This window comes from Paenibacillus sp. FSL F4-0243 (assembly GCF_037963295.1).
Classification (GTDB): Bacteria; Bacillota; Bacilli; order Paenibacillales; family Paenibacillaceae; genus Paenibacillus_AQ.
The window spans coordinates 1,726,894-1,842,236 of the sequence record NZ_CP150151.1 but is presented as its reverse complement, the minus strand read 5'-3'; the positions used below and the strand labels follow the sequence as shown (position 1 = coordinate 1,842,236).

The following is a 115,343-nucleotide window of genomic DNA, read 5'->3' as shown; positions in this document are numbered from 1 at the left end:
TCGCTATTCCAAAATGGTTACCAACGCCAGTAACGGTGCAGTACTGAAGATTTAATTAGCAAACCCGAGTTCTATTTGTTCCTAGCATACAAGAGCAGTCCACCTTAGATAATCTATGGTCGGACTGCTCTTTTTTATTGGGCACAAGAAAAAACGCCCCACAATCCATTTCTGGTTTGTGAGGCATCTATATTACGGTTCATTATATAAGACTAAATAATATCATGAATCAATTCGTTACTGTTGCTCCTGGCAATTCCACTTCTGTGAGTGAATCATTAAGTGACAACGCTTCTTCTTGGTGCGGTTTACGTTTTCTTACTGACCTTTCATCATGAGGCAGTTGCTTATTCATCTTCTTGAGTAATTCTGAGACAGGCATCAGAATTAGCTTCGGTACAAGGACCTCACTACGCTCCTTGAGCCTAGCACCACCATCTGGATGAATCACACTTAACAGGATCTTTAAGTAAAACTTGGTGGAGCGTGCGAATATGCCATCGGGCAAATCATGTACACTAAAGCCGAATTTCTCTGGCCCACGGTTAATCATACTAACCCCATAAAGTGCTTTGGCTTGCGCGAGGTTTACATCTTCGGCAATAACTTCTGCCAGCATTGGCAACCCCTTCTCCATTCTGCGGATCATGCGAATCGCAAGTTGAGCAGAAGAACGAGAATGAATACCTAACTCGAATAATTGCCTGTTATCAATATGCAGCTCAATGACTTTATCACCTTTACTCAGCAAGGTTCCATCACCAAGTTCAACAGGCTCTCCCTGATATTTACGCATTCGATAATGCATGAATGGATCGGCCGGGTTAATCGTCTTGAGCTGGAATAATACTTGGAATACCTGCTCCCAAGCCAACCAGAGTCCGACCAGTACTCGTTTACCAAAGGATAAACGCCGAATCGGTGATTTCTCCGCCATCTTGATCATGTCATCCACTCGAATACTGCGCAGTCCTCTTCTTTGGGCCTCCTGCAGCGTCAGTTCAAGGGCTACAAGCATATTCTCGGGTGCGTCCGGATCGGCACCTAACGTTGTGCCACTATCATGCAGCAGCATCACTTCACCGGGATTCAATCGGGCCAGCATCTTCTCAGTGAGGCGCTGCGCACCAAGCTTCTCACGCCAATCTCCAAACATTACCGACCATAGAACAATTTCAACTTGGCGACGCTTGGAAATATCGAACAAATTGACAATCCCCCAAGGTGGACGGTAATAAGTACTACGCTCGCCTATTATGTTGTAGATAATATCATTCGTGCGCTGAATCTGCCGACGAACGGTTGCGGGCCGCATGAGCCAGTTCGTCTTGTGAACATAATTATGAATTCCAATAAGATGTCCCTCTTCATGTATCCGCCTAATAAGATCCGGATAACGTTCAGCGTTAGATCCTACTACAAAAAAGGTTGCTTTTGCATCATACTTCTTCAATAAATCCAGAAGTAAAGGTGTAAATCGAGGGTCAGGTCCATCATCAAAGGTCAACGCGAACTCATTTCGCCCAGTTCCTTTACGAAAGACACGGTAACCAAAAATGCGGCTAATCATACCCGGGATAAAAGCATAAAAAGATGAGATATAAAATAACCAGAGCAGCAAAGTCTGCATATGAATTCCTCGCTTTTCCAGAGTTGACTTTGGCTCGCCTTACGTCTGCAAGCAGAACCTGTGATACGGCCAAGTGAAGTTAGATAAAAAATACGTTACCCCCTATTTTAACACATGTATCAAAGAAATAGACGGTTTTTAGGTAAAATCATGTACAATGTATTCAAGCTGACCTATCAACTTATTAAAAAAGGGAGTTGTTTATATCTATGCTGCCGTTATACAAAAAATATTGGCGCACGTTCTTCGACATTGGATTAATTGTCCTCACGGTCTATCTGGTTATGTTCGCCTTCAGTAAATTGTATCAGTTAGCTGCACCTGTATTCCTATCTTTTTTTGTATTTTTGCTTATTGAACCGCTTGCCCGTTTCTTGAACCGACGGGGGCTTGCCAAACCATTCGCTTCAGCGATCTCAGTGCTTCTGTTCTTAATCGTTCTTCTGGGTACGTTATTTGGCGCTGGGCTATTGGTCACCATCCAAGCGCTTCACTTTCAAGATAATCTTCCTAAGTATACATATGTGGTGCAACAACATTTCGTGGAATCCACAACCTACCTTCAGCAAAAAATCGAAAGCTTGCCGCCGGATATTACCGATAAAGTAAATGGCTACTTTAAAGATGCCACGAATGTTCTTACTGGATGGCTTGTTACTTTTCTAAAATATATGGTCGGTGTGCTCGGATCCTTCTCCTCCTTCATGGCCAATTTTGGGATCGCCATTATTTTAGCATTTTTCCTTAGTATGGAGATTAAAGATTGGCGCAAGATTGCCCATGACAAAATGCCAAAAACATTTAAAACTGCTTACGCTTTTTTGCAGGGCAACGTCTTTAAAGCCATCGGCTCTTATTTAAAAGCCCAGCTTATTCTGATCAGCATTACCTTTGTTATCGTACTGGTTGGCTTATTCATACTAAGGACCGGTAACGAAATCACTATGGCGCTTATCTGTGCTGTATTTGATGTCTTGCCGCTCCTTGGTGTAACGACGATTTTAGTCCCTTGGATCATCTATCTGTTCATTGTTGGCAATACCTCATTAGCAATCGGTTTAATCGTACTCCTGGCGATTGTATTGATTGTAAGACAGCTGCTTGAACCGAAGATTACCGGGAATTCGATTGGCGTATCGTCTGCTTTTCTGATGCTGTCCTTCGTCATTCTGTCCACATCCGCTTTCGGTATGGCCGGTCTGATCCTGTCGCCGATTCTGCTTATTCTGATCAAAGAACTAATTCAACAAGGATATCTTCAGAGCTGGATCTATTTGCCTCAAGAAGAGTTTATCGTTTCGCCCTTTGCTGCAAATGGCCCTTCATCTAAGGGCAAGACCACTGCTACTCCTCCGGAGCCTCAAGCTTCTGTAGAAGACGATAATAAATCAAATATCTGACCGAACAGCTTAATGGCGAGATGCGGACTATCCGGAGCGACATTCTCTACTGCAACTGATACAGCATATTTTGGGTGATCCACCGGACCGTAGCCGATAAACCATTGATTGTTGCGTGCTACGCCCTTAACCAGCGTCTGCGCCGTCCCAGATTTACCTGCAACAGGCCAGTGTGTGCTTTGTAGACGGGTTCCCGTTCCTTCCGTTACAACTTTGCGCATCATGGACAGTAACTGGTGGGCTGTAGACTCAGAAATCCTCCCTGCTGAGGAAGGGGACAGATGTCCCGGCAGCTCCTCCAGCTTCTGCCCGTTCGCAAATGTGATTCGCTGCAGAATCCTTGGTGCCCTTACTTCACCTCCATGCAGTAGCGTTACAATAAGATTAGCTGCTTGTAAGGGTGTGACTTGTACATCTCGCTGTCCAATTGCAGTCTGTACCCTGGCTCCCTTGTCATCCGGCAGTAAGGTAGTAAAGATGGTTCCCTTTTGCTCTCCGGAAAGTGGTTTTAGAAGTGGAAACCCAAGCGTCTTCTCGGCTTGCCAGCTGATATCTCTACCGAGTCCTAGCGCCAGTGCAGTTGATTGAAGCTGGATACCGCTTAAGCGCTCTGCCAGAGCAGCAAATACAGTATTACAGGACACGGCGAATCCTTGCGCCAGCGTAAGGGGTCCGTGTCCTTTTCCTGTCAGACAAGACAATCCATATTTCTCAAATTGCCCGGAACAATAAAAAAGCTCATCAGCGGAGGTTACACCCGCTTCTAAGGCCGCGGCGGCTGTAACGATTTTGAAGATCGATCCAGGCACGGCAGCCTGGAGTGCCCGATTGTTCCACTCCCCGCCTTGCGGAGATATCTTCTCTGGATTATAGAAGGGTAAAGATACCATGGCTTCAATATCTCCCGTCCCGGTATCTAACACCACTATGGCTCCTTCCTTCATTCCGGATTTGAGCGCAAGCTCCTCAATTCCCTCCTGAAGCTTCTTATCAATCGTTGTATATAAAGACAGAGGGAAATAAGGATTGCCCGGAGCTTTAACTTGAATGGGACTGCCTGGAAGGCGATTCCCACGCGCATCCACTTGAACATATGCTTCCGTGTGTCCTACCCCTTGAAGCAAAGGCTCTAATGTCTTCTCTAAACCGTCCGTTCCCGTCATAGGAACTCTAAGACCCGTAGGAGAAGCTTTAGCTCCAGCATGCATAGTAGCTTCCGATAAATAGCCTAGCCATTGCCGACCTGAAGAGATCCCATCATATCTGCGTGCGAAAGGGAGCACGCCTACTCCGTCGATCCCCAGTGCACTCACTTCTTCTGCCTGTGCCTGAGACAACGCGAGTGGTCCTTTTCCCACTGAAGATGGCCATAGCAAAGGTTCTTTAAGTGACGACCGCTTATTCAGCAGTTGTTCATAGCTGACACCCAGAATCTCCGCCAGTCGGTGCATGGGTTTAGCTTCTTCGTAAACAACCTTCGTCACAGATTTCTTAGCCATCTCCTCTTGTGGAAAAAAAGCTGCCGTCCAAATGGTTTCCCCCGCAAGAGGCTCATTCTTGCGGTCATACAGACGTCCCCGACCGCTGTCCAGTACAGTCTCCCGTTCACTTTGAATTTCCGCCATCTTCGCAAGTGTATATTTTGTTCCAGGAACCGTCTGTTCCTTCATAATTAGCTGAACCCATGCCAGCCTAAGGATCAACACGGCTACAGCCGCAGATAAAATAAGAAGACCGCTGAATACACGCCGATGTTTGTTATTACGCAATGTCTTCCCTCCTGAGCAGACTCCACACCTATTATGTCCTACCTACATCCATTAGAATCGCCATAAAATGTTCATTGCAACATCACAATCCATAATTTATTTTCCAAACACAAACACTTACCATCCTTATAAGGACGGTAAGTGTTTGCGGGAGAAATATTCGGATTAAGTATGTGTGAAACGTTTCTCGGGAAATATAAGGATTGTTTATGGATTAGACTGTAGTTCCTTTGCTTTCTTAAAAGCTTCAGCTTCTAAAGAAGCGGGCAGCCTACTATCAGATACTAGCTCCTTGTTCTTTGCACTGTTTCGGAATGCCTCCATGGCCTGTCGGCTATAGCTGTCATAATTCGAAATCGAAACGTCCTGCCTAGCTGGAATCGAACCTTTAAGCGGATTAAAGGCATTCTGACCTTCGGCAGATCCGAGTACCCTTAACCAATCACGAACTGACTCTCGATCCTCAGCACCGCGTGACAATCCAAAAGCATCCAATTGGAATCTAAATATCCCTTCTGTACCTGGTGAAGCGTTCCAGCCAAACTGCACACCGTCCTTCAGCTTCAGATCATGTGTGAAAAAACCATTCACCCAATCACCCATAATGTTCATTGCCGCTTTTCCCTCAGCAACGAGCTTAGCCGCTTCCTGCCAGTTTCGTTCAGCATGATCAGCATTCACATAGGTCAACATCTTTGCGAACCGCTCCATCCCTTCTTTTACATGAGGATCATCAGTATTGATTTCTCCTTTACTTAGCTTTTTATAATCCTCGGCCCCCAGTGTTCCGAGCATGACATTCGTGTAAAGAGCGCTAACCATCCACGGTTCCTTGTTTCCAAAAGCCAGCGGTGTGATGCCTTTTCTTTGTAATTGATCAGCCACCTTAAAAAACTCATCGAATGTCGATGGAACCTGAAGGTTGTTATCAGCGAAGATGGATTTATTGTACCAGAGCACATTTTGACGGTGAATGTTAAGTGGAACATAATAAATGTCATCCCCAAGACTAAGCATATCGATGATCTCTGGAGGAAATACTGTATACCAGCCTTCTTCTTCGTACAGATCATTTAACGGCTCTACCCGCCCTTCAGCTGCCCAGAGCATATTCCTTCCCTGAAAGGTATCAGGCGGTTCCCCCTCCTTCATTCGCCGTTCAAGTACTTCCTTGGCATTTCCCCCTGCACCACCTTCAACGGCAGCATTAAAGACATAAATGCCGGGATACTTTTCTTTGAATACCTTGATCAAAGCTTTTAACCCTGCTTCTTCCCCGGCCCCTGTCCACCAGCTAAAGATTTCCAACTGCGGATGATCCGACTCCGCCTCGCTTCTCGTTATTGCCTCCTGAATGTTGTTAACCGGTTCACTAGATCGCATGGCCTCCTCATCAGGAAAAAATGCAGAAAAATCTTTTTCTCTTAAGTTCATACATGAGGATAAAAGCAAGCTGACAATGAGCGTGTTGGATACCAGACTAATCAGCGACCTTTTCATTGAGATTCTTCCTTCCTATAGTTCCCGCTGTATTCGTTTATTTTCTGCTTACAGTCTGCCAATGGATTGCCGAAATTCCGTCGGTGACATTCCTGTTGTCTTTTTGAATACTCTGCTGAAATAGTTAGGATCACGGTATCCAATTCTTATACTGATCTCTTTCAGCACTTGCGCAGGATCGGCTAGAAGCTCCTTGGCTTTATTGATTCGCAGGCCAGTTAAATAATCAATAAAGGTTATGCCGCAGCGATCACTAAATATTTTGCTAAAATAGTTTGGGTTCAGCCCTACATGTTCAGCCGTCTCCTCAAGCGATAGCTCCCGCCTGTAATGGTCGGAAATAAACGTCTGAGCCCGACGAATCGCGCTAGCCGAATTGTTATCGTACCAATGCTTCAACATTCGGGCCTGAAGGAAAAGTCTTGAATGGGCTTGCTCTACCAGCAGCTCTACCTGTTCCACCTCTCCGAAGCTAAGCTGCGGCAAAGGCTCAAGCCCGCTTTCCCTAAGCGTCTCATCAGCCAAAGTAAATAATCGGTGTAGTCCGCTCTTTATATCCTGGATCTCGTCACTACAGAAGAGACGAAGTTCCGCTACCCAAAACTCGAAATCTTCCTCCATCTCTCGGAACTGTCCACTACCTAAAGAACGAAGCAATCTTCGTTCCGCCTCTCTCATACCAGAATTTGAGAGCCATTCCTCTTGTGCTTGTGAGCTTTCCCCCTCATTAAGAGCACTGGCTGATAACAGCGCTTCGTGATAAGAGCCTATCAACTGATCAGTAGAAGCTGCTAAACCTCCGATTCCAACAGACAGCTGCAATGAACGGAAACGCCGGGAAGCAAATTTAGCCAGATTGGACGCAAAATCCTTAGTATTATGAATATGCTGTATTGGCAAACGGGATTTCGCATCCGGAAACATGAAGACCGGGATACGAGCTCCTGTCATCGGACCTACAAGAGAGAAGCAACTAATCTTACACTGATGCCTAAGCCAAGAATATATCTCCCTTCGTTCCTGAACACTCCATGCCTTCTCCTTCGTTGACATCACAAATACGATCGCGAATCCTGAAGATTCTGGTACACCAAGTGTATGGCTCCAATCTCTAACCTGCACTTCCTGTATTCGATCCATCAAAATAGCACTAACCCATTCGGACTCTACTAGTGATAATGTCTCTTTAAATTTGGACTCCAGCTCATTAGTTCTTTGTTTATCCTCTTTTTCTCGTGCAATCTCATGGGACATCGTGCGGATGACCTCCACGATCTGATCCTTCCGATATGGCTTGAGCAAATACTCCCTCACACCATAACGCATGACTTTACGTGCATATTCAAACGTATCGAACGCAGACATCATAATAAAACGAATCGCTGGAAACCTATCATGGATCAAGGACACAGCTTCCGTTCCATCAATTCCCGGCATTTTGATATCCATAGTGATGACATCAGGCCGTAGTTGTTCGGCGAGCTCTACAGCTACCCTACCATTTTCGGCTTCACCAACTACTCGAATCTCTGGTAGAAACCGCTCGATGATCATCCGTAGAGCACTACGTTCAATACGTTCATCATCCACAATCAGGAGCTTAAGCATGCAGGATCTCCTCCTTGCTATTATTCACACGCGTTAGCCTCAGTTTGATGGTCGTTCCCTTTCCCTGCTCGGACATAATCTCGATTACATCGTTCCTTTGATAGAAAAGCTGCAGCCGTCGTTGTACATTTCGAATTGCAATTCCATTGGAGTTCGAATCAGCGCTCACCACAGGCTCCCTTTCTTTCTCTGAATCTATGGGCGTATGTTCGGAAAAAGGAATGTCTCCGCTCAAGCGATCAATCGTTTCTGGGTCTATTCCAACGCCATTATCCTGTACCTCTACGATGACATCATTACCACTCTCGTAAATGGCCAGATGCAGTTTCCCACCCTGTTCATAGGATTCCACACCATGGGTGAAAGCGTTCTCAATAAAGGGCTGCAAAGTCAGTGGTGGTAACAAGCAATCCAAGGCTCGCTCCTCAATGTCATCCGTAAACGCAACTCTATCATCAAAACGCATCCTTTGAATAAACAAATACTCTTTAACAATATTCACCTCATCACGCAGCTGAACAATATAATTCATCTTCTTCAGATTGTAACGCAGCAAGGTCGAAACGGAATCCACCAACTCGCTTGTTCTTTCTGCGCTCTCGACATAAGCCATTTTAGAAACCATGTTCAGTGTATTAAATAGGAAATGTGGATTGATCTGATTTTGCAGACTTTTCAGCTCCATTTTCTTAACCAATTGATCGAGTTCCGATTTCTGTTTGATTTCAACCACGAGATCGCGGATGTTAGAGCGCATATTATTAAAGGTTGTTGCGAGAAAGCGCATTTCATCACGCGTATTCACCGTAACCTCCCCCTCGAAATTCCCGCGAGATATCCGATTCGCCGCAGCCGTCAATTGCTGTATGGGCTTCGTAATTCCATTGGAGAACCAATACGCAAAAATCATACACAAAATGGCTACCGAACTAAAAACAAAAACACCTAAATATCTAAAGTTCTCATTCTTTCGACTAATCAGCTCAAACACATTCCGGTAATCCGTCAGTTCGCTATTAATAATCGTCAATGTGGTCTCTTGAATATATCGGGTAATCTCACCCGATTGTTTTAAGTGTGCGTAGTAAGCATCCTGGTTGCCTAGATCAAAAGCTATAAGACTTTGCCGGCTCTCTGTCATGTAGCTGTCTATCATATTGCTATAGTTATCAACGAGCAGTTGGTTATGATCATTTTGTAGAATATCTACTAGTAAATCCTGTTTGTTATTAAGCTTCATAATGGCAGTTTCATACTGCTTCAGGGTCTCATCGCCGCTTCGATTCCGGAGCACATACCGGTTCATAGCATCATTAACATCAGTGGCATCCTGGTATAGCTCATTAAGCAGAAAAAATCGGTGCAGAACTTGATCGTATGTCCTTGCCATATTGATATTATCTATGTAAAGAAAGACGAAGACACTACTAAGTAGTACTATAAAAGCACTAAAAAAGATCATCAGTTTGCTTTTAATACGAATCATGGCCCGAAGTCCCCCTTTCCGCGGGAAATTTCCTCTTTGCGGACCACATTGGCATCCGTATTAAAGATAGTAACAATCTTTTTCCCTGCTAGATAATCCACCATCAGTTCTATACTTTTTCGTCCCATCATGTACGGTTGCTGCACTATAGAGGCATCTATGATGCCCTCTTCAATGAATTCAAGCGTTTCCGGTAAGTCATCAAAAGCAATGATCCGCGCCTGCTGATTTTTACCTTTCAGCATTTGGGCAATCCCCAATCCATCCAAAGAACTTGTACCCAAAAAAGTGTCTATCTCCGGATGCTGATTCATGATTTTAAAAGCTATGACTTCTGACTGAATCCGATTAATGTTTGATTCTTCAATTTGTACGACATGGATACCAGACTCTCCATCAATTGCATCCATAAAACCTTTAACCCGCTGCTGTTGATTCGTAGAGGTAAAGCTCCCGGTCACAATCCCAACTTGACCTACACCCTTCGATTGCTGAACAAGTGTCGTTCCAGCTAAATATCCAGCCGCGTAGTTATCAGTGCCAACATAGGCAATCCGCCCGCTAGATGGTGCATCCGAATCAATAGTAATGACAGGGATACCTTGTTTAACAGCTTCAGCAATGATGGGATTAAATTCCTTATCGTTAAGCCCTTGTGTCAATATTCCGTCTACCTTCGATGCAATAGCTTTATCTATGATTCGAATTTGCTCTCTCTTATCTGCTTGGACGGGTCCGAGATATTCCAGCGCAATCCCTTCCTCTGCTGCTGCTCTCTGAGCACCTTTCTCAATTTCACGCCAATAGGGATTATCCAATTCTTCCGAAATTAAGACCAGATGTAGTAGTGGCTTTTGCGCGGGCTTTCGTTCGGCTAGTAAATAATCGTAATACAACACTTTTCCAGTAAACACGCCAGTAAAACATAGGGAAATGGACAGTAAGAGCAGCATGAAAATATAAAAAGGTCGCCGAAGTATATTTATGGTGTTCTTCCCCCTCTAGCATTGTTTATGCTAATAAGAATGCGCTTACATTAAAATAATAATAGATACTATAGTAAATATAGTCAATTCCCGATTTTCAAACGATCCCGATCGTCCGGCAGCCTATAAACTCCAAAAAAACTGCCCCAAGCTACTTATAGCTTGAGGCAGCTTTGTAATTCCTGCTTGCGAAGGGAAAAGACTATGGTGCAACAGTTAAAGCCTCTTGCGCGTAATCGGCAATGACCGGATGAACCAAAAGATTTAGTGGTTTGACTGGAATCAGTACACTGTTGGTGGTTTTCACTGTCATTAGCGATTCCAACTGGAAGTACGTATTCAGTTTCTCTCCTGCGGAAGAGGAACCGATTCGAACCGCATAAGTACCTGGATCAGCTACCCAAGCATGGCTGCTCTCATCGAAGGAAGCCAGATCCATACTATTTAGTGTGAACGTAAGGGTCTGATGCTCTCCTGCATTCAATAACGCTGTCTTTTGGAAAGCCTTCAATTCCTGAACTGGTTTATTGGCACCCGGAGCGCTTAGATATAGCTGAACTACCTCTTTACCTGCAACTGTACCGTTGTTATATACATCCACGGTTACAGTCACAATTCCTGCTGCAGAATCAAAAGCATCTGAACTGATCTTAAGATCGCGGTAGCCAAAGGTTGTATAGGAGAGGCCATATCCGAATGGATAGGCAACCGCACTGCTTTTGCCAAACGTATCATAGTAACGGTAACCAACATAAATATCTTCCTCGTACTTCACTTCCACACTATTTCCTGGAAAGTTATTAGCGGAAGGAACTACACCATAACTTGTAGGAAAAGTCATTGGCAGCTTGCCCGATGGATTCACAGCTCCGGATAATACGTCGGCAATTGCATGGCCTGCTTCCTGTCCTGGCTGCCAAGCCAAGAGAATAGCATCCACTTTATCTTTCCAGGAGATCATTTCAATCGGACCGCCGATATTCAGAATCACGGAGACCTTCTTACCTTGCTCATGGTAAGCAGTTGATACCTTATCAATCATATCCAGCTCTGTTGCTGTCAACAAAAAGTCACCCTCAGCATTTTTCCGGTCTGCACCTTCACCAGATATTCTGCTGATTACAATAATGCCCGTCTCGGAAGAAGCTTCTGCTGAATTAATCTCATCCGCTGATAATACCTTTTCCGGAAGTGGTGGATAGGCCAAGCCGCCAAAGCTGCTCACTGGACCGTATTCCGGCTTCTCTCTTAGCTCTGTAATATATTCTTGATAGCTGACATTTAAAGGTTCATATACGCTGTAGCCTGCGTCACTTAACCCTTCCACAATGGATACAGTATGCTCCACATTGACATCGCCGCTGCCAGTTCCGCCTTTGACGGTTTCAATCTGAGCATTTCCGAAGAGGGCAATATTCGTACCTGCTGCGATAGGCAACGCCTCAGCTTTATTCTCCAGCAGCACCATACCTTCTGTTGCGGCTTGACGAGAGGTCACTGCATTTGCAGCAAGATCAGGTTTGTTGCTGTGTCCGATCCCCTTAAAGGATGGAGATTTCACTACGACTTTCAAAATTCTTTTTACGTTAACATCCAGTTGTTCTACGCTCAGATCGCCATCGTTCACAGCTTTAGTAATCGCTGAAATGGCTGCCGCATTTCCTGGCATGATGAGGTCGTTGCCTGCAATCATATTTTGTGCCCGGTTCGAGCCCCCACCCCAGTCCGTCATTACAAAACCTTGGAACCCCCACTCATCGCGGAGAATTGTGCTCAGTAGATCTTTATTTTCGGAGGCAAACGTTCCATTGATTTTGTTATAAGAGCTCATAACAGACCATGGCTGCGATTCTTCCACTGCGATTTCGAACCCTTTCAAGTAGATTTCGCGCAGTGCTCTTTCTGAAACGACCGTGTCAATGGACATCCGGTTCGTTTCCTGATTATTCGCGGCAAAATGCTTAATCGTCGTTCCGACTCCATTCGCTTGAACCCCGTTCGTAATCGCCGCGGTCATTTTTCCTGAGATGAGCGGATCTTCGGAATAATACTCAAAGTTTCTGCCTCCCAATGGATTGCGGTGAATGTTCAGCGCGGGAGCCAGATATAAATCCACACCATACTCCAGTAGCTCATTCCCCATCGCATTACCTACTTGGTTAGCCAAGGCTTCATTCCAAGTCGCGGCAATGGAAGTGGCGATAGGGAACCCTGTAGCAAATGTTGTATCTTCACCCTGTTTCGTGTTGATGCGGACTCCCGCTGGTCCATCTGCCATGATTAACTTGGGAATCCCAAGACGTGGCAACTCATAAGAACCACCAGCAGCTCCAGCTACCTTCGTGCCTGAACCAGCACCGACAACCAGCGAAGCTTTTTCCTTAAGCGTCATTTCACCAATAACGGCATCAATGGATGCTTCGTCTGTCAGTACAACCAGACTTGCGTCGATAGTGTATTTTAATTCAGCTATAGGACTGGATGGGATACCAGCTTTAACTGCCAAGGCTTTAATTGTAGCCGTCTCTTTATCGGCACCTACAATTGTAATGGGCCCTTGATATACGGTACTGTTTTCAGTTGGTGTACTGCCGTCAAGTGTGTAATAAATTGTAGCGCCGGATGTTGAGGTGAGCGTAACCTTAGGGCCACTCTTATATACACCAGGCTCTGGAAAAGCAGTAGGCAATGCTGCTCCAATTACATAATTGAATTCAGCAACTTTACTTGTCTTGCCGTCTTTAACCGTTAATGCCTTTACTATTGAGGAGGCCGTAATACTGATTCCAGACCGTGAATTATACTGCTTGGTCGTATTCATTACTGATGCTGCAGGTGTAGATCCATCGGTAGTATAGAAGATGGTTGCGCCACTCAGAGCAGTCAACATTACCGTCTGAGCTCCATAATAAGTTCCTGACGGGATAGAAGCTGTTGGAGCAGCAACGAGTCCTTCTTCAGGTTCAGTTCCGGGATCAACAGCTTTTTTGTATTTCGCTGTCCGGGCATCGTTAATTACGCCGCTCCAGTTCATCCCGAAGGCAAAGTCATAAGCATTCCCTTCAGAATCTACATAGACTTTCATATCATGGGATACATCCTCATACTGCTCCTCTACCGTCTTCATGTCTTTAGGCATTTGCATAGGCAGAAGGGCCGATGGTTCATATGCACCTACCAGAATATCGAAGATCGCTTGATTCTGAATGCCAAAGTTCGCAATAATCGCATCCGCACGATCTTCGAATTCAGCAACAATCGTTGGATTAGACATCGTTAGGGAAACGACTACTGGTTTATCTCCCATTGCTTTTTTGGTATCAAGCACCAGATCCAAATCAGACTCATTGGATGCCGTAGTCTTCTTTCCTTTGTAAGAACGGTTCGATACATCTCTTGCATCACCAGCCAAACTCGTCTCACGTGCATACTCCGCTGTATATGGACGATACTGCAGGCTGATCGGGATATACCCATTACCTCCGGCATCTACGTCAGCTTTGCTGTAGCCTGCGCCAGTTTGCGGATTCTTGATAAAGACAATCGCGCTGTCCGCTTGAGCCGGATCATCCGTCACATTAAAGTATTTCTTCAGCTGATCAATGTTGACAGGATACGAATACGATTTGGTAGCTGCATCATAAGTTTTTGGAACATAAACTTTCTCATCTTTTTTAAGTGGAAGTACATGGTTATCTTTGTTTTTCAGCATAATGACTGACTTTAACTGGGCCATATAACCCTCTGTCATAAACTCCTTGTTACCCACAGTAGCTTTTGTTTCCTCTACATCAAGATATGGATTCTCAAATAGCCCTGCATTAAAAATATTAGTAAGTAGTCGTACTGCTGACTCTTCAAATCGTGTCCGTATCACCTTCTCGCCTTGTTTCTCAATTCCTATTTGATACGCTGCAATGATAGGTTTGGAGTCGTTGTTTCCACCGAATTGGTCAACGCCAGCCATGATGATTCGATAGTGACGTTCCGCAACTGTGTAATTTTCTTCTACACCCCATGGGCGGTTACCAAATAACTCAACAGGTCCTTCATCGCCTGTGATTCCCCAGTCTGTTGTGATTACACCGTCGTAATGATACGTATTCCGTAAAAGATCGGTGATTACATAAGGACTATACGAGTTCCCTACATTCTCTCCATTCGCCTTATCCTGATTAAATGAGATTGTATAATACGGCATAACTGCAGCGGCTTTTCCAGTCGGTCCTTCCAGGTCAAATGCTCCTTTTGTAAAAGGAATCAGATGCTCATCGAAGTTATTTCCCGGATAAACAGCATACTTTCCATACCCATAGTGTGCATCTCGGCCACTCTCGCCGGAACCCCCACCTGGCCAATGTTTGACCATAGCATTCACACTCTCATTGCCCCATCCATCGCTGCTGCCCGGTGTAGTCTGAAAACCATCCACATAGGCTCTTGCCATATCAGCAGCCAGTTTAGAGTCCTCACCAAATGTTCCGCTGAAACGAGTCCAGCGCGGTTCCGAAGACATATCCACCTGAGGGGATAAAGCTGTTGCGATGCCAAGCGCCCTGTACTCTTTAGAAGCAATTTCGCCGAACTGCTTCGTCAGATTGGCATCGAAGGAAGCAGCAAGACCTAGTGCCTGCGGCCACATCGAGATCGCTCCACCTGATCCTTCGTTATACTCTGCGTTAGCTACAGTGCTATGACGAGGGTCCGAGCTGTTATTAGCTGGAATACCAAGCCCAATCTTCTCCACTAAGGCTTGGGCATTGTTATTCCAACGGGCAGCCACCTCAGGGCTCTCAACCGTAGTAATCAATACATGCCGCAAGTTATCTTCTGTCAGGAATACTTTCTGTTGGTCTGTTAGATCGGATGCCAATGCACCGCTTTCCGCCAGCGGTTTTCCACCATAAGTTCCCCCACGGAATCCCGAAGCTGAGGCTGCTGGTATGGATTGATGACCACTGTACAGCATAAGTCCGGCAATTTGCTCCACAGACATTTGCGAAGCAAGATCCTTAGCTCTTACTTCTGTGCTAAGACGCCAATCCTCATATTTGTCGAGCTTGCCGTTTTTATTCAAATCTTTAAATGCTAACCCATCTACGGTTAACAGAGCTACCCCTGATTGTGTTGAGTATCCTAAGGTCTCTCCACCAGGATTGGTCACTGTACCAATCGTACCAACAACGCTTTGGCTCCATTTCGTGCTACTGCCTCCATTATTTGAGCCTGACCCGGAACCTCCGCCGCCAGTAGCAGGACTGCTGGTTGGCTTAGCGGCAGTATCTTTACCATCATTAGTAATTGTTCCTTGGCCAACCTCTTTACCATCAATGATCACACCTGAAGTTTGTACCACGATACTGGTCACATTTTTCCCACCAGTTATGATTGTTCCCTCTGCTCCTGGCCGGATAGTGATCGTTCCCACCTTCGCCCCATCATTGATTACAATAACGGTAGGAACTAAAATTTCCATAGATTGGATTGCAGTGGACCCTTCGGCTACAACTCGAACCTTTCCGCCTTGCTTATTAATGGTTACACCCGACAAAGTGCTACTCTTCAAGTGAATACTGTCTATTCCTCCGCCGCTTACAAACGTGGTTCCAGATACGGTTACTTGATCAAGTGTAGCCTCTCCGTTACCGATACCTGCGGTTAAATATAAATCCCCACTCACTTTGCTACCAGATAGGATTGCTCCTGAAGCAGTAATTAGCGCAGAGCCCGCGATCGCCGTGGCATCATAAGTACCTGCAGCATTGTAATATCCTTTTGCCATACCATCAATAATCTTAATGACCTCAGCACGTGTTATGGATCCCGTTGGTTTGAATGTTCCATCCGTATACCCGTTGATAGCCCCTTTTTGAGTAAGGATGCCAACCGCTGAGGCAGCATAAGCACTTATTGAAGCAGCGTCCGAGAAGGATAGGGAAGCCGTCCCTGCCTGTTTCAATTCGAACACACGAGCCAGCATGGTTGCAGCGTCCTGTCTCGTTAGGTAGTTATCTGGTTTCGCAAGATTACCTGCAAAACCTTCAAAGTAACCTGCTTGACGTGCGATCAGCACATCAGCTGCATACCATTTCCCGCTTGGTACATCGTTAAAGCTATTGCTTGTTTGCTGTGAAAAACCGAATAATCGGTTGAGCACTGCCACAAATTCCGCTCTAGTTACTTTTCCGTTTGGTAGGAAGGTTCCATCTGTATAGCCATTTATAATTCCGCTTGACGCCCATTTTCCTATTGGTGATTGCGCCCAATGCCCGTTTACGTCCTTAAAACTCGCAACCGTTTGAACATTTGTAATTTCAGCGGCAAACGCCCCTGGATTCACAGATGAGAATAACAACGTAGCGACTGCTAAGCTACTGGCCAGCTTTCTAGCTATGGGCATTTTCTTAATTTTTAGACTTGAACTGTTTTTATATTTTGTCAACATGCCATCCTCCTCAGTAAAATATGTAAACGCTAACAATACCATCTAACAAAAAGATTTCTCCAGTTCACCCCCTATTTGATAGACATATTATAGCTTGAGGTTTGGGATGGCTTATCTAGACTATCTTCAGATGCATCTGGATTATTTTATACTCGCTACATGCCGCTCAAAACAAAGAACCGCTTCTCCAAAAGGAATAAGCGGTTCAATAATTTAGTATTCTGTTACGGCTACCCTACACGCTGAATTTCGATAATTTCTCCTTTAACTGCAAGGATGCATCCTCCAGCTTCAAAGAAAGCTCTACCAAATGATCACTTACACTTTGTTGCTCTCCACTAAGTGAGGCAACTTCTTGAGAGGCAGCTGATGATTCCTCAGCTATTGAGCTTACGTTGCTCATCGAATCGGATAGAACCTTTTGCGATTGACTCAGGCTGTCCATCGACACAGTTACAGCATTCAGACGGGCGATAAAATGCTGCATCTGATCCTGCACAGATACGAAGATATCGCTAGTGCTCTGCACGGAAGTCATTTGCTGATTAAAGAGCGGTGCAACTTCTGAAAGGACTACAACCGTCTCGTTCATATCTCTCATAACGGTATCTGTTATTTCTGCCACAACAGCAATAGACTCTTTCGATTGATCTGCAAGCTGGCGTATTTCATCGGCTACCACCATGAATCCTCGCCCGGCCTCGCCTGCTCTTGCTGCTTCAATGGTGGCATTCAGAGACAAGATATTCGTCTGCTGAGTAATATTTTGCATCACATTAAGAACCTTCATAACGGAAGATGCCGTTTCTGTCAGCTCGTTAACCTTCATCACAAGCTGATTCGTCTTCAGGCCCGTCCTATTCGTCTCATTAAGTAATTCTTTCAACCTGTTGAAGCCTTCCTCACTGAGTTCACCGATGCTATGTGCGGTGTGATCCATCTCGTGAGTAGCTGAATTAACTAAATCCATCTGTACCGAAATTTGCCCCGTCAACTCATTGCCACGATCAGCTTCCAAGGCCAGACTGCCAGCACCACCCGCAATTTCTTCCGTGGCCGCGGCAATATCCATAGCTGCATCAGCTGTCTTGCGCGAAACACCGCTAAGCTCATCGGCGGTTTCCAGTACCTTCCGAGCGGTTTCATTCGTATGGATAACCAGCTCTGTTATTCGTTCCATCATCATGTTAAAAGAACTGGATAACTGACCGATCTCATCACGTGAGGTGATATTCGTACGCACCCCTAGATTCCCTTCGGCTCCCTCTGACATCAAATTCTTAAGTCTGGTCAGCGGTCGAGATACCATTCTGAACATCCAATACCCTATCAAAATGGCGATAATAGCAGCTACAGCAACAATAATATAAGTAGTCTTGAGAATACGCAGCGCGTCTTTCGTCAAGTTCTCAGCCGGTACAACACCAAGTAATCTCCATCCCGAGGTCTCTAGTGTTCCATATACAGCTAATATAGATTTACCCTTCTCATCCTTTGTTGGCAATGAGCCTGCTGTATTCTGCAGCCCCCCCAAAAGCGTCCCTCCCAAATTCAGATATGTATCTGTGCCCACTTGCTGGGAGGAGGCAATCAATTCATCCTTATTCGTCAGCAATTGCATGTAAGAGCTTGTTCCAAGATCCACTTTACGAAGCTGATTTTCTAATTCGCTAATTCTAATATCGTTAATGACTATGTATCCCGAGCTTTTAGAATCACCGGCAATCGATTTGGCCAAATGGAAAACACCTGATGTATTTCCTTCCTGGCCCTGTAATTCACGTGGAATCCATATACTCTGTGGCTTCTCTTCTAGCTGCTTAAACCATGAGGATTCTCTGAAACTCTCAATAAAAGCGCTATCTTTGGTACCCGCCGAAGAAATCGGAAAACCTTCATTCATCGGAATAAGGTATACGGCCTCCACACCGTTTGATGCCGTGAGCCAATCATTTAGCTGCGCACTAATCTGGTTAGATAGTACCTTACGTTCCTCATTACTTGTAGTGGGATTATTCCCTTGTTTGAGTGCACTTTGAATTTTATTGTCGTACAAGATTCTTCCTAGACCATCCTCATAACGTAACAATTCCACATCAAACTTCTCAGCGGTTTGAACGACTGTCTGTTGATTGGCTGACAGCGCATTCGTCTCGATCGTATGCTCAGCTACGGAATAGGAAGTGTAGCCGAGAGAGAGCACGAGCACCATCGTCGAAACAAAGAAGATGAGAAAAAGCCGCACCCCAATGGATTTGGATGGATGCAGCTGGAATCGTCTTTTTTCTTTTTTCACTTGTACTTTCATCTAATCATTCACCACCGTTGTCGTCTGTTATGCCTACTGGCTTATCGTTTACAAGGTCATGAACATTTGTAACACCCGATCGGAAAGATATGGCAAATACTCATGACCGTACTCATAATAAACCATAAGCTCTTTGGGCGCTAGTACTTTGTTGTACGCGGCAAACTGCGTTGAAGGTGGACAAATCACATCGGATAACCCTGTAACCCACAACATTTTGGCTTGAATTCGCTCCGCGAGATTCTGAATATCGATGTAACCCAGTCTATTAAAAATCTCGTCCTCACGTAAATGATGGGGATCAAAAAAGCGGAAATAATAGTTAATTTCCTCATAAGCTGACGTAGTGATATCAAGCTCCCAAGCCCGTCTATAATCTGAAAGAAACGGATACACAGGAACGGCCATGCTCACACGCGGCTCTAATGCTGCACAAGCTACAGTAAGCGCTCCGCCTTGAGATAAACCAAAAGCACCTACTCGTGCTGGATCAACTTCCTCCATAGCCATCAATATTCGAGCAGTCTGTGCTGTATCCAGAAACACATTACGATAGTAAAGGTTGTGCGGATTAGGATCGTCAATGCCGCGAATAATATGTCCACGAATGGTTGTGCCTTTTACTGTAAGATTATCCTCGGAAAGTCCGCCTTGTCCCCGGCAATCCATCGCAAGGACACTAATCCCATGTGCCGCATAAGTCACCTTCTCCATCCAATCCCCGCTGTCACAGGAATATCCATGAAACATCACGACACCAGAACCTTTTTCTGAACCCCTTTTCTTCGGTCTTACATATTTACAATGGATTCTTGCTCCGCCAACACCGGTAAAATACAGATGAAAACATTCCGCCAGCTCGCTGACGAACTCCGCAGGCTCTAGTTCATAATCTAGTGACTGGGCGTCCAGATCATGCAAAGCCCGCTCCCAAAATGCGTCAAAGTCGACTGGTTTTGGGCTGCTTCCGTTATATTTTTTTAATTGTGACAATGTCATGTCGTTTCCCATATTAAGGTCCTCCTTAAGGTTTTTTCACTTAAAAAACAATGGAAACGGAAAACCCGCTTATGTGAGTTTTCCGTTAGTTTCTACTAATAACAAGAGCTCGCTAGTTGCACTTTGTGCAACTATTACAGCTAAGTAAGTTGTGTTTGTTCATTTAATTGCATTCTATACAACTAAAATTGCTCACAGCGGGGTTTCCGGGGCAAAATCGCCTGAAATAAGTGTACAATGTGCAACTATTTACACTAAACACCACCAAACTGGTTAGTTTAAGTGCACTTTGTGCAACTAGCGGCTTTAGCCTAGACATACTGGCGTCTCATGAATGAGCTCATAGTACTCACTCGTTGCTCTTTGGCTGCACTTTGTGCAATAGAATCTCTCCATATGAGCATCAGTCGGCGTTCTATTGTACTTTGTGCAATCAGTTCGAGCGAAAATGAGCATAAGAGTGATTTTTGCGGAAATCCATTGCAGAGAGTGCAATAGATTCTATTTTCAGACGAAATCGAGAGTTTCTATTGCAGAGAATGCAATGAAAAGCTCAAGCCACATAACTCATAACACAAAGCGCGCAACGTGCAGAACCCAGCACACAAAATACAGCACACTACACGCCGCACACTTTTTTCGAACGCTGCTCAGCCACCAAATATCTACCCAACTTCACTCTACCTAAAGCTTGTTCCTCAAAGGTTGTTCACCCTATTAAATTTTACCTAAACCCGCATCATCGCCAACCTCTTCATGGGTGTCGATGACATAGTTGACGATTTCATCAACAGTTGTATATGCAACGCCTACATAAGTGTCAGCAGCGCCATAATAGATGGCGATACGGCCCGTTTCTGCATCATGCAGAGTGGCACATGGGAACAGAACGTTATTCACAAAACCTCTTTCCTCATACCATTCTTCAGGAGTTAGCACAAAATTTTTCGAGCGATATTTTACTTTCGAAGGCTCGTTTATATCCAAAATAACTGCACCCATGCTATATACAAGACCGTTGCAGGTTCCTGTAACGCCATGGTAGAACATCAACCAGCCTTCTGTAGTTTCAATCGGTGCAGGTCCGCCGCCAATCTTGACACTTTGCCACCAGCCTTGGCCACCTTTACTCATGACATGGCGGTGTTTACCCCAAAATACAAAGTCAGGGCTTTCACTAAGGAATACATCACCGAATGGTGTATGTCCGCTGTCACTTGGACGGGACAACATCACGAAGTTATTGTTGATTTTTCTAGGGAACAATACACCGTTCCGGTTGAAGGGCAGGAATGGATTTTCCAAGCTGATAAATGTTTTGAAATCTTGCGTTTTAGCAACACCGATAGCTGCGCCGTAAAAATCTGTACACCAGATAATATAAAATGTATCTTCGACCTTAACCAGACGTGGATCGTAAGCATAACGCGACTGATAAGAGTTACCTTCTTCATCTATAAATCGGATCGGCTCATCATCGATTTTCCAATCTAGACCGTCAACACTATGTCCCATGCGCAAATGCGGACGCGTTGTGTTATCTTCTACACGAAATACTCCGATAAAACTACCTTCAAACGCAGTAACCGCACTATTAAAAATACGGGCTACTCCTTTTGCAGGATTTCTTTTGATAACCGGGTTATCATTATGTCTCCAAATCGGATTCTCATAGCCAGCAGGCTTATCCTGCCAAGGCATGTTCGGGATGTTCACTGCACTCGCTCCTACCAATTTCACTTCATTCATTAGTATTCCCTCCAAATGTATGCAACTTTTCAGTATGCTATTTTATCTAGTACTGCTATGAAATCTACTACTAAGCTTACTTAACGGAACCTTGTGAAAATCCATTGTAGATATACTTTTGCAACGCGGTAAACACAACCAATGTCGGAATAATCGCGATCATAATCGCCGCACATATTACTTCCCACTGCGATCCATATGGACCTTTAAACTTAAAGAGTGCTGTGGAGATCGTTTGGAGATCTGTTTTCGGCATATATAGGAAAGGAGTGTAAAAATCGTTATAAATATTTACGCCCTTCACAATAATTACTGTTACAATCGCCGGTTTCAGCAGTGGCAAAATAATTCTCCAATAAATCGTCCAATACGAAGCCCCGTCCAGCATCGCGGATTCATCCAGTGACTCGGAAATCGAATCCAGGAACTGCATGAAAATATATACAGCGATAATATCGGTACCGAGGTACATCACGATGGGTGCCCATCTGGTATTAAACAGGCCCAAGTGATTGATGATTTGGAAGGTTGCCACTTGCGTTGTAACACCCGGAATCAGGGTAGCAATCAGAAACATACTGATGAGAACTTTACTGCCTTTAAATTTGAAACGGGATAAAATATATGCCATCATCGAACCCGTCAGCGTTGCACCCAGGATAGAGATCACAACGATAATGACAGTGTTTTTAAATCCTAGAAGCATTTTGCCATCAACAAAAGCCTTAGTGTAGTTGGAGAAATTCAGCCAATTCTCTGGCAGCGTTAACGGTCCGGTTGAAGCGTATTCCGGCCCTGTTTTTAATGAGGCAAAAAATACAACTACGATAGGTATCAATGCTGCAAGTGCTCCCAAAATCAAGGTGAGATATTTGAATATACTAGCAGTGGTATATTTTACAGAATGCATAGTTTATTTCTCCTCCTTAATCAGAACGCGCTGCAAAATAGTAACTACTATAACGATACCCAGCAAAACTACGGCCATCGCTGACGCTAATCCAACTTTGCTATATTTGAACGCTACATCGACCGTCTGAATAACAAATGTGCTACTTCCGTTAGATCCGCCTGTCATGACGTATGGAATTTCAAACACACCAATAGCGCCACTGACCGCAAGAATTAAGTTCAATTGCAAAATACGTTTAATACTTGGCAAAATAATATGCATAAACTGATGCCATCTGTTTGCACCATCAATCTCAGCAGCTTCATAAATATCCGAACCGATCGAGGAAATAGCCCCAAGGAAGATCAGGAAGTTCATCCCCATGTATCTCCACAGTGACGCACCTGCGAGCGAGAAGTTAATCAAGTTCGGATTGAGCAGCCACTTCTGCTGTAAACCGCTGAGTCCGAGCAGGTTAAGAATCGTATCTAGCGTTCCATCTGGTTTGAAAAAGAACAGAAAGATAAAGCCGATCGCTACACCGTTTAGCAAGGTTGGGAAGAACAAAATCCCTTTGAATAAATTTTTCATGCGAACACTAAAGCTCAGTATGGTTGCAAAATACAAAGCAAGTGCCATCTGAATAAAGGTAGTGAAGAAATAATACAAGCTGACCTTAAATACGGAAAAATACTCCGGTTTCGTAAAAATGGTTTTGTAGTTTTCTAACCCAACGTACTCCATGTTTTTACTTAGGCCATTCCAGCTGGTGAAGCTGTACCGAAACATACTGATTACTGGATAATAAGCAAATGTGAGTAGTAATACGATCGGCACTAATGAGAACAAGCATATGATGGCAATCCGTTGATTTTTGTAACTCAAATTCGAAAACTTGAACACCCGATACACCTCCAGAAAAGCATCCTCATTTATTTATGACTCGTTTAAATGTGAAGGGGGAAATGCCCGTTAGCATATCCCCTCCCACATCCACTACCGCCTATAGCATTTAAGAAAGCTTATAGTTGTTACTGTGCTGTGACTTTAGCGCGAGCGGCTTTCCACTTGTCGTTGAGGTCCTTCATGATGTCATCATAGGATTCTTTTCTGTTGCCAATTGCGGCTTCAATAATCCGTTTCTTGAAGTCTGGTTGCCAAGCACCGATTTCGGCTTGTTTGTCGATTTCATCAGACCAGCCTTCTTCACCGGCTTTAGCAGCTGCAAGTGTATCAAAGGTTACTTCAGTACCTTCATATTGTTTCAGAATTTCTGGAAGCTCTGCACCGATAGCCGGGCTCATACCGCCACCTTCAGTCGTTGGGTAGCCAGATTCGTTAATGAACCAATCCACCCAAGCTCTAGCAGCTTCTTTGTTTTTACTATGAACGCTGACACCCAGATTGTAGTCACCAGCAAGTGGTACAAGGATTTTATCTGCATTCGTAGGGAATGGCATAAAGCCGACATCATCTGGATTCGTTGCTAAACCTTTGATTTGACCGATTGCCCAAGATCCAAGAACCATCGTGCCGATTTTTCCGTTAGCCAGATCTGCTTTGGAAGATTCCCAGTCTGTAGTCGTCGGATCTTCTTCAATCAAACCTTTTTGTGCTGCATCGTACAGGATTTTGTACAGCTCATAGTGAGGTTGACCTGGAACATAGTTATCGTCGCTAGCCACTTGACCAATGTTCACATAATCACGGTTACCAGCTACTGTAGCCAAATCCGCTTCCCATTGGGTCAATGTCCAGCCAGCTGCGTAGTTTGTGTACAGAGGCACAGCTTTCGTTTTATCTTTAACAGATTGCAGAGCAGTTAAGAATTGTTCAGGCGTTCTTGGAACCTCTGTAATCCCAGCATCTTTAAAGACTTGTTTGTTGTAAATAATACCGTTAAAGTTGATGGTCATTGGAATTCCGTAAGCCATTCCGTCTACTGCTCGTTCTTCCACACCTGTATATTGTTTTTGCATATCTTCGAGTGTACCCAGTGGTTCGAAGAAATCGGGAATATCTTTAATAGCTATGCTTGTAGGTAACAACAGAACGTCGCCATAGTCACTAGTGCTCATGCGAATTTTAATTTGATCTTCGTAAGTAGCAAGCGCTTCAAAGTTTACCTTTACATCAGGATATTTCTCATTGAACTTAGCCGCATACTCTTTGAATACGGTATCAACAATATCCGTTCTTTGCGTAATGACCGTGATATCCCCTTTAATATCCTTGGCTGCTGCATCATCAGCCGGAGCTGCCGTCGCCTCTGTTGAGGATCCATTGCTTCCTGTGTTTTTAGCACCTTCATTGTTGGTGTTGTTGTTTGAGGAACAACCGCTAAACAATCCTGCCATAAGTGTCAGTGCCATCAAGCCCATCATTGTTTTGCCTTTTTTCATGCTTTTACGACCCCTCTCTTCAATTCGACTCTAATTTGGTTTAATAACAAAAATAATAACTTTTATCATCACCATCAATTTAATAGAGTAATCACTATTATCAAAATCACTGAAATACTCTTGAAAAAAAGTGATGATATCGCTTACAAACTCATTATAGATCTATTTTTAACGCAAAACGATGGTTTGAATTGCTTTTTCTGGTCTTGTATTTGTTATTTTTGTTTTTGTTATGGTTTTTTTATTATCTAATTTATTGAAAATAACCACAAAAAAAGAGAGCTTATCGCTCTCCTAAATAATAGCTTCCTATATAGGACTAAAACTCACGTTCCATTTTCGGTAATTTACAGCCACTTTTGTAATCCTTAGGTGTCATACCACACATTTTCTTGAACAATTTATTAAAATAAACCGGATCACTATAGCCAACCTTATCGGCAATTTCATAATTTTTTAAGTCGGGATGCTCGATCAGCAATTCTTTCGCCTTAGTAATACGAATTCGAATTAGATAATCGGTGATGGTTTGCCCCGTCTTTATTTTGAACAACCGGCTGAGGTAGCTCGCATTCATACCGACGGTCTCCGCCAAACGCTCAAGTTCGAAGTTCTGATCGTACTCCCTCTCCAGTATGCTTTTAGTCTGTTCAACTACGTAATGCTCACCACCATCTGCCGCTTGAGAGAACATCTCCTCCTGCTCTGTGACGTTCTTTTTCTTTGTATCCTCTACTCTCTTGAGCAATTCATATAGCTGAGTCTTATCAATAGGTTTTAGTAAATAATCCATCACCCCATGGCGGATTGCTCGGCGGGCATATTCAAATTCACTAAAACCGCTAAGAACGGCAATAGGTATATCCTCCATATGTCCTCTAACCTGTTCAATCAACATAAAGCCATCCATTCTAGGCATTTTGATATCTGTAATAAGCAGATCAATGTCATCTCGGGATAACTTTTCAAAATGCTCCCAGGCTTCCACCCCGTTACCGTAGGATCCAATTACATGTACATCTAGCTCCATCCTGGATGTGATTTTTTCGAGCCCCCTGCGAATGACCTCCTCGTCGTCCGCAATCATAACATTTATCATTTGAGCACTTCCCTCCAGTTGTATCTGCCAGTTATTATGATTGCTCCATCATCACGAATAGAATTCTTCCTATGTATTACGTCAATGTACGATTGCACTCTTTTATAGTCTTGTATTTACTATAACGAAAGCTATTCTAATTTCCCAGCTGCAACTATAAATTGTCCTTGAAATCATCTTCGAAAAAGTATATAACTAAAATAAGTTGTTATTATAAACTAACAAATTAATAATAACTATATAACAAAAATCAATTTACTAATTATTCTCTTTTCTATTTTCAATGTAAGGTGGGGATTCTCGATGATATTTAACAACGAATACATTGCAGGCATAACCTGGGGCTTCTCGGGTACACGCGGTTCATGGAAAACGGAAGAAGCGGAACGTTCGATGGAACTCATGTCTTCAGTCACTGGAGCGAACTGGACAGCCATTGCCTTTAGTGCGCTTCAAGCTACCGCTCATTCTACGGAAATTCCCTACTGGGAGGCGCCAAGCGTTACCGACGAAGAAGTGAAACAGTCCATCAGTAAAGCGAAGTCACTGCAGCTAAAGGTATGCCTGAAGCCGATCGTTAATTGCGCGGACGGAACTTGGCGTGCTCACATTAACTTTTTCGATAAGGATGTTCCTTGCGAGCCTAAATGGTCGGAGTGGTTCAGCTCTTATACTAAATTTATTCTGCATTATGCTGCTATTGCTGAAGAAACAGGCTGTGAGATGTTCTGTATCGGCTGCGAGCTTGTACAAACGGATAGACGAGAAACCGAATGGCGTACGCTTATTGCCGAGGTTCGGAAGGTTTACTCAGGAATTCTTACTTATAATTGCGATAAGTATCAGGAGGATAACGTGACCTGGTGGGATGCGCTCGATGTAATTTCTTCAAGTGGATATTATCCAGCCAACGATTGGGAAGCTCAGCTCGACCGGATTGAGCATGTGGTGAGATCACAGAATAAGCCATTCTTTTTCATGGAAGCGGGTTGCCCAAGCCGAAGCGGGAGTGCGGCGATCCCTAATGATTGGACCTTGAAGGGTGAACCAAGTCAAGCAGAACAAAGCAAATTCTATCAGGCAATGTTTCAAGGCTGTGAGCGCAGAGATTGGGTTCAGGGCTTTATGCTTTGGGATTGGCCTACTCATCTTTATCCAATTCATGAAGCAGAACACAATGATGATTATTGTATGTATGGCAAACAAGCCGCTGGGATCATCAACGATTACTTCACCTCGAAAATCAATAAGTAATGTGAGGAGTGACTACTTACCAATGATTAATTCACCAGAATTATGGTTGACCCAGCTTGAGGATGAGCTACAGGGTAATATTCTTAGTTTTTGGATGAAACAGACGAAGGACGAAATCAATGGCGGTTTTGTTGGTAAAATCGACAATCAGCTGAACATTGCACCTGACGCGGAGAAAAGCCTTGTGCTTAATGCCCGTATTCTTTGGTCCTTTGCCAGCGCTTACCGGAACTACGGCAAGACAGAATATCTGGCCATGGCAGAGCGTGCCTATGCCTATTTGATGGATCATTTCATCGATAAGGAGTATGGCGGATTATACTGGATGGTGAATGCTGAAGGCAAACCTTCTCAGGAGAAAAAACAGATCTACGGCCAAGCTTTTGCTATCTACGCATTGGCTGAATTCTACCACGTGACTGGACGGCCTGAGGTGTTAGATGAGGCCATTCAAATATTCCGGCTTGTTGAGAAATATGGCTATGATTCAACTTATAAAGGTTATGTTGAAGCTTTATCTCGGGAATGGCAAATCACGGATAACCTCAGTCTTAGCAGCAAGGACTTGAATGAAAAAAAATCTATGAATACCCATCTGCATGTTCTGGAAGCGTATACCGGTCTCTATCGAGTATGGAAGTCAGAGGAGTTGGCGAGTACGCTGGCTGAGCTAATCGAAACGATGCTGGACCATATCATTGATAACGAAGGCAAGCATTTTCATCTTTTCTTAGATGAGGCATGGAATGTAAAGTCAGATATTATCTCCTATGGACATGATATCGAAGGCAGCTGGCTGCTTGTGGAAGCCGCAGAAATACTTGGCGAAGAAAAGCTGCTACAGCGTGTTCGAACCGTCGCTATCTCCATGGCAGAAGCTGTTCTTGCAGAAGGTATAGATACCGATGGCGGGATATGGAATGAAGCTGATCCGAGCGGATTGCTAAGCAAAGATAAAGATTGGTGGCCGCAAGCGGAGGCGGTTGTTGGATTCTATAATGCTTATCAGCTGACCGGTGACAGCAAATTTAACGAGGCTGCCCAAGCCTCCTGGACTTTTATCGATAAATATATGGTGGATCACAAACAAGGCGAATGGTACTGGGGCGTGGACGAGAACCATCTGCCCCTCCCTCACGCAACCAAGGTTAGTGCCTGGAAATGCCCTTATCATAACAGCAGAGCCTGCTTCGAAATGATCGCACGACTGAATTCAACCCTAAAGGAGACTGTATAATGTCATCGTTATTTCATGAACGCAAACAACAATTAACAGAACGTTATGAAGCGCTGATCACCCGTAAAAATGAAAAGCTTCCTTGTGGAAACGGTATTTATGACCGTTATGTTTATCCACTGCTTACCGCTGAGCACGCTCCTCTAATCTGGCGTTACGACTTCAACCCTGACACTAATCCTTACTTCGCTGAAAGAATCGGCGTCAACGGCGTTTTCAACCCGGGTGCCATTGCACTGAACGGCAAATTCTATCTCGTTGCCCGTGTTGAAGGCAATGACCGCAAATCTTTTTTTGCTGTAGCAGAAAGCGACAATGGCGTAGACGGCTTCCGCTTCTGGGATCATCCAGTCGTGTTGCCTGAGACAGAAGTTCAGGATATCAACGTTTACGACATGCGCTTAGTAAGTCATGAAGATGGCTGGATCTATGGCCTCTTTTGTACAGAACGCAAAGATTCAGACGCCCCACACGGTGACCTTTCCAGTGCAGTAGCACAATGTGGTATAGTTCGCACAAAGGATCTGAAGACCTGGGAACGTCTGGCCGATCTTAAGACAGGTTCTGCTCAACAGCGCAATGTCGTGCTCCACCCTGAATTTGTGGATGGAAAATACGCCTTCTACACTCGCCCACAGGATGGCTTTATTGATGCAGGCTCCGGTGGCGGTATTGGCTGGGGACTCTCGGATACGATTGAGGATGCCGTGATTACAAGTGAGACAATCATGGATGAGCGCCACTACCATACCATCAAGGAAGTTAAGAATGGCCAAGGTCCAGCTCCAATCAAAACACCAAAAGGCTGGTTGCATATCGCACACGGTGTGCGAAACACTGCCGCTGGGCTTAGATACGTCCTTTATGCCTTTTTATCTGATCTGGAGGAGCCAAACAAAGTCACACATTCACCAGGCGGTCATTTCATCGCACCAGACGGTGAAGAACGTGTCGGTGATGTCTCCAACGTTGTATTCTGTAACGGTGTAATTGCACGCGATAACGGTGAGATCTATATCTACTACGCTTCCTCCGACACCCGCATCCATGTAGCAACAACTACGGTTGATCAAATGTTAGATTACGTACTGAACACACCAGAAGATCCACTCCGCTCTTATGCTTGTGTAGAGCAACGTATCGCCCTCATCGATCGTAATTTAGCGCTGTAAATAAGAGTTCAGAGTCCTTAAAAATCAACAGAGCAGCGATTCTCCTTAATGGAGGGTCGCTGCTCTGCGTTTTTGATCATTCTGTGTCCCCTAGCACGTTACTATGGGTATTTGATAGTGTTTACTAATGCTCTTTCGACTTGTAAATCTGTTCATGGATACTCCCTTATTGTTGATAAATATCCATACTTTTTAGCCGTTTAATGATTAATTCCTATAGATTAAGCTCAAAATAGCTCAGTAATCCCCTAACTCCAAGGAGGCTGAGATATAAATGTTCAAACGTATGGATGAGATCATGATCGAAATTCCTGAAGTTGAGAAGCCAGATCCCAATGCTGCTGCCGCTGTACAAGAACTGCTTGGCGGAAAGTTCGGAGAAATGTCGACCCTTAACAATTATCTCTATCAATCCTTTAATTTCCGTTCAAAAGACAAACTGAAACCCTTTTATGATTTGGTGATGAGTATAACAGCGGAAGAGCTAGGCCATGTGGAGCTAGTTTCGCATGCCATCAACAAATGCCTTCGAGGGTCAACAAGTTATAAAGAGCCAGATTCCACCCCTCTAGGGTCCGTAAAAGATGCGCGTTTATCCTATCACTTTCTGGCGGGGGCTCAAGGTGCTATGCCTTTTGATTCAACGGGGAATCCATGGACCGGAGCAAATGTATTTAATAGCGGCAACTTAGTGGAAGATCTGCTACATAACTTCTTCCTCGAATGTGGAGCCAGAACACATAAAATGAAAGTTTACGAAATGACGGACCATCCAGCTGCACGTGCTGTAGTCGGATTCCTCTTAGTGCGCGGTGGTGTCCATGTGGTCGCTTATGCCAAAGCCATTGAAATCGCAACAGGTGTTAATGTGACGAAACTCGTGCCGGTTCCTTCGTTAAATAACAAATCGTTTAGTGAAGCGAAGAAATATGAGGAGAAAGGTGTGCATACAAAGCTGTACACCTGGAGTGACAGTGACTTCGGCGCCATCGATCAGATTTGGAAGGGAACCCACCCAGAGGATAACCTCCCGCTTGAAGTCATTAAGGGAGCACCTAAAGGCTTCCCGATCCCCGTAGCTCCTGCAGTCGAAGAGGAGTTCGCCCCAGGAATCTCCCCCGAAGACTTTAAAGAAATTGCCAAACGCCTCAAAATGGCTGGAAATATTACCGAATAATATTTAAAATGAATCTGGTGAGGAATTTACGCAGCGTCTTCCTCACCATAGGTTCACTTTTTTTTAATTGTACAAAGCCCGATATTCATCCTCCAGCATAGACATCAGAATCATGTTATGAAATTCTCCGTCTACATAAAGAGCATCCCGCTCCACACCATCGTGCTTGAAACCAAGCTTCTCATAGACATGAATGGCTCTTGGATTAAAAGGATATACACCCAGATGGATACGATGCAGCTTCAAGGCTTCAAAGCCATATCGCAGCATTTGAGTCATAGCCTCAGTACCGTAACCCTTCCCTCTATGTTCATGACTACGAATTCCAATTCGAATATTTGCGCTACGGTTGTCCGGATCTATTTCGTTCAGAACCACTTCTCCAATAAGCTCATCCGTTTGCTTGACGATAATCATAAGATCCACACGATCCTCAGCTGGAACACTAATCTTTCGAATCCATGCCGAAGTTTGCTCGCGAGAGATTTCCCCTTGCGACCCTGTTAGACGACCCATCTCATCATCAAGTAAAAATTCGTAATAGGCCTCCAGATCGGACTCTCCTACACCACGCAGATGAATATTTTCGCCTTCGATCTTAGGTATTGCAACTGCTTCTGACATAACTGAATTCCCCCTAACCAAAATTCCATGGCTTTCAATTATTTTTAATCGGCTGATTTCTAGTCTCTCGGTATATCCACAGAATCACGATGCACTATGTCTGCTGCAATCAGGATCTTCTCCAGTGGTGCAGAGGGATGCCCAATCCGACTTAGCAGTTTCTCCACTGCCGCCCGGCCCATCGCTTCTTTAGGGACATGTACAGTAGTAAGCGGCGGAACGCCTCTTGAGGCATCCTCAATATTATCAAAGCCCGTGACCGAGATATCCCCTGGAATATTAAGACCTTCTGCCTTCAGGATATCACTGACCGTAAGTGCTGTTTTGTCATTGGCGCAGACCAAGGCGGTTGGGAGTGTCTTAGCTTTTTTCCGCTTCATCACCCAATTTTTAAAATCCTCTTGGAATACATCTTCCTCCACCCCTTCTAAAAAGAGATTCGCATCATCTTCCAAAGGCAGTCTTATCCCACTCTCCTCCAGCGCACTCCGGAAGCCAATCCACCGATCCCGAAAACTGCGTGAAAATCCAATATTCCCGATAAAATGCATTTGTGTATGGCCTGTCCCCATCAAATGATTAGTAAGTCGAGCCATGGAATCCACATTGTTCGCGAATACAGTATCACTTGGAATTAATGGATCTTCATGGTCAATCAACACCATCGGCAGACCGATGCGATGTACCTCAAGTAGTATGGAAGTGGAGATTTCGCCCACACCTACCAAACCAAGAATCCCGCTTGGGTTCAAGATATTCACGAAATTATCCGCACGATTCTCAGAGATGATCACCATTCCAAGTCCTTCTTGATCCAGCGCAAGGGCAATACCGTCCACAATTTTCCCCCAATACAAGGAATCCTGAGTTTGCGAGCGGATATTCGGCATTAATACAAGCACAGATTGCTTATTCCGATCACTCCCCCCTACCGGAGGAGTACGCTTGACACCTTGGACAAAAGCATTTTTTTGCGTAAAATAGCCTAACTGCGAAGCCGCTTGAATCACTCGTTCTCTGGTCGTCTCATTAACGCCAGCTTTACCAGATAGTGACTTGGAGACAACAAATTTGGATACACCGAGATGATCAGCTATTTTTTGCATGGTGACCTTTTTAGCCATATTAAACCCTCCAGAGATTGTAATAAAATTAATGTTAAACTAAAGTTAAGGCTGAGAAGTTACCTGTGTAGCTACCCGCGCTTCCGTCCATTTTGCATTTAATTCGTCAAAAGACTTTTGTAAATCAGGCGCAGCAAGTAACTCTTGAATATAATCTCCGGACCAAAAGGACAGCTTAGCTCCATTTGCCAGATCGATGAACGCATCACTTTGTACCGTGCCATAAACCAGCTTAGGTTCATAAGATAAAAATTCACGGTACTGCGGCAAAAAAGGGTTCAGACTACCATCAGCAGGAAGGAATCCCCAATCATCTGAATACGAAGTCTCTTTTACAAAAAAATTCAACCAAGCCATAGCAAGCTCTTTATTCTTACTGTATTTGCTAACACCCACGAACCAGTCTGGATTGATCGGCGCATAGTGAGTACTGCTATTATCATAAGGAAATGGGAAGAATCCGATATCATCTGGTGAAGCCCCCACATCAAGCACTTGTCCAACCGCCCAATTTCCAAGTAAATACATGCCAGCTTGACCTTTAGCGAGTCTAGTCTTAGAGATCTCCCAATTGTTCGAGAAGAGTTCATTCTCTACATAACCTTTAGCAATTAAGGTTCGAGCAATGGAAATGGATTTCCCCCACTCATTATTAAGCTGCCATGGACTATCCTCATTTACCATATTATTTAGGTACTCAGGGTTGCCTGTCATATAATTGACCAGACTATTTCCCCATTCACGCAGTGGCCAGACGGCTCCATAATTCATATACAGCGGGATAATTCCAGCCTCTTTTAATTTAGCGCAAGCTTCGTAGAATTGATCCAGTGTCTGTGGAACTGCGGTAATTCCTGCTTTTTCGAAGGACCTTTTATTATAGACAATCCCTACCGTGGTAGTTCCCGTAGATAGCCCATATCGCTTACCATCATAAGTAGCAAAAGAAGTGAAGCGCTCACTAGCCGAAGTTTCTTCATCCAACGGTTCGAAAAAATAATCCAGTTCCTTTGATGGTAGATTCACAGGAAGCAAAAGTACATCTCCGGCGTCCTTGGTGGACAGTCTTACCAGAATGTCCGTCGCGTAATTGGATAAACCTTCAAATTCAACATTCGCTTCGGGGTACTTTTGCTTAAATTGGTCTGCGTACCCTTGAAAGGTTCCGTTCTCAATCAGATCTATTCGATTGGTCATCATGACTATGGTGCCGGATAAGTCAGACTTCACCTCGTTTCCAACTGGAGGCACTGTAGATTCCGTCTGCTTGGTGTTGTTCTCACAGCCACTAATCGATAACAAAATGAGAAGCAGCAGTATGGTACGCGTAGTCCAGTGTAATCTCATCCCCATCAACGGACAGCCTCCTCTTATTTCAGTCAGATAATCTATTCATTTCCGATTCCAGCAACGGCAGTGACAAAATAACATCCGTCCCTTGTCCAAGCTCACTATATACCTCAATTCCAAAAGCCGCTCCATAATGAAGGCGCACTCGCTGCTGTATATTTTTCATACCAATGCCCCCATTGATACTTTTCTTAGGAGGACTTTCTTTCTGCAGCCCATCGTTCAATCTCTCCAAAGTGATCTTATCCATTCCACAGCCATCGTCCTTAATATGAAAGAACAGCATTTGCTCAGTCATCTCACAACGGATACTTAAATGCATTTGTGGTTTATTATCATCCAAGCCATGATAAGCAGCATTCTCTATGATCGGCTGGAAGACCAGCTTGATAATAGAGTAATTATCTAACTCCTTCGGTACGTCGATCTCGAGTACGAAACGATTAGGGTAGCGACAGTTCAGCAGCTCAACATAATTGCGTACATATCCAAGCTCTTGCTTCATTGTCGTTTTGCCACTCAAATCACTTGTACTATACCGTAGCAGTTTACCTAAAATTGAGATCATGTCCGCAGCTTCAATATCATCATTGAGCTCAGCGGTCATTCGGATCGACTCCAGCGTATTATAGATAAAATGAGGATTAATCTGACTCTGCAGTGCGTGAAGCTCCGCTTCCTTCTTCTGTTCTTCAATTCGGTAGATATCCTGAATTAACTGCCTGATCCGAGCCAACATTCGATTAAACTGATGCCCGAGCAGACCAATCTCGTCACGCCGTCTAACCCTAAACATCACATCTAGATCGCCGCCCTGAACCTTTTTCATCAGTTGAATCATCTGCGATAGTGATTTAGTGAGTGCAAAGGAAAGGATAATGGAGATAATTAACGCAAGTACAATGATACTTAATGTAGCAGCGAGCGTTGTATTACGGGTTACCTTCACATCCCGCATTAGCACATCTACAGGAATCGAAATAATGGCCTTCCAATTGGTCTTGCTAGAGCTTGAGTAAATATTCAGAAAATCTTTTCCGTTGACTGTATCATAGAAACTCCCGGATTTCCCATCGACCCTTTTGAATAGCTCTGAATCAGATACATCCGTGGCAAGAAGTTTTTTGTCACTGTCGTACACGACCATCCCCATCTCATCAACGATCAAAGATTTGCCATGTGTTACTTTATCCAGCTCCGTAACCCGATTCTCCAAATTGCTAATATTTGCTTCAACCGCGATCAGCCCAATCGGATTTAACAAACCATCCACGATTTTGCGAACAACGGTAAAAGCATATCGAGTGCTCTGCAAATTACTCGTAAATGATTGGGTACCAAACAAAAGGGCCTCTCCGCTGGAATCCTTCGTCTGCTGACTCCAGTACTTATAGCTTTGATCGAGGTCGAGCCGCACTCCACCATCCTTGGCAGAATAATAACCATTCCCATGCGCGTCAAAAATATAAACCGTGTTCGCGCCTCGCTTAATATTGTTAATAAATGAAATGTTGCCTTCTATGCCCCGCTGAATGGACAACAGTAAATCAAAATCTCCGGGTAACAATGTAGCACTGCCTGATTCGCCACCCATGATCTCTTTCTGCTCATGATAGTGGTTCGAACGAATTAAATTTTGTTTAATATCGTTCACATAGGCTGGCATAGATGAAATACGCTTCATATCTTCGATATAATCATCTACTCCATCCATCATTTGATCGATTAACTTCTCAGAATAAGCAATGGTGTTGCCCTGAATAGATTCTGAATAACTCTTATAAGTAAACACACTAATGAAGGTAAGCGGAAGGGTAATAATTATTAAAAAGACGAGGAGCAGCTTGCGTTCCATACTCATGTCCCCGATAACGGACCACCAGCCAAAGATGCGTTTACCTTTCATACGGTCCTTCTCCTTAGCCCTTTTTTACCTAACTTGTTATTATTATTTACCTAACAAAATTATTATACGGGGAAGTCCTTCTTTACACAATAACAAAACCGCTTCCTCATAACGAAGAAGCGGTTTTGTTATGTAAATCATAAAAAAATTAGTTAGGGACCCACTTATTTTATCGTGAATAATGACAGTTTGTCTTTTAACTGTCCTGAAGCACTTTCCAGCTTGCCTGACAATGAAACGAGTTGATCACTTACACTTTGCTGTTCATTACTGAGTGAAGCCACTTCTTCGGAAGTCGCTGATGATTGCTCAGCTACAGCACTTACGTTACCCATTGCTTCCGACAACACAACCTGTGAATGATTCAAGCTACTGATCGCTGTTGTCACCGATTCCAGACTAGTAATGAACTCATCCATCTGTCCCTTTACGGATACAAAGATATCGCTCGTGCTCTTCACTGCGCTTATTTGCTCTTTAAAGAGAGGTGCCACTTCAGATAATACAGCTTCCGTTTCGTTCATTTCCGTTATGATCTTGTCGGTGATTCCGGCTACAAGAGCAATAGACTGCTTCGATTGGTCGGCAAGCTGTCTTACCTCACCTGCTACCACCATAAAGCCCTTGCCAGCTTCGCCTGCACGTGCGGCTTCTATCGTCGCATTCAATGATAAAATATTCGTCTGCTGTGTGATACTCTTCATCACATCCAGCACCTTAATCACTGAGAATACTGTTTCTTTCAAATTGTTAACACGTTCTACAAGCGCACCTGTCTTTTCCCCAGTACGGCTAGTCTGATCCAGTAAATCCGTTAATTGCTTGGCACCTTGAGCACTAGCTTCTCCAACCCCGCGTGCTGCCTCATCCATCTCACTGTTGGCACTAATCACGGTCTGCATTTGCGTAGCTATCACATCTGTAAGCTCATTACCACGTTCAGCTTCAAGTGCCAGACTGCCTGCTCCTCCAGCAATTTCTTCCGTAGCGGCTGCGATTTCCTTCGCAGAAATAGCTGTCTTACGCGATGCTTCTCCAAGCTCGCCAGCGGTCTCCAGTACATCTCGAGCAGTTTCTCTAGTTTGCGATACAAGCTCAGTAATACGCTCCATCATCAAGTTAAAGGAGGCTGATAGTTGTCCAATCTCATCCTTAGACACATATTCTGTACGTACACTTAAATCTCCGCTTGCACCTTGAACCATAAGATCCTTCAATCGTGCCAGAGGGCGAGCAATCATACGAACCATCCAAATCCCGATCAATATCGCAAGCAGTGCTGCGCCAGCAGCTGTAATAAACGTCGTCAACAGAATCGGACGGGCTTCCTTCACTAGCTCGTCTGTAGGCACTACGCCTGATAGCTTCCAATCCGCCCGTATCATCGGATTAAATACCGCCAGAATTTCTTTTCCGTTTGGATCTTTAGCTTCTAGGCTATTATTATTTTTCTTACTCTCTTTGATAAAAGAAAACTCGGATGGCTTTCCATCGTCTATCGAATTAGAAGAAGCTACAACTGTACCTTCAGGAGATACTAGTTGAATACGGGAGCCATCTCCCAGCTTCACACTTGCAAAAGATTCCTCCAGCAGTGTGTTTTTCAACACAAGCATGATTATGTATCCTTTTTCTGATCCCAGATTTTTAAGGGATCTTACCATAGCAATCTCCTTATCTCCATTTCCTTGAATAGAAGTGGAGAACCAAATATTCTTGGCGCCGCCTTTGTCACCGTCCGAATAATATGAATTATATTCTTTGGTGTCTTCTACTAACTTCTTGTACCATTCTTGTTCACGTAATCCGTCAAGACTAATGCCAGCACTACCACTTGTAACGATATCCTGCTCAGGTGTCTCTGGAATCAAAGAGACACTGATAATATTATTATCTGTTGTTGTCTGACTGGACAATTTCTTACTTATTGCACTTGTTGCTTCAAATTTCTCGTAAGCTGTTTGTGCAGTAGACAAAGCCTTCAGATCCGTTTGCATCTGCGCATCAAAATAAAGCTGTAATGCCAAGTTCTCATACTGTTTCAAGGTAATATCCAGCTTCTCAGCAGTCTGAATAATAGTCTGACGATAGGCTTCTGATACGTTATTCTTTATCGTTGTTTTCGCCTTCGAATAAGATATAAGTCCAAGTGACATAACTACGATTACAGTGGAACATAGGAATATTAGAAATAACTTCACACCGACGGATTGGATAGGATTAACTCTCTTGATCTGGCTTCCCCAACCCAACATCATTTTCTTAGCATCTAACTTTGATGTCTTTCCTGTACCTACTTCATTGCTCTGTACATTTACGGATTTTTTATTGTTCTTCTTCATCTCTCTAACCTTCTCTCTTTATGCTTTTCACTAATACTATCTTGATCAGGATCCCCATCATGATCATCTACCCGCTAATATTAGAGGACATATGAAAGCGCTAACCATACTATATATCGGTTTATTAGGCCTTTTTTCTTAGCTTTACTATACTTTTTTTATAACTTTTAACCTATGTATTCTGAAACAAAAAAACTCCCTTCGTTCTACCCTCCTTTTGGATTTATTTGTTAGTTACTAATATATATATCTTATTGTTAGCTTTGTCAAAAGAAAAACAGGGATGCTCTTATAGCAAAGAACATCCCTGTATCTTATTAAGATTTTCTCTTACGCATCATATCAAAGTATGCTACCGGCTGATCTACCTTCATGCGTACACGTTGCAGAGGATGACGGGCTGCGTCAAGCGGGTTACCTGCTTCATCCCACAATTCGGCTACAGTCTGCTTAAAGAATGTATCATTGGGTCCGAAGAATTCAACTTCCTGCCCTGGCTTGAAGTGATTGCGTTGCTGAATGAGCGCCATTCCACTCTCAGCATCGTATTCTAGTACAAGTCCGGCAAAATCATAAGGAGCTGCTTTTTCTTCAGGCTCATAGATATGATCTTCATGATCCGGAGTATCATAGAAGAACCCTGTGTTAAGCGGACGATTCGCCGCTTTATTCAGCTCATCCAGCCACTCTTGCTTCAACTCATATCCTTCCGGATCAGCCATGTAAGCATCAATAGCTTTACGATAAGCGTTAACTACAGTAGCTACATAGTGAATCGACTTCATTCGTCCCTCGATCTTGAAGCTGTCAATGCCTACTTCAATGAGTTCAGGGATACTTTCCAGCATGCACAAATCCTTAGATCCCATGGAGAAAGGATTATCTCCTTGCTGATGCAGTGGAATCTGAGTTACACCCGGAAGCAAAGGGGCCGGAGATTGTGCTTCAGCTTGATCTTCTTCAGATACCCAAGTGCCTTCAGGACGCGCATCCTCGAACAAATCATATTTCCAGCGGCAAGACTGACAGCAGCCTCCGCGATTGGAGTCACGATCTGTAAAGTGATTGGATAATACGCATCGACCGGAGTACGAAGAGCACATCGCACCATGGATAAAGCTCTCGATTTCAATGTCAACATGCTTCTTAATCTCAGCGATCTCTTCCAGGCTTGTCTCACGTCCGAGTACTACACGTGGCAGACCCTCTTCTTTCCAGAAGGATACCGCTTGCCAGTTCAGTGTAGACTGCTGAGTACTCAAATGTACCTCTAATCCAGGAACTAAACGGCGTGCTGTATCTACAATGACCGGATCAGCAACTATAATAGCCGCAATGCCAACTTCATATAAGTTACGCAGATATTCTTCAATCCCTGCGACATCTTCATTGTGAGCATAAATGTTCGTTGCAACAAATACCTTAGCGCCGTATTTCTTGGCGAATTCAACACCTTCACGCATTTCCTCAAAGCTGAAATTGTCTGCTCCTGAACGCAAACCGTATTTCTGCCCTCCGATATAAACAGCATCCGCACCATAGTGTACTGCGAATTTTAATTTTTCCAAATTACCGGCCGGAGCTAGGAGCTCCGGTTTGTCCAGACGGTAACGTTTGCCCTTGTATTGCGGCTTTGTCATGGTTCCCATTCCTGTTCTCCCCTCCATCGCCCCACAAAGTGATGTCTATGCATGCTTACTGCACCTAGTCTTTGCGGGGAACTAAAAAACTCTCATTAAATTAAACTTAATATACTTGCTCTTTATAGAAAAATCCGAAGCTTAGCTCCCGTTCTGGATCCTGCAACGTTCTGATAGCTTCCATCCAATCCTCTTGGAAAGAATATGCTTCTGGATCAGCTACGTAGAGATCAATAGCTCTGCGATAAGTCTTAACAACCGCCACATTATACGCTGTTGATTTCAACAATCCTTCAATCTTAAAACTCTGTACGCCTGCAGCCATAAGGATATGAAGATCCTCCAAAATACAAATATCTTCCGAACTCATAATATGTGTACCGTTCTCGTCTTCATAGATTGGGAACTTTTGGTCATCTCGTTCTGCCTCGATCAAAAATAGACCACGTTCCTTACCAAGACTACCGCCCTCGCTTGGACGTCCTTGATGTGACATATAGCTTTCTACAAGCTTACGCTTGGAATGGTATATATTGGTCATGCCGTGAACCTGAACCTGTGCCTCTACCTCTAAAAGCGGAACCATTTCCGTCATTTCATCCATATTCAGCTCACGGGCAAGAACGACGCGAGTAGCACCTTTACGCCCCCAATAATTCGCGGTTGCGTAATTGGTAGAGGTCATTTCCGCATTCCAATGCAGATTCATGCCTGGTGCTTCCTTCTTCACTGTGGTTAACACAGCAGGATCACCGAACTCAACACCGTCAACACCAAGTTCACCTATAGCCTTCACATAGGCAGGGAGCTCTTCGAGAAGAAGGTTGGACATGAGTCCACCTAGTCCAGCATATACTTTGCAGCCACGCGCATGTGCCATTTCTACAGCAGCAGCTGTATCCTCCAGAGAGAAATGTCCAGCAAGACGCATGCCGAAACGGTCATCCCCGATGAGCAATGCATCTGCTCCGGCATCCAGCAAAGCAGCAGCTTCCTCTAAGGATGCTGCTGTCGCCAGCAATTCCGGTTTGTTAATCATGTTGTACCTCCTACTTGTACAGTTATTTCAACCGCACCACTCTTCATTTTAATATTTTATTTCGATTCTTGCTTACTTTTTTCGATATTGGCTAAATGTTCCTTGTAGGTCTTAGCAAACAAATGGCCCTGTGTACCATCTTTCTTAGTCACATAGAAGTAGTACTCAGATGCCTCAGGTTCAAGTGCCGCCTGAATGGAGGCCAGCCCTGGGTTACTAATAGGTCCCGGAGGAAGCCCAATATTTCTATACGTATTATAAGGACTGTCAACTTCCAAATCTTTATATAACAGTCTTTCCTTCTGTTTGTCGAGCAAATATTGAACCGTAGCATCAATCTCCAGCTTCTGCTCTTTCTTTAAGCGGTTATATATCACGCCAGCAACTAATGGTCGTTCACTATCTACCACAACCTCACGCTCGACTAACGAGGCCACTGTCAACAGCTCATGAAGTGTCATTCCACGTGCTTCTAGCTTTTGCTTCCAATTCGGAATCGTGTCCAGTTTCTTCTGGAACTGATCCAATAATGCCTCTACAACTTCCTGCGGCGTACTATCCTTGGCTAGTTCATACGTTTCAGGGAACAAATACCCTTCAAGCCGATGACGAAGGTTCTTATTCTGCGGGATACCTAGAACATCAATTCCCTTCAAGCCCGTACCGGTATCCATTATTTCGAGAAAAATAGCAGCATCCTGATTCCAAGCCTCAGCAAGCTTCTTGGCAATCTGCTCAGCAGTATATCCTTCCGGAATCGTAAAAGTTACGGTCTCTTCCTTAACAACATCACCCGCGTTTAACCTCTCGATGAGCTCGTCATAGGTGTCTCCTGGACTAGCAACATAAGTACCAGCTTTGAAGCTGGAACCTTCTTTGGTCCATTTCAAATATCCCTTAAAAAAAAGACTGTTCCGAATAATGCCATTTTGTTCGAGCAGATCAGCAATTTCAGCGCTGCCCATGCCCTTCTCTATCGTAAATGTTACGGCGGGTCCTGCAGGTTCTACCGGTTGCATCCCGTTCCAAATGTACCAAGCGCCTCCGCCTCCTGCTGCTACCAGCAAAAGAATAACAATAAGCACAGTACGGATTGCGGATTTCAAGTCAGGTTCCTCACTTTCCGACTATAAAGTATAAAAGTGTACTACTAAAAATTCAATACATATATTTCATGATCATGATTGTTGTTTTAATTATATTGATCGTATTCCAAGCAAAAAGAGCGCGGAATTCTCCGCCCTCTTCCGTACTCATCATAAATGTAACATACATGTTTAAAGTTTATTCTGCATCGTCCACTGGAAAAGTCATCTCATCATATAGCTCAGAGATGTCTTCCCACTCTTCATCGTCCACGATGTTCTCTAGTTCCGGAAGTCCGTTAGGAGAGACAACGATACGCAGAATTTCATATTCCACGTCTTTACCGGTGCCTTTCAGCACCGCATAGCCAATACCACCGACTTCAAATTCGGCGATAATATCGTAAATGGAAGACTTGCCCTGCTCATCTTCCAGTTCTACTGTTTCTCCATAGGCTTCCTTAAGCCGCGAAGTCCATACCGCTTGATCAGCGGATACATCAGTCATTCTCAGATCCTCCGTCCAACTCGTCAACCAGTGTGTTGAAAGTCTCTTCGACAATCGCCCACTCCTCGTCATTATCGATCATGAACAATTGAAGATCGTCGCCTTCTTCCACATAACGGAACGCATAAACCTCATCGGTTTCCTCGTCCTCGGAATCAAGCGGAACCACCATCATGTACTTAGCGTCCGAGCCATCAACCTCAAACTTCATAATGACCTCGAATTCCTCTTCATTACCTTCCTCATCAGGAATATAGATAATTTCCGGTTCTTCCTCTTGGCCAATCTGTTCGTTTGTCATATCCTCGCACCCCTCACCTTTTACTGTTAGCATCCAAAAAATTTTGCAAAATCAGGGCTGCAGCCATTTTGTCCACAATCCCTTTGCGTTTCTTCCGGCTGACGTCCCCTTCAATCAGCACCCGCTCTGCGGATACCGTCGTCAGACGCTCATCCCAAAGGTGTACGGGCATTGCAAATTGCTCCCGTAGCTTGTCAGCGAACTCTATGCAGATTTCGCCCCGGGGTCCTACTGAGCCGTTCATATTCTTCGGTAGACCAACTACAATCTCTCCAATTTCGTGCTCCGTAACAAGTTCACGAATACGTTCGAACTCATTACCAGTACCGCGGCGCTCAATCGTTTCAAGAGCTTGTGCCGTCCATCCAAAAACATCGCTTGTGGCTACACCGATTCTACGGTCGCCGTAATCCAATCCTAACTTCTTCATCATCTGGGATTATCCACCTTGTGATTGACGAGGTAGAATCTAACCAGCTCTTCAATCAGCTCATCACGTTCTTTTCTCCGGACCAAACTTCTCGCATTGTTATGACGCGGAATGTAAGCTGGGTCTCCGGAAAGTAGATACCCTACGATCTGATTGATCGGATGATACTCTTTCTCCACCAGTGCATCGTATACAGCGAGCAATATTTCCTGGGGAGAAGCTTCCTTTTCGTCGCCCTTCACATTGAATTTGACCGTTTTGTCCATGGAGTCCATTTGTGACACCTTCCTTCTGCAAAATCACCCTAAAAGGGCGGCTTCGCAAAGTTGCTACTGTGCAGCTCACTTGCTTCCTTTATCATAACATATTCATAGCCCAACGAGGAAATCCTGCGCGTGGAATAACGCTTTTTTTGGCATTTCCTCTACAAAAATAATGATATTTTTGGCTTTTAAGCTATTGTCAAGCACAACTATTCATGAAAATCTAACCACCTGTTAATAAAGAGTAGCGGTACTGATGTCAAACTCTCAGTACCGCTATGTTTTTTCGTAATACGTTTAAATTAAGAAATAGTTTCGTAATTTTTATTTATGCTAGGGAAGCCACTAATTCTTCTGCTTTAGCCAGTGCCTCGCCAAGCTTGGAGGCATCTTTACCACCAGCTTGTGCCATATCTGGACGTCCGCCACCGCCGCCACCGCATACTGCTGCGACTTCTTTAACGATCTTACCAGCGTGGAAGCCCTTCTTCACCAGATCCTGTGGTACAGCTACAACAAAGTTCACCTTGTCGTCCATGGCAGCACCCAGAACAAGTACAGCATCCGGGAGCTTCGATTTCAATTCATCTGCAGTAGAACGCAGAGCGTCCATATTTCCTGCTTGAACAGCAACAGCAAGAAGCTGTGTACCTGCACCAACCGTCTTCACACTGCTTGTTAGTTCAGCGGCAAATGTTGCGCTCAGCTTAGATTGCAAGGATTCATTCTCACGCGAAAGCTCACGCACTTGGTTATGCAATGCTTCAATCCGTTTTGGAACGTCGTTCAGAGAAGACTTCAGTAGACCCGCAGATTGCTTGAGCAGATCCAGTTGGCTCTCAGTGAACTGATAAGCGTAACGTCCAGTCACTGCTTCGATACGGCGCACTCCGGAACCAATACCACTTTCACTAAGCAGCTTGAAAATTCCAATTTGAGACGTGTTGGATACATGGCATCCACCACAAAGCTCAAGGCTGTAATCGCCGACTTGAACGACACGGACAATATTGCCATATTTTTCACCAAATAATGCCATGGCGCCCATAGCCTTAGCTTCGTCAATTGGCTTGTTCTCAATGACTACATCAAGGCCACGCCAAATTTGTGCATTCACACGATGCTCGATGTCGCTTAGTTCTTCCGGTGTAATCGCTCCGAAGTGGGAGAAGTCAAACCGTAAACGTGCACCTTCTACTAAAGATCCTGCTTGGTTGACATGACCGCCAAGAACCTCTTTGAGCGCTTTATGCAGTAGATGAGTAGCTGTATGGTTCTTCACGATATCTTCACGCTGTGCACGATCCACTTCAGCGCGAACCGATTCGCCTACTTTCAATTCTCCAGCTTCCACAGTTACCAAATGTACATGTTGACCATGTGGAGCCTTGAACAATCCTTTAACCTTAGCTGTAACTGAACCGCCAGTAAGCAGACCTGTGTCACTCACTTGTCCGCCACTTTCAGCATAGAACGGTGTTGCCTCAAGAATTACTTGGCACTCAACGCCTTCGCCAGCGGTATCGACCAATTCATCACCCACAACAATAGCCATGATTTTCGACTCTGTTACCGAGTCATTATATCCAACAAATTCACTTTTAACCGTCAGATCCGCTAATGCACCACCTTGGATCTTCATGCTGCCACCGTCATGACGTGCAGCTCTTGCACGATCACGCTGTTCTTGCATAGCGACATCGAAGCCTTCACGGTCTACAGTTAATCCTTGCTCTGCTGCGAAATCTTCAGTCAGGTCAAATGGGAATCCGTAAGTGTCATATAGCTTAAATGCATCAGCGCCAGCAATCGTGCTGTGCCCATCTGCTTTTGCTTTAGCGCTGATCTCACCCAAGATAGCCAATCCATCAGACAATGTCTCATGGAAACGTTCTTCTTCTGTACGGATAATCTTGGCGATATATTCCCGATTCTCGACAACGGATGGATAATACACACCCATAATCTCACCAACGGTTTCCGTCAACTCATGCAGGAACGGACGATCCAGACCCAGGGTCTTTCCGTAACGAACAGCACGGCGCAGCAAACGGCGGATAATATAACCACGACCTTCATTAGAAGGAAGTACTCCATCCCCTACGGCAAAAGTAACGGTACGCACATGGTCAGCGATAACTTTAAGCGCGATATCCTGCTCAACATTATCTTTATAAGTTACACCAGCAAGCTCAGCTGTTTTTTGAATAATCGGTTGGAACAAATCGGTATCGAAGTTGGAATCTACATCTTGAAGAATGGATGCAAAACGCTCCAGTCCAGCACCGGTATCAATGTTCTTGTTCGGAAGCGGCGTATAGCTGCCATCCTTGTTATGGTTGAATTGTGAGAACACAAGGTTCCATACTTCGAGCCAACGTTCGTTTTCTCCACCTGGATACATTTCTGGATCGCTCATGTCGCTGCCATAAGCTTCGCCGCGGTCATAAAAGATTTCCGAACAAGGACCACAAGGGCCTTCGCCGATATCCCAGAAGTTCTCATCTCCCAGCTTAATGATGCGTTCTGCTGGTAAGCCCACTTTTTCATTCCACAGCTTGAATGCCTCTTCATCCTCAGCATACACAGTTACGGAAATACGTTCTGGATCGAAGCCGATCCACTCCTTTCCAGTCAAGAATTCCCAAGCCCATGTGATAGCTTCTTCTTTGAAATAATCGCCGATAGAGAAGTTACCTAACATTTCGAAGAATGTATGGTGACGGCGTGTCTTCCCTACATTCTCGATATCATTGGTACGAATACATTTCTGCGAGTTCGTCAGGCGCGGATTCTCAGGAATCTCACGGCCATCGAAGTATGCTTTCAGCGGTGCCATACCTGCGTTGATCCACAACAGCGAAGGATCGTTATGCGGTACGAGAGATGCACTAGGTTCAATCTTGTGACCTTTACTTTCAAAAAACTTAAGCCATTTGGAACGAATTTCACTTGCTTTCATTGTTTACAGCTCCCGTCTCATCTTTTTAATTCGGCTCATGCGCCAAATTGTACAAATTTTCTAAAAAATAAAAACAAAAAAACGCCCCTGAATAATTCAGGGACGATTAATATCGCGGTACCACCCTGGTTATCGCCTTGACCCAATTTACGGGAAAGTTAAAGGGCGATCGCCTTGTCGCGGCTGATAACGGGTGCCCCCGGTGAGTTTGTGATCTCACACTCCGAAATTAGCTTTCCACCGGCCTGTCTTCAAGGTTCTCCCAGCCATTACGAAATGTTTTCGTAAAGGAACCTGTTCTCTGATCAAGCCATCCTCCGGCGTACTTCATTTTCATCAACGTTTTATCCGATTTACATTTTAACATTTCAAGTATAGCCAGTGCCCCTTCATCTGTCAATCTGAGTAGGAGTTAAGAATAACGTGAGAATATATGATTTTTGTAATGGTGAACTCGGGCACTTAAAGAATATAGTAAATCTCAGATAACATTTGGAAAATTATGTATTATAAATAGTGCTCTAGAATACGCAATGCTCGGGTAAAACCAAAGGAGGATTACAAATCATGCTGCGCAATAAAGTAACTGAGGAGCTATCGATTGTTAAAGTTAAGCCTACATCAATACGCTTTATCGTCAGTCTCATTTTTATTCATATTCTCTTCACTCTAACGGTTAACCTTGTACTTTTTGCAAATGGAACTTTAAGCGTTATTGCCAAAAGCACAAACGGATGGATCAACGAAACGTTAGCTGCAAATCTGTTCGGTCTTGTGTTAGAAGTGGTTATTTTCTTATGTATAATAGCTAAATTATCGCTGAGGGATTTGGGGTTAAAAAGGAATACATTATTAGCAGGACTTATCGGCACTTTTCTATTTTGGCTCGCAATTAACATTGTTGATTTAGGTATGATATCACTAACTCACTCAAGTTTAACATTCAATAATGATATCTTTACGAATTCGAACGTCGTCTTTGGTGAATTCCTGGGTCAGATTTTCGGAAATGCTTTACTGGAAGAAGTTTTGTTTCGGGGCTTTCTGCTAGTTCAAATCTATCTCTTATTAAAAAAAGTCAATAACCATACTTCACGCATCGGTTATGCAATGCTTATCTCACAATCGATCTTTGCCGCTATACATATCCCAAATCGGATATATTCAGGATTAGTCGGAATGGATTTTGTTTATGATTTTATCGTACTAGTAATTCTAGGGGTCATATTCTCATTACTCTATGTCTTAACCAAGAATCTATTTTTCGTGATTGGCGTCCATTCCTTAATGAATGTTCAGATTATGTTTTGGAATAGTAGTTTTACTCATACAGCAACTTTAATCTGTTTGTTGTTACTGACTTGTCTTTTAATTTGTTTCAAAAGGAAGGAATTCCGAGCGCAGAAATCAGAGGGGGCAGTGCCAAGCTGAATAAATGGAATCGGAGAATTTTCTAGAATCGCGACTGACCCAATTGTAAACATAATCAGCTAAAGCAAGCAGTCGATAACTAAAACGGAGGGCAGCAATTCTCAAGTAAATATGAGAATCGCTGCCCTGTGCTGTATTTTTACGTTGTTAATATAAAAGAGCTACGTTTCCGTCAGCTGGCGTACGTAGTACGTATCCTTAACAACAATTCTAAATCAGCTTGTGTGCAAACCACTTTTCGCCCCTGAAGCGCCAAAGAAAAATGCCCCCGCGAACGGCCCACTCGCAGTTCATCGCCAGCCAGACACCCATGACGCCGTAGCCCAGTACGATCCCAAGGATGTATCCAAAAATCACCCGAAACAGCCACATCGTCAGCATTGAGGTAATTGAGGTGAAGCGAGAATCTCCCGCTGCCCGCAGTGCGGACGGCAAAATAAAGCTGACGGCCCACAGCGGAACTTGGGCAATGGAATTCACCAACAGCACCACAAACAGATCATCAATGATCTCGGAAGGTGGGGAAAAGATGGATACCAGCGGGTGGAATAGCGGCATCAGAATCAAGGCGATCAACGCCAAAGAGCCAGACCCGATCCAGAGAAAGGACTTGATAAACTTTCTGGCTTCAGAGACATTCCCCCGCCCGATACATTGGCCGACCACCGTTACAATAGTTAGCGACAGCGCGCTGGCTGGAATTTGAAACACCAGAGCCAGCGAGCCGGCAATGGCATTGGTCGCAATGGCATAAGTGCCTAGGCTGACAATAAACACCTGAGTGAGCAGTTTCCCCCCGTTGAAGAACATCTGCTCTGCCGCGAATGGCACGCCGATGAACATGATTCTCCGCAGCATGGTCAGAGGGATTCGGAATAGGTCACGAAAACGCACCCGCAGGGCCGTATCCACCTTGAACAGATACACCAGGGCACAAACCATACCTGCATACCGCGCGATATTAATCGCAAGCGTCATCCCCAGCACACCCATGTGCAACAGGTTAATGAAGACCACGTTCAGGATAACATACAGCAGGTTCATGATGAGCGACAGCATCAAAGAAGCCCGTGTCTTGCCCACTCCTCGCAGAGCTCCGCATACCGCCTGAACCACCGCGATGCCCAGATATGAGATGCTGCTGCCGATCAGGTAGATGCGGGCATTGTCCAGCACTTCGGGTGAGGCGGTTCCGAACAAAAGGTTCAATATAGGAGTGCGGAATCCCATCAGGAGCAGACCGATTCCCAAAGCGATCAGCGACACCGAAGCGACCGAAGCCGCCGTAGCCTGGGACACCATCCGGTCGTTTCCGCTCCCTTTATACTGCGCGACTACCACTGTCCCCCCGGTTGCAACCGCCACGAACACATTGATCAGAAAAATATTCAGCGAATCCACCATATTCACTGCACTGACCGCCGCCATCCCGGACGAGCTAATCATTGCGGTATTTACCAGATTAAGTCCAATAATGAAGGCCTGGTCAATCAGAATTGGAATAAATAAAGCTATAATTTGCCGATAATCCATCCCCTCCCCAGAAAGATATTTCTCCAGCAATCTTTTCTTCTGAAGACTCGCGCGAAGCTGCATAACATATCACATTCTTTTCTGTAAAATGGAAAAAACTCTTCATCCGAAGAGCTTTTCAACAAATTATACCCATTATACCGTGGGCACTTTACATTCAGTTTACTATAGATACACTTTTAAGTCTTTAATCTGGAGTCAAAAAACAGCAACTGCCCTTCACATATTTGGAGAACATAAACTTCATCAGAATTATGCAGCTTCAGACCATAGAATCATTCGTTCATCAAAAGTGTTGGCAAAAGTCTTTAAGCGGATTGCGTTATGCTTGATGATTATGATCGATCTTTGCATTTACGCAAGAAAAACTCCTGACGGCTTCCTTGGAGGTAGAGTAGAGTTACAAGCTGAGTACATCCGTAATTCCATAATCGTATCCATATACACCTTCGTAGTGAGGTTCCGAGAGACGGACCATATTTCACTTATTCCCTAAAACAAGCCCATTCCCGGGTGATTTGGGGCGGATAACGGCGCTGGCTCGCTTACGTTACTGGCGGCACATTGTATTCGGTTTTTCGCATACATTTGGCTCGTTTATGTTACCATCAGCACATTGTATTTGGTTTTTCGCATACATTCGGCTCGTTTACGTTACCGTCGGCACATTGTATTCGGTTTTTCGCATACATTTGGCTCGTTTACGTTACCATCAGCACATTGTATTCGGTTTTCCGCATACATTTGGCTCGCTTACGTTACCGTCGGCACATTGTATTCAGTTTTCCGCATACATTTAGCTCGCTTATGTTACCGTCGGCACATTGTATTTGGTTTTTTGATACATTTGGCTCGCTTACGTTACCGTCGGCACATTGTATTTGGTTTTTCGCATACATTTGGCTCGTTTACGTTAGAGTCGGCACATTGTATTCGGTTTTTCGCATACATTTGGCTCGTTTACGTTACCGTCGGCACATTGTGTTCAGTTTTTCGCATACATTTGGCTCGTTTATGTTACCATCAGCACATTGTATTTGGTTTTTCGCATACATTTGGCTCGCTTACGTTACCGTCGGCACATTGTATTTGGTTTTTCGCATACATTTGGCTCGTTTACATTAGCGTCGGCACATTGTATTCGGTTTTTCGCATACATTTGGCTCGTTTACATTAGCGTCGGCACATTGTATTCGGTTTTTCGCATACATTCGGCTCGTTTACGTTACTGGCGGCACATTGTATTCGGTTTTCCCCATACATTTAGCTCGCTTACGTTACTGGCGGCACATTGTATTTGGTTTTTCGCATACATTCGGCTCGCTTACGTTACCATCAGCACATTGTATTCGGTTTTCCGCATACATTCAGCTCGCTAACGTTACCGTCGGCACATTGTATTTGGTTTTCCGCATATATTTCTCAGCAATCTCGAAATTTTATAAATTCTATTCCATAAAAAAAACCCGCGCTAGGCGCGGATTCTTAAAGAAGCTATTAAGCCTTCTATTATTTTGCACTCTCGGCAATCGTCTTATAAGCCGCTAAATCTGTATAAACTTCCACTTTAAGCGGATTGCGTTTATGTTTGGTAATTTTATAGAAGTGATAGACAAACACTGCAATATTAGCTGCTAAAGATAATGCACTCACAACCCAAAGCGCCGTTTCGCTGTGAGAAGATTGTACGGAGAACTTTGAATCGCCAACAAACGCCGGGAACGACATTGTAAACATCATCCAAATCGCCAAGGTTTGTGCACGGTGCTGTAGCCATGCTCCTTTTTTGAAGAAGAATGCTGGAATTGTACAAGAGATCAGAAGAGCTGCACCTGCATAGAAGGAATGGTCAGAAACTGCGTTATATACATAGGCAAAGTTCCAAATGTCATAAGCAATGATCCAGAACCACAGCTGGTCCGGCCACAACATATCCTTACTCTTGTCTTTACTAATAACAATACCCATCCAACCAGAAATCGTAATAATGTTCAGAATACCTGCAATCCCGTTCATAATGTTCCAAGGACCACCTACCATCATTACGCCATCCACCATGCCTTGCAAGCTGTACACTTGGAAATCACGGATAACTGCTTCAAGAATGTTAACTGCAAGGATAATCGCCGGGAACATTAATATATATTTATTTTTGTCCCATCCTTTAACATAACGGATAGCCATAAACCCTATACATCCTGCCAAGGCAGAATATACTTTTACCCAGTGAAACCATGTTCCAGTACTGGAGCCTTCGCCTGCCGTATTTGGCCAGACCGCTATGGTAAGAACAATAGGGACAACGATAAACAGAATGATTGAGAACCACTTGCTTCTTCGAGCTATTTCGTTGAAAATCATTAATCCTGCAAGTACCACTAACCACATTAGAGCAGAGTACCAAGGAATCGATTCGAATAAAAACATAATGTATTCCTCCTTCATATTTTGTATATAAGCTATGTCTTGAGTCCAATATATCCCATCCTCCTTCGAACGATCAAACCGCTCAAAACGTTGATTTATCAAGGTTTTCATAGTCTCATTTCGAGTTGAGTTTACACATCAATAGGACTGGAATTCATCCAAGGTCCTACCCCAAGTAAGGGAATCTATTAGAAACTATGTCTACAGAACTACAAACTGTAAACCTAACTCGAACGTAAAATATCCCCCACAAAGTGGATTTTTGCTTTAATGCTTACTCAGGTACTTTGCGGGGGGGCCAAAAATATATACTTTATGCAATACAAAAAACCTTGCCGACAAATTTCTTTGTGGACAAGGCTTACTACTCACGCATTTTTAAAAAAATCTTTCAACTAAGTATTTCGAATATACGATACAGTTCTCCAGTGTAGGAAAATTCATGATTTCTCCTGCATAATAGATCTTATCTCTTCCTTGCATCTGATCAAGCCGTTCATAGAAGCCTTCACGGATCGCTTTAGAATCTACATGGGGAAACTGCTTCCAGCGCTTCATCATATACAGACGGATATTCTCGCCGCCAAGCTCGCGAAGTTTATTCTCTACCTTTTCCCTCATCTCGAGATCTGTCATCTCATCATTCTCCGCTACATAAACCGTAACTAGATCCGTTGTTCCCATATCTGCCCACCTGTAATACCATGCCATCATATGTCCCTTGCGTTCAGGATTCATATTGCAGGGGATATATCCAGAAAGCTCCGGCAACCCCTTCACTCTGTAGGCATATACCCGAAACCGTTCATAGATTATACACTCAAACAATGCTCTATCTACCGAAGATAAGTGAATCATATCGCCCAGATGCTCTAAGGAAGCAGTATAAATAACCTTGTCAAAATAAAAGATATCCTGGTTTGTTTCCACCCGAACTTGACCATTTCCCTCTTGCTCCATATGTAGCACTTCACAAGTCAGACGCAGATCCTCTACTTGGTCGGCCATTCTTCTAATGAGTTCAGTGACTCCCTTAGGCCAGGTTATCATGTGAGTGATCTCAATAAAGGATAATAAATTATCATAAGTAAGAAATTTCAATACATAGGCGGCCGGCACATCCTGAATACTCCCAAAACCAAAAGTATTGAAGTAATGCATATACACCTGCCCAATTACAGATAGCTCATTCTCCGTACACCAATCTGAAAAGGGCTGACATAGATCTGCCGGTAAGTGTAGAAAACCCGGTTCTTGTAGTGACTTATAACGTTTCAAAATTTCCGGCAACCGTTTGAATTCTTGGGTAAACATCTGAATTTGGTCCATAGGAATCTGAGTAGTTTTTCGCCCATTTGTATCAAAAAATCCCCGTTCCAAGAGTGGCCCCTTGTCCATAAGATCAAACTCCCTCATGAGTTCTATCGTATGTTTATAAGTTGGCAAGCCGATTAGAGTTCCCATTTCATAAGTTTTCCCTTTGTATTCGATGGAGTGGCACTTGCCACCTACTCGGTCCGACTTCTCAAGGAGAGTAATATGAGTATATCCTTTTTTCGCGAGCTGGTAAGCAGCTGTAACCCCAGAAATCCCTGCACCGATGATCCCTATTCTGTCTTCATACTTCATATTAGTCATCATCCGTTATCTCCTTGTAAATAACCATAATGGCAAGGTCTCACGCTGACCTGCATACTCAAGTGCGACATCCGATGGTATTTTACCTTGATTAGGTCCGTCTGTGATCACCCTGCTGAAGTTATAGATCCTCAAATATTCGTGTAAGCGCTTTTCTAAAGTCTCAAAGGAATCAATCGTATCATCCAACCAAGCCTGCTGATAGAACTCTTTCGTCAACACCGCTGCAAATTGCTGTAAGGGTTGAAATACTTCTGTCTGATCTGCAGTAATAGCTACTTGATTTATGTTGTTCTTATGTAAAAAATCGCTGTATTTATGTTTACCTCTATCCCAGTTCGTAGTAAATTCACGACTCTTGTTCGTAACCAGATTATTAATTTGGAATTCTAAGGTCTTCATCAATGGGATGACCTTCAAATCCATAAAATCGATAAAATGAATGGCGGACTTCCGATTATATAGCTTAACTAAGCCTAATCTGGAATAGGCATCGTAGACCACGTATTGATACACCTTTCCTACCCTCGGGAACACTCCCATATAGCTAATACTCTGTTGGCACATATACCCGGGATGAGCATTTTCCGGATTTTTCATCCTATAGTCCAGAGGTTTGGATTTCTCTTTACACCCTCTGCTGTTAGCCGCTTGCGCGCCGTCCCGCTTCTTTGCTTTAACTTCTTTGGCGTAAGCCTCCCGTTCTATTCTCTTACTAAGTCCATTTCGACGCAGCACATTATAAATACCTGACTCCCCTATGTTCACACCCTCATCCTGCAGTTCGTAAAAGATTCGCTTGGGTCCATCTTCAGGGAATTTGGCAACGTATTGTAAGATCAATCTTTCCGTTCGCTTATCCACTTTATTAGGCATTACCGGCTTTCGTTCCTTCTCTGCCAGTCCATCCATCCCCTGCTCTTGGTAAGCTTTACACCACTGATAATAGATCGTCCGGGATATGCCAAACTCCTTGCAGGTTTCGCTCACATTGTTGCTGATAGTCCCTTGCATGAGGATATGATATTTGTTGTTTGCATTCATCTATTACACCCCCTATTCTTTATTTTATACATAGTTGGCGTTAAATACAGTGCTATTCTACAAAGGATAGGTGAAAAACTTATACTTTCTATTATTTTAAAAAAAGAGAGACAGCTCAAGGCTTCTCCCCATTCCGAACAAAATGTGTGCTGTATGCCCCTCCAGAAATCTCCAAACAGTTCAGACGTTGACCATAGGCACATCCACCATCCACACCAATCTTATCGCCCAGCGGACTAAACCAGATGTCTTCCGAATCATGTAGATCCATCGTCGAGGTATGACCGAAAATAACCGTTTTGTCAGTGCTAACTACAGGATTCGTATAAAATGGCTCTCTGATCCAGATAAAATCATATGGATCCTGCTGCTTCCAATCCGCTATTAATGGATTAATGCCTGCATGGACAAAGATATGGTCTTCCGTCTCATGATAAAGTGGCAATGAACTTAGAAAGTCCAAATGATGTTTGTATTTCTGTCTAATTTCTTCTTTCAGCATCATATAATCATGCCAGCCAAAATCCGCTTTTAAAAAATCAGAATCCGCCTCACAATAGCTCATCAATGTATACAAACCACCGTTGTTTAGCCAATGCGTATCCAGTTTATCATCCTCGCTGGTGAGCGCGTCATAGGCCATTTTATCATGATTACCTTTTAGAACAGTAACGCCCCATTCCCGCTTTAGGGCCATAACTTGATCCACAATTCCTTTACTATTGAGACCTCTATCCACATAATCCCCCATCAGGATGAGCTTGTCCTCGGATGGCCGATAGTTTATTTTTTTTAATAATGCGTTGAATTCGGAATAGCTTCCGTGAATGTCGCTAATCGCTAATATTCTGATTGTAATTCCTCCTTGCTCTGGATGCTGCAAGCTAAAACGCCTTCGGCGTCCTTTAAAGGACGGTGAGCGTTTATGCGAGAATTATAAGGATAAAGTATATCGCGAAACTTATACTTTCTTATAATTAAAAAAAGACGTTCCGGGCAGAGGCACCGAAATATCTTTTTTTTGGAATGGTCGCTATACGGAATCCATAACGAGCGGATCTTCATCGGATTGAGTAAAAAGCTGGCGGCTTCTGACTTCATGCACCGCTTCTTGAAAACGATCACACAGAAAAATCAACTGGTCGATCTCTTTCTTACCCACCTTTTCCGTAACTTCACTTAAAATACCTGAAAAAGTAGCCATCTGGGAATCATAAATCTGCTCCCCTTTATTCGTCAGACCAATATATACAACCCGCCGATCGGTATCGGACGTTGTTCGCACCACGTAACCCTTCTCCTCCAAACTGTTAACCATTTGTGTCGCAGTAGGTCTGCTAATTTGGAGCAAGTCGCTTAATCTAGAAATCATGACTCCCTGCTGCTCTTCGACTTCGTCTGAAAGCTTCTTTCGCTTCATTAAATTGTTTATGACATACATCATCATAAATTCTCTATAAGAAATAGCTTCCTTCGAGGACGGACGAGAGGTCAAACGTTTAATATTTTCAAAGGCAATGATTAGCTTCTGCTCTTGACTATTTTGAGTATCCATAGGGCACCTCCAATTTAACTCAATCTAATTAGATTACTTACCTATTTCCAAAAAATCAAGTCCAAATCACATTCTGTTTCCATAAAAATTAAATAATTAAACAGTTGTGCTAAATGATGAATTTGTGTATTATACATAAATGATAGTTTGGCTACCTAATTATTAAGACATGAAATCCCAAACTACAATATATAGAACTTAAAGGAGAGGAACAGCTCTGGAGCATCTTTCGCAAAAGAAAAAAGTTACAATTATGATTGCTTTAATGGCGGCTATGTTTTTCGCAGCAATCAACCAGACCATTGTGGGTACTGCAATGCCCCGAATTATTGCGATGTTAGGAGGCATTGAACATTATACTTGGGTAATTACCATCTATATGCTCACCTCTACAATCGCTACCGTACTTGTCGGCAAATTATCCGATATCTATGGAAGAAAGCCATTCCTCTTAGCGGGGATCGTTATTTTTATTATAGGCGCTTTCCTGTCCGGATTGTCGACAAATATTTTCCAAATGATCACTTATCGCGGGATTCAAGGTCTTGGCGGCGGGATTCTAATGTCGGCTACCGTAACCGCTGTAGGTGATTTGTTCGCTCCTAGAGAGAGAGCCAAGTGGACTGGAATTATGATGGCCATATTTGGATTCTCTAGTGTAATTGGTCCTACCCTTGGGGGCTTCATGGTGGATCACATGGCTTGGAAATGGATCTTCTGGATCTTCTTGCCTTTCGGTATCGTGGCTTTCTTTATGATTTGGAAAATGTTCCCTAAAACTGCACGCTCCACTTCAGAATCCATTGACTACTTAGGCTCCATTTTCCTTTCCCTTACCATTGTTGCACTCTTGCTCGGCTTTTCATGGGCGGGTACAAAATATGAATGGGGTTCCCCAGAGATTCTCAGCTTGTTCGGGGCATCTATTCTCGGAGTTATTATTTTAATTCTGATTGAACGAAAAGCTAAAAGTCCAGTATTGCCATTATCCTTATTTAAGAATTCCATCGTAACCATCTCCATGGTTGTCGGCTTCCTGATGAATGCTGGTATGATGGGCGCAATGATCTATCTGCCATTCTTTGTCCAAGGTGTAGAAGGTGTCTCCCCGACCAACTCCGGATTCATTAATATGCCGATGTCATTAGCAATGATTGTACTTAGTACGCTCGTGGGTAGATGGATCTCCAAATCAGGTAAATACAAGCGTTATGCCCTGATGGGTATGCCATTTATGGTTGTAGCCATGATCATAATGGCCTTTATGAGCAACATTGCGATGGCCGTAGTCAGCATGATTGTCTTCGGGATTGGTTTAGGACTATCGATGCCTGTCTTTACCTTAACCGTACAAAATGCTGTAGCTCCCTCCATGCTAGGAGTTGCTACTGCTACAAATACTTTGTTCCGTAATTTAGGTGGAACCATCGGTATCGCTATTATGGGTACCATCATGAACACTTCATTAACGAATAAACTAGAGGCAGCAGTGTCCTCTGGCAAGGGTCCAGATTTAACCAAACTTGACCCTGAATCCGCTAAACAGCTTTCCGCATTTATGAATCCGCAAATGCTGCTAGATCAGCCTAAGCTGAAGGAACTGCACGCAACGCTGCCAGAGCAAATCCAGCCGCTCTTCAATCAATTGATTGAGATGCTGCGGAACGCACTAAGCGATTCTCTGACGGTTGTATTCTTAAGCGGCACGGCACTGTTAGTCATCGCAGCATTGCTTGTCCTGTTCCTTAAAGAGATTCCGTTAAGAAGTGGTGAGAAAAAAACAGAGGTAACTGCAGAGGGAAAAAGCGAAGGCAAAAACCTTGAAAAGTCAGTACCTGCTGCACATTAATCACAAATAAATATACATTAGAGATGTCCGTAAACAGCTTTGGCTGTGCGGCATCTCTTTTTTATGTGAAGGAGATTAGGATTCGGTTGGTTGATCGTTCAATTCTTCGAAATAATCGTAGACTTCGTTTAACAGCTCCATTAACGAATCTGTCTTTTCTCTACCCATATAATCAATCATGCCTTTAAAGGTATTTCGGGATTTCGTCACGGCCATTTCGGCCAAATGCTCTCCTTTTTCCGTAAGCGTGATCTCACTGATTCGGCGATCCTGGGCATCGGCAGAACGCACTACATATCCCTGTGCAATCAGACTATTGACCATCTGTGTAACCGTAGGAGAAGTGACTTTAAGAAACTTGCTGATATCGGATACTGTCTGGCCCTTCTTCCCTTCCCGTTCCTTGCCGAGCTTTAAAGAAACCAACATCCGAACCTCACTTGGCTTCAATCCCCAGACTGTAGTTTTACGCCAATTCATCCTGGCAAATTGCTGGAAAGCTTCCATTAGTCCATCAACATTCTGATATTTATCTTCGTTCATCAGTACACCCCATAAGATCCATTTAACACTAAGTATAGCCTAATCGGGCATAAAAAAGAATTGATAGATGTCAGATATCCATTTTCAAATCATTACTATCGAGATGTATAATGGGATCAGAAGAAAGGGCTTGGTCGTCCTTTACTGACGATAAATGATACATTGTTATATATAAAATACAGGCAATTCACGCCTATTCGAAAGAGGTTATCTATCATGTCCTTTTCTTATTCTACATATGACGCTCTAGGGCTTGCTTCGCTTGTCAAAGCACGTGAAGTCTCCCCTCGTGAGCTTGTCGAAGCCGCTTTCGCTCGGCTCGATGAAGTCAATCCAGTTCTTAATGCAGTCGTGCGCACTCGTAGAGAAGCTGCTCTTAAGGAAGCTGACGATATGCCTGTTCATGATAGCACTCGCCCGTTTGCTGGCGTTCCTTTTCTGCTCAAGGATATCTCCCAAGCTATCGCTGGAGAACCTCTTACTTCGGGTGCCTTGCTTATGAAAGACAATACTGCCAGACGTGACTCGAACTACGTAGCACGAATCAGAAACGGCGGATTCATTCCGCTTGGACATACGAATACACCAGAATTCGGCCTCAAAAACATTACCGAGAACGTCCTTCATGGCCCGGCACGTAATCCGTGGAATCCCGAATATTCCCCCGGCGGTTCAAGTGGTGGTGCAGCTGCAGCTGTAGCTTCTGGTATTGTTCCGGCAGCGGGTGCTAGTGATGGTGGCGGCTCGATCCGTATCCCCGCCTCGTTCACCGGCTTGTTCGGACTGAAGCCCACCCGTGGACGTACTCCAGTAGGACCAGGTGTCGGTCGTCAATGGCAAGGCGCTTCTATTGACTTTGCATTGACAAGGTCCGTACGTGATAGTGCTGCGATGCTGGATCTACTACAGGTTGTGCAGCCAGAGGCTGCTTTTCAAACACCACTATATCCGGGCGTCTATTTAGACGATCTATTCAAGCCAGCACAGCGAAAACTGCGCATAGCGTTCACAACTGCTTCTCCAGTAGGCACTCCTGTAACGAATGAAGCAGTCATTGCTGTGCTCAAAACTGTAAAATGGCTCGAAGCAGAGGGGTATGAAGTTGAAGAAAAACTAAGTCCAGTAAATGGTGTAAGACTGATGGAGAATTACTATACGATGAATACTGGCGAAGTGGCAGCGATGTTCGTATCGCTGGAAAAAATGATGGGACGTTCCATTACTTCCAGTGAAGTCGATATCGTTACTTGGGTCCTTGGGGAAGCCGGAAGAAAGGTCTCTGCGGCAGAATTTGTGCATAGTCTGGATGAATGGGATATTGCAGCCGCTCAAATGGCAGGTCTGCTTAACCGCTACGATCTGTATATCACACCAACAAATGCGGATTCAGCGCCTAAAATTGGCGAGTTAACGCATAGCTCTGCTGAAATCGAAAAACTGCTGCATGTAAATGAGTTGCCGAAAGAGGAACAAGAGAGAATGATTTACGCTATGTTTAAACCAAGCCTAACCTACACACCGTTCACCCAGCTCGCCAATTTGACGGGTCAGCCAGCTATGAGCGTTCCCGTCCACATGTCGCGAGAGGGACTACCTTTGGGGGTACAGGTAATGGCTGCTAAAGGCCGGGAAGATTTACTGCTTCAGCTTGCAGCCCATCTTGAACAATCCGAGCTGTGGGTAGGGATGACAGGGAATCCGCTCTTTCCATGATGAAATTCATGAAGTGGTGGCTAAGTCAATTGAGAATCATAGTTCTATTACTTAACTATGTTCGATTCTATTGAGAATATAATGATCGTAGGAAGATCGATAAAGATTTGAATCAAATCAAAATGAGATGGCCAAACAATGACTATGATTGGATCAAAATAGATAATAGTATTAGCGCTAATGTATAGCAGATATATATTAATAAATTAATGATTCTGGTTAGCTTGTCCACAAAAATAAACCGTTCCTCGATGCCCAGCTCCCGACCACATTTTGGAACATAATAACAGACGTTTTTAAGTGTCCACAAAAGCATGCTTTTACGGTGCCGATCGATAAGCCGGTTGTTGGATTGCGCTTCAGCTTGCCATTCACCAGGAATGTATTGGCAGCAGCAGCTGCGGTGGATCCGCGAACCGGCCAGCGCCGGGGTAGCCAGGGAATACCTGCAGGCACTCCTGCAGACGGCAGGTATGGCCACCGGTGATCACTGCAGCGAGCAGCCTGACGTATGCCCGTTCGCGGTATCCACATCCGGAAGCCGCCGGCTGCTACCGATCGCTGAGCCGGCACCGTGCCGGGTAGTCCGGGAACTGCGGCAGGCACTCCTGCAGACGGCGGGTATGGCCACCGGTGAGCACTGTAGTGAGCTGCCAGGCGTTCGCCGGTCCTGGTGCATCCGCCTCCGGAAGAGCGCCGGATGCTGCGGATCAAAAACCCGATCACCTGGTTGTGCTGCAACTTGCAGCAGTAGCATCTGCGGCGGATCCGCGAGCCAGCACTGAGCCAGGGAGCCCGAAAATAACTGCAGGCACTCCTGCAGGCAGGAATGGCCACGGGTGAGCACTGCAGCGAGCAGCCCAGCGTTCGCCGACCACCCAGAGATTGACCTATATTGGAATCCCTCAAGCATAAAAAAGGAACCCGCGCTGGTATCAGCGTGAATTCCCCTCACCTGTAAGATTGTTATTTAGCAACTGCAATCTTCATTTCCAAGTCCTTGTAATAGGTCTTGATCCATTTTTTTCCTGAGTCTTTCAGGATGTCTCCTTTAGCGTCTATGGTGTACGTAAATGGCCTAATTGTGATGGTTTTCGGCACTGCTTTGAAGGAGGCTGCATAGAACAGGTCTTCTTTAATGTTTGCTGTGATCGGTCGCTTGATGTCGATGTCGCTGACGGTTGCCTGAATTAGATTTCCTTTCTCATCGGCAATGTCATACAACATCTTGCTTGAACGCCCTTTGGATTTGGCTGCTCCAGGAACTTTCCCGCTGCTGTGCAGCTTGAGTTCCATCATTAACGGCGTCATCTGGAAATAGTCCACGGTATAGCTAAAATCCCCGCTTTTTTGAGTTGTACCCGGCTGCAAGGTTGCAAGACTATTCAGCTTTTTCACCGGGACGGTAAAGGTAAATGGCTCCTTGACGCTCTTGGTGTACACCTCTATCGTCATTTTGAATTCATCCGCGAGCTGCGGTTTTCCATCTTTGGGGATGTTGAAAGAGAGCAAAGCTGCCCTTTCATCTTCCGGTATAGACGTCACATAGGGAAGATATAACATCCTTTTCCCATTAACAGACAAAACCGGGATCTGCGCGATATCAATAATGATCCCCTTACCCACAGTGCCTCCCTCCTGCCGGAATGCCATGTCAAGACGGTTCCCGTCAAACATTACTTTGGATATACTGAGCGTTACGCCCTCGTGGGTAATCGCTAGATTGGAACTGGTAGATTGCCCGGAGGTCTCGGCACTAACGGTTAAAGGGAACCCGCTGCCTGTGACTGCCATTACCAACGTTACTGCCAATGCTGCTCCAGCGAATTTTTTTCTCAATTCAGGTTTCATAGAATTCAATGGATTAGCTCCTGTCCTATTTTTTATGAAAAGAAAAAGGGAGCTATCCCCAGGTCATTATTGATGACCTGCGGGACTGTCCCCTTCTCTAATGGATTAAGGCTTAACAGGAATGGTCAATTCCAGATCTTTCAGATATGTTTTCTCACCCACACTGTTCTTTCCTTGGCCGACAACGCTCCAATCCTTGTTGTTCACAGTAAGAGTAAATGGCTTGATTGTAATCGTTTTAGGTGTGCCAGCAAAAGGAGAAAACAGTTGATCAATCTGATATTCAGTCTTGGGTTCGCTGTTGAAATACTCGAATCTGCTCGGATTCACGACATTTCCTTGGTCGTCTACAAGCTCGTAATAGACCATACTGGCGCTGTAATCACCGGTTTGCCCCGGAGATTGTGGTACTTGGCCCTTACTATCCAGAACGAAACGGGTGGACACCGGCGAAATATCCAGTTGCTTAACGGTATAACTGAACTGTCCGTCAGATTTGGAGGCCTCTGGTTTCACAACAATCGATTTATTCTCCACGTTCACAGGAATCTTGAATTCAAAAGCTTCTTTCACCTGTGTGACATTCGCCTGAATGGTCAGCTCGAATTGGTCAGGCAAATTTAGACCCTTAGTCACTTCAACTACATAAGCATTCTTCTGCCTAGGCGAGTCGCCAAAGCTGCCTCCGCCATATTCAATGGCTTGTCCGTTAGCGAGGATCGTTGGCATTTTAATATAACCTTTAAGCTGATCCTTTTCCTCAACATCTTTTTCAAAAAGGTATGGAGAGCCTGTATTCGGCAAATCTACGCCTTCACGTTCCAAAACGAAGGACAACCGGGTTCCATCATAAAGTAAATTAGCTACCTTCAGCGTGATTCCTTCATGGGTTACACTCAGGTTAGGTTCTGTTACGATTCCTTGTTTAATGGCAGTATCCAAAGCTTCGTTGCTGGTTCCCTCAAAGAGAATTCCAACAATAGGAATTTGCTTTAACGTTGAAGCCATTGCCGGTGATACAAATCCCGTACCCACCACACCTGCACCTAGGATGGCTGCTGCTGCGGCCACTACTGCTGTTCTTTTCATTAAATTAGGTTTGGATGATGTTCTTTTCAATTCACTCGCTCCAATCGTATTCATAATTTGATAACTCATACTTTTCTTTGGTAAAGACGATTCACGAATCATTTGTTCGATGGCATTCATTTCAGCGAATTCCGTTTGTTCCGGCGAATGTCCCATGTGCTATCTCTCCTTTTCGGCTTTTACATTCCATCAGTTTGCGGCGCAATCGTTCATATTTTTTCCGTATGGTTGCGGACTTGAGGCCCATGATTTCGCCTATTTCCTCAAAGGTGTACTGCTCTACTGCCTTAAGGAGTAAAATATGACGCTCTTCAGTTGTGAGAAAAGTCAAAAGCTCATAAACCTCTGACTCATGACGGGAGATTTGCAGCACAGGCTGCTGCTCTTTATAATGATCGATCAGCTTAAGCCAGCGGCTCTGTCTCTTCTTCAAATTGATTAGATGATGGTATGCCATCTTATACAGCCAGGCTGAGAAGGATACTTGCCTGCTGTACTGGTGAAGATTTTGATAGGCGCGAATAAAGATCTCCTGTACGGCATCTTCCGTCTCCGCATGATTTTTCAGGATATAATAGCAGTAGGTATACATTTGCCGTTCAAACTGGATGATGATCGCACTGTATGCCTCTTTGTCTCCTGCTCTGACCTGTTCTACAACCGCTTCAATAGCATTCCATTTTCCTTCCTCTTCCCCGGGGATGGTTGGCTGCAAGAGCTCACCTCCTTTCTTGTTTACCTATATAACAATCTCGTAATGCTATTTTGTGACACTATTTTTTAATATGCAGTTAGATTAGGGACTACAAACGCAGTGAGATTAATTACATATACGAACAAAATCACCCTAACGGGTGAATAACTTTTTAGCCAGCGGTTATTTGTCCGCTGGCTAGAAAGTTATTCACCAAGGTTCCGTTACAGAGACAAACTCTGGGGATTCTCCAGACTCCAGGTCGTAGGCACACTCTCCCACTATAAATTCAGGGACAGGATCTACCGTCCCACATTCTACGCAAACATAATCGATCCATACCTCTGGTTCTTCCTCCCACGGCTCAACATCCGGTGATTGTAGCATGGACAGAGCATCGGGTCTCGCCCATAGCTCTCCAGCATCCGCTGACGGTAGTTCTTCTTCTTTCGTTTTTTCACAGGAAAGGTCATCTCGATTTGTTTATGGATCATGTACCACCACAGATTAATCACCTTCTGTGACTCTTTGTTTTTCCCCCGGCTGTATAGACTATAGCGACCCACCATCCGAAAATGCTTCGGTGGAATGTGCTGCACGAGATCGTAGATAAACTTCATCACCGGCGACACCACATCCACCCGTTTCCCCGTTCGGTGATCTTCGTACCAGTAATGCACCTTGTGGTGGTCGTAGCTGACCACCCGGTACTCTGCAATCGCCGGTCGCGCTAAATAACCCCCTATGTATTTCGCTGCTCCTCGGGCATCCTTCATCCGCTGCTCTGCATTCACATAGAAACCCTGCCGAGAAGTCATTAGAAGTAAATGCTTTCAAATCGTCAGTTGTTCCTTCTTCAATAGTGCCCGAAGCTTTTCCATTAAAAATGGCAAACTCCTTAGTATCTTGGTTAGTATACAATGGATCTACTATTTTATTTATTCGCATTTGAACAAAATCTTTTGATAAATCACTGTTAGCGTAATCTACGATCATTTTTCAACTATTAATACAACAAAGCTCACGCTACTCCTGCTCACGCCCGCAAATGCCATAGAAGAAGAGATGGATGGCTTCCTCCAGGAAGGCATCTATATCTTCTTGTTTGCTGGCTTCATCTAGCATTTCTCCCGAACTTCGCATATACATTCCTATAAATGAAAGTATCCCTTTGGTGGACACTTTATTTGAAATTTCTCCTCGTGCTTTGCCATCCTCCACCATCTTGACCATCAATGGTAAAACGTCATTTGTGTAACGTTCTTCAATATAATGAAACATTTCCTGGTCCTCAATCATAAGCTCCTTCACAGTCGTAGGAGACAATGAACTGTAGGTTTCTCTCTCCATCGTCATAATGTATTCAATAATCTCTTTTAGAGAATGCTCTCCATGAATGTAATCTTCAAATTCGCGAATCGCCTTCTCTATAAAATCCTTAAAGGACTCACCAAGCAGCGCTTCCTTGCTGCCAAAATAATTATAAATCGTCACCTGTGAGACACCTGCTTCTTTCGCAATGTCTGCGATCCGGAGACGTTTGGGCTCACAGCTCTTGAGCATTTCCATCGTAGTCTTCATAATTTTGAGTTTTATTTGAGCGGCTCTTTTCTCAAATCCATTCATGCTATTCACCCTTAACTTCATTATATAGTGCGCTTATTTAAATTTAATGAAATATTTATTATCAATTATTTCATAATTCCATTGACTTCACTATTCACTAGGAATAATATAACATATGAAATATCCAATTAGTAATAGTTCATTATTTTGCAGCGGGGGTGGCGGCATGCTTGTAGTTGAAGGCTTAACCAAACGATTTTCGAATGGCAAGGGAATCGAAGATGTTACGTTTACCGTAAATAAAGGTGAGGTGTTTGGGTTTCTGGGGCCTAATGGCGCGGGTAAATCTACGACCATAAGACATATCATGGGATTTATGAAGCCGGACAAAGGTAATGCGAGCATCCATGGACTTGATGTATGGAAAGCACAGGGTACAGTCCAGAAGCATATCGGCTATCTACCCGGTGAAATCAACTTTTTTGACGGGATGACAGGCATTTCTTTCCTTAAATTCATGTCTGGCATGCAAGGGATGAAGAACACTACTAAACGTGACCGCCTCATTGAACGACTGCAATTTGATGCCGCAACTCCGATCCGCAAAATGTCAAAGGGAATGAAACAAAAAGTCGGTATTGTCGCAGCTTTCATGCACAATCCTGAAGTTATTATTCTGGATGAACCCACCTCGGGACTCGACCCGCTTATGCAAAAGGTATTTATAGATCTCGTATTGGAGGAAAAAGCAGCCGGAACCACATTTCTAATGTCCTCTCACAGCTTTCAAGAAATTGAGCGCACCTGTGATCGAGCTGCAATCATTAAAGACGGACGTATCATCACTATAAAAAATATCCACGAATTACAATCGATGCAGCGGAAGCTGTTTGAGGTTGTTTTCGCGAGTCGCGAAGATGCAGAGCAATTCGCCGCCTCCGGCCTGCAAGTGGAAGCTCGCGAAGGGAATATGGTCCGCATTGCCGTTCAGGGTAATTACGATCGATTCATTCAGGAGACCGGGAAATATAATATCCGCAGTATGGATGTGTTCACGCAGAATCTAGAGGACATTTTCATGGACTATTATGACCGTGAGGGGGCCGTGCAATGAATCTTCCACTCTATAAAGAAATGATGAGGGTGAACCTCAAAGGCATTATGAATTACGCTTTCGGTTCTGCCTTCTATATTCTGTTTATGATCTGGCTATATCCAGGGATCGCCGGAAGCACACAAGCCATTGATGACCTCATTAAAGCTATGCCGGAAGGTGTAGGTAAAGCCTTTGGATTAAACAGCGGATTTACCAGTGCTGAGGCTTTTATCTCAGGAGAATATTATGGACTTATTCTGGTACTGATTCTATCCATTGTGTGTGTACAAATGTCGACGCAGCTCATGGCTCGACTTGTGGATCGTGGCTCTATGGCTTATCTTCTGATAGCACCAACTACGCGGAGAAAAGTAGCTACCACGCAGGCGCTTGTACTCACAACTGCGTTGCTCCTGATTATGGGTGTAACCACACTCGCCGGATTATTAGGTAAAGCATGGTTCCTCGGCAGTGAATATGAATTTAATAGCGGCCGATTCACTCAGCTGAATAGCGTAGCGTTTTTATTGTTTTTTGCCGTGGGGGGACTCACTTTCCTTGTATCCTCGGTTTGTAATGATGAGAAAAAAGCGCTTGGAATTTCCGGCGCTATCACCTTCGGATTCTTCACTCTGGATCTGCTAGGCAAAATAAGCGATAAACTGGAGGGGTTACGTTACCTGACCTTGTTCTCCTTCTATCAGCCTGGTAAAATCGTTCAAGGAAACGTGGAGATTATTCAGGTTTCTAGTTGGTTACTGTTGATCGGTATTCTCGCTTTTGCCATAGGGATCGAACTGTTCAGACGACGGGATCTTCCATTATAAGATTAAGGGACGCTCCAATAGCATGTGGCTACTGGAGCGTCCCTCTTTCATATAGAAGAATATAATAAGCTTCTTCACACTAGAGAAGCATTATTTTAAGATTTCGTATCCGGTCTAGGGACACCAAAGTTTGGCGTTCCATCCTCATTCCACTGGATCACTTGCACACGCGCGTGCCGATTAGGATCATATAACGGGTCTCCCACAATTTCCTTATAGCTTCTAGCATGGAACACTAGGATATCCTGTTTGCCATCTTCTGAGACTGTAAAGCTATTATGTCCCGGTCCATATTGACCGTTTTCTTCAGAAGTTGTAAACACAGGTTCTGGTGTTTTGACCCATGATTTCGGATCCAGTAAATCACTATCCTCATCAGCGGTTAACAACCCCATACAGTAGTTATGATCTGTTGCACTTGCCGAGAAAGTCATGAAAATACGTCCATTCCGCTTAAGAACTGCCGCACCCTCATTCACCAGGAAGCCGATTTTTTCCCAATCATATTCAGGCGTGGTGATGCACACCTGCTCTCCTTTTAACGTCCAAGGATTTTCCATTTCAGAGATATACATATTAGAATTACCAGGGATATCAGGATCCTTTTGTGCCCATACGTAGTATCTAACCCCTCTGTGTTCAAAAGTGGTTGCATCCAGGGCAAAGGATTCCCATTTCGTTTTGATTTGACCCTTTTCCACCCACTCCCCTTCTAATGGATTTACGGATGAGTTTTCTATGGCAAACATGCGATGATCAAATAAGCCATCTTTCGTATCGGAGGTATGTGCAGCTGCAAAATACACGTACCATTTTCCATCAATATAATGAATCTCGGGCGCCCAAATATTGGCACTCATTAAGCCTGTTTCATGCTTAACCCAAATGGTCTTACCCTCAGCCTCAGCTAATCCCTGAATGGATTCAGAACGACGAAGCTCGATTCTATCAAACTCCGGAACCGAAGCTATGAAATAATAATAACCATCAGTATGTTTATAGATCCATGGATCTGCCCTTTGCTCAATAAGCGGATTTTTCGCATTGAATTCTCTCATGATGACAACTCCTATATCTCTCTTTATTTTTAATTTTATGGGTCACCAAAACACACCCTTCCTTATAAGAAGGCAAGGTGTATTTAAGCTATGTTCATTTGATCTACCCTTTAATACCTGAATTCAAGTTAATAGATTGAACGAAGTATTTTTGAGCAAATATAAATAACAGCAGGGTTGGAACGATCGCCAAGATTGCCGACCCCATTAATTGCCCGATCATACGATAGTTTCCGTAGATATCTTGTAACAAGAGCAACCCAGCTGTGACTGGCATTTTGTCTACATCTGTGTACACGATAACCGGCCAGAGGAAGTCATTCCAAGATCCCGTAAAGGAGAACAATCCGCAAACAATCAGAATCGGCTTAACTAACGGCAATATAATTTGCGCAAAAATTCTAAAGTCACTAGCACCATCAACTTTTGCAGACTCATCTAATTCTTTTGGGATACCGTTCATAAACTGTCTGACCAAGAAGATATTCCCCATACCCGCAAGACCGGGAATAATCATTGCCCAAGAAGTGTTCACCCAGCCTAAGGAATCGATAATTTTATAAGAAGGAATTAAGTTAACTACGCCCGGGAAAAAGGAGATCCCTAACAAAGTAAAGAACAGTGTGTCTCTTCCTTTAAAGTTAATACGGGTATAACCAAAGCCTGTAATCGAAATCACAATAACGACCAGGATCGTATGAGTTGTAGCGATAAACAATGAATTGCCTAACCAACGTAGAATTGGGGCTGTAGAAGTATTGTTCAGAATCGTAACATAGTTCTCAAAAACCCATGTTTCAGGAAATAGTCTAAAGCCTGAGGAAACCACTTCCGTTTGTGATCTAAAAGACGTGGAAATCCCGAATATTACTGGAATAATCCAAATCACACAAAGGATAAGCAAAAAAGCATATGATACATATTTTGAAATACTAACATTGGATGATCCTTTTACTTTGCCTGTTCTATTTACAACTGGACGATTATCTAGGCCATTTACCGCCTGATTTGACATTATAGTACACCTACCTTTTCCATTTCCTTGTTAATCAATTAGTTCCCTAGAACCTTATGTAGCATTTCGGTTCATTACATAATATTGCAGCGCTGAGATCACCAAGATTACTAATCCCAATAACACTGCCATCGCCGATGCCATCCCTGCAATGGATTCACCGTTTCCGAAAGCTAATTGACGAATATACATCATGAGTACGTGTGTACTTTGTCGAGGCCCGCCATCAGTCATCATTAACGGTTGGCCGAATACATTGAAGGCTCCGGCAGTTGTCATAACAAAGGTATAGATTAATGGAAAACGAATAGATGGCAAGGTGATACTTGTGAATCTTTTAATTGAACCCGCACCATCGAGCTCGGCTGATTCATATAATTCTTGCGCAACGCCACTTAAGGAAGCACGATAAATAATCATGTTGCCCCCAATACCGCCCCATAGTGTGATTACAATGATGATAATCCACGCATACGGCTGATTTGCAGGCCAAGCAATTTGTGATCCGAATAGATTACCAGTAATCCCTAATTGCTTATTAAAGATCAAAAGCCAGATTAGTGCAGCCGCAGAAATCGAAATCAAGCCCGGAATATAAAGAATAGATTGAATTAAGCTCTTCATTTTAACTTTTTTATGTTCTAGTGCAACAGCAACCATTAATGGGATAACTATTAATAATGGAACAGAGAGACCCACAAAGATCAAAGTATTTTTCAGACCTCTGAAAAATTGAGTATGAAACGTTGATTTGCCATCAAAAAGAATGGCCTTATAGTTATCAAAGCCTACCCATACCGGGTCACTCATTAAATTCCACTTTGTAAATGAAGCATAAATCCCATAAATCGTTGGCAATAAAATGAAGACAGCAAACAAAATGACGTGCGGACCTACAAAGAAGGCAGGTGCCCAGTTTATTTTCTTTTTCATAGGATTTCATTTCTCCTTTTGCACAAAGTAATGCACCAATATACGGCACATTACTTCGTACAATCTATTCTATTTCGCTTTATTTCGCTGCACTGCTGCTTTCTGCGATCTTATCTTCTACAAACTTCTGCATGGTTGCCAAGGTCTCATCTAAATCAACGTTACCGCGAACGATATCTGCGCAATAAGTATCTACTGCTTCTGCAATGTATGGGTAGTACTCATATGTGTAAATGTAAAGGGATTCAATTTCTTTTTCATTAGAAGTAAAGAAGGATTGCATGTAGTTTTGGTATTCCGGACTTTGGTTAACTACGTTACTTGCGACGTTTTGACCAGCTTTTGCCCATTCCATTGAGTTTGTACGCACATATTCTAAGAAGTTAGCAATCCCTACTTCTTTTTCATCTGTTCTCTTATCGTTCTTAAGCATAGCGAACAAGTGAGAAGAAGATCTATTCGTGAATTTATCAGCGGTTGGAGAATAAATGTTAGTCACACCAAAGTTCAAGCCTTCAACTCCAGCATGTGCGGTAGAACTCCAAGTTCCGTCTGTGGAGAAGAGTACGTTTTGGGATTGGAACATCAAGTAACCGTCTTCACCAAATGGAGTCATCAAACCAGCATCAGCAATTTTCTTAACATCTTCAAAGGCTTGTTTAAATACTGGGGAGTTAACAGCCGGTTTGCCGTCCACCTGAATATCTCCGCCCAAGTTTTGAATTTGAGCCAGGATAACCCATCCGAGCAAGGCATCATTAACTACATAGTCGCCTTCATCCAATTTACCTTGTAAGGAAAGCATTTCATCAATCGTAACAACGTTATCATCCAAGAAAGATTCAGCATTATATTTCTTGAGCAAATCTTTATTGTAATACATTACGTTACTGTGGATATCAAGAGGTACTGTGTATTGTGTTCCGTCGATGTTACCAGTGTTCCAAGCTTGTGGTAAGTAATTTTCAGCTTTTAGTTCAGGTTGTGCCGGCAATACAGTATCTTGCATGGGTTCTAAGACACCTTGCTTAACAAACCCAGGAACACGGTCAGCGTGGATAATTGCTAAATCAGGAACACCTTTGCTGGAAGCCAAAACGGTAGAAATTTTCGTGTACATATCAGCTGTAATAACGTGCTTCACTTTAATCTCTGGATTCGTTGCATTGTAGTCTTTAACGATTTGATCCATATAAGCACCATCATCACCAGTCAGCGGTGTCCAGAACGTAATCGTCTTACTATCATCTTTACCACCACATCCTGCTAACACTGTCGTTAACATTAGAACCGTTGCTAATACTACTCCAAATTTCTTTTTCATTACTCTCTCCCCCTGCAGCTGTAATGTTAAGATAATCATTCACATTAACTTTGTTGGAAACGATTAACTTAAACTTAGTATACAGTCGCTTTGAAAGCGTAGTCAATAACTTTTAAATAAACTTAACAGATTTTTTTAAAACTTAGTTAACCTTTTAGTTCATTAAGACGAGATGAAAGCGATATATTATTTACTTCAGTTACCTTTCGTGTTACTTTATATAGAGATTAATAAACTTTACAGTATATGAAATTACTTTGAAAGAAGTGGATAAAATGCAATTGGAAATAGACAAGTCCTCTCTCGTTGTTTATGAAGCCTTGGCAAGTGAAGTACGAATAAAAATCATTCAGTTACTCTCCAAAAATAAGATGAACATCAAAGATTTGGCAGAAGAACTTAAAATAAGCAGTCCCATCGTAACAAAACACATTAAAAAGTTAGAAGATGCAGGAATCATAAAAACAGAAAAAGTTCCTGGTAAATCCGGAATGCAAAAAATCTCAATTCTTAGAGTCGACCATATTGAGATCAACTTCCCTAAAAAAATCTTTCATTCCTTTGCCTCCTATGAGACATCGGTGCCGATTGGTCATTATACGGATTATGATCTGAAGCCTACATGCGGACTTGCCACAGAGAAAGAGTTTATCGGCAGAGTAGACGAACCTAAGTATTTCATGGATTCTAAAAGAGTCGATGCAGAGATTCTATGGTTTACCCAAGGTTATGTTCAATACAACATTGCCAATTTTCTAAAAAAAGATGAAACCTTGCAGCAATTTGAAATTAGCTTAGAGCTTTCTTCCGAATTTCCATTTGCCAATGACGTATGGCCTTCAGACATCACCTTTTCATTGAACGGCTTGGAATTAGGTACTTGGACAAGCCCTGGAGATTTTGCTGATGCAAGAGGTAAATTCACACCTGAGTGGTGGCCGCACAATATTAACCAGTATGGATTACTAAAAACGATTAGAATTACTAATCACAATGGAACATACATTGACGGTGACCCCATGTCTTCCGTTTCGATTGAGGATTTAGATACGACCTGTGACCGATGGACTTTCCGGATCGAAGTGAAGGAAGATGCAAAACACGTCGGAGGCGCAACAATTTTCGGAAAAAAATTCGGAAATCATGATCAAGATATCATGTTCAAAATGTATTACCTTTAAAATCTTCTAGTATGCAAATGTATCAAGGTTGGTTCTTTCATGGGGGCGAACAACTAATTAGTATTTATTCTTCCTTAGCCCCCCTATCTGTACTGTGATATGAACCAGTTATCACTTTCCCCTATCCATCTCTTTATCGCCCACATTTCCCACCTTCTTTCACTTTCCACAACTCCAGTAGTAATCTGCAGTACTTTTCATACGCTATCCAAACCCAACTACCTTTTGTTAATAAAAATATAAATAGATTCATTGTTTCATAAATTTCTATTTGACTATATGCTAATATCATGCTTAAAATGAGATCAACATAAAACGTTTTCCACGATATGGTTTGTATAAACATAAAACAAATCCATTTTGATTTGTGAAAAACGTTTTTTTAGTAGCTCTATTGTAAGCGTTTTACATTTTTCGTACCGCCGCAATCTCTAATCAATAGAATCGGAGGATCATGAATTTGAGGAAAACAACTCGTAAGCTAACCGCTTCACTTCTTGCACTCACGCTGCTAGTACCTGCACCATTCATTTCAGCAGCTTCTGCAAGCGATTCCAAAACAATCGCACCATCCACGCAACAACAGGCTGTCGATTATTCGGGCCACTGGGCACAGAAAGATTTTCAATCCTGGGTGGAAAAGGGCTTGATTTCAGGCTATGGAAATGGAATTTACAAACCGAATCAAGAGATCACCCGCGCGGAATGGGTTACATTGATCAATCGGGTCTTTAATTTGCAGGAAAAATCAGAAATTGCCTTCACGGATATACTGGAGTCAGGTGCTTATTACAGCGATATCCAGAAAGCTTCGGCTGCAGGATATGTATCAGGATATAGCGATGGCACCTTCCGACCAACACAGGTAGTAAGTCGTCAAGAAGCCGCGGTTATGCTGCACAGACTATTCCAGCTCAATTCTTCTGCAAATACCTCTGCACCAAAAGATGTTAAAGATTTACCCTCATGGAGCCAAGAAGCTGTATTATCTTTATTTGGAGAAGGTTATTTGAATGGTTATAGTGACGGCAGCTTTAAAGGTGCAAAAGCCGTAACAAGAGCGGAAGCACTACGCATGATTGAGAAGTTAGCCGGGGAAATCACTTCTAAGAGCGGGAGTTATACGGGTATTACCACTCAGAATATGGTAATTAGTAACCCGGGTGTTGAGTTGAACAACTCCACCATCTCCGGAAACCTGTACCTTACCGAAGGTATTGCAGAAGGTGATATCACGCTGAATAACGTCACTGTTAAAGGAACAATATTCGTATCCGGCGGCGAAAATAGTATCGTACTTAGTAACTCTAATGCAGGTGACATGGTTGTAGATAAGCGTAATGGGAAACTCCGCGTCGTTACTAAAGGAACGAGTGCCGTACCAAGCGTACGTGTACATTCCGGTGTAATGCTTGAGGAAGATACTACTTTGACGGGAGCAGGCTTCGGCCGGGTCGTTATAGAGAATACGCTCCCGAACGATTCAATCATCAGGCTGAGAGGAAATTTTGATTCTGCTGAGGTACGAGCGGTAGGAGTGCCTACACTACATCTAGCCGCAGGCAATATTACTGAAGTTACATTGAACCAATTAGCCAAGCTGCGTGTAGATGCTGGTGCAGCAATCAAGAATCTTATCCTTGGTATAAACGATATGATTACTATCCAAGGCACCGGGAAGGTTAGCTTTGACAGTAAATACAGTAACTTAATCAAATTTGAAACACCTACTCCGACAGCTACGGCAACGTCTGGTTCTGGTAGTTCAGGTTCTGGTGGATCGGACGGCAGCGCTGTTGCTACACCTACTACTACCCCGGTTCCTACAGCTACAGCGACTCCTACTGCTACACCGGGTCCGTCAGCAACGGCACCAGCACTCACCAATGTTTCTGTACATGATCCGTCAGTGGCTGTAGACAAAGGAACGTATTATGTGTTCGGGTCTCATATCGATGCGGCCAAATCGGATGATCTGCTGAACTGGACTCGTTTCACAAATGGTTATACAACACCAGGCAACGTACTCTTTGGTGATCTTTCCGCGAATCTGGCAGAATCCTTTAAATGGGCTGGAGAGAACGATTCTGACAGTAAAGGCGGATTCTCCATATGGGCTCCAGACGTTTTCTGGAATGAGGATTATAAGAATGCGGACGGAACCACTGGCGCTTACATGATGTATTACAGTGCTTCTTCCACTTACATCCGCTCAGCGATTGGCTTTGCCACTTCACAAAATATTGAAGGTCCTTATACCTATGGAAATACCGTAATTTATTCCGGCTTCACCAAGGAAGAAGATTACGATACTAACAGCAAAATTAACAAAAAATGGACAAACACAAATATTCAAAAGCTTATTGATAACGGAACACTAGAAGATGCCAACCCAGATTGGTTTGACGCAGGCGGTTCATATAAGAACAAAACGTATACAAACGCAATTGACCCGACGTTATTCTACGATAAAGACGGCAAGCTGTGGATGACTTATGGATCATGGTCAGGCGGTATATTTATTCTAGAAATAGATCCAACTACCGGCGAGCCAAAATATCCGGGTAAAGATGGAACGACCGCTGATGGACGTCTAATCGACCGGTATTTCGGTACCCATATTTCTGGTGGTATGACCAAATCGGGCGAAGGTCCGTATATCATTTACGACAAAAATACAGGTTACTACTTCTTATACGTAACTTATGGAGGACTTGCGTCCGACGGTGGTTACAATATGCGTCAATTCCGTTCAATGAATCCGGATGGTCCTTATGTGGATGCTGCCGGACAAAGTGCAGTGCTGGCAACGACCAATGATCATTCGGCCATTGGCAACAAAGTTCTTGGTAATTTCATGTTCACGAACGTGAATAGTGATCCAGACTTCCAAACTTACGGCTATGTTGCATCAGGCCATAATTCAGTCAATTATGATGAAGAGACGGGTAAAATATTCAACTTCTTCCACACTCGCTTCCCGCAGCGTGGTGAAACACATGAGCTTCGTGTGCATCAAATGTTCACCAACGAAGATGGATGGCCGCTCACTTCTCCTCATCGTTACACTGGTGAAACTATCGCAGCCGTTATGCAGGAAGATGTTATTGGAGCTTACCAGTTCGTGAATCACGGGAAAGATACTTCTGCTAAAATTAAATCCACAACAGCTATCGAACTGCGAAGTGATGGAACCATTACAGGGTCCGTAACCGGTTCTTGGGAGCTAAAAGGAGAGTATTACGCCGACCTGCTCATCAATGAAATAGAAAACGGAGCTGCTGTACAAAATCTCTACAAAGGTGTATTCGTAAAACAATGGGATTCCACTCGTCAGAGCAATGTTATGACTTTCACAGCCATGTCCAATAAGGGTGTTACCGTCTGGGGCAGCCAAATTGAACTGCTGAGCACAGATCAAATTGTATCCAATGTTAAAGATAGTTTAAGCTTGGGCAACACAAGTAAAGTATACAAAGATCTTACGCTCCCAACTGAGGACGTTAGAGGAACAGTCATTACGTGGTCGTCTTCCAATGAAGCCGTAGTAGGAAACGATGGTTCAGTTGTTCGTCCTGAAAAAGGACTTGGAAACGCAACGATTGAACTTACTGCTACGATTGCGCTGGGTGAGTCTACTGCAACTAAGACCTTTACTATCATTGTAATGGAACTGACTGGAAATATACTGGAAGACGGTTTGGTGGCAGCGTATGATTTTGAAGGAGATCTTTCAGAGAACGGAGATCGTACTGATAAGGGTACAATTACCGGCAATCGGATTAACAATACTGGTGGGAACATCACCTATGAGACAGGTGAAGTTGGTCTTGCAGCTAAATTCGACGGTAGCTCCGGTATTCGCCTACCAAATGGTTTGATTAAAGGCAACACCTACACAATAGGCATGTGGCTTAACCCACAAGAACTGACTCAATTCACTACAGCCTTCTTTGGTGCTACAACAGATACGAATTGGATTAGTCTCTTGCCTTATGGAAACGGTGGAGCTACTACCCGGATGTGGTTTGGTAGCCAAACCTTCCACGATGCAGAAGCAGGCATGCAGATTCCAGTTAACCAATGGTCGCATATAGCTTTCACTTACGATGCCGGGACTGTGAAGCTGTATGTGAACGGAGTATTGAAGTACACTGGAAAAGGATTTACGGATGTATTTAACAGTGCAGATACAGTATTCGCCCTGGGTGTAAACTACTGGGATATCCCATACAAAGGTTTGATTGATAACCTGCGTATCTACGAAAGTGCACTTTCCGCTGAAGCTGTAGACTTGCTGGTAAACGGTGAGCCTGACAGTAATATTAAAGTAAGTACGATAACCATCCGTGATGCTGAAATGGATGTGGCTGTGGGGAATACCTTTACCCCTCAAGTAAAAGTACTTCCTACCAATGCCGGAAATAAGAAACTTACTTGGAGTTCTAGTGATCCTAGCGCCGTTACAGTTGATGCTACAACCGGAACCGTAACCGCACTAACGGTAGGTGGCGAAGCAGTGATTACAGCCACTGCGGCTGATGGCAGTGGTGTCTCAGCAGACTATAAGGTAAACGTTACAGATGGAAAAGTAGCCTATTATGCTTTTGATGGAAACCTTGATGACTCCCTCCAATTGGTCGGTACTGGACAGGTTACGGGAATAAAAATCGAGGCTCCAACTGTAGGTAACATCACTTACGGTAACGGTATCACTAATCAAGCAGCAGTATTTGACGGTGTTTCCGGAATCCGGTTACCTAATGGATTAATTGACAGCAATACCTATACCGTATCTATGTGGTTAAACCCTGAGCAGCTTACTGATGCAACAACAACCTTCTTCGGTGCTGCTTCGATAAACAGCTGGATTAGCTTCGTTCCACAGAACGGCGCAGGTAAAACACTGCTATGGTCTGGCGAGGCGTGGTATGATGCTGTTTCCGCTATGAAGATTCCAGAGAATAAATGGACGCATGTAGCATTTACGGTCAACAACGGTACCGTGAAGGTATACCTCGACGGAGTTGAGCAATTCTCCGGTGAGGGCTTCCCGAATGTGTTTAAGAACAAGAATGGTGTGTTCACTCTTGGTGTAAACTATTGGGACGTACCTTATAAGGGAATGATTGATGAACTGAAGATTTACAGCAGAGCACTCAAATCAGACGAAATACTGACCGAATATAACTCAAATGTAAATTAAGAGAATCATCATTTGGAAAGAGAGCGGAGCCTCAGGCTCCGTTCTTTTTATCTTAAGGCACGCGATCAAAGTGAATGAGCGCCCATAAAATTTCTCACCTTCGTATTGTAAAACAAGCATTTAAATAATATAATCATTAACTATACGTCTTGAACTAAATTGGAGGCCATCTATGAAACTTGACCTGTCGGAAGAATCTCTTCCCGTCTACGAAGCTTTAGCCAGTTCAGTTCGTCTGCACCTGCTGCGCTTGCTTGCCGAGAACCCAATGAATGTCAAGGAATTGGCCGCAGCGGTAAATTTGAGCAGCGCCATTATGACAATGCATGTGCGTAAGCTAGAAGCTGCAGGACTTATCCAGACACATATGGCACCTGGACGAAGTGGTCTGCAAAAGATCTGTACGCTGGCTGCTGAAAGCGCCGAGATCACCTTTCCAGGCAGACAAATTAATGAGCGCAAAAGCTACCGCAAGGAGATTCCTGTTGGGCATTATTCTGACTTCATGATCGAGCCTACCTGCGGTCTTGCCACTACAGAGCAAGTGATTGGCAGCTTTGATGATCCCCGTTATTTCTGGGATCTCGAGCGTATGAATGCTGGTATTCTCTGGTTCAGCAAAGGGTATATCGAATATAAAATTCCTAACTTCCTTCTCTCCAGTCAACAGCCCGAGGAGCTAATCATTACGATGGAGATTGCCTCCGAAGCGCCTTCCATTAATAATAATTGGCCCTCCGACATCACTTTCACACTGAACGGAGTACAGCTTGGATTCTGGACAAGTCCGGGTGACTACGGAGATAGACGTGGTAAATACACGCCAGCTTGGTGGCCAGCACTCACGAATCAATACGGCCTTCTTAAGCAGCTGCGCATTACATCTAAAGGCACGTTTATGGACGGCCTGAAACTGTCCGACGTTACGCTGGATCAAGTGAACATTCGCAACAAGCAATGGACTTTCAAGCTTTCCGTCGATGAAGAGGCCGAGCATATTGGCGGCATTACCCTTTTTGGCAAAGGCTTTGGCAACTATAATGATGATCTAATCGTTGAGCTGTTCTACACAGATACCCATGAATAAAGCCGCATTCATCTCCCGTTGGAGAGTCGAATGCGGCTCTTATTTTACCTTATTTCATGTTCAATGAAGGGTCCCCATAATCCGCCACCAGGCAGTGGACAGCCACGTTCCTTAAGCTTAGCTACAACAGGAATAATGCATCCACAAGCTACGCAAGTCACACTCTCATGCAGCTTAGGACAAGTCCCGCAAAGAGAAATCCGTTCAGCATAAACCTCATCTGGAACACAAAGCTCTGTCTTAAACATGGATGATGACAAGATTCGCTCTATCTGTGCATCGGTAACCTTATAATCGTCGCGACACCCCTTGCATGCAGATGTTGTTGACATGATAACACCACCTTATGCCTTCGGCGTAATCTCCAGCACAGTTACTGACATTGGAGCCAGCTCTACATTAAGAAGATCACCTTCAAGTGTAAAGGCTGTAAAAGCTTGCGGTACGACAGCATCTGGCTGACTAAATGTATTATGAGCATCTATCTTGTTACCTGTGAGCGTAGTGCCTGTCACTTCAACCTTCTGCCCGGAAAGACCACGCAGCTCGAGGGGTACAGTAGCTGATGCAGCGTGATTCAAGTTGCAAAGACTGACATGAATGATCCCAGCGTCTGTTACGGAAGCTGAAGCAGATACTTCAGGAATCTCGCTGCCCTCAAAGCTGTAAGTCCCACTATCGATTGTTAAATCCAACAACTCAGCATCCTGATGGACTTTAAACATATTGAATACATGATAGGTAGGCGTTAGCAGCATTTTTTCTCCTTCGGTTAAAATCACTGCTTGAAGCACGTTAATGGTCTGCGCAATATTTGCCATCCGTACCCGGTCACTGTGTTTATGGAAAATATTCAGGGTTACGCCAGCTACAAGGGCATCCCGAATTGTATTTTGTTGATATAGGAATCCTGGATTCGTACCCGGCTCAACATCATACCAAGTTCCCCATTCGTCAACGATAAGGCCTACTCTTTTATCTGGGTCATATTTGTCCATAATAACACCATGTTTAGTAATCAGCTCATCCATGCGAAGGGCCTTCTCTAAAGTACTAAACCATTCACTAGTTTCAAAGCCTGTTGCTGCCCCTTTATTCTCCCATGCTGGACCAGGAATCGTATAATAATGAAGAGTAATCGAGTCCATAAAGCGTGTAGCTTCACGCATTAAAACTTCCATCCAGTGATAATCATCCACGTTAGGACCACAAGCGATCCGGTGAATACGATTCTCCCCGTAATTACGTACATACGTCTGATATTGGCGATAAAGATCTGCATAATATTCTGGACGCATATTCCCGCCGCAGCCCCAATTCTCATTACCAACGCCAAAATAAGTGACAGCCCAAGGCTCTTGATGACCGTTCTGCTGGCGAAGCTCAGACATCGGTGAGACACCGCCAAAGGTTAAATACTCTACCCATTCGGACATCTCTTGAACCGTACCACTTCCCACATTACCATTGATATAAGGTTCACATTCCAGCATCTCACATAATTCCATAAATTCATGTGTACCAAAATGGTTGTTCTCAACCGTGCCGCCCCAATGCGTATTGATCATACGTTTACGAGCTTCGCGATCACCAATACCATCTTTCCAATGATATTCATCTGCAAAACATCCACCCGGCCAGCGAAGTACTGGAATTTGTATTTCTTTAAGCGCTTTCACAACATCATTACGAATACCGTTAGTGTTAGGAATCGGTGAATCTTCTCCGACCCAAATGCCTTCATAAATACAACGTCCTAGATGCTCAGAGAAGTGTCCATAAATATTTTTGTTTATCGTACCTTTGCGAATGTCTGTGTTAAGGATTGCGCGATCTGCCATGAATAAACTCCGCCCTTCAACATTTATATTTTTATTAACTAATTAATAATTATACAAACATTATAGAGCGGTCCTCAGCGATCCGTCAATCTCCAATATGAATGAATCTATTCTTTATCAATCGGTTTGTTTATCCCGTCTTCATAATAATCAAAAACGAGCTGCCGCTGCGTTCCTCTTACCCCGTAAAATACGTCGGAGATCCGTTTCCCCTTCCGTCTTAATTCGCTCTCCAGCCATTCTTTGGTCAGTCCATTATTCTCAAGATTCTCTTCAATGAGGACGCCATCCATAATTAACTCAACGGGAAAGCTCTGAGGAACCGAAAGAAGCTTCAAATCTTTTCGAGTAACATATTGATACTCTTGTTTCTTTAAGACGGATACCATTCCGTTATCTTCTAATACGGCATACTCTACTACCTCCAGATTAAAAATTTCTTTTTCCCTCAGTGCCTGATCCAAGGAGTCTAGCGAATACCTTACCTTTTTCATATTCCCTTCAAGAATTTTCCCGTTTTCAATAAGTACCGTAGGTGATCCTGAGATCCAGCTTCTCATTCTACGACTCTTTATAGCGATGATAGATAGTAGAAAAGACGTAGCAGTGATAACAATGAGCGCCACGATCATATATGACGACTTCAGGTCTTTATTAAAAGCCAGGTTTGCCGCAAGCGATCCTAATATAATGCCTGTCACGAAATCATGAAACGTCAAATTAGAAATCGTTTGTTTACCCAATATCTTAGCTATCACTAGCAGCATGATCATAGCGACCACAGTACGAAGAACAATATCCATATGCGCCTGCATCTCTAATGCTCCTTTCTATTCAATCCCCTATTATTCACAAACCAAGGTGAAATGAAACGTCATTACAATCGGTTTAATTTTAAGAGGTCATCCGGAGACTTCTATAAACGTCAAAAGGGCTCTGGAATGGTTCTACTGAACCGTCCCAAAGCCCTAGCTACGAATGCTTATTTTTCAGTCTTGATTGCAAGCAGATTGTGCAGAATCATTGCGCTTTCAGCTCGAGTTGCTGAGCCTCCCGGATCGAATTGCCTGTCACTTCGACCCGGGATAAGTCCAAGGGCTTGAGATTGACCGAACTATAATTGACTGCAGCTTTCGATTCTCCATTGATATACGCATCTTCAGAAACATACAGCTTCGTCTGGTTCCGAATCGGAAGGCTCGGTGCAGTACCATCCCGATCATTACCGCCATGTGACCGTACAGTTCATCTATCGACGGGATCATTTCAAGACAAGCGCGTTCCATAAATTTATCGAATTATTGCAGCAAAAACCCTGAAGACTCGTATGATGAGTTTCTTCAGGCTTTTTTACATGGCACCGTTATGATCACCTGTGCGCCGCCTTCGACACGGTTTCCTGCTTCGATATGCCCTCCGTGCTTTGTAATGAGCAACTGTGCTGTATACAATCCAAGCCCGGAATGACCTTTGTCTAGAGATCTAGACGGATCCCCCGTGTAGAATTTATCGAACATCCGCCGCAAATCAAGAGCGCTGAACCCCTTCCCCGTATCCGTCATGTCAAAGGTAATCTGCGTCTCCTCTACGATGACCGTCCACTCGATCCTTCCCTCCACTGGCGTAAATCGCAAGCTATTGGTAATCACGTTATCGAATACTTGCTCCAACCGTGATGTATCCACAAGAAACTGCTGTTCTTGGTCGCATCGCCTATTCACATAAGAGAAGTCAAAAGCAATCCACTTCTCACGGCATAACAATGCGTATTCATCTTTTTTCCGCTCACAGAAGGCGAGTAAATCCGCTCTCGTATACTGGAGGACAAAATCAGGCGTGTCGATTTTATTCATGAACAGCAATTCCGTCAGCATTTTGTCCGCACGCTGCGTACTGTTCTGAATGGTTAACAAGTACTTCTCCAGCCGTTCGGGACGGCGTGCACCGCTCTCGATTAAATTGTCTACATGACCTTGAATGATCGTCAGCGGCGTCCGCAAATCATGGGCAATCGCAGAGATCATGTCGCGTCTCTCCTGCTCCAGCTTCCACTCCCACTTCAAGGATTGCTCCAGCGCGATCCGCATCTCTTCGAAGGCATCGGAGAGCTCGATCAGCTCCTTCGACCCACCTGCTCCTGCGACGGAGAAATTCAGGTCATTTTGCTGGATTCGTCTAGCTCCCCCGATGATCCGTGCGATCGACGGTTCGAGCCGTTTACCCAATTTTCTCGCGAAAATAAAAGAGAACAAGACGATGAAGAAGAACGGTGCGATCAAACTGCACAAAATAAGCATAACGAGCAGCCCGTTTCCAGGGTTGTTGGAGGATACACTTAAACTGTATCGTAGCACCAGCATCCCCTTTAATTTTTTCTGCGAATCAAGGATCGGGTGGTAATTGATATATTTCCCGCCCTGTTTCTCGCTACGGTTCAGCTTGCTTAGCACATCCTCCGGGCTGTTGACGAAAGTCTGCCCCTTCCAGCCGTAGACGATTTGCCCCTTCAGATTCACGATTTGATACTGCATGCCTTTCGTCAGAATAACATGTTCCAACGCATTCTGCTTTGAAGGAGATAATAAGGCGTCTTTTTGCTGATCTACATAACCTAGAATCTGGGGAATTTGCTGCTCATAATAGTTGGCTGGTAGAATGCTCTTGTCCGTTTGATTAATCAAAGCATAAAGCGTACCGCCCCAAACCAGCATCGAGCCGATGAAGCTATAGAAAAGAACGAGTGTAAATGCGCCCATAAACTGTCTGCGCAGCGGTTTTCGACTTGCCTTTACTTCCTTTCGAATCTGTACCCTACCCCCCATACCGTTGTAACAAAGGTCTTCTCCGGTGCTGCGCACGCCAGCTTCGCCCGGATATTTTTGATATGTTCGGTAATTGTGGCTGCTTCTCCCTCCGCATCGAATCCCCAGATCTTCTCATAGATTTGTTCCCGCGAGAATACTTGATTCGGATGCATGAAGAGAAGCCGGAACAATTCGAACTCCCGGCTGGTCAGCGGAATCGGAAGGTTCTGGTAGAATACCTGATGGCTGTCCAGATCCATCGTGAGATCGCCATGGTGCAGCAGCTTCGGTTGATGATCAAGATGGCTCCGCTGCTCCCGACGAAGATGCGCTCTTATTCTCGCCTTCAATTCTTGCATGCTAAAAGGCTTCACGATATAGTCATCGCCACCGACGGCGAGTCCTTGGATCCGATCCGCTTCATTGGAGCGCGCGCTTAAGAACAGAATCGGACACGAGACCCGGTCACGTATCGCTTGGCATACTTCGAGCCCATCGAGATGCGGCATCATAATATCCAGGATGATTAAGTCGGGCGTCTCTCCCAGTCGATCGAACACTTCCTTGCCGTCATAAGCCACTGATACCTCATACCCATCATCCTGAAGCGCATCGCGCATAAAACCGACGATTTCTCGCTCATCATCGGCGATTAATATCTTTTCTCTCATCTCTTGAATTTCCTTTCGCATCTATCAATCTAGCAGCTTTATCCCCTCATTGTACCTTCTTGTGCGCCAAAAATCCCCTGCAGCGGCACACACGGTGTTCACGACAGGGGAACAATTAAATTTTCAGGTATAACCGAGTTAGAGCTTCGTTGTCGGTTCTTTGACTTTATCGAAGACGATGATCCCGTCATATTGCTCTTTTGGAATGAATCGCATCGACATCGGCATAATGATCTCGGACGTCATGCCATCCTCGGCTGCATAGATCGGTTTGAACATCCAAGCATTATTTTTGTTCGGAGACTTGTGCTTGGATAGATCCGCAAACGCAATCTTATAACCGCTCTGCATCATCAGTTGTTCCAGACTCCCCTTCGGCATCGGCTGAATATCGAAGATCTTCTGTGTCGTAATCGTGCTCGCCTTACCGCTGTTCATGTACAGACCCAACACGTAGACCTTATCCTTTAGCTTCTTATGTAGCAATTCTCCCATACTTGTAAAGCTGTTAATCCATTTCCCTTGTTCTTTCGTTTCGATTTTGGACGTATTCTTCGCCAGATGATCGTTATGCGCCCATAAAATCACTTTCTTGCCGGGATACATCACCTTCATTAACCACTCCACGTTGTCAGCCATGATTCGATCACGGAATTCATAGCTTTCCTTCGTATCGTACATCCCCATCTCGATGAATTTGACCCGATCCTCCAACGTCTTGACAGCGATATCCACCATTCGCGGGTTCGTAGGGTAGGCGGCTGCAAGTTGTTCTTTGTTCTCTTGGATGAATTGGATCAACGCCTTGTATTTCGGTTCGTACGCATTCTTCACCTTCTTGATTTCTGCTTTCGCCTCCGGATGACTATCGTCCATGCCATATTGGTTGAGCACCTTATAGAAATCCGTCATCGCTTGCATTTCGAAGTTGAAATAATTCTCGCCCTGATCCTTGTCTACCTTGGCAATCCAACCGGCTATAAATTGCGTTAAGTACCCTGATGTGAACTGCATGTCATAACCTGCTAGATATAAGGGATCGTTCGTCCCTTGCTTCTTCTTGATGTAATCGAATAAATTCAGAGTCTCCTTGGAATGCCAGATGGGAAAAATTGAACGTTCCATCATTTGTTGCGATGTCCATGTTCCTGCATTATCGTACGTCATGAATGAATCCCCAAGGCCCGACTCAAATGCAATCACGTCAAAATCCAGCTCTTCGTGTAAATATTTGATCAACCTTGTCTTCATGCTGCTGTATTCTGCGACACGGTGAAAGTTCTCGCCAAGGCTAATGACCGTCTTATCTTTCAAGATCGGCTTCAGAAACGCTAAATCTTTATAGTCCGATGACGTCAAAGATTTAATCTCTTGAATATTCTCCTTCGACCCCGTAATTTCCTGCGCGGTCGCCGAGGCGCTCACTGGCGATAGTAATAGTGAAAATGCTAGGCCCAGGGAAATGATACCTGTTAATCGTTTCGTTGCTTGCATGTTGAATGTTCTCCTCCTTCGAAATCTGTTATTACGTCGTTCTCTTACCATGCAGAGACATCGTAACAGGAACTTCTAAGGAATCTATAAAGATAAGAGAATAATTCCTCAATGCGCGTGCCAGAACCGCTTCTTCACGAATCTCACTGCCATATTTAAGACGAGCATGATCATCCCGATGTTGATCGCATAATCCGCTAAATTGAGAATGCCTCTCCCCGATCGAGACATGATAAAATCCGTGACCTGCCCGAACACCAGTCGATCAATCCCGTTGCCAACCGCACCGCCGACCAAGAAACCAGCGATCATATCCGCCAATCGGCCTTTCCAGGCACCCATGCTGCGATAATAGAACACACCGATGACGAACAAGATGGCGATCACCCCGAATAACCACGCATAACCTTGGAATAAACTGAAAGCCATCCCGCTATTCTCATAATGTGTAATCTCCCATCGTCCGAAGAACAAGCTATCTCCGATATCCAGGTTCATCCGAATCCAAATTTTCGAGACCTGATCGATCAAGATCACGACCATCGCGATCATACAAAACCACATAGCGACACCCACTTTCTTCTCAGCCTATGAACAACCATGGAACTCCCTTGTGCTCATCATACTACAAAACCATGTGGCATCGAAAAATAAAGGCACGCCCGAAGGAGTGCCTTTCAGGTATCCTTATATTGACTGCTCGTCTTCATTTTTTTGTAAAATAATGAAAGAAAACGCAGGTTTCTTGTGTCTAATAACTGAGAGGATAGGGGAATGATTTCTATGACGGCAACGCTAATAATGTCTACAAGTTATCTTCCTGCACAAAATTCAGCACGGCATCGTCGACGGCCGAAGTTCTTCCCAGATCAGGGCAATTCACAAGCTCAATTTCGCAAGTCTCCGCACAGCCGTGCAGTTCCAAAAGAACCAGTTCATTACGACCTTTGCGCAGCAATGGACCGGGGATGTATAGGGCCCTTTGCGGTCCTGCGTTCCAGTAGCGGCCCAGATTAAATCCGTTGATCCAGGCAACCCCTTTATTCCATCCATCGAACCGTAGAAAAGTATCGCCAATTTCCTCCGCCTCAAAGCAGCCCCGATAGAATCCGGGCAAACCTGAAGGTGCCGCAGCTTCTTGCTTCTCCACCGTCTGCTCCTTGTACTCAAGTGAAGCCAGCGTTCCCGGTTCTAACGGAAGTGTACGGATCGTCCAGTTATATTGCAGCTGGTTATCGATTCGAACACCGTCCAGAATTCCTTTCGGATCACGAATGAGCGGCCCATAATTAATCCGACCCATATTCTCGACGAGAATATCCAGCTGCGCTCCTCCGGCAGGAATGGAAAGTTCAAGTGGCTGCGGATTCCAGCGTTCAATGACCCCAAGTACCTGTCCATCCAGGAAAACCTGAGCCCGATCACGTACACCCTCGATGTAAAGCTTCTGCCTGGACCGTGGTCCCTGCACATAAGTGCTGTACAATATAAAACCATAGGATTGTCCGAGCTTTTCCATCGGCTGCACACACACACTGTTCACCGGCTCGGATAACTTCTCCAGATTGGAGGCTGTGAATAGTTCCGCTCTTTCCATCAAGGCAACTTTCCCGTAGGAGATCTTCGGAATCGGCTCAGGGAGCGGACAAGTCGGTGCAAATCCGTGTTTGCCCAGTACCGACCGAACAGCTTCAAACTTCGTCGTCGTATCTCCCCATTCCGTGAGCGGGGCATCATAATCATAGCTTGTAGTCGTCGGCTCGTAGGCGACGATATGATTCGCCCCATTATAGAAGCCAAAATTGGTCCCGCCGTGGAACATGTACATATTGAGTGAGGAGCCGTGCGTCAGGATATCATCCAGAACGCCAGCTACATCTTCGGCATCGCGCACATGATGATCCTCCATCCAATGATCGAACCAGCCGTTCCAATATTCCATCACCATCAGCGGCTCTTCAGATCGGTACTCCCGGTATTTGCGGAAGGATTCCTCTGCACAGGAGCCAAAATTAACTGTAGCATGCACATCTTCCAGTGTTCCGCCGAGCAACATTTCATCGGTTGGTCCGTCGGAGGTAAAGAGCAATACATCGACCCCTCTGCTGAGGAGTCCATTACGCATATATCTCAGGTAACTACTGTCATTGCCATAGCTGCCATATTCGTTCTCTACCTGGACGGCCAGAATCGGCCCGCCATGTGTGGACAGTAGCGGAACCAGCCGAGGAATCAGCTCATCGTAATACCGGTCCACCTTGCTTAAATAAAGAGGATCACAGCAGCGAAGCTGAAGTTCACTGTAAGCCAGCAGCCAGGCCGGCAGACCACCGAATTCCCATTCGGCACAAATGAATGGACTCGGTCTGACAATAACATGAAGCCCAAGCTCTCCGGCCAGTTCAATAAAAGAGACCACATCGGCCATGCCATCAAATACGAACTCCCCTTCCTTGGGTTCATGCATATTCCAGGCGATGTAGGTCTCCACGGCATTGAATCCGCAGGCTTTCAATTTCAGTAGCCGGTCTTTCCAGTATTCAGGCACAACCCGAAAATAATGAATAGCTCCCGATACGATTCGGTAAGGCTGTCCGTCCAGCAAATATTGTCCGTCGTTCCAAGTGAGTAGGCTCATACTCTTCAAACTCCTTTTTTAACATCTATTCTAACGATTCCCCGCTGTGAAAGACGGCAAGCCGTCTGATCTTGGGGCTTGCAGTAGTTAAGAGCACCCGCAGTCGTATTTTTTCTGTGCAAATTGGAGGGAAGGCGTCGATTTTCTTATGGCCAATCGCGCTGCCACGTTTCAACTTCAGCCACGCTCCGTCACTGAATGCTTCCAGCACATATTCGCTCACTCTCTCGCCATAAGCGATGTCTTCCATAATCTCAGCGTGATCAATCACGGTAGCTACAGGCAATTCCAGCTCAATAAGATCTCCGGTTCCTGCTGTTACCGCCAGAGCCTTGCCGAATCTGCGCTCGATCTCCTTGCCAAATTCCAACAGTCGCTGCACATCGTCCTCCGGAAGCAGCCCGCGGTTGTCAGGGGCCACATTGAGCAGCAAAGTCGCCCCATGTCCGACCGAACGATAATAAATATCCAATAGCTGCTCCAGAGACAGCAGCAGATGCTCTTCCTGAGGATGCCAGAACCAGCGGTCTTTACGGATGGGCACATCACATTCCGCAGGCACCCAGCTCCGTGTTCCGGGAAGCCAGTTCAATGAAGCTTCACTGAACATGCTACCCCGCGCGGAATCCGCAGTGTTCCAGCATGGATAAGGAGCAACGCCATCCTCATTGCCAACCCAGCGAATCGTTGGTGCCCCCATATTAAACACCATGGCGCTTGGCTGATGGAGCTTAATCAGATCCATAATCCGCCGCCAATCGTAATTACGGCCTTCAGATCCTGCGCCGTCGAACCAAATCTCCGTAAGTGGGCCGTAGCCCGTAAGGAGCTCCTGCAATTGCAAGCAATAGAAATCATCATATGCTTGCGGATCCGCATAACATGGCTCATGTCTGTCCCATGGAGACAAATAAATGCCGAAGCCTAGTCCAAATTCACGGCAAGCCTCCTCGCACTCCTTGACAACATCGCCTCGCCCTTCTTTCCATGGGCTGGAGGCAACAGAATAAGTACTCGTTGCAGTCGGCCACAGGCAGAAACCATCATGATGCTTAGCGGTCAGTATAAAATAACGGAATCCAGCTTCTTTAGCTGCACTAACCCATTGGCGAGCATCCAGATGAAGCGGGTTAAAGACCGTAGGTGAATCGCTACCTTCTCCCCACTCCTGATCGCAAAATGTGTTCATTCCAAAATGGCAGAACATCCCCAGCTCCAGATCCTGCCACTCCATCTGTTCCTTAGAAGGCAAAGCTACTTGCTCTTCGGACTTGTTCTTTGAAGAAATGCTTTCCATCATTTTTATACTCTCCCGTATATTTGTGTAAGCCCAATGTATAAATAAGGGCTTTGGAAAGCCGGTTGATGACCTTCCAAAGCCCCGTCCCCAACTTGGGATACCTCGCTTATTGCCTATTTACTTGATGACACCTTTTTCGTTGATAATTTTCGTTGCTTCACCAACCATCCATTGCTGCACCTTATCAATCGATTCATTTCCAAGCATGAATCTGCTGAAGCCGTCATCGATAATTTTGGTCAATTCGGACGTTGCCGTCGTCATCACCTGCGCACCGTCAAGGAATTGAATTTCGTTATCGAAAAGTGTGTATTTGAGTGAATCCATATCATACATATCTTCTTTGCCAGCGACCAATTTAGTCAGCAAGGTCTCATTGTCAGCTTTTTTATATCCGGAGAATTCCAGTCTGTTATCACTAACAGCCGTAGACATAAATCTCATCAATTTGAAGGAAGCCTCTTTGTTCTTTGAAGTTGCGCCCATCGCCAGCATGTTGCCGCTGGTGAAGTATTTGCCTTCATAGTCTTTCGGTTCCGATCCTGCAGGAGGCACTGGTACCGGAGCAAAGGCTGTCTTGAATTCATGCGGATACTGCTCGGTGTTACCTGGATCAGCAATCGTCCAGTTGCCAGCCAAGATCATAGCAGCTTCTTCATTGAAGAATTCGGTACGATAGTTAAGCTTAGCGGCAAGAGCGTCTGCATAAGATTTCGCAGATTTATCAGCAGACTCCATATCTTTACGCAGCTGGAAGAAATACTTATATGTCGGATCCGCGAAGATCGTCGTCCCGTCATCATATACGAACGGGTCTTTCATCATCGTTTGAGCTGGAGCGTTCATGTACAATTCCCAGGTGTGGAAATATGTGCCGTAACGTTTGTCCACGCCTTCGCCTTTGGTCAGTTTTTTGGCATAGTCGCGGTAGTCATCCCATGTCCAGCCAAAAGTAGGTACAGGCAGACCCGCTTCATCCAGTGCATCTTTGTTCAGCATCACGTAGTTGCTGCTCTTCGTATATTGCAACCCATAATAGTTGTTGTCGACCTTAGCATTCACATAATATTCATCCTCAGGAACGAGGTTATCTTTCTCATAGAATTCATTCAGCGGGGCAAGTGCTCCCCGAGTCGCCCGTTCAAGCACGCCTCCCAAGCTTGGCACCTGAACAACATCAATCGCTTCGCCGGAAGATATCAGGAAGTCGAGTTTCTTCAGCATCTCCACAGAATCACCGGGAACGAGTGTCACATGCTCTACCTTGATGCCTGGGTTCTGATCCATAAATTCCTGCAGCATAGCATCGGTACCAGCCGACTGGGCTTCATTATCCCAGTTGTAATACTTGATGGCGACTTGCTTGTCCACCTTGGTGTTCCCGGCATTCGTGCCAGCTTCAGCATTCCCGTTCTTTTCCGAGTTTCCGGAATTTCCACAGGCGCTTAGCGTTAAGGAAACCGCCAGCATGGAGCCCAGTACAACGGATAATTTTTTTTTGCTCTTTGTTTTCATTTTACTTCCCCCCGCACTGAATTTTAAGTATAGTTCCTTGTTCATTTCTTATTATAGGCATCCGCTTTACTGGCCAAGTGCACAATTTTGCTGTTGTAGGATCACATTTTTGACTTTTACTATCTATCGTGTACACCCGCAGGTCAGCCCTTTACGCCGCCAAGGGAGATTCCGTTAATGACTTGCTTTTGCAGGGCAATGAACACGATGACGAGCGGGATGATCGCCGAAACAGCTGCCGTCATCATAATCGCATAGTTGTTCGAATAATCGTCCCGGAACAGGGTCATACCGAGTGGGATAGTGTACAAATTCTTATTTAGTAAGAAGATCAGCGGATTCTGGTAATCATTCCAGGTCCAGATAAATTTGATGATCGCCACCGTAGCGAGCACCGGCTTGCAGAGCGGAATAATGATAGACCAGAATATCCGTAAATGGCCTGCACCGTCAATTCGCGCCGCTTCAATATATTCGTCGCTGACACCAATCATAAATTGCCGCAGCAGGAACGTGAAGTAGATGGAGAACATACTCATTAATATGATTGCAGCATGAGTATCATAAAGACCGAACCAGCGAATCAGCAGAAAGCGCGGAATCAGTGTGGCCTGGTCAGGTATAATCATGAACGACAGCAGCGCCAGAAACACCATATTTCGTCCTTTAAACTTGATTTTGGTCAAGGCGTACGCCGACATAGATGAAATGATAAGTGTAATTAAGGTTGTAATAATCGCAACTTTAAAGGAATTTAAATAGAAATGAGAAAAAGGTACTCGTCCCATCCAAACCATCTTGAAATTATACGCTACATTGATCTTCTCGGGAATCCATTGGATCGGAAAGCGCATAACATCTTTCTCATATTTAAAGGCTGCGGAAATCATCCAGATCAGAGGAATAAGAAATACAATGGACAAAGCCCCCATGATGCAGGTAGTGATCACTCTGGACATATTTTTTCTAATCAGTTGCATGTTAATCTCCCCCCTTTATTCTTCATTTCTCATTTTCCAAGTAGCTGCGGTGATCAAGCCTATGACGGCGAATAGCAGCCAGGAAATTGCAGAGGCATAGCCCATGTTGTAGTATTTGAACCCTTCCTCATAGATCCTGAACACAAGCACGGTAGAAGAATTGTTCGGGCCACCTTCGGTCAAAAACGCGATGATGTCGAACACCTTAAACGAGCCAATCAGCATGGTTATAAGCAAGAAGAACGTGGTTGGACGCAGCATCGGAACCGTGATGGCAAAGAATTTCTTCAGTGCGCTAGCTCCATCTATTTCGGCGGCTTCGTAGATTTCATCGGAAATATTCGTCAAGCCGGCCATATAGATAATAATGGTGTAACCCAGACTCGCCCAAGAACTGATAATGGCAATCGATAACAGCGAGGTCTTTGGATCGACCAGCCATTTTGGAGGGCTGGAAATTCCAAGCTCCATCAAGAACTGATTGATCGGTCCAAGGGATGGATGGAACAATGCGCTCCATACAGCGGCAATTGCAATAATCGAAGAAATATAAGGGATAAAGAAGGCAACTTTGAAATAATTTTTAAGAAATACACTATTTTGAATCAATGCCGCCAGCACCAAAGCAATCGCAATCGGTATCGGCACGGTCATAATCATATAAATAGCATTGTTCTTCAAAGCTTGAATGATGCTCGGATCATGGAACATTTTGATATAGTTATCCAATCCGATAAACTCGATCCCTTGAACCCCCGACAATAGATCCCATTTCGAGAAGCTTAAATAAAGTGAGAATCCAAGTGCAAATACATTAAGAAAAAGCATTCCGACAATTTCCGGAGCTAGAAACAGCCACCCGGTCAAAGCCTCTTTCCGCTGCGGAGTCCAGAACTTCCGCTTCTCCTGCAGAATTTTTGGCACAGGTTGTTTTGCAGCCTCCACGTTGTATCACCTCGACAATTTGATTTGTCATTATAGTAATATATCCGCCTCCCGCATGAAGGAGTGATTATGACCCGAGATGTGCAAGATTTTGACCTTTGTCTTTCGACATCAAAAAAACCGCCCTAAATGGGCGGCGGGTCTATTCGGTAGGTTGAGATTTGCACTTCTCAGCGTACCGAGTGTTTGGATTTATATTCGCTCGGCGTTGTTCCCACATATTTTTTAAACACTTTTGAAAAATAGGTTCTGTCCGAATATCCCAGACCAACGGCCAGCGATTCCAGGTTTTGGCTGGAGATTTTCAGCATTTTGGTCGCAACCTTCATCTTGTGCTGATGTACATAGTCCGTAAAGGTCAGACCAGTCATGCGTTTGAAATAACGCGAGAAATAGCTCGGGTCCAGAAAGAGATAACGTGCCATATCGATTGAAGTGATATTATCGCCAAGATGCTGATCGATAAATTGCTGGATAAGCTGCAGCTTGGGCTCCTGCGGGGGAGTTCCTGCCACCTGCTGTTTGTTGCCTGTAATCTGCACAAGCTTTCTTTCCACCAGTTCCATCGTATCCTCCAGTGTGCGGGTTTGCATGAGATAGACGAACAGATCCTCATCGAATGTTAGGCTAGTGAACATCAGCTCGATACCTCGGAGCATAAAGGATAAATCCCGGACGAAATCGCCCGGATGGATAGCCATTACTTTTGCAGTCCTAGCGATTTCCTGAAGAGTGCCACGGATGGCTTCAAGATCATTTTTAATCACGGCCCGTTCCATCTGCGGGATATAACTATCCAGAAATCCTTGAGGAGCAGGCTGGAAGCGAGGGGTAGCGATTTGCAGAGTATCCAGAACTGTGTATTCCGCACTCGCATAGAACTCGCACTTGTCCTGGACAATTTGCCGATGAATCTGTCCAATCGCCTGCAGCTCTATTTTCTCAGTGACTGCGATGATGCCCGGTTGAATCTTAAGGAGATGGGAGCACTCGGAACACAATCGCTGTAAATAATCATGAAAATAAAGACTGGCATTCTGCGCCAGATTCACACGGTAATTATACAGAATCACAATATTCTTCTGCTCCAAAAAAGGCGTAATCCCCTCACACGCTTCGGACAGCTCTAGGGCTATATTGTAGATGGCATATAAAATAAGTGGATACTCGCTCTGCTTGTACCTCTTCTCGAAACTGGAAAAGTGAATGCTGACCGTGCCCAGCATGAACCACGGATACGTCCAGGATATGCCGATTTGCGTCGCATAGGCTAGCGTGGTTTCGGGCGGAGCGCCGCCAATCACCCTTTGCAGCAGATTCTGCCGGAATAACTGGCTATTGTATCCCGTTTCCCCATGCTTGATTAGCCCGATCTTCGATTTAAGCAAGCGTACAGACTTGGCAAGGCTTTTCTCCAGTTGCTCGTCCGTAAGCTGGTCCTTAATTAAATAGTCATCCACCTTCAGCTTTACCGCTTGCTGAGCATAATGGAAATCCTCATGACAGGTCAGGAAAATAATTCTGACCTCCGGCTTCATCCGGGTAAAGTAATCGGCCAGCTCAATCCCGTTCTTTTGCGGCAAGCCAATATCTGTGATCACGATATCGGGCTGTACTTCCTCAAACATTAATAACGCCTTGGCACTGGAATAGGTGCTGCCGACAATCTGCAAGCTATGTGCTTCCCAGTCAATCATCTGCTGAAGCACCTTGAGCATAGGAACATCATCATCTATGAGCATCACTTTATACATCAATATCCCTCTCTCTCCGACAGATTAACCTGATGATTGCCTTGCGGCAAATACAGAGAAACGGACACCCCACCTTGCGGCAAATTATGCAGCGACAAGCGGGTATCCTGACCATAGGTCAGCCTCAGCCTTTGAACCACGTTAATTAAACCGACCCTTTGATAAGTTCCATCCTGTTCATCGTCCTTGTAGAGCAATCTGCGGTTCAGTCCTGCCAGAATTTCTGCCCCTGCACCACAGCCATTGTCTTCGACTTCAATCATAATCCCATCAGGGATCGTTCGGGCACGGACGACAATACGCGGTGCCGGGTGGTCAACTAGACCGTGAACGATGGCATTCTCTACGAGAGGCTGCAGAATAAGTTTAGGAACGATGAGCTTCTCTGTATCCGCTTCCAGATCGACCTCCAGTTCAAGAGGGATTTCGTTGCGGATCTTCATGATGTCGATATAATGGCTAAGCAGTCTGCATTCTTCCCGTAAGGTAGCCGGTTCATTGACCTTCAGATAGGCACGGAGAAGACTCATTAGCGAATCAATGATCCCGCTGTGCAGCTTATCTTTAGCCAAAATAAGGCTACATTTGATCGAATTCAACGTGTTGATCAAAAAGTGGGGACGAATCTGCATAAACAGCGCCTCAAGTTCCATCACTCGCTTCTGTTCTTGCTCCAGCTCGATGTCGTGAATCAATCCTTGCAGTTGATCCAGCATAGTATTCAATGTCTGCCCCAGCTCAGCGATTTCATCCTTGCCCTTGACCTCCAGCCTGACATCAAGATTCCCCATCCCAAACTGGCGCACAACGCGCTGCAGCTTCATGATCGGACTATGCAATCTTTTGGCAATCAGCATGGAAGTGGCCGAAAAGACAATAAACAAGAGAAGCACTAAACCAATACCACTATAAAAAGTTCGCGAAATCTGGCCCGACCATTCTTTCTCTGAAGCTTCATAGACCAGCTCCCAATTGGATTTGTCGATGGCTCTGGCCGTACGCACGCTCCCTCTAGCTTCCTTGCCTTCTGGGGCTAGCTCTGAGTTCCCGGCGATCAGGCCTCCTCTGGAATCAAACAACGCCAGCTTGCCAAACTCGACCGGCCCGAGCAATTTGTTGAAATAGGCATCGGGAATTGAGATGAGAAGCACGGACACCTGCTGTTTCTCCCGGCTATCATAGATTACTCTGGCAATATAGTAGCTACTGCTTTTACCGGAACCGCTGTCAGCCATCCCAAGCCATTGCAAGGTCTCCGGTTCGTGAACATTGACACGTCCCATCAGCTTGTCCATGTTGTCATTAATCACGGATAAATTCTCAGTCCCAGAGGAGATCACAAAGTGTTTCCGGTTAACCAAATACATGCGAATGTTATTATTTAGCGGCTTAGAGTTGATGAGCGAAAACACATCCTGAATTTGCGTAAAATGTACGTAATCCTGATAGGTGTTCAATCGCTCGGTATCTGCAAAGACCTTCAGATTGGCGCGAAAATTGGTATCGTTTACAATAAAATGCGATGCAAATGTCACATCATCAATGGTCTTGTTTAGTTCGTCAATCATAACGTTCAGAAAGTTATCGTTGCTGAGCTGCAGCTTTTCTACCATCGTATCCCGAATAAGCACAAAGGAGATGATCGATACTGCAATCAGCGGAATAAAAATCAGCAAAAGAAATGAAACCTGGATACGTCTATAGTAAGTGAATTTGAACATGTTTTCTCCGCGCCTCTCTCATGCTCTTTTCTATTATTCTATCAGCCCGTTATCCAGTATACATGCATTATCTGATTACCGTGACTTTCTTTTGACCGTTTGCGAAAACAATAAGCACTACTTCACCAAATATTTGTATACCTTCCACTACATAGGAATCCAAGTGACTGGATGGAACCTCGTGGCTGATCACAATAATATGCTCCTCATTCCTTTCAGGGAAGCTGATCCGGCATGCCTCCGCCTGCACTGCATCCACAGGTTCACCCGTATGGCGGTAAATCGGCACCTGTTCAACCAGTGGACAGAACGGCTCACCGGAAGGCTGCGGGTACAGCATCTGCATCATCGATACCGTTCCTTTTCCCGTTCGGGAGTAAACGGCATGCTGATTGGGTTCCAGCAGATTGTATTCGCGAGAGATTACCCCGTCATCAATCTTGCCCTGAAGTCCTTTAACATTAACGGGAATGATGCAAAGATTGGCTTCCCGCTCATTTTTTGTACGGCAAATGAATGTCTCGTCTTCCATCTGAACCGCTCCGGGTGCAAAATGAAAATGCTGGGAAAACGTATGCTCCTGACGGCAGCTAAAGCTGTCGACCAGAAGCCAGTAATAAGGCTTGATGAATATGATCCTCCTTAGCAGGTGTACCGGATCATCCAAATGACGGTAGCCATCATGGCTGCCCTCAACATAATCAAAGTCCGGATTGCTGATCCATTTGCTGCCTGTCGGCTTCGCAATTTGGGAGAAGGACCATGTATCCGTGATTTCAGTGAATCCAATTCCGTCAACAGTAGTCGTATTATGGGCAGCGCTTTCTTTTAACGCTTTTCTAAGTGGTGTGTGATCACTATAGTTGTATCTGCCCAGATCGGTAAGCATATCCCGCCCAAAGGCATGCAGATCGAAATGTAGCAAATCTGCGTGACCATGTCCACCACCAAGCGGTCCGCAGTGGAAATATAGGTACAAGTCCTGCTCGTCCCAACCCGTTCGCATCACATAATGACCGGAATGTGTGAAAGAGCGTGACAAGTAAGGCGGTTCCTCCGCAATCAGCTGCTCGTAGCCTTCAACTCCATTCATTCCGAACAACCAGGCATTGTCATAATCCATATGATCATATCCGCCAAAGCGGAGCACAGAATCCTGGAACAACCAACCTGCATAAGTCAAAATCGAACGGACATCGCTGTCATCGCTATCCCCGAGCATCGGCTGCCGATGATTCGGTTTGGCCCAATACAAGGAAGCGACGGCCATTTGATGAACTTTTTGCTGAAGTTCATCCTGTAGCTCCAGTCCATTCATCCGAGCCAAGCGGATGCAGTCGAGAAAACATACCAGAACCTCATGGTGATAGGTGGGCGATTGCTCCCAATGGATACCATCCGCCATGACCTGGATTCTAGCCGTCTCCCCTAATCTCTCCTCACCGAGCCGTCGCCAAATCTTAGCCCTAGTGAACTCAGGGAAGTAGAGCGCGGTTTGGAATAAGCCACAAGTCTCCAGAACGCCCCAATTGCTGATATTCTTCCAGCCCGTAAACGATAAAGCTAAATATTCGCTGTGTTCATGAAGGGATATCATTACTTTCGCCAGAAGCGTCGGTGTGAGCAGCGGACTATCCTGTATATAGGATAGCGCTTTGATCCAGTTCGCACAGCGAAGACCCGCTTCAATTGTGCGCCAAGTCAACGTATCATTCGTAGGCATGTCTGGAACAGGATTACGGTCCATCCAATCTTCAAGCTGACAGCAAAATGTTCTCGCATACTCCTCATTACCTGTTATCGCATACGCTTGTCCTAATGCCACCCAGTAGCGGTGGCGATTCAGCATATAAGCCCATTCTACATCCTTATCCGGAATATAACGCCAGTCAATTTCTTCCTCAAAGGAAACCGGAATGCGGCTGCGCTCCATATCCCAGGGAAACCGAAAAAGAAACGTCTGCTCCATAACTTCATCCGCCGTCTTCATTACGACTTCCAGCTCATCTGCGCAATATTGCTGTATATAATCGATATGCTGCTGTTTCCGACTGTCCTCTGCCCGCCAGCCCGGCGTGCTCCGATTAGTCAAATACCGATGCAATTCAGTCAGCGCATCGTCCTGCCGTGCTTGGCTGAGCGCATCCTTCACGGGCGCTAGAGCAGGTAACTCAAGGTCGAGTAGCGTAAAGACAGCATAGGGAGAGGTTGATCGGACATCAGCGTTCATACCAGTACCCCCTGGTGCCTTTTTGCAGCCGCAGCAACGCTTCGAGGTAGAAATAATCTCCCCAGATCATGAAATCATCCGGAGACAGACCGCCGCGTACATGGTAAGAGCCGTGCTTCAGCAGCCCCTCCGCATCTTCACCGATCGTGGAATAGTTCTGCACAAGTGAAGTCATCGACTGTATTAATCCCTGCTGAAAATAAGCCCGTTCGGGATCTTCCTCCTCCATTAGCTCCAGCAGTTCCAGTAGTCCAGCCGCAACAATTGCAGAGGCCGAGCTATCCCGGTACGTATCCGCAGACACTGGAGCATTAAAGTCCCAGTAAGCGACATGATCCTGTGGCAAATGCTCCAGAAAATAGCGGGCCATCCGCTTGGATGTTTCCAAATACAACGGATCCTTAGTATAGCGGTAAGATAATGCAAAACCGTAGACGCCCCAGGCTTGCCCGCGTGTCCAAGTCGATCCGTTAGTATAACCCTGGTGTGTAGCACCGCCAATCGGCTCTCCGGTCTTCTGGTCGAAGAAAAACGTATGGTAGGAGCTGTCATCTCCCCGCACCAGATAACGTTTCGTTTTATCCGCCTGCATGACCGCCACCTGCCGATATAGGGAATCACCGGTCTGTTGTTCCGCCCAATACAGAAGAGGGAGATTCAACAGACAATCAATAATGATGCGCCCACCTTCCTGGGCATCTCCCACAGGTCCCCAAGCCTGAATATAACCTCCGCCTGTGCGCCAGCGCTTCAGTAATAAGTCTGCCGCCTGCAGTGTCAACTGACGCGCGGATTCGTCTTTATCTATAATCCACTGGGCCTTGGAGGATAACGAATACAAAAATCCGATGTCGTGATGATCAAGCACCGTCTTTGCCGCGAAACGGCGGCAGAAATCCTCTACGGTATGAGATGCCGCGATACGAAAGCTGTCATCCTGCGTATATTCATAGGACAACCACAACATGCCGCTCCAGAATCCATTGGTCCAGTCGTCATTGTTATTGAGCTGGTAAGTTCCATTCATGCTGACATGAGGGAATCTACCCCCGAATCGGTCTATATTTTTACGTACCTTCTCTATCGCATCTTCAATCGCATTGCTCCACATAAGTTCCTTGCTCCCTTCGGGCTCTTCGTTTCTTATGTTTCATGATAAGGAGAGTGAACAGGATCTAATAGGGGCGATTTTTGCTTTGATGTGCATTATTTTGACTTTTGTACGAAGTAACAAAACGTATAACTATTTATGGAAAAATACGTTAAAATCAGAAAGTGACTTACAACTTTCATTCTTTTTAGAAACGGAGTGTCCTATTAATGAAAAAGCTAGGTGCATTATTTTTATCCATTTTCATGGTTATGTCTATCTTTACCACTGCCCATGCGGCTGAAAAGCCTGTCGGTGTGTGGATTGATGGAACAGAAGTAAAGTTAGGCAATTCTAATCCTGTTCTAGAAAAAGGAACTACATTGGTTCCTATGCGTCCACTCCTAGAGAAGCTTAATGTAAATATGAATTGGAATAAAAAGACCCAAACCGTAACGGGGACCAAAAATGGACTAGCCCTCTCACTGACTATCGGCAGCACCACAGCAACGGTAAACGGGGAGAAGAAAAAACTAGAGGTGGCTCCTAAAACCATCAACAATGTCACCTATGTTCCTGTCCGCTTTATCGGTGAAACGATCGGCTATAAGGTAGAATGGAATGCGGCGCAGCGCACCATCACCTTTGTAGCTAATAACGAGGCTGCAGGGAGCACCGGATTCTTATGGAAAGTGGAGAACAACGGTAATACCGTCTATCTACTTGGCTCTATCCATGTGGCTAACGACAAAATGTACCCGCTACGCCCGGAAATTGAAGCTGCTTTTGAAGCGTCTCAATATCTCGGGGTCGAAGTTGACTTAACAAAGGTTGATCAAACGGAGATGCAAAAGTTCCTTACGGAGAAAGGTTCTTATACAGATGGGACCAAGCTCAAGGATCACGTATCCGCTGATACCTATAACAAAGTTGTTGCGCTTCTGAAAGCGAATGGTCTTGCAGGAAATGCATTCGATTCCTATAAGCCATGGGTCGTTACTCAAGGTATCTCAAGCCTACAAATGCAAACAACAGATTATACACCGGATACGGGTATCGACCTATATTTCACACAGAAGGCAGGCAAACTGAATAAACCTATCGTTGAATTGGAAAATATGCAATTGCAGCTGAACATGTTCAATCAATTCTCAGATGGATTGCAAGAAAAGCTTCTCCTTGATACACTCGATAGCCTCAAGCAAACGGACAATGCCGCAGCAACGGCTTCGCTGGATGGATTATCCCAAATGTGGATGCAGGGGGATGAACAATCCCTCGTAGCTATGACACAAGCGGTCGCTAAGGAGCCAGAATACTATAAGGGTCTCGTTTCGGATCGGAATGCCAACATGGTGAAGCATGTAAAAGAGTATTTGAATAGTGATAAAAAAGCGACTTATCTTGTCGTTGTTGGTGCACTACACATGCTGGGTGATGATGGCATTGTGACTCAATTGCAAAAAGACGGCTTTAACGTCGTCAAACAATAAATACTAGTGTCAAAATAAATAAGGCTGTCTCTTAGTCATCTACAATGACTTTGAGGCAGCCTTTTATTTTTACTTTTTTAGCTCAATCTAAAAATAGTAGTAAATTGACGTGAAGACAGAGCGGAGGGGTGGAGGGATTCTGGAGAAACGCCAGTGTTCGCCTTTAAAGACCCATTTCAACTGCTAATCTTTCTACTATTCAGAAATTGGGCTTTAACAGCGATCGTAAGAACCCTCCACTCCGCAGCGGTTTATTCACAAACAGGCTACTACTATTTTTGGTTTTGAGCTTTTTCCTTCTACCATTTGATTAACTGATCCACCTTCACCGGAAGTCCAGTAGCGATCGAACGATTAGCCGCAATCCCGGTCATAATGGACAACGCCCCATCCACATGGGAAGCTGCACGATTAAACCGATCCTCCACAGGTCGTTCAAAAATATCACGAAGCATGACCGGATCTCCGCCCCCATGTCCCCCAACGCCTTCTTCAATTTCAACTTCATAAGGCGGCGCAAAATGAGGGAATACAGTGATTTGCTTGTCCTTTAGTGCCCCTTCATCTTCTTTCTTCCCCCCGGCGTTTACATAGGACTGTTCAACAACCTTAACTTCCATCCGCCCCTTCGTCCCATTAAATACTACAATGAAGCCTTCCCAAGGCAAATAAGCATTAAGTGAATAGTTCATAATCGTCTTGTTTTTGTATTTGACCATGACTGCCATCGTATCCTCAATGCTGATATTATCACCGAATACACTTTGATCTCGCAGGTACCCATCTTCATGCTCGGCATCCAGATACATTTGCTTAAGCTGCTCGTTGTCTTTTAGATGAAGCGCAAAGGGATCATTTTCCGCTGCACTACTACCATGGGCACGCTGATAAAACTCTGTCACCCCGCGCTTCTCCGCATTCTCTCTGCCATAGAACCTTAAATCTCCCATGGCATAGACCGTATCCGGACGAGAGCCCAACCAGAAATTCATCAAATCGAAATGATGTGTTGATTTATGAACCAACAGCCCTCCGCTGTTCCGTTTATCCCGATGCCATCTGCGGAAGTAATCCGCCCCATGCTGTGTATTTAGCAGCCACTCAAAATTAACGGATAACACTTCTCCAATCGCCCCATCCATGATCAATTCACGGATTTTGGTATTGTGCGGGGCATAGCGGTAATTGAACGTAACACGCAGTTTTTTCCCCGTCTGCTCAATCGCTTCAAGAATTTCCTGACATTTCTCTTCATCTACCGTCATTGGTTTCTCCGAAATCACATCACAGCCAAGCTCCATCGCCCGGATAATATAATGGTGATGTGTGCGGTCAATACTCGTAACGATAACTACATCCGGCTTAGTCTCTTCAATCATACGATCAAACTCATGAGCTTTATAAGTAGGAACCGCATGATACTGATATTTCCCTTTCAGTAATCGATTCGCATAATCCATTCTTGCCCCATTCACATCGCAAAAGCCTACAATTTCTGAAGTTTCACGATAATTCGTAGTTATCTCACCATAGAAAAACTCCGCTCGGCCACCGGTACCTACGAATACATATTTCTTCTTCGACACAAGGATCACTCCATCGCTATTGATTTTGATGCCGTTTCTTCTTATAGTTTATAGTATAAAATACATTCAAATCTAAGCGATTATTAGCAAAAATAGCGAAAACTTTGCATATATTAGCTTCATTATCTGAAAGGGGCAAATCTACAATGGAACAGGAGCTAGAACCTCCATTTATCATTGAACAAATCAAAAGAGCCGGCCCATTCAGCATGGATTCCGACCATTATCACGATACATATGAAATTTATTATTTACTCGCAGGTGAGCGCAGCTATTATATCAACAATCTTATTTATACCTTACGCAAAGGTGATTTGATATTTATTAACAAAAATGAACTTCATCGCACCACTTCTAAGGGCTCAGCACGCCATGAGCGAATATTGATTAACTTTGAGGAGGACTTTCTGCAAAAAACATTGGCGAACTACGACCTAAGTATTCCTTTTTTAACTACACAAAGCTTACTTCTGCGTCCCGGAGTACATGAACAAGGAGCCATCGAATCTATCCTCTTCTCCATGCTAAAAGAACAAGAAGAGCATCGATCACAGCAAATCCCCTATCTTCAGACACTTCTCATCCAGTTATTTATTGAAATGAACAGAGTACAAGAAATAAGCCGCGAGCCCATCGCTCCTGAGAGCAGTGAGAAGCAGCTTAAAGTCTACGAAATGATCGATTATTTACAGGCACATTATGTTGAAAAGCTTACATTAGAGCAGCTATCCGAAACTTTTTTCATCAGCAGTACCTATCTTTGCCGTTTATTCAAACAGACCACTGGCTTCACCATTGTTGAATATCTAAACTACATTCGGATCAAGGAAGCCCAACGACTCTTGCAGAGCACTAACACTAAAATCACTGCCATTGCAGAGAATACAGGCTTTGACAGCATCGCCCACTTTGGGCGGGTGTTTAAGCAAATCGCGAAATGCTCACCTCTGCAATACCGCAAGCAGAATCGCTGATCATCAGGCCTTGATTACACCTTTTTTGATAATAATATTTCCATAAAGTGCTTCTTCACCTGTGACTACAACAGCATAACTTTGCTTAGAACGATTGTAGAAATCAAACCGCTCCTCATATTTAATCGTCGCTTCAGCGTCATGTTTGGCGATTATCGACTCGTACGTGGACCAGATCACCGGCACCGTAGGATCTCCCTCAACCACAGCCATAAATGCCACCTGATGTTCCACATAATGATCAAGGGGCAGCAGTTCCAATATTGCATCCAAAAGATCAGGTATCCCAATACCATCATATCTTAGTACGTTTGAGTTTAAGGAGTGTCCGGGATAATTAGCATCTGCCAGTACAAGCTCATCACCATGACCCATTTCCATCATCACACGTACCAGTTCCGGAGATAGTAGCTTAGGAATTTTTTTCAACATCCAAGCACCTCATTACTTCCCATAAAAAGATCTCAAAGCTACCAGCTCATCAATCCGATGCTGTGGCAGCTCTCTCTCCCCGTCAATCATACGTGTAATAAAGGTAATCTTGGCTGTATATTCGAGTCTCTCCATATTCAGATAAGCCTCCATAACATCCGTTCCCCAAGTAAGTGCTCCGTGATTTTCGAGCAGGACTGCTGATTTTTTGCCAAGGAAAGGCATCAGTGAGTCCGGGATTTCTTCTGTTGAAGGTGTTCCGTATTCCGCCAAAGGAATATCCCCGATCATGATAACCGACTCTGGCATCATCATTTTATCGAGCGCCTCACCTTTAATGGCAAAAGCGGTAGCATACGGGGGATGTGCATGAACCACACCATTCATCTCAGGTAGCTCATTATAAATTCTCAAATGCATTTTGGTTTCCGTTGAAGGTCTGTATCCTTCCGCCGCTTCAAGAACTTCACCTTGCAAGTTTACTTTTACAATCATATATGGCTCTAAATATCCCTTGCTTACCGCTCTGGGGGTAGTGAGAATTTCATTCTCTGATAACCGTGCTGAAATATTCCCATCATTGGCGGCAATGAAATCTTTATTAAACAAATTTCTGCCAATATCACAAATCTGCGAACGTAGTTTTTGTTCCAAGTTATCCATAAGTTCTCTCCTCGTATCCTATTTTTTAGAGTTTTTCACCAAAGAAGGCTGGTATGTCTTAAAGGTAAAAGATCGTGCCACGAACTCTTTCGCCTTAGAAACTTCCAATTTCCCCAGGGCAGCCAGCTGGACAATGATATTGCCAATTCCACTGGCCTCCACTGGCCCTGCAACGACTTCTCTACCCGTAGCATCAGCGGTGAGCTGGCATAATAGCTCATTTTGAATCCCACCGCCAACCATATGAATGATAGTGATTGTCTTGCCGGTGATCTCTTCCATTTCTTCAATCGTTCTACAGTATGATTGCGCAAGGCTCTCAAGGATAACGCGTACAAACTCAGCTTTCGTATTAGGCGACTGTTGCCCCGTTCGCTCACAATATTCCTGAATCCGCTGCATCATCACACCAGGTGTGCTGAAAAGCTGGTCATTCGGGTCAATGATCGCTGGCGCCCCATTAATCGTTTGGGCTAATTCAACCATTTCACTTTGACTAAAATTCTCTCCTGCTTTCGCCCAATTCCTCTGGAGCTCCTGTAGAATCCATAGTCCCGTTGTGTTTTTTAGCAAACGATTAGAATTACCGTAGCAACGTTCATTTGTGAAACCATATTCATAGCTTTTCTCTGAAATGACCGGCTCAGGCGTCTCCATACCCACCAACGACCAAGTACCACAGCTTAAAAATGCTGCTTCATCCTTTCGAGTATAAGGGATCGAAGCTACTGCTGAAGCCGTGTCATGTGAAGCGCCGGCTATCACTTTCATCGGGCCTATATTAAGCTCCTCTTGAATAATCGGTAGGATAGATCCAATAACCGTTCCCGCATGAACCTGTTGTGGAACTAGACTACTCGGAATCCCAAGTCTGTTAAATAATTCAGATGAGAGCTCTCCCGTTACAGCATCCACTAAACCGCTTGTACTCCAGATCGTGCTTTCTGCTGCTTTTATGCCAGAAAACAGGTAATGAAATAGATCTGGCATCATTAAAATCGTATCCGCGGTCTCCATAAGAGAATCATTATCCTGAAAATCAGAGAACAGCTGATAAAGTGTATTAATGACACTTGGCTGAAGACCGGTCATACGGAATTGCTCTGCAGGTGACAGTAGCGCTTCCAATTTAAGAAGGTGAGCCTCCATCCTCCGATCCCTGTAATGATGGGGGGAATAGAGCATCATTCCTTTTTTATCAATAAACCCGTAGTCGACTCCCCATGTATCCACACTTAAGGACGTCAGTTCTCCATGTTGCCTAAAGGCTTTTTGAACCCCTTGCTTCATTTCATGGAAGAGCCTTAGAGTATCCCAATATAAATGCCCGTTGACCTGTACCGGCGTATTCTCAAACCGATGAATTTCTTCCATTTGCAGCTTATCGCCATCATATATCCCCAGCATAACTCTTCCGGAACTGGCGCCGAGATCTATGGCTAGAAGCTTAATCGTATCACCCATTGTTCACCACACCTGCTTCACAGGAAGATTTTAATAGAGGGGTCCAAAGTTCTGACATGCTCTGTAATCTGCTCCCTCCAGATCTTCGGTACCAAATAACGACCATACTCGAGGTCTAAAAATACGTGATTCCTCAACGTTATGCATGCTGACCGGAATGCGCAGAATAGACGCCAGCGTAATCAAATCTGCCCCAATATGCCCATAACTGATCGCTCCATGATTTGCGCCCCAATTATTCATGACATCATAGACTGATTGGAAAGAACCACTATTGGTTAACTTAGGCGCAAACCAGGTTGTTGGCCAAGTCGGATCTGTTCTTTGATCCAATGTATGGTGAACATCTTCAGGCAGCTCAACCGTGTGACCCTCTACAAGCTGAAGAACAGGTCCAAGCCCTTTAACCAAGTTCATCCGTGCCATAGTAACTGGCATCCCGCCTTTAGTTAAATAATCCGTAGAGAAGCCGCCCCCACGGAAATATTCTTGAGAAGCCGGGCGGAATTGGGTCTGGCTCAAACAAGCTTCTACCTCATCCTCCGAAATTTCCCAAAAAGGTTTAATCGCAGGTTTACCGTCTATCGTCTGCTCGCCCGTCCCATCCAGAGCAGCCGAACCAGAGTTGATCAAGTGTAGTATTCCGTGTGCTGCTTCACCTTCCAATTGATGACCCGTTACTCGCTTAACAGCATCTGGACTCCAAAAGGTTCGGACATCCGCAAATATTTGTGCAGTATTCGTAAGCAAATAATTGAACAGCATCGTTACTCCGTTCAGGCTATCATTCTCTGTCGCTACGATATAAGGTGTACGTTTGCCGTTCCAGTCAAAAGAGGAGTTCATTATCGTCTCCATGAAATCTCCGTTAGGAAAATGATCCGTCCATTGGCGCTGCCCTTGGAAGCCACCCACAATCGCATTATGACCATTGGCCTCTTCCTCAAAGCCCAGCTCAGCGAGAACAGGATTGCCGATCATCAAATCACGGGCGATCAAGGTCATTTTCACACAAGTCTCCCACTGCTTCTCTTTCTCATCATCACTTATTTGCAGATGCTTCGGATTATTATCGGCACCAACTTGGCAGTTTTCTTTGGTCCACGCGAGTGCTCGCTCATATTCCTCTTTATCATAAATCTCCTCTTCAAAGCGGCGTACATATTCTGACATATCTATATATTCATTACGCATTCCCAGATACTCTTGGAAGAACTGTTCATTCACAATCGATCCAGCAATCCCCATCGAAACAGAACCCATTGATAAATAGGATTTACCTCTCATTTGAGCGACAGCCAACCCAGCTTTGGCGAACTGCAGCAATTTAGTCTGCACATCCGCTGGAATCTCCTCACTGCTAGACTCCTGAACATCCTCACCATAGATACCGAACGCCGGAATTCCTTTTTGTGCATAAGCAGAGAGAACAGCAGCTAGATATACCGCACCTGGGCGTTCCGTTCCGTTAAATCCCCAAACCGCATGTGGGATTGAGGCATCCATATCCATCGTTTCAGAACCATAACACCAGCAAGGGGTCACAGTAATCGATACGCCAACATTAGCCCCAGCAAATTTCTGAGCTGCAGCAGCAGCTTCTTTAACACCACCAATCGTAGAATCGGCAATGATGCACTCTACGGGGCGGCCATCCGGATAAAATAAGTTCTCTTCAATAAACTTAGCTACCCGCTGAGCCATACCCATGGTTTGAGCTTCTAACGATTCGCGAACCCCTCTTCTTCTGCCATCAATGGTCGGGCGGATGCCAATTTTCGGATAGTTTTCTATCACTGCTGTTCCTCCTCAAGATCATCTTAGTATCATCGGTAATGGACCTATTTCTCCTTCATCATAAAATATGAAAACGCTTTAGTCAACATAAAACAACATATTTATAGATAAATTATGTGGTTTTATGTGGTATTAATATTATTATACTGTGGTATTATGTGAATATGAGGTTATTTCTTTGATTTATACAACAATGTAGTAAACTAGGAAGTAGATGATGATAGAGGTGAGTGAACGGATGAAAGCATTTGAACGGCGGGATCTAATCATTAATGAGCTGTATAGACAAAAGAAAGTCCATGTCGCTCAGCTGGCGCAAAAATTCAATGTCTCGGAAGAGACCATTCGGCGGGATCTGGATAAACTGGACAAGGAAGGACTTGCCAAGAAAAATTATGGCGGTGCAATCCTTAATGCCCACACGAATGAGGACCCTCCCTATGTGAGTAGACATCAGGTAAATATAGAGGCCAAACGTACGATAGCTGATCATGTTCTCCAATTAATTAATGATGGGGACAGTTTGGTGACGGATACGAGTTCAACAGTTTTTGAGGCTTTACGGAGAATTATAGAGGAGAAAAACAATCTGACGATTATTACGAATTCTTTGGTTGTATTATCCGAATTTCAACATTCTGGGCAAAAGCTAATTTCTACTGGTGGAATACTAGGCCCCGAGACTAGCTCCTTCGTTGGACATACCGCCTCACAGACTATTCAAAAATATAATGTGGACGTAGCCATATTCAGCTGTAAAGCGTTGTCTATGACTGGTGGGCTCAGCGATTCGAACGAAGAAGAAAGTGAATTGAAGATTCTTATGCAACAGCAGGCCAATAAAGTAGTTCTGCTCGCAGATCACTCTAAGTTCGACAGGACTGCGTTCATTAAATTATTTAGTTTCGATAGAGTGGATTATATCGTTACAGACGAGAAGCCTTCTGAGGAATGGATCGAGTTTCTGAATAACTATCATATATCTCTTATCTATGCACCCGCTGAGTAATCAGTAGGTGCATAAATAAAGATAAGGGGAAACCTTTATTTCACTAGTCCTTTAAAAGACCGCTTTTCTCTACGATCTTCAGCCACTCCCCAGCAATCAGATCATGCCCAGCCGCTGTCGGGTGAACGCCGTCCCACAGCCAGTAGGCTGGATCTATTCTACGAGTAGCTGCATCAAATGCTTCCTGTAAAGGAACAAACACAGCATTAAATTCCTCTGCAAGCTGCTTAACAACACCCTGATAATGAGTAATCCGCTCTTTCCATTCGTCCCATTGTTCTGCCGGAGCTCCGGTATTTAGAATAAAAGGCTCACACAAGACCAGCTTCGTTTGCGGAAGTACTTCCCCAGTTTCTTCAAGCACATGACGGTACGCACGTTCAAAACGGTCCGTTATACCACTTGGTTCCCCTTTCATTGTTCTCCAAAGATCATTAACACCAATTAAAATACTGATGATATTCGGTTGAAGGTAAATCGCATCCTCATTCCAGCGTGCATATAAATCGGAGATCCGATCCCCACTAATTCCACGGTTATAGAACACGAGATTCTGCTCAGCCCGTTCGTTGCCTAGCTTACCGCCAATGATATATGCATAGCTATGTCCTAGAATATGATTGGGATCTTCATCACGACCACGGTTTCCATCCGTAATAGAATCACCCTGAAACAAAATCACTTTTTTAGCTTTAGAAGTTGGAATAGTCATTACTACGATTCATCTCCTTGATCTCGTCTTTTACATGAAACATTCAAGTTGAATGTTCCATAGGATACAAGTAAAGTTAACATATACAACTCAAGGAGGGAAGAAAATAATGAAATACAGAAGACTAGGCAATTCAGGACTAAAAGTCAGTGAAATCGGCTTAGGCAGCTGGCTTACATATGGAACAGCAGCAGAGCAAAAGGCAGCAGACGCCTGCATCAGCAAAGCTTTTGAATGCGGTATCAATTTCTTTGATACTGCTAATGCTTATAACCGTGGTGAAGGCGAAAAAGCAATGGGCGCTGCTCTTCGCGCCTATGAAAGATCATCTTATGTGCTGAGTACAAAGGTATTCTTCCCCATGGGGGATGATGTGAATAATCGCGGTTTGTCACGCAAGCACATCATGGAGCAATGCGAAGCTAGCCTTCGCCGTTTAGGAACCGATTATATTGATGTTTATTTTTGTCATCGCTTTGACAGAGAGACGCCTGTGGAGGAAACTTTACGCGCACTGGACGACCTAACTGCACAAGGTAAAATTCTGTATTCAGCAGTGAGCGAATGGAGCGCAGCTCAAATTTCTGACGCCACCGGCATTTCACGCAGACTAAATCTGCGTCCGCTTATTTCCAATCAGCCTATCTATAACATGTTCGAACGTTACATTGAAGATGAGGTACTTGAGGTATCTCAGCGTGAGGGCCTCGGACAAGTGGTCTTTTCCCCACTCGCCCAAGGTATCCTGACAGGTAAATACAAACCTGGACAACAGCCTCCGGCAGGAACCCGCGCAGCTGATGATTCGGTAAATGGCGTCATTCGCAGCTACTTCCGCGATGATGTACTGACTGTTGTCGGACAGCTGGATGAACTAGCTAACAGTCTTGATTTGAAGCTGTCGCAACTAGCGTTAGCTTGGACCCTACGGCAACCTGGTGTAAGTTCTGCAATTATTGGGGCCAGTAAGCCGGCGCAGGTGGAAGAGAACGCCCGAGCTGTTGATGCCGTTCTATCTCTAGATACTTTGGAGCGAATTGAAGAGATTCTAAAGCCAGTAGCCGATTTCGCTCCAGCGAGATAATCTAAAAGAGGTTGTACCAAAAGCCACAGCAATTGGCTTAGGTACAACCTCTTTTTTCTTAAGAGATCAATTTGGATTCTTCGGCTTGTTCAGCCGCCTTTTCGATATAACGCTCCAGCGGCTTTTTGAGCGTTAGCGCCAGTAAGAGTGCTATTACACCGAATAGGATCAAATAAAGACAATCGCGAATCGCCACTTCCGGCAGAATCCCCCCTACCGCCTCCCGCATCAAACTAATCGCATAAGTAAATGGCATAAACGGATTCAACATTTGAAAGAAATGACCTGTTGTACTGATTGGAAACGTACCGCCAGAGCTTGAGAATTGAAGCACCATGAATACGATTGCTATCCCCTTCCCAACATTGCCGAATACGGAGACAAGGGTAAAAACAATCGTCACGAATACGATACTAATTAATACTGCAAAAAGGACAAACCACACCTTGTCCACCACATAACATTTCAGAATAAAGATATTCCCAAGTACAGCCACCAACGCTTGCAGAATTCCAACCGTAAGAAACGTCAGCAGACGTCCAAAATACAATTGATACCGTTTGTACACAATTCCCTCAGTATCTACTCCCGTACGGAGAAGTGAGATTAGGAGTGTGCCGCCTACCCATAAGGAAAGTACAACATAAAAAGGAGTCATAGCCGAACCATAATTCGGAATAGGATATAACTTATTCTCTTTTAATACTACCGGATTGGCTAAAAAATCACTTTTGCTCTTAATATCCCCTCCGAGCAGCTCAGCAATCTCTCCCAGATCCACCTCATCTTTGATCTGACGGATGGTAGCTGCCGCTTTACGAATCGAATCTTCCAGTATCGGAAGATCATTTCGCACCATATCCGCTGCGACCGCCACTCCCTTATCCGCACGGGGGAGACCTGTACGAATCAGATCAGAAATCTGGTGCACCCGTTCCTCTACAGCCGGCAGATCCTGACGGACGAAATTTGCAGCTTGTTGTATTTTTTCTCCTGCAACAGGCAAGCTGCTCTGAATTAGCGGAAGTGTATCACGAACAAAAGTACCAAAGCTCTGTGTCTTATCTGCGACACCGCTAGCTGCTGTATGTACCGCTTCACGAATAGCTGGTAAGTCCTGCTGTAGACTAGCCAAGCTTGATTGTCCGAACTCAATCGCTGCCATAGTCTCCTCAAGAAGGGTACCCAGCGCCGATAGACGATCCGGAACTTGTTCCAGGGCAGTGGCTGTAGTCTCAGCAGCAGTGGATATTTGCTCTAATGTATCTTTTATAGCAGGGATAGTTGCCGCTTCATATTCGGAAATAAGCTTCGAAATGGCTACGTTCCCTTCGCCAGATTTAAGACCCAATTGCTTAACATTACTCGGATCAGGCTGACCCTCATTTTGTAGATCCGTCGCCAGCGAGTTTACCAAAGAAGACTGCCTGCTCAAGGCATTGTTTACAGCCTTCAAGGTGCCAATCTCAGCATTAGTTACTGTTCCTGGTGAGAATGTATTCAGTGCTGATAACAAAGAAAGCGTATGATCCATCACGTTACTTCCCGACACCAGCTGAGCGGAAACTGACTCAAGTTGCTCGCGTACCGCTTGCGGGTCAAGATCTTCTCCCTGCAGCAGTTCAGCAAGCTGAACTATTGCGTTCTCCGTATTTTGCAGCAGGTATATATTTTGTTTGAGGGCGGCAGGTACCGCTTCAAATGCAGCATTACTCTTCTCTAAGAACTGTTGAAGCTCTAGAACAAAATCATTTCCAGCAGTTACAATTTTGTCGGCCTTAGGTAGCGCAGTTAGGGCAGTGTTAACAACTTTATTTGCTTCCGCAAGACCTTCCGACGCCTTGTCCATGATTTGTTCCACTTCACCAAAATGATTATCAAGTTGAACGATTAGCTGTGCTGCTTGTTCAATTTTTGGTAGCTTATCCTGCAGCTCCCCTAAATGATCTGCAACATTGGCAATTTGAGGCCAATGTTCAGCTATTTTTTCTAAAGCCAATCCCGCCTTTTCCACCTCAGGCAGCTTATCCTCCAGCTTAGAGATGCGCGTTGCCGATGCATGAATTTGCGGCCATTGCTCTTCAATTTTCAATACATGTTGGCCTGCCGTTTCAATCTCGGGGAGACTTGCCTCTAACATAAACAACCCTTTTTCAACCTTGCGTATAATAGGCAATTCAGATTGGAATTTTGAATCAATTTGCTTTAAAGCCGTAAATACGGTTTCGCTAATGGTTTCCGTAAAATTCTCACTGATCTGTGTTGTAATTGAAGAGGCACCTTTATCTGTGATTTTAGGGGCAATAGCATTGATCTTCTCATTGACGGTATATTCAATCTCTGGTTTCACGATCCTGCCTTCGAGGATTCCTGTCATTCTTTTGGAGAAATCAGCAGGGATAACAATACTCGCATAATAATCTCCACGCTTCACACCGTTGTGCGCAGCTTCTGCATCTACGAAGGTCCAGCCTAAGCTTTTATTATTCCGAAGACTTTCCATGACATCATTGCCGATATTGAAGCTCTTATCCTTCACAGTGGTCCCTTCATCCAAACTGGTTACAGCAATCTTAATGCCAGAGGTATTACTGTAGGGATCCCACACCGCCGCAACGTTAAACCAATCATATACAGAAGGTAACACCACCAAAGCAGCGATCAGGAACACGGCCACAGGAACCTTAAATACGTTGCGCCAGTCGTTCCTATAAATCCGTAGTATTCCACCCATTCGTTGCTCCCCCTAATCTGTATGTTTTGACATTTTAATATGCCCGAGGAGACAAACTTTTACTATCATTTTTAGTGGATTCATGACCGGCATCGTTTTTCAGAAATATTTTTAAAAAATTGCAACAAAACCTGCTCTTTTAACGTAATAGAAGTATATAGCCCGTTTAGGAAAAAACGTAGCGGGTAATAAGATATATACAACCTTTTTACATATCTCAAGGGGGAGATTTCTAATGTTTAAGAAAAAGTCAGCGTATGTGTTACCGGTTGTTGTTCTATTGTTTCTTTCCCTAATTACTACTGCTAGTACCGTTGGAACACGAGTAGATGCGCAAGATAGTGGCAAGACTCAGCAACAGACGGTATATATCCATACTATTCAATCCGAGAATGGCAAGCTTTCCATTACAGCCGATGAAATAAACTGGTATCAGGGTGCTGATGCTGACCGAGTCTTTGCTGAAAGAGACCCAGAAGGTGCAGCAGAAATTGGCGGGGCTCCAGACGGATATTATGTTGTTAATGATGTTGATACACTGACAACCTATCCGATCGCGGATAACGCAAAAGTAACCATGCAGATCTTTGATCACACTGGTAACATTGAGGACTTAGACATTCAGTGGAACGAAGCCATTACCTTACAGCAATTTATCGATCAATTTAATAAAACGGATATTTTCGATCTAAGCCAGTTTCCTTATCACCTTACGATTCAGGACGGCATAATCACCTCCATCGTGCAACAATATATACCTTAAGCAGCAACACGTAACATATGAAAAAGAGGGTTACCCAGCGGCCATTTACGTGGCTAATGGGTAACCCTCTTTTTTTGCAAAACGGATTGTTTTTATTGCGCATCCCTAACAGGAACTCCAAAATTCGGCGTGCCATCTTCATTCCAATGGAAGACCTGAGCGCGAGTATGACGGTTTGGATCATAAAGAGGATCGCCAGTAATTTCTTTATAATTGCGGCAGTGGTAGATGAGCACATCTTCCCCATTTTCATTGACTGTAAAGCTATTATGGCCTGGACCGAATTGTCCATTTTCTTCATT

86 protein-coding genes and 3 pseudogenes (2 of these 89 only partly in view) are annotated in these 115,343 nt (G+C 44.4%); 20 read left to right on the top strand and 69 right to left on the bottom strand.

The features are described 5' to 3' along the window. A protein-coding gene (ilvD, locus tag NSS87_RS08255; protein ID WP_042125516.1) for a dihydroxy-acid dehydratase crosses the window boundary here: on the top strand, positions 1-55 show its end. Its footprint begins 1,631 nt before the window's first position; 55 of the gene's 1,686 nt are visible here — the last part of the coding sequence; the start codon falls outside the window, past its left edge; the stop codon is at positions 53-55. A gap of 174 nt (positions 56-229) precedes the next feature. On the opposite strand, the gene NSS87_RS08250 is transcribed toward ilvD, so the two are convergent. Beyond that, positions 230-1,630, bottom strand: coding sequence for a polysaccharide deacetylase family protein (locus NSS87_RS08250; protein ID WP_042186124.1), 1,401 nt, complete (start codon positions 1,628-1,630; stop codon positions 230-232). Between the two features lie 209 nt (positions 1,631-1,839). On the opposite strand from NSS87_RS08250, the gene NSS87_RS08245 reads away from it, so the two are divergent. Beyond that, a complete protein-coding gene (locus tag NSS87_RS08245) occupies positions 1,840-3,030 on the top strand; it encodes an AI-2E family transporter (RefSeq protein WP_339246178.1) in 1,191 nt (396 codons plus the stop codon). On the opposite strand, the gene NSS87_RS08240 is transcribed toward NSS87_RS08245, so the two are convergent. The 15 genes and pseudogenes from NSS87_RS08240 to NSS87_RS08170 form a co-directional block, all read right to left on the bottom strand. Further along, positions 2,991-4,799: a penicillin-binding protein 2 gene (locus tag NSS87_RS08240; RefSeq protein WP_339246175.1), complete on the bottom strand. Its 1,809-nt coding sequence runs from the start codon at positions 4,797-4,799 to the stop codon at positions 2,991-2,993. The genes NSS87_RS08245 and NSS87_RS08240 overlap by 40 nt on opposite strands. A 207-nt stretch (positions 4,800-5,006) precedes the next feature. Next, positions 5,007-6,299, bottom strand: coding sequence for an ABC transporter substrate-binding protein (locus tag NSS87_RS08235; RefSeq protein ID WP_339246173.1), 1,293 nt, complete (start codon positions 6,297-6,299; stop codon positions 5,007-5,009). Between the two features lie 48 nt (positions 6,300-6,347). Beyond that, a complete protein-coding gene (locus NSS87_RS08230) occupies positions 6,348-7,907 on the bottom strand; it encodes a response regulator (protein ID WP_339246171.1) in 1,560 nt (519 codons plus the stop codon). Then, positions 7,900-9,393 carry a histidine kinase gene (locus NSS87_RS08225; RefSeq protein ID WP_339246169.1) on the bottom strand — a complete coding sequence of 498 codons (1,494 nt, stop codon included), beginning with the start codon at positions 9,391-9,393 and terminating at the stop codon, positions 7,900-7,902. The genes NSS87_RS08230 and NSS87_RS08225 overlap by 8 nt, the downstream gene beginning before the upstream one ends. Next, positions 9,390-10,307 carry a sugar-binding protein gene (locus NSS87_RS08220; RefSeq protein WP_339246166.1) on the bottom strand — a complete coding sequence of 306 codons (918 nt, stop codon included), beginning with the start codon at positions 10,305-10,307 and terminating at the stop codon, positions 9,390-9,392. Before NSS87_RS08220 ends, NSS87_RS08225 begins: the two co-directional genes overlap by 4 nt. 274 nt (positions 10,308-10,581) lie before the next feature. Further along, positions 10,582-13,290, bottom strand: a pseudogene (locus NSS87_RS08215) (glycoside hydrolase family 3 N-terminal domain-containing protein); the annotation flags it as partial. A gap of 72 nt (positions 13,291-13,362) precedes the next feature. Beyond that, positions 13,363-15,552, bottom strand: a pseudogene (locus NSS87_RS08210) (glycoside hydrolase family 3 N-terminal domain-containing protein); the annotation flags it as partial. A 639-nt stretch (positions 15,553-16,191) separates the two neighbouring features. Further along, a pseudogene (locus tag NSS87_RS08205) lies at positions 16,192-16,779 on the bottom strand (S-layer homology domain-containing protein); the annotation flags it as partial. A 280-nt stretch (positions 16,780-17,059) separates the two neighbouring features. Then, positions 17,060-19,132, bottom strand: coding sequence for a methyl-accepting chemotaxis protein (locus NSS87_RS08200; protein WP_339246163.1), 2,073 nt, complete (start codon positions 19,130-19,132; stop codon positions 17,060-17,062). 48 nt (positions 19,133-19,180) lie between these two features. Then, positions 19,181-20,143, bottom strand: a complete 963-nt coding sequence (locus NSS87_RS08195; protein ID WP_339246161.1) for an alpha/beta fold hydrolase — start codon at positions 20,141-20,143, stop codon at positions 19,181-19,183. A gap of 705 nt (positions 20,144-20,848) precedes the next feature. Continuing rightward, positions 20,849-21,880 (bottom strand): glycoside hydrolase family 130 protein, encoded by a 1,032-nt coding sequence (locus tag NSS87_RS08190; RefSeq protein ID WP_339246159.1) that lies wholly within the window; start codon positions 21,878-21,880, stop codon positions 20,849-20,851. A gap of 76 nt (positions 21,881-21,956) precedes the next feature. Then, the gene (locus NSS87_RS08185; protein WP_042186110.1) at positions 21,957-22,790 is read right to left on the bottom strand and encodes a carbohydrate ABC transporter permease; all 834 of its coding nucleotides are present in this window, start codon (positions 22,788-22,790) and stop codon (positions 21,957-21,959) included. A 3-nt stretch (positions 22,791-22,793) separates the two neighbouring features. After that, a complete protein-coding gene (locus NSS87_RS08180; protein WP_042186108.1) occupies positions 22,794-23,675 on the bottom strand; it encodes a sugar ABC transporter permease in 882 nt (293 codons plus the stop codon). Between the two features lie 128 nt (positions 23,676-23,803). Then, entirely contained in the window at positions 23,804-25,174 is a 1,371-nt protein-coding gene (locus NSS87_RS08175) for an extracellular solute-binding protein (RefSeq protein WP_042186107.1), read from the bottom strand. Positions 25,175-25,493: 319 nt separating this feature from the next. Next, positions 25,494-26,273 carry a response regulator gene (locus NSS87_RS08170; RefSeq protein ID WP_042186104.1) on the bottom strand — a complete coding sequence of 260 codons (780 nt, stop codon included), beginning with the start codon at positions 26,271-26,273 and terminating at the stop codon, positions 25,494-25,496. 303 nt (positions 26,274-26,576) lie between these two features. On the opposite strand from NSS87_RS08170, the gene NSS87_RS08165 reads away from it, so the two are divergent. From NSS87_RS08165 to NSS87_RS08150, 4 genes are all read left to right on the top strand, one after another. Continuing rightward, positions 26,577-27,527: a 1,4-beta-xylanase gene (locus NSS87_RS08165; protein WP_339246156.1), complete on the top strand. Its 951-nt coding sequence runs from the start codon at positions 26,577-26,579 to the stop codon at positions 27,525-27,527. Between the two features lie 22 nt (positions 27,528-27,549). Beyond that, a complete protein-coding gene (locus NSS87_RS08160; protein ID WP_339246154.1) occupies positions 27,550-28,764 on the top strand; it encodes an AGE family epimerase/isomerase in 1,215 nt (404 codons plus the stop codon). Beyond that, complete coding sequence (locus NSS87_RS08155; RefSeq protein WP_339246152.1) at positions 28,764-29,936, top strand: glycosidase; 1,173 nt, start codon at positions 28,764-28,766, stop codon at positions 29,934-29,936. Before NSS87_RS08160 ends, NSS87_RS08155 begins: the two co-directional genes overlap by 1 nt. Positions 29,937-30,210: 274 nt before the next feature. Further along, positions 30,211-31,113 (top strand): manganese catalase family protein, encoded by a 903-nt coding sequence (locus NSS87_RS08150; protein ID WP_076284263.1) that lies wholly within the window; start codon positions 30,211-30,213, stop codon positions 31,111-31,113. Positions 31,114-31,176: 63 nt separating this feature from the next. Here the strand turns inward: NSS87_RS08150 and NSS87_RS08145 are convergent, their stop codons facing one another. The 13 genes from NSS87_RS08145 to alaS all read right to left on the bottom strand — a co-directional run bounded on the left by NSS87_RS08145 (position 31,177) and on the right by alaS (position 46,687). After that, positions 31,177-31,737 carry a GNAT family protein gene (locus NSS87_RS08145; protein ID WP_339246150.1) on the bottom strand — a complete coding sequence of 187 codons (561 nt, stop codon included), beginning with the start codon at positions 31,735-31,737 and terminating at the stop codon, positions 31,177-31,179. 59 nt (positions 31,738-31,796) lie between these two features. Next, positions 31,797-32,861 (bottom strand): LacI family DNA-binding transcriptional regulator, encoded by a 1,065-nt coding sequence (locus tag NSS87_RS08140; RefSeq protein WP_339246147.1) that lies wholly within the window; start codon positions 32,859-32,861, stop codon positions 31,797-31,799. A 45-nt stretch (positions 32,862-32,906) separates the two neighbouring features. Continuing rightward, positions 32,907-34,214 (bottom strand): ABC transporter substrate-binding protein, encoded by a 1,308-nt coding sequence (locus NSS87_RS08135; RefSeq protein ID WP_339246145.1) that lies wholly within the window; start codon positions 34,212-34,214, stop codon positions 32,907-32,909. A gap of 22 nt (positions 34,215-34,236) precedes the next feature. After that, positions 34,237-36,117, bottom strand: coding sequence for a sensor histidine kinase (locus NSS87_RS08130; RefSeq protein ID WP_339246143.1), 1,881 nt, complete (start codon positions 36,115-36,117; stop codon positions 34,237-34,239). 164 nt (positions 36,118-36,281) lie between these two features. Then, entirely contained in the window at positions 36,282-38,459 is a 2,178-nt protein-coding gene (locus NSS87_RS08125) for a methyl-accepting chemotaxis protein (RefSeq protein ID WP_042186088.1), read from the bottom strand. Between the two features lie 317 nt (positions 38,460-38,776). Continuing rightward, positions 38,777-40,108, bottom strand: coding sequence for a U32 family peptidase (locus NSS87_RS08120; RefSeq protein ID WP_042186086.1), 1,332 nt, complete (start codon positions 40,106-40,108; stop codon positions 38,777-38,779). 97 nt (positions 40,109-40,205) lie between these two features. Beyond that, positions 40,206-41,138 carry a peptidase U32 family protein gene (locus tag NSS87_RS08115; RefSeq protein WP_339246139.1) on the bottom strand — a complete coding sequence of 311 codons (933 nt, stop codon included), beginning with the start codon at positions 41,136-41,138 and terminating at the stop codon, positions 40,206-40,208. Between the two features lie 56 nt (positions 41,139-41,194). Next, complete coding sequence (mltG, locus tag NSS87_RS08110; protein ID WP_231573402.1) at positions 41,195-42,244, bottom strand: endolytic transglycosylase MltG; 1,050 nt, start codon at positions 42,242-42,244, stop codon at positions 41,195-41,197. Between the two features lie 178 nt (positions 42,245-42,422). Continuing rightward, complete coding sequence (locus NSS87_RS08105; protein ID WP_076300046.1) at positions 42,423-42,731, bottom strand: DUF1292 domain-containing protein; 309 nt, start codon at positions 42,729-42,731, stop codon at positions 42,423-42,425. After that, positions 42,724-43,032: a DUF1292 domain-containing protein gene (locus NSS87_RS08100; protein ID WP_038569507.1), complete on the bottom strand. Its 309-nt coding sequence runs from the start codon at positions 43,030-43,032 to the stop codon at positions 42,724-42,726. The genes NSS87_RS08105 and NSS87_RS08100 overlap by 8 nt, the downstream gene beginning before the upstream one ends. Before the next feature lie 13 nt (positions 43,033-43,045). Further along, positions 43,046-43,462 (bottom strand): Holliday junction resolvase RuvX, encoded by a 417-nt coding sequence (gene ruvX, locus NSS87_RS08095; protein ID WP_042193474.1) that lies wholly within the window; start codon positions 43,460-43,462, stop codon positions 43,046-43,048. Beyond that, a complete protein-coding gene (locus NSS87_RS08090; protein WP_042125473.1) occupies positions 43,462-43,737 on the bottom strand; it encodes an IreB family regulatory phosphoprotein in 276 nt (91 codons plus the stop codon). Before NSS87_RS08090 ends, ruvX begins: the two co-directional genes overlap by 1 nt. 316 nt (positions 43,738-44,053) lie before the next feature. Further along, positions 44,054-46,687 carry an alanine--tRNA ligase gene (gene alaS / locus NSS87_RS08085; protein ID WP_076300047.1) on the bottom strand — a complete coding sequence of 878 codons (2,634 nt, stop codon included), beginning with the start codon at positions 46,685-46,687 and terminating at the stop codon, positions 44,054-44,056. A gap of 567 nt (positions 46,688-47,254) precedes the next feature. Here alaS and NSS87_RS08080 point away from each other — a divergent pair. After that, the gene (locus tag NSS87_RS08080; RefSeq protein ID WP_339246132.1) at positions 47,255-48,118 is read left to right on the top strand and encodes a type II CAAX endopeptidase family protein; all 864 of its coding nucleotides are present in this window, start codon (positions 47,255-47,257) and stop codon (positions 48,116-48,118) included. 210 nt (positions 48,119-48,328) lie between these two features. Here the strand turns inward: NSS87_RS08080 and NSS87_RS08075 are convergent, their stop codons facing one another. The 6 genes from NSS87_RS08075 to NSS87_RS08050 form a co-directional block, all read right to left on the bottom strand. Next, entirely contained in the window at positions 48,329-49,714 is a 1,386-nt protein-coding gene (locus tag NSS87_RS08075) for an MATE family efflux transporter (protein WP_339246129.1), read from the bottom strand. Positions 49,715-51,160: 1,446 nt separating this feature from the next. Next, positions 51,161-52,078 carry a DUF5692 family protein gene (locus tag NSS87_RS08070; RefSeq protein WP_042186069.1) on the bottom strand — a complete coding sequence of 306 codons (918 nt, stop codon included), beginning with the start codon at positions 52,076-52,078 and terminating at the stop codon, positions 51,161-51,163. Positions 52,079-52,456: 378 nt separating this feature from the next. Further along, on the bottom strand, positions 52,457-53,719 hold the full coding sequence (locus NSS87_RS08065) for an FAD-dependent oxidoreductase (protein ID WP_339246126.1): 1,263 nt from the start codon (positions 53,717-53,719) through the stop codon (positions 52,457-52,459). Between the two features lie 3 nt (positions 53,720-53,722). Next, positions 53,723-54,760, bottom strand: a complete 1,038-nt coding sequence (locus NSS87_RS08060; protein WP_042186066.1) for a helix-turn-helix domain-containing protein — start codon at positions 54,758-54,760, stop codon at positions 53,723-53,725. Between the two features lie 115 nt (positions 54,761-54,875). Continuing rightward, positions 54,876-55,643, bottom strand: a complete 768-nt coding sequence (locus tag NSS87_RS08055; RefSeq protein ID WP_339246124.1) for a metallophosphoesterase family protein — start codon at positions 55,641-55,643, stop codon at positions 54,876-54,878. Between the two features lie 150 nt (positions 55,644-55,793). Further along, positions 55,794-56,315, bottom strand: a complete 522-nt coding sequence (locus NSS87_RS08050; protein WP_076284277.1) for a MarR family transcriptional regulator — start codon at positions 56,313-56,315, stop codon at positions 55,794-55,796. A 217-nt stretch (positions 56,316-56,532) separates the two neighbouring features. Here NSS87_RS08050 and NSS87_RS08045 point away from each other — a divergent pair, with 217 nt between their 5' ends. Beyond that, positions 56,533-58,164 carry an MDR family MFS transporter gene (locus tag NSS87_RS08045; RefSeq protein WP_076284278.1) on the top strand — a complete coding sequence of 544 codons (1,632 nt, stop codon included), beginning with the start codon at positions 56,533-56,535 and terminating at the stop codon, positions 58,162-58,164. A gap of 75 nt (positions 58,165-58,239) precedes the next feature. On the opposite strand, the gene NSS87_RS08040 is transcribed toward NSS87_RS08045, so the two are convergent. Beyond that, complete coding sequence (locus NSS87_RS08040; protein ID WP_042186061.1) at positions 58,240-58,707, bottom strand: MarR family transcriptional regulator; 468 nt, start codon at positions 58,705-58,707, stop codon at positions 58,240-58,242. A 216-nt stretch (positions 58,708-58,923) separates the two neighbouring features. On the opposite strand from NSS87_RS08040, the gene NSS87_RS08035 reads away from it, so the two are divergent. Together NSS87_RS08035 and NSS87_RS08030 are read left to right on the top strand one after the other, a co-directional pair. Next, complete coding sequence (locus tag NSS87_RS08035) at positions 58,924-60,420, top strand: amidase (protein ID WP_339246121.1); 1,497 nt, start codon at positions 58,924-58,926, stop codon at positions 60,418-60,420. 633 nt (positions 60,421-61,053) lie between these two features. Next, positions 61,054-61,263 (top strand): hypothetical protein, encoded by a 210-nt coding sequence (locus NSS87_RS08030; protein WP_339246118.1) that lies wholly within the window; start codon positions 61,054-61,056, stop codon positions 61,261-61,263. 123 nt (positions 61,264-61,386) lie between these two features. Here the strand turns inward: NSS87_RS08030 and NSS87_RS08025 are convergent, their stop codons facing one another. From NSS87_RS08025 to NSS87_RS08005, 5 genes are all read right to left on the bottom strand, one after another. Further along, on the bottom strand, positions 61,387-62,271 hold the full coding sequence (locus NSS87_RS08025) for a DUF5643 domain-containing protein (RefSeq protein ID WP_339248471.1): 885 nt from the start codon (positions 62,269-62,271) through the stop codon (positions 61,387-61,389). 105 nt (positions 62,272-62,376) lie between these two features. Then, on the bottom strand, positions 62,377-63,516 hold the full coding sequence (locus NSS87_RS08020) for a DUF4179 domain-containing protein (protein ID WP_076284283.1): 1,140 nt from the start codon (positions 63,514-63,516) through the stop codon (positions 62,377-62,379). After that, a complete protein-coding gene (locus NSS87_RS08015; protein WP_042186048.1) occupies positions 63,482-64,075 on the bottom strand; it encodes an RNA polymerase sigma factor in 594 nt (197 codons plus the stop codon). The genes NSS87_RS08020 and NSS87_RS08015 overlap by 35 nt, the downstream gene beginning before the upstream one ends. A gap of 296 nt (positions 64,076-64,371) precedes the next feature. Next, a complete protein-coding gene (locus tag NSS87_RS08010; protein WP_339246115.1) occupies positions 64,372-64,872 on the bottom strand; it encodes a transposase in 501 nt (166 codons plus the stop codon). Between the two features lie 208 nt (positions 64,873-65,080). Beyond that, positions 65,081-65,680 carry a TetR/AcrR family transcriptional regulator gene (locus NSS87_RS08005; RefSeq protein ID WP_339246112.1) on the bottom strand — a complete coding sequence of 200 codons (600 nt, stop codon included), beginning with the start codon at positions 65,678-65,680 and terminating at the stop codon, positions 65,081-65,083. A gap of 166 nt (positions 65,681-65,846) precedes the next feature. Here NSS87_RS08005 and NSS87_RS08000 point away from each other — a divergent pair, with 166 nt between their 5' ends. Continuing rightward, positions 65,847-66,734 carry an ABC transporter ATP-binding protein gene (locus NSS87_RS08000; RefSeq protein WP_339248469.1) on the top strand — a complete coding sequence of 296 codons (888 nt, stop codon included), beginning with the start codon at positions 65,847-65,849 and terminating at the stop codon, positions 66,732-66,734. Next, the gene (locus tag NSS87_RS07995) at positions 66,731-67,543 is read left to right on the top strand and encodes an ABC transporter permease subunit (protein ID WP_339246110.1); all 813 of its coding nucleotides are present in this window, start codon (positions 66,731-66,733) and stop codon (positions 67,541-67,543) included. The genes NSS87_RS08000 and NSS87_RS07995 overlap by 4 nt, the downstream gene beginning before the upstream one ends. A gap of 95 nt (positions 67,544-67,638) precedes the next feature. Here the strand turns inward: NSS87_RS07995 and NSS87_RS07990 are convergent, their stop codons facing one another. The 4 genes from NSS87_RS07990 to NSS87_RS07975 all read right to left on the bottom strand — a co-directional run bounded on the left by NSS87_RS07990 (position 67,639) and on the right by NSS87_RS07975 (position 71,873). Beyond that, positions 67,639-68,601, bottom strand: a complete 963-nt coding sequence (locus NSS87_RS07990; RefSeq protein ID WP_042186042.1) for a family 43 glycosylhydrolase — start codon at positions 68,599-68,601, stop codon at positions 67,639-67,641. 103 nt (positions 68,602-68,704) lie between these two features. Continuing rightward, a complete protein-coding gene (locus NSS87_RS07985) occupies positions 68,705-69,616 on the bottom strand; it encodes a carbohydrate ABC transporter permease (protein ID WP_042186041.1) in 912 nt (303 codons plus the stop codon). 54 nt (positions 69,617-69,670) lie between these two features. Next, on the bottom strand, positions 69,671-70,549 hold the full coding sequence (locus NSS87_RS07980) for a sugar ABC transporter permease (RefSeq protein ID WP_042186039.1): 879 nt from the start codon (positions 70,547-70,549) through the stop codon (positions 69,671-69,673). A 79-nt stretch (positions 70,550-70,628) separates the two neighbouring features. After that, entirely contained in the window at positions 70,629-71,873 is a 1,245-nt protein-coding gene (locus NSS87_RS07975; RefSeq protein WP_339246106.1) for an extracellular solute-binding protein, read from the bottom strand. A gap of 275 nt (positions 71,874-72,148) precedes the next feature. Between NSS87_RS07975 and NSS87_RS07970 the strand changes: the two genes are divergently transcribed. The 3 genes from NSS87_RS07970 (at position 72,149) to NSS87_RS07960 (ending at position 79,347) form a co-directional block, all read left to right on the top strand. Next, positions 72,149-73,054 carry an ArsR family transcriptional regulator gene (locus NSS87_RS07970; RefSeq protein WP_042186035.1) on the top strand — a complete coding sequence of 302 codons (906 nt, stop codon included), beginning with the start codon at positions 72,149-72,151 and terminating at the stop codon, positions 73,052-73,054. Positions 73,055-73,514: 460 nt separating this feature from the next. Continuing rightward, positions 73,515-78,260 (top strand): LamG-like jellyroll fold domain-containing protein, encoded by a 4,746-nt coding sequence (locus NSS87_RS07965; RefSeq protein WP_339246104.1) that lies wholly within the window; start codon positions 73,515-73,517, stop codon positions 78,258-78,260. Positions 78,261-78,432: 172 nt separating this feature from the next. Continuing rightward, entirely contained in the window at positions 78,433-79,347 is a 915-nt protein-coding gene (locus NSS87_RS07960; RefSeq protein ID WP_339246102.1) for an ArsR family transcriptional regulator, read from the top strand. 44 nt (positions 79,348-79,391) lie between these two features. Here the strand turns inward: NSS87_RS07960 and NSS87_RS07955 are convergent, their stop codons facing one another. The 16 genes from NSS87_RS07955 to NSS87_RS07880 form a co-directional block, all read right to left on the bottom strand. Then, the gene (locus tag NSS87_RS07955; protein ID WP_042186032.1) at positions 79,392-79,679 is read right to left on the bottom strand and encodes a hypothetical protein; all 288 of its coding nucleotides are present in this window, start codon (positions 79,677-79,679) and stop codon (positions 79,392-79,394) included. A gap of 12 nt (positions 79,680-79,691) precedes the next feature. Then, positions 79,692-81,188, bottom strand: coding sequence for an alpha-N-arabinofuranosidase (locus NSS87_RS07950; RefSeq protein WP_042186030.1), 1,497 nt, complete (start codon positions 81,186-81,188; stop codon positions 79,692-79,694). Between the two features lie 107 nt (positions 81,189-81,295). Further along, positions 81,296-82,003 carry a DUF421 domain-containing protein gene (locus tag NSS87_RS07945; protein ID WP_339246099.1) on the bottom strand — a complete coding sequence of 236 codons (708 nt, stop codon included), beginning with the start codon at positions 82,001-82,003 and terminating at the stop codon, positions 81,296-81,298. 525 nt (positions 82,004-82,528) lie between these two features. Continuing rightward, positions 82,529-84,046 carry a HAMP domain-containing sensor histidine kinase gene (locus NSS87_RS07940; RefSeq protein ID WP_231573399.1) on the bottom strand — a complete coding sequence of 506 codons (1,518 nt, stop codon included), beginning with the start codon at positions 84,044-84,046 and terminating at the stop codon, positions 82,529-82,531. Beyond that, positions 83,977-84,663: a response regulator transcription factor gene (locus tag NSS87_RS07935; RefSeq protein ID WP_076284294.1), complete on the bottom strand. Its 687-nt coding sequence runs from the start codon at positions 84,661-84,663 to the stop codon at positions 83,977-83,979. Before NSS87_RS07935 ends, NSS87_RS07940 begins: the two co-directional genes overlap by 70 nt. A gap of 138 nt (positions 84,664-84,801) precedes the next feature. Beyond that, entirely contained in the window at positions 84,802-86,157 is a 1,356-nt protein-coding gene (locus NSS87_RS07930; RefSeq protein WP_042186023.1) for an erythromycin esterase family protein, read from the bottom strand. Between the two features lie 108 nt (positions 86,158-86,265). Continuing rightward, positions 86,266-86,709: a signal peptidase II gene (gene lspA / locus NSS87_RS07925; RefSeq protein WP_256721618.1), complete on the bottom strand. Its 444-nt coding sequence runs from the start codon at positions 86,707-86,709 to the stop codon at positions 86,266-86,268. 253 nt (positions 86,710-86,962) lie between these two features. Next, a complete protein-coding gene (locus NSS87_RS07920) occupies positions 86,963-88,795 on the bottom strand; it encodes a beta-galactosidase family protein (protein ID WP_339246093.1) in 1,833 nt (610 codons plus the stop codon). A gap of 25 nt (positions 88,796-88,820) precedes the next feature. Further along, positions 88,821-90,095, bottom strand: a complete 1,275-nt coding sequence (locus tag NSS87_RS07915; protein ID WP_339246091.1) for an alpha-L-fucosidase — start codon at positions 90,093-90,095, stop codon at positions 88,821-88,823. Between the two features lie 117 nt (positions 90,096-90,212). After that, positions 90,213-91,610, bottom strand: a complete 1,398-nt coding sequence (locus NSS87_RS07910; RefSeq protein ID WP_339246089.1) for an extracellular solute-binding protein — start codon at positions 91,608-91,610, stop codon at positions 90,213-90,215. Positions 91,611-91,753: 143 nt separating this feature from the next. Next, positions 91,754-92,590 (bottom strand): carbohydrate ABC transporter permease, encoded by an 837-nt coding sequence (locus NSS87_RS07905; RefSeq protein ID WP_042186014.1) that lies wholly within the window; start codon positions 92,588-92,590, stop codon positions 91,754-91,756. A 15-nt stretch (positions 92,591-92,605) separates the two neighbouring features. Continuing rightward, entirely contained in the window at positions 92,606-93,535 is a 930-nt protein-coding gene (locus NSS87_RS07900; RefSeq protein WP_042125419.1) for a sugar ABC transporter permease, read from the bottom strand. 170 nt (positions 93,536-93,705) lie between these two features. After that, a complete protein-coding gene (locus NSS87_RS07895; RefSeq protein ID WP_339246087.1) occupies positions 93,706-95,289 on the bottom strand; it encodes a response regulator in 1,584 nt (527 codons plus the stop codon). Then, a complete protein-coding gene (locus NSS87_RS07890) occupies positions 95,289-97,010 on the bottom strand; it encodes a histidine kinase (RefSeq protein WP_339246085.1) in 1,722 nt (573 codons plus the stop codon). Before NSS87_RS07890 ends, NSS87_RS07895 begins: the two co-directional genes overlap by 1 nt. Before the next feature lie 67 nt (positions 97,011-97,077). Further along, positions 97,078-99,240, bottom strand: a complete 2,163-nt coding sequence (locus NSS87_RS07885) for an alginate lyase family protein (RefSeq protein ID WP_339246083.1) — start codon at positions 99,238-99,240, stop codon at positions 97,078-97,080. Then, positions 99,230-100,351, bottom strand: a complete 1,122-nt coding sequence (locus NSS87_RS07880; RefSeq protein ID WP_339246082.1) for a glycoside hydrolase family 88 protein — start codon at positions 100,349-100,351, stop codon at positions 99,230-99,232. Before NSS87_RS07880 ends, NSS87_RS07885 begins: the two co-directional genes overlap by 11 nt. Before the next feature lie 209 nt (positions 100,352-100,560). Between NSS87_RS07880 and NSS87_RS07875 the strand changes: the two genes are divergently transcribed. Then, a complete protein-coding gene (locus NSS87_RS07875) occupies positions 100,561-101,823 on the top strand; it encodes a TraB/GumN family protein (protein WP_042186003.1) in 1,263 nt (420 codons plus the stop codon). Positions 101,824-102,122: 299 nt separating this feature from the next. Here the strand turns inward: NSS87_RS07875 and NSS87_RS07870 are convergent, their stop codons facing one another. Next, positions 102,123-103,409, bottom strand: coding sequence for a Gfo/Idh/MocA family oxidoreductase (locus NSS87_RS07870; RefSeq protein ID WP_042186001.1), 1,287 nt, complete (start codon positions 103,407-103,409; stop codon positions 102,123-102,125). A gap of 146 nt (positions 103,410-103,555) precedes the next feature. Here NSS87_RS07870 and NSS87_RS07865 point away from each other — a divergent pair, with 146 nt between their 5' ends. Next, positions 103,556-104,383, top strand: coding sequence for an AraC family transcriptional regulator (locus NSS87_RS07865; protein ID WP_339246077.1), 828 nt, complete (start codon positions 103,556-103,558; stop codon positions 104,381-104,383). Between the two features lie 3 nt (positions 104,384-104,386). Here the strand turns inward: NSS87_RS07865 and fucU are convergent, their stop codons facing one another. Genes fucU through NSS87_RS07845 form a run of 4 tightly spaced genes read right to left on the bottom strand, consistent with a single transcriptional unit; the run spans position 104,387 to position 108,739 of the window. Then, the gene (gene fucU, locus NSS87_RS07860; protein WP_339246076.1) at positions 104,387-104,815 is read right to left on the bottom strand and encodes an L-fucose mutarotase; all 429 of its coding nucleotides are present in this window, start codon (positions 104,813-104,815) and stop codon (positions 104,387-104,389) included. Positions 104,816-104,827: 12 nt separating this feature from the next. Then, positions 104,828-105,478 carry a class II aldolase/adducin family protein gene (locus NSS87_RS07855; RefSeq protein ID WP_339246074.1) on the bottom strand — a complete coding sequence of 217 codons (651 nt, stop codon included), beginning with the start codon at positions 105,476-105,478 and terminating at the stop codon, positions 104,828-104,830. A gap of 18 nt (positions 105,479-105,496) precedes the next feature. After that, positions 105,497-106,942: a rhamnulokinase family protein gene (locus tag NSS87_RS07850; protein ID WP_339246072.1), complete on the bottom strand. Its 1,446-nt coding sequence runs from the start codon at positions 106,940-106,942 to the stop codon at positions 105,497-105,499. Between the two features lie 30 nt (positions 106,943-106,972). Further along, on the bottom strand, positions 106,973-108,739 hold the full coding sequence (locus NSS87_RS07845; RefSeq protein ID WP_339246070.1) for an L-fucose isomerase: 1,767 nt from the start codon (positions 108,737-108,739) through the stop codon (positions 106,973-106,975). A gap of 238 nt (positions 108,740-108,977) precedes the next feature. Between NSS87_RS07845 and NSS87_RS07840 the strand changes: the two genes are divergently transcribed. Further along, positions 108,978-109,748 (top strand): DeoR/GlpR family DNA-binding transcription regulator, encoded by a 771-nt coding sequence (locus tag NSS87_RS07840; RefSeq protein WP_042193458.1) that lies wholly within the window; start codon positions 108,978-108,980, stop codon positions 109,746-109,748. Positions 109,749-109,791: 43 nt separating this feature from the next. Here the strand turns inward: NSS87_RS07840 and NSS87_RS07835 are convergent, their stop codons facing one another. Continuing rightward, on the bottom strand, positions 109,792-110,460 hold the full coding sequence (locus NSS87_RS07835) for an SGNH/GDSL hydrolase family protein (RefSeq protein ID WP_339246068.1): 669 nt from the start codon (positions 110,458-110,460) through the stop codon (positions 109,792-109,794). A 109-nt stretch (positions 110,461-110,569) separates the two neighbouring features. On the opposite strand from NSS87_RS07835, the gene NSS87_RS07830 reads away from it, so the two are divergent. Next, positions 110,570-111,544: an aldo/keto reductase family protein gene (locus tag NSS87_RS07830; RefSeq protein ID WP_339246066.1), complete on the top strand. Its 975-nt coding sequence runs from the start codon at positions 110,570-110,572 to the stop codon at positions 111,542-111,544. 58 nt (positions 111,545-111,602) lie between these two features. Here NSS87_RS07830 and NSS87_RS07825 read toward each other — a convergent pair whose 3' ends face one another. Continuing rightward, positions 111,603-114,278, bottom strand: a complete 2,676-nt coding sequence (locus tag NSS87_RS07825) for a YhgE/Pip domain-containing protein (protein WP_339246064.1) — start codon at positions 114,276-114,278, stop codon at positions 111,603-111,605. Between the two features lie 235 nt (positions 114,279-114,513). Here NSS87_RS07825 and NSS87_RS07820 point away from each other — a divergent pair, with 235 nt between their 5' ends. Continuing rightward, positions 114,514-115,041: a hypothetical protein gene (locus tag NSS87_RS07820; protein ID WP_339246062.1), complete on the top strand. Its 528-nt coding sequence runs from the start codon at positions 114,514-114,516 to the stop codon at positions 115,039-115,041. Positions 115,042-115,133: 92 nt separating this feature from the next. Here NSS87_RS07820 and NSS87_RS07815 read toward each other — a convergent pair whose 3' ends face one another. After that, positions 115,134-115,343, bottom strand: the 3' end of a protein-coding gene (locus NSS87_RS07815) for a family 43 glycosylhydrolase (RefSeq protein WP_339246059.1). 750 nt of this gene lie beyond the right edge of the window; the window shows 210 of its 960 coding nt (coding positions 751-960); its start codon lies beyond the right edge, outside the window; its stop codon occupies positions 115,134-115,136.

Bases quoted from the DNA above. Each gene is read 5' to 3' on its own strand.
- NSS87_RS08185 (WP_042186110.1), bottom strand. From the start codon at position 22,790: ATGCATTCTGTAAAATATACCACTGCTAGTATATTCAAATATCTCACC.
- NSS87_RS08000 (WP_339248469.1), top strand. From the start codon at position 65,847: ATGCTTGTAGTTGAAGGCTTAACCAAACGATTTTCGAATGGCAAGGGA.
- NSS87_RS08230 (WP_339246171.1), bottom strand. From the start codon at position 7,907: ATGCTTAAGCTCCTGATTGTGGATGATGAACGTATTGAACGTAGTGCT.
- fucU (WP_339246076.1), bottom strand. From the start codon at position 104,815: ATGTTGAAAAAAATTCCTAAGCTACTATCTCCGGAACTGGTACGTGTG.
- NSS87_RS07950 (WP_042186030.1), bottom strand. From the start codon at position 81,188: ATGGCAGATCGCGCAATCCTTAACACAGACATTCGCAAAGGTACGATA.
- NSS87_RS08005 (WP_339246112.1), bottom strand. From the start codon at position 65,680: ATGAATGGATTTGAGAAAAGAGCCGCTCAAATAAAACTCAAAATTATG.
- NSS87_RS08160 (WP_339246154.1), top strand. From the start codon at position 27,550: ATGATTAATTCACCAGAATTATGGTTGACCCAGCTTGAGGATGAGCTA.
- NSS87_RS07945 (WP_339246099.1), bottom strand. From the start codon at position 82,003: ATGCAGGCGCATATGGATATTGTTCTTCGTACTGTGGTCGCTATGATC.
- NSS87_RS07830 (WP_339246066.1), top strand. From the start codon at position 110,570: ATGAAATACAGAAGACTAGGCAATTCAGGACTAAAAGTCAGTGAAATC.
- NSS87_RS08010 (WP_339246115.1), bottom strand. From the start codon at position 64,872: ATGACTTCTCGGCAGGGTTTCTATGTGAATGCAGAGCAGCGGATGAAG.
- NSS87_RS08135 (WP_339246145.1), bottom strand. From the start codon at position 34,214: ATGGGGATGAGATTACACTGGACTACGCGTACCATACTGCTGCTTCTC.
- NSS87_RS08130 (WP_339246143.1), bottom strand. From the start codon at position 36,117: ATGAAAGGTAAACGCATCTTTGGCTGGTGGTCCGTTATCGGGGACATG.
- NSS87_RS08195 (WP_339246161.1), bottom strand. From the start codon at position 20,143: ATGGGAAACGACATGACATTGTCACAATTAAAAAAATATAACGGAAGC.
- NSS87_RS08175 (WP_042186107.1), bottom strand. From the start codon at position 25,174: ATGAAAAAAGGCAAAACAATGATGGGCTTGATGGCACTGACACTTATG.
- NSS87_RS08120 (WP_042186086.1), bottom strand. From the start codon at position 40,108: ATGGGAACCATGACAAAGCCGCAATACAAGGGCAAACGTTACCGTCTG.
- NSS87_RS08070 (WP_042186069.1), bottom strand. From the start codon at position 52,078: ATGTTTTTATTCGAATCGATTCCTTGGTACTCTGCTCTAATGTGGTTA.
- NSS87_RS08165 (WP_339246156.1), top strand. From the start codon at position 26,577: ATGATATTTAACAACGAATACATTGCAGGCATAACCTGGGGCTTCTCG.
- NSS87_RS07880 (WP_339246082.1), bottom strand. From the start codon at position 100,351: ATGTGGAGCAATGCGATTGAAGATGCGATAGAGAAGGTACGTAAAAAT.
- NSS87_RS08060 (WP_042186066.1), bottom strand. From the start codon at position 54,760: ATGAATGCAAACAACAAATATCATATCCTCATGCAAGGGACTATCAGC.
- NSS87_RS07840 (WP_042193458.1), top strand. From the start codon at position 108,978: ATGAAAGCATTTGAACGGCGGGATCTAATCATTAATGAGCTGTATAGA.
- NSS87_RS07915 (WP_339246091.1), bottom strand. From the start codon at position 90,095: ATGATGGAAAGCATTTCTTCAAAGAACAAGTCCGAAGAGCAAGTAGCT.
- NSS87_RS07935 (WP_076284294.1), bottom strand. From the start codon at position 84,663: ATGAGAGAAAAGATATTAATCGCCGATGATGAGCGAGAAATCGTCGGT.
- NSS87_RS08235 (WP_339246173.1), bottom strand. From the start codon at position 6,299: ATGAAAAGGTCGCTGATTAGTCTGGTATCCAACACGCTCATTGTCAGC.
- NSS87_RS08145 (WP_339246150.1), bottom strand. From the start codon at position 31,737: ATGTCAGAAGCAGTTGCAATACCTAAGATCGAAGGCGAAAATATTCAT.
- NSS87_RS08090 (WP_042125473.1), bottom strand. From the start codon at position 43,737: ATGGACTCCATGGACAAAACGGTCAAATTCAATGTGAAGGGCGACGAA.
- NSS87_RS07875 (WP_042186003.1), top strand. From the start codon at position 100,561: ATGAAAAAGCTAGGTGCATTATTTTTATCCATTTTCATGGTTATGTCT.
- NSS87_RS07995 (WP_339246110.1), top strand. From the start codon at position 66,731: ATGAATCTTCCACTCTATAAAGAAATGATGAGGGTGAACCTCAAAGGC.
- NSS87_RS07990 (WP_042186042.1), bottom strand. From the start codon at position 68,601: ATGAGAGAATTCAATGCGAAAAATCCGCTTATTGAGCAAAGGGCAGAT.
- NSS87_RS08245 (WP_339246178.1), top strand. From the start codon at position 1,840: ATGCTGCCGTTATACAAAAAATATTGGCGCACGTTCTTCGACATTGGA.
- NSS87_RS08065 (WP_339246126.1), bottom strand. From the start codon at position 53,719: ATGATGACTAATATGAAGTATGAAGACAGAATAGGGATCATCGGTGCA.
- NSS87_RS08150 (WP_076284263.1), top strand. From the start codon at position 30,211: ATGTTCAAACGTATGGATGAGATCATGATCGAAATTCCTGAAGTTGAG.
- NSS87_RS07905 (WP_042186014.1), bottom strand. From the start codon at position 92,590: ATGCAACTGATTAGAAAAAATATGTCCAGAGTGATCACTACCTGCATC.
- NSS87_RS08140 (WP_339246147.1), bottom strand. From the start codon at position 32,861: ATGGCTAAAAAGGTCACCATGCAAAAAATAGCTGATCATCTCGGTGTA.
- NSS87_RS08100 (WP_038569507.1), bottom strand. From the start codon at position 43,032: ATGACAAACGAACAGATTGGCCAAGAGGAAGAACCGGAAATTATCTAT.
- NSS87_RS07910 (WP_339246089.1), bottom strand. From the start codon at position 91,610: ATGAAAACAAAGAGCAAAAAAAAATTATCCGTTGTACTGGGCTCCATG.
- NSS87_RS07865 (WP_339246077.1), top strand. From the start codon at position 103,556: ATGGAACAGGAGCTAGAACCTCCATTTATCATTGAACAAATCAAAAGA.
- NSS87_RS08040 (WP_042186061.1), bottom strand. From the start codon at position 58,707: ATGAACGAAGATAAATATCAGAATGTTGATGGACTAATGGAAGCTTTC.
- NSS87_RS07895 (WP_339246087.1), bottom strand. From the start codon at position 95,289: ATGTATAAAGTGATGCTCATAGATGATGATGTTCCTATGCTCAAGGTG.
- NSS87_RS08080 (WP_339246132.1), top strand. From the start codon at position 47,255: ATGCTGCGCAATAAAGTAACTGAGGAGCTATCGATTGTTAAAGTTAAG.
- NSS87_RS08050 (WP_076284277.1), bottom strand. From the start codon at position 56,315: ATGGATACTCAAAATAGTCAAGAGCAGAAGCTAATCATTGCCTTTGAA.
- NSS87_RS07820 (WP_339246062.1), top strand. From the start codon at position 114,514: ATGTTTAAGAAAAAGTCAGCGTATGTGTTACCGGTTGTTGTTCTATTG.
- NSS87_RS07985 (WP_042186041.1), bottom strand. From the start codon at position 69,616: ATGTCAAATCAGGCGGTAAATGGCCTAGATAATCGTCCAGTTGTAAAT.
- NSS87_RS07975 (WP_339246106.1), bottom strand. From the start codon at position 71,873: ATGAAAAAGAAATTTGGAGTAGTATTAGCAACGGTTCTAATGTTAACG.
- alaS (WP_076300047.1), bottom strand. From the start codon at position 46,687: ATGAAAGCAAGTGAAATTCGTTCCAAATGGCTTAAGTTTTTTGAAAGT.
- NSS87_RS07955 (WP_042186032.1), bottom strand. From the start codon at position 79,679: ATGTCAACAACATCTGCATGCAAGGGGTGTCGCGACGATTATAAGGTT.
- NSS87_RS08250 (WP_042186124.1), bottom strand. From the start codon at position 1,630: ATGCAGACTTTGCTGCTCTGGTTATTTTATATCTCATCTTTTTATGCT.
- NSS87_RS07890 (WP_339246085.1), bottom strand. From the start codon at position 97,010: ATGTTCAAATTCACTTACTATAGACGTATCCAGGTTTCATTTCTTTTG.
- NSS87_RS07970 (WP_042186035.1), top strand. From the start codon at position 72,149: ATGCAATTGGAAATAGACAAGTCCTCTCTCGTTGTTTATGAAGCCTTG.
- NSS87_RS08225 (WP_339246169.1), bottom strand. From the start codon at position 9,393: ATGATTCGTATTAAAAGCAAACTGATGATCTTTTTTAGTGCTTTTATA.
- NSS87_RS07835 (WP_339246068.1), bottom strand. From the start codon at position 110,460: ATGACTATTCCAACTTCTAAAGCTAAAAAAGTGATTTTGTTTCAGGGT.
- NSS87_RS07885 (WP_339246083.1), bottom strand. From the start codon at position 99,240: ATGAACGCTGATGTCCGATCAACCTCTCCCTATGCTGTCTTTACGCTA.
- NSS87_RS08190 (WP_339246159.1), bottom strand. From the start codon at position 21,880: ATGAATGAAGTGAAATTGGTAGGAGCGAGTGCAGTGAACATCCCGAAC.
- NSS87_RS08020 (WP_076284283.1), bottom strand. From the start codon at position 63,516: ATGGGACATTCGCCGGAACAAACGGAATTCGCTGAAATGAATGCCATC.
- NSS87_RS08125 (WP_042186088.1), bottom strand. From the start codon at position 38,459: ATGAAGAAGAACAATAAAAAATCCGTAAATGTACAGAGCAATGAAGTA.
- NSS87_RS07930 (WP_042186023.1), bottom strand. From the start codon at position 86,157: ATGCAAGCAACGAAACGATTAACAGGTATCATTTCCCTGGGCCTAGCA.
- NSS87_RS08075 (WP_339246129.1), bottom strand. From the start codon at position 49,714: ATGCAGCTTCGCGCGAGTCTTCAGAAGAAAAGATTGCTGGAGAAATAT.
- NSS87_RS08035 (WP_339246121.1), top strand. From the start codon at position 58,924: ATGTCCTTTTCTTATTCTACATATGACGCTCTAGGGCTTGCTTCGCTT.
- NSS87_RS07850 (WP_339246072.1), bottom strand. From the start codon at position 106,942: ATGGGTGATACGATTAAGCTTCTAGCCATAGATCTCGGCGCCAGTTCC.
- NSS87_RS08155 (WP_339246152.1), top strand. From the start codon at position 28,764: ATGTCATCGTTATTTCATGAACGCAAACAACAATTAACAGAACGTTAT.
- NSS87_RS07980 (WP_042186039.1), bottom strand. From the start codon at position 70,549: ATGAAAAAGAAAATAAACTGGGCACCTGCCTTCTTTGTAGGTCCGCAC.
- NSS87_RS07825 (WP_339246064.1), bottom strand. From the start codon at position 114,278: ATGGGTGGAATACTACGGATTTATAGGAACGACTGGCGCAACGTATTT.
- NSS87_RS08200 (WP_339246163.1), bottom strand. From the start codon at position 19,132: ATGAAAGTACAAGTGAAAAAAGAAAAAAGACGATTCCAGCTGCATCCA.
- NSS87_RS07960 (WP_339246102.1), top strand. From the start codon at position 78,433: ATGAAACTTGACCTGTCGGAAGAATCTCTTCCCGTCTACGAAGCTTTA.
- lspA (WP_256721618.1), bottom strand. From the start codon at position 86,709: ATGATCGCGATGGTCGTGATCTTGATCGATCAGGTCTCGAAAATTTGG.
- NSS87_RS07920 (WP_339246093.1), bottom strand. From the start codon at position 88,795: ATGAGCCTACTCACTTGGAACGACGGACAATATTTGCTGGACGGACAG.
- NSS87_RS08025 (WP_339248471.1), bottom strand. From the start codon at position 62,271: ATGAAACCTGAATTGAGAAAAAAATTCGCTGGAGCAGCATTGGCAGTA.
- NSS87_RS08105 (WP_076300046.1), bottom strand. From the start codon at position 42,731: ATGACTGATGTATCCGCTGATCAAGCGGTATGGACTTCGCGGCTTAAG.
- NSS87_RS08115 (WP_339246139.1), bottom strand. From the start codon at position 41,138: ATGATTAACAAACCGGAATTGCTGGCGACAGCAGCATCCTTAGAGGAA.
- ruvX (WP_042193474.1), bottom strand. From the start codon at position 43,462: ATGAAGAAGTTAGGATTGGATTACGGCGACCGTAGAATCGGTGTAGCC.
- NSS87_RS07855 (WP_339246074.1), bottom strand. From the start codon at position 105,478: ATGGATAACTTGGAACAAAAACTACGTTCGCAGATTTGTGATATTGGC.
- NSS87_RS08170 (WP_042186104.1), bottom strand. From the start codon at position 26,273: ATGATAAATGTTATGATTGCGGACGACGAGGAGGTCATTCGCAGGGGG.